Genomic DNA, 110,806 nt, shown 5'->3' on the forward strand with positions numbered 1-110,806 from the left:
CTCGAGCCAACAAACACGGCCGTGAATGATGATTCCGGCGCGACTTCCTCGCTGGAAAAAGCAGATCACGGTTCAGAAGCAACGATTGAAGGTGAAGGCAGTATGAGACGGGTGACTGTCCCGGCCACCAACTCTTCGGCCGAACCGGCTGAGACCCCCGCACCAACTGACACCCCCGCGTCAGAGGGCGTTACCCCAAGCAGCGTTACCCCGGCCACCGGTACAGTGGCAGCTGAGCCGGAGGGGATTCTGCCCACCAAGGCCGCCGAGGATGACCCGCGTGCTTGGGGGGATCGCGAAGGAAACCAGGATCATGATTCGTGGCTCAAGGAACAACGCCCGCCACATTGGGGCTAATCGTTCAGCTCAGGTGGTTTCCATTAGGCGACCACCACAAAGAATAGCCCTCCCTTAGTGGACGCCCCGGCCAGGCCCTTTGCCTGTTCCGGGGTGGCCGCCACCACGATCAGGCCGTCAGCTTCACCGGAGGTGCCCAGCCAATTGGAGCTCCCGGCACCTGTTGAGCTGCCCGCCCCGGTGCCGGATTGGCCCGTGCCTGATCCGGCTGTAGCAGTCCACAGAACCACCACGGAGGACGCCACAGTTTGTGACTGCTTGGTGCTGCCGTAGTCGTCCGAGGAGCTGAGCACGATATTAACCAGCTGTCCTGGAGCTAACAGCCGAATAGACGAGGGATCAGCCATTCGAACCGGGACAGCTGTACTTCCTGGCGGTGCGCCGGTGAGAAGCCCAGAACCCATCAAAGCTGATTCATTGAGTAGCTGGCCTTGCCGCAGCGGGGCTGCGAGCCGCCTTCCGGCGATTTCCTTCGCTGTCACGAAGCTTCCTTGAGGAATCACGTTTTCAGGAACTTGGATGCTTTTCAGACTTGCAGGCTTGAGCTCCGCCCCCGCTGGCATGTCATGAGCCGCTGCAATCACGGTGTGCAGTTGAGCCGGCGCGGGCGTGAGCTGATAAACCACTATTGAAGCCGCAGCAGCAATCAAAAGGGCAGCGATGAGTCGCCGATTGCGTGCAAACCAACCCCACCGCGTGGAGGGACCTCGTTGGGGTGTCCTAGCGGCGCGTGCAGAAGGAGCGCGAGGGGCGAACGAGGTGGTTCGGGTAGTTCGAGGCTTGGAAGTGAGCATATGCTCACGCTATTGAGCCCAGAACGTTTCTAGGTGGGCCAAGGCCAGCTATGTGGATAACTTGGCCAAAAAAAGTCAGCACAGTTCCGGCTGACTCCAACCTGGCTGAGCCGGAATTACTTGGATGCGCTAGAACTCGCCGAAGAGGCGGACGACGTTGTTGAGGCGCTTGAAGCAGTGCTGCTCGCCGAGCTAGAACTGGCAGAACTGGAGCCGGTGGAGCTAGCCGCTGGAGCAGGGCTGACAGTGCTGCCCTTGGCGTCACGTGAATCGGTGCGGTAGAAGCCGCTGCCCTTAAAAACCACGCCAACGCTGTTGAACTTTTTGCGCAAGTTACCTTGGCAATTGGGGCACTCAGTTAGGGATGAATCCGTGAATTGCTGAAAAATCTCGAATTCGTGGCCGCAGTCCTTGCAGGCGTAAGCGTAGGTGGGCACTGGTTCTCCTTCTGGTCCAAAACAAAGGGCTGTGGGTGAATGTCTTAGCAGTCACCACGCCCGAGTGCCAATTCTACCAGTCGTAAATACCCTCTGGCGTGATAACAGCATCCACCGGGTAGTCGAATTCCTCTGCGGGGATCCGCGCATCGCTGAGGAATTCCGAAGCGAAGGTGACTGCCGCCGTCGGACACTGAATTCCGTGAGAGCGCAGCTTCGCGAGGAAACGGTCGTAGTAGCCGCCGCCTTGGCCGATGCGCTGGCCGCTTCCGTCAACCGCCGTGGCGGGCAAAATGACGCCGGAGGCCTCGGCGAAGGCCGTCGCATTCAGACGCTCACCTACCGGTTCCCACAATGGTGCGAATCGGCTGCGTGCCATCTCCATCCCGGGGAACCACAACGTCCAAGAAAGCTGCCGTTCCGGCTCGCAAATCGGAAGCAAAATACGATGCCCCGTGCTGTGTAGGGCCTCCAACAACGGCATGGTGGGTGGTTCGTACCCCACGCCCAGATAGGCGCTGAACAGGGCAGGCCGCTTCGACAGTGACGCAGCCCAAGCGAGCCCCTGAGCGGCGATGCCCCGGCCAGCAGCATCCAAATCAGCGCTGGTGAGGGCGGCTCGGGCGGCCCAATGTCGCCGTCGAACCTGCTCTTTGCTCTCCATTTGTACTCCTCGCTGAGGCGCCATAACGGCCCTGACTTATACATTTCACGGCTGTCAGTTAGATTAGTCGAGTGAATACAGCAAAGGTTCTTCGCAAAGCAGTTATCCCGGCCGCTGGCCTCGGCACCAGATTCCTGCCGGCCACCAAGGCTATGCCCAAAGAGATGCTGCCGGTGGTTGACAAGCCAGCCATCCAGTACGTTGTTGAAGAAGCCGTGAAGGTTGGACTCACCGACATTCTGATGGTGACCGGCCGCAGCAAGCGTGCGCTCGAGGATCACTTTGACCGTGTTCCTTCCTTGGAGTCCACGCTCGAAGCCAAGGGCGACACCAAAAAACTTGCCGCCATCCAAGAAGCCACCAACCTTGGTGACATCCACTACGTCCGCCAGGGTGACCCCAAGGGCTTGGGGCATGCAGTGTTGCGCGCCCGCCAGCATGTGGGCGACGAGCCCTTTGCCGTGCTGTTGGGTGATGACTTGATCGATCCCCGCGATGAACTCTTGAGCACCATGATCGAGGTGCAGGCAAAAACTGGTGGCTCCGTGATCGCGTTGATTGAAGTTGAGCCGTCTCAGATCAGCGCCTACGGTTGCGCCGACATTTCAGAGATCGACGGCGAAAACTATGTTCGGGTCAATAAACTCGTGGAGAAGCCGGACGCAGGCGAGGCACCTTCCAACCTGGCCGTTATTGGCCGCTACGTACTGCACCCGGCCGTCTTTGATGTCCTCGAAGAGACTGAACCGGGCCGCGGCGACGAAATTCAGCTCACCGACGCTTTGCAGACGTTGGCCGCCGGTGACGGCGAAGGCTATGGCGTTTATGGTGTAGTTTTCCGCGGGCGTCGTTATGACACCGGTGACAAGCTGAGCTACCTGAAGGCTGTTATGACACTCGCAGTGGACAGTGAAGATCTGGGTGCCGACTTGCGTGCATGGTTGCCCGGTTTTGTTGGTTCCCTCAAGGACTAACTAGGTGCTGGGGCCCGGGATTTGGCCTGTCACGCTTGAATGTGGTGACTTGATTCTCCGCCCGATTCGATATTCGGACCGGGCGGAGTGGACAGACGTTCGAGGACGTAATTTTTCATGGCTACAACCATGGGAAGCTTCAAATCCTCAACCCGGCGGTGGGCTGCCCACCTATCGCCAGATGGTGCGCTCACTAACTGATCAGGCAAGGCAAGGCACAGCGTTGCCGTTTCTGATCACCGAACGGACGCCAGGATATCGTGAGCCTCGAATTGTGGGGCAACTGACAGTTTCATCGATTCTGTGGGGCTCAGCCATGATGGCCACCCTGGGATATTGGGTTGATCAGGCATGCGCCGGCCGGGGGATTGCCCCCACGGCAGTGGCCATGGCTACGGACCATTGTTTTCAAACGCTGGGCCTGCACCGGATGGAAATCAACATCCGTCCGGAGAACGCGCCTAGCCTTCGGGTAGTGGAGAAACTTCATTTCCGCGACGAAGGCCACCGGCCCAAGTACTTGCACATCAATGGCCAGTGGGCCGACCACCGGTCCTTTGCGTTGACCTCTGAAGAGGTCCCCGACGGCCTTTTAGCACCGTGGCTGCGCGGGGAGTGAAAATTTAGGACCCTTTTGGGTGCAGAGTGCGCGACACACGCTAGGTAATGCCCAGACGATGGCCAATTCCCTCATAACGTAGAGCCTGTGGACTTCCCTTTGAGCAGCTCGGTGATACTTGTCATCGCCGTTGCCCTCTGGCTGCTGTGGGTGGCGCCGTATGTATTGCGCGTAAGACGTGAAAACGCTCAGCTTGCCCTCCAAAGCGCTGGCGAAGGAAACTTCGCCCATGAAGCCCACACCGTCAGCAATCTTGCGCCGGGGACCCTTCACCAGGCACCCGTGCAGCAACAGGAGAATTCCATGAACAGCACCGTTACTGCCACAGGTTCACAGCTGAATTCAGGCACTGAGCAGTCTGAGCCCGCAGCCGCCACATCACCCGAATTCCATGTGCGCTGGGGCAGAACTTCGCTGGCGGTTGCAGGGTTGCTGTTCCTGTTTGCCGGTGTGGTGATGGGGATTCTGCGAATTTTTGATATTGGCGTCACATGGTTGCCCGGTGTGCTCTTCTTGGGCACTGCCGCTTCTGTAGTGACTTTGCGCCGTCTGGCGATTGCTGATCGCCGCGCCAAAGTAGACGCAGCGTTTCGCGAAGCCATGAACCCGAGCAGCGGAAATGTTGTGGCTTCAGCTCCCCTTCTGGTGAAAACCGCCAATCCCGTGTTCGACGCCGACGCTACCGCCGCCGCGGCTAAGGCGAGTGACGTGGAAGCTAAGCAGAGTGAGCGCAAGGCGATGACCGCCGTCGAACTTCGCAAAGCCGCTCTGGCGGTTGCCGAGGCATCTGGCGACCTGCCTTTGCAAACCCCTGTAGCTGAGCGCGAGTGGGCCCCGGTTGAGGTTCCTAAGCCAGCGTACGTGGGTGCCGCTAAGGCTGAGCGGCCAGCGCCTGAGCCGCTTGATCTGCCGGCCGAGCCCAAGCCGGTTGGACGCCCCAAGCTCAAAGACGGAGCAGTGGCTCCGGACATCAATGGGGTTTTGGTAGCCACCGCGCCGCCAGCTGGCAAGTACGTCGCATCCAAGACCGGCAGCGCTCTGGGTAACTTGGACGACGTGCTGCAGCGCCGCCGGGCATAAACAGCTTTCCTGACCTGTTCTCGACTGGCGTCAACGCCCAGAAATTTGTAGCCTAAGTGAGCTGGTTTACACCGGCGAGGGGCTATAGCTCAGTTGGTAGAGCGCTTCGTTCGCATCGAAGAGGTCAGGAGTTCGAATCTCCTTAGCTCCACTCTCAAATAACCCGTCAGTACATGGAATGTCCGGTACTGGCGGGCTTTTTGTTTGTTATTTGAGGCTGAGCACGTCATCAATAGGGCGACTGTTAACTACTACCTGTGCACTCGTGGCCCCAGATGCAGCCATGGCCGTGTATTCAAGTTGTGCCTTCGCCCGCGGAATGTCGCACACGCCACCCAGCCTAAACTGTCCCTCGAGCCAGATGGTGATGGTACTGCCGGACAGGTCCCCGGCAACATAGCTCAAATCTGACTGATACAAAGCGTTCACCAGTCCGGATTGACCGATTTCATGATCCTTGTTGGCCAGCAAGGTGCGGATGCTTGGACCCACCTGGTCAGTGAATCGGACCGGAGCAGTGGTGGTGGCAACGAGGCTATCTCCGCAACCTAACCCGGGACCAGCCACACCATTGTCACCTACGGCGATGTAGTAAATTGTCAGCGGCGCAGTCTGCTCCGGGAGCCCAGAACCAGCGGATTGGGTGGCCGTCGGTGTGGGCGTTTGCGTGAGTGTTGGCGTGCCCAAGGACGGGGTAGCCGTTTCGACCGTGGTTGGAGTCGGCGCCGTTGTGTTCGTGGGGGTTGCCGCTGTGTTTGACGTTGCGGATACGACTGAGGGTGCCGGGGTAGGCGGGCCGGTGCATCCCGTGAGTCCAACGAGGGCAGCGAAACCGAGAGTGTAGAGCGCTGAAGACCCGAGCAGTGGTGCTTCGTCTGACACTAGATTCGCTACAAAATTGGACATGCGCACCCGGGATTCCGGCTGCCCATGTCCAATTTTGTAGCGGGAGAAAGAACTAGCCCGCCACCACGGTGGTGATCTCACGCGCGGCGAGGTAATCGGCGTCGTGCACTTTGTTGGTGCGAATGAGCATAGGGATAATGCCTGGGTCGCGATGCGTTTGCTTTGATTCGGGGTGTCTGAAGGATTTGAGGGAGAGATAATGATCACGGAGTGGCCGGGTGTGCTGGATCCCGAGCGGCTAAACGCGAGCCTCGTGGAGACCAATTTCCGAGTATCCGATGCGGCAAGGGTTGGAAAATGGGACGAGGTCTTCCGGCTTCTCGACTCGGATAGCTTTGTGCATGTGAATCAATGGCGGGTAGGAGGCGGATCGTGGTTCACGCCGTTGCACCAAGCTGCGTGGCACGGGGCACCCGTGGTAATCGTGAATCGTCTCCTAAGGCTCGGAGCTTGGCGCTCACTGAGAAATGCCGACGGCGACAGGCCCATCGACATTGCCGCGAAGCGAGGTCATCACCATCTCTTTACCGCCTTGGCAGTCCCCGATTTGACGCTACAAGAGCAGCAGAATTTCACATCCTGGGATGCTCATTTGGCTGGCCTCATTGCCGAACGCACTCGCACGCTAACGCCCACTAGATTTCGGCAAGTCCCGACCGAAATTCTCGCCTTGGACGACTTGGAATCTCTCTGGGTCCCCTATCCCGGGATGTACGGCGGATTCGACGTGTCCATTTATAAGAATCGTTTGTTTGTTGAGAGCTGGAGCCGTGTAGTCGGTGGCTCAGGGCAGGCTCATGTGATTACCGAGCGGGACTGTGTACTTGTTGACCAAGGCTTCGTCTGACACTAGATTCGCTACAAAATTGGACATGCGCACCCGGGATTCCGGCTGCCCATGTCCAATTTTGTAGCGGGAGAAAGAACTAGCCCGCCACCACGGTGGTGATCCCGCGCGCGGCGAGGTAATCGGCGTCGTGCACTTTGTTGGTGCGAATGAGCGCTGGCTTGATTCCGTCGGTGGCGAGCCGGAGCCACGCCCCAAAAACCGGGCCGGCAGGGTCCGTGAGTGATCGGCCCAGGCCGGTGGACTCGTCGCCCGAATCGAAGGAAACGGCGGTGGCACGCTGTTGGACGGGGACCGGGGTTGCCTTTTGTTCGGCGATCAATTCCGCAAGCCTCCGCCCGGCCGGTTTGACCTTCCGCTCAGAATCCAAGAGACCCAAGGTGTATTCGAGCTCGGGGAAGTCAGCCAACTTCCGGCTTACATCGTGCGAACACCACCACGTCACACCCCACACGTTCGGCACATCCAGCACCGGACGAAGACTGTCCTCAAGGAAGTCCGCAGCGCCCTCGGCCGGAATCGCAGGGTAGGGCGCCCCGATCTCCTGCAACCACACCGGCCGGCCCGGGTCATCCGCCCACGCCTGCGCCAACTGCACGAGGTAATCTGCAAACAGCGTCCTTGCAGGATGGCCCGAGGGGAACAATTGAGCCACGGCCGTGAAAACCCACGAATGCACAGTGGTGGCGTCCCCTAGGGTGGCCGCATGTCGCGGGGTGACAGGGCAGGAATCCACGAACCACACGTTGTCATCGAAGCTGTGCTGGTGCATACCATCGGGGAGAACGCCCCCGATTTCATCAAGCTGACCGCGGATCCAGGCACCCATCTGATTCGGGGTGGTGAGCTGCTGCTCCGGATGACGAGTCACAGCGAACTGGTTCGTCTCATTCCCTAGAGTCATACCAAGGACGTTAGGCCGAGCCGAGATCTCCGTAGCGATCGCCCGCAAGAGGGCAGCCTGCGCCTGGATGACATCAGGATCCGTGTAGATGTTGCGGCGGTGCCAACTTGTCACCCAGGCCGGCAAAAAGTCGAAGCTCGACAAGTGCCCCTGCAAGCCGTCCACGTTCACGTCTAGGCCGAACTCGGCGGCAGCATCCACCACCCGTCCCACATCGGCAATGCCTCGGGTGCGGATGTGTGTGCGGTTCGGTTGAAGCAACGGCCAGAGCGGAAACACCCGGACGTGATCTACACCCAAAGAGGCAATGGATTCGAAATCGGCCCGAACCGCGTCAAGATCTAGGTCCTGCCATGAATGGAACCAACCATCGCTCGGCGTGTAGTTCACGCCCCAGCGCAATGACCGCACGGGATCTCCGGATGCTGCACTCATCAATTTCTCCCTCGTTCTGACCCGCCAAAGAGTGGCTATTCTTGCGGGGCCCTCACCACGGCAGGATCACCGTGAACCTACTGAAACACACTTGAGTTTCCTGGCACCAATACGCGCACGGATGCCTGCTCGATCGTCATCGTGGCAGGCAACGGACCGAGCATCTCGCCGTCGGCAAAAATACTCAGCGGTTTGTTCGCGTGGATTCGAATTTCCTTCCCGCGAACAAAGGAAATCCCGGGACGTTGCAAATGCCCGCCCCGAAAAGAGGCCAAAAATGTTGCCACCACCCGGAAAATTGAGGCTTCGCCCAGGCTCACAACGTCCAGGAGCCCGTCGTTGACCTTAGCCTCGGGACAAATGTGCAGGCCGCCGCCATATTGACCTACGTTCCCTACAGCTACAAACCAGCCTGGGAACGTGCTTTCCTGCCCATCTACGACGACGGTGAAGGTGACGTTCTTCCATTCGCGCAGTGCTTTGAGTCCGCCGTATAGGTACGTAAACGAGCCCAGATTCAGCTTGGCATCATTGCCGTACTGGTTGGCCAGCCCATCGAAGCCCACATTGGCCACACCAAAATAGGGCCGCCCGTTCACCAGCCCCAGATCAACGTCCCGTACCACCAGCGTACTTATGGACGCTACCGTTTCGACTGGATCCACCGGCAGGCCCAGACGCCGCACGGTGTCGTTGCCACGTCCCCGCCAGCCAGCGGCAAAAGAACAGCTCCTGACTGCCGGGCACCTCCGGCAGCCGCACCCAAAAAGCCGTCCCCGCCCAAAGACGCCACCATCGTTCCGGGAGAGGCATGCGCTGCACGCTCGGTGGCCTCTTCGAGGTTTTCGGTGACCGTGACCGTGGGTGCATACCCCGCGGATCGGAGCGCTTTTTCAGTCGCTTCGCTGAGTTTCAAGGCACGGCCACGGCCCGACGTCGGGTTGACCAGTAGCATTACTTCTCGCGCCTGAGTGGGGCTCACGACTTTCTCCCTGTAGCCTGTGGCGCCCTCCGCGAGTACACCAAAAAATTCTGATACTGGCGATCTCCGCTTCGGTCAGCAACTGCTCGCCCAGCAATACTACTTGGACATGTAGAGGCGGGACCCTTATGACTATCACTGCAAATAGGCCGACATGCTGGGCAGTATCAAGTACCTTGTTGGCCAAGGTGGGATTATGAATCCGGGCAGCCTCATTCCCTCAACGAAGACGGAGAAGTTATGAACACCATCATTGGATCGCTCGAAGGATCAGTAGTGCTGATTACCGGCGCCGCAATGGGCATGGGAAAGATCTATGCCCAACTCGCTGTAAAGGATCGGGCAAGCCACGTGGTGCTGTGGGACGTCAATGAAGAAACCCTCAACGCCACAGCCGCGGAACTGAGTGGCGGGGCCTCGGAAATCCATCCATATGTGGTGGACGTCAGCAAACTGGAGGACATCCAGGCTGCTGCCGAACGGGTCCGCACGGAGGTTGGCTCACCGGACGTGCTGATCAACAATGCCGGAATTGTCCGCGGCAAGTACTTTTGGGAGCACGAGCAAAGTTCGGACATCGCCTTGACCATGAACATCAACAGCCTGGCCCTGATGCACATTACTCGCGAGTTCTTACCGGCCATGATCGAGCGCAAACGTACTTCCAGAATTGTGAACGTTGCTTCCGCGGCAGGTCTCCTGGCCAATCCGAAGATGAGCGTTTATTGCTCCTCTAAGTGGGCCGTGATTGGGTGGAGTGAATCTTTGCGTCTGGAGCTCAAACAAGCCGGACACGGACATATTGGTGTTACTACCTTCTGCCCCTCGTACATCAAAACGGGAATGTTCGAGGGAGCCCGTGGCCCATTGCTTACACCTCTGTTGGAACCGGAGGACGTTACGGAGCGTGTCTGGAAAGCCATGAAGGCTGCCACGCCGATCGTGATGATGCCGTGGACCGTCAAGCTCAGCACAGCTCTGCGCGGTGTACTTCCGGTGGCGGCGTGGGACGTTGTGGCAGATAAAGTTTTTGGGGTTTACAAGTCCATGGACCATTTCACTGGCCGGAAGTAGCGTCCGTTAGGCCAGTTACTCGCATGGTGATATTGATCCGCCCGCGGTTGATGCCACAACCCTCCGGGGCACTTGCCGGGATGATCTTCTGTACCCCGTGGAAGGCCAACCGTGCAGGACCGCCAAAAACAAACATGTCCCCTGAGGCCAGAGAGATGTCCTCATAGGGTTTGTTGCGGTTCTGCGAGTTGCCAAAACGGAATCGGCAAGAGTCGCCGATGGACAGGGACACCACCGGTGCTAGTGAGCGCTCCTCGGCGTCTTGATGCATCCCCATGTGAGCCTGCTCGTCGTAGTAATTCCCGAGGATTGCGTCTGGGCGGTAGTCAACTGCCGAGGCTGGTAGGGAACTCAGTGTAGGGCTGTGCCGCTGCGCTTCGGCGATGGCTTGTTGCCCGAGCCGTACCATCCAGTCCGGGACGTCCAAAACCTTATTGCCGTTGCCGTCCACTGCTTCACGCGAATATTGGTAGGGCCGCCAGTACCAACCCAAATGTACTGACTTGACGCTCATCGGATGACCGCCGACGAGCGGTGACCGAGCCGGGACGGGACCCTGTGTCCACTCGCTGAAGCGCGCGACCAACCAGGACTGCTGCTCAAGGTTCAACCATCCCGGGACCCACACTGCACCGGGTCTCAGTTCGCGTGGGGGCCTGATCAGATCTGCGTCTGAGAAAAGATTGCTCACACTGCCCCTTCTAGCTCCAGCAGAGCAGTCTTGGCCTCCACACCGCCCAAGTATCCACCCAACCCGCCATCCGAACGTAGCACTCGGTGGCACGGAATAACGATAGGCAGGGGATTGGTGGCACATGCCGTCCCCACTGCTCGGACGGCTTTGGGGTTCCCGGCCATCAGCGCCATGTCTTTGTACGTTTGCGTGTGCCCATAGGCAATTTGCGGCAAAAGCTGTTGAACTTGCCGACGGAATCCAGCCGAGAGTGAGTAGTCCAACGGCAGCTCGAAGCTGCGCCGAGTTCCAGCGAAGTACTCACTAATTTCACGGCTCGCCTCAACAAGCACAGATGGCGCTCGCAGAATCCGGCCGCCGAGTTTATTGGCCAGACTCTCAAGTACTTCGTTGTGGTCTTCTCGGTCAAAGGCCACGCGCACCAAACCGTGTTCTGTGGCTGCCAAAAGAAGCAGGCCCACAGGGGTCTCAACTGTGGTGTACGAAACGTCCACGATGCCTTCCTTCGCGGCCGCAGCGGCCAGCCGTTGATGTAACCGAGTCAGGTGATCCGCTGACGCCCAGACGAAGTCCAATGGCCCTTGGACGTCAGCCCGCTCCTGCAGACCTACGGGATGTTCGCGGTTGACGTCCTCCGGGGGGAAAATGACGGTCATGACTTTGCTCCTTGCACTTTGAGCTGTTGTTCTGCCGCTGCGTAGCGTTCACCAATGACGGCTTCGAGAGAATCACGCATTCGGGCCATTCCGTCAGATGCTGCCCGCCGGGCGGCGGCGGGAGTGCAGTCGAGCAGTTCGGCGATCTCTTTATAGGAGAACCCGGCAATGTGATGGTACGTCACAGCAAGGCGTTGCTTGAGAGTGAGGCTCGCTAGCGCCTCCCACAATTCGGTGTGTTCGGCTCCGGGAATTCCGAGCAGAGATGTACGTTCTGGAAGTTCATCTGTGGCCGTTTCGATGCGCTGCCGGCGACGGATCACGTCAATAGCTTTGCGGTGCGCAATGGTCACTAACCATGCCTCATGATTAGCTCCGCTTGGGAGACCGGGGTAAGCCTTGAGTGCTGCTAGAAAGGTTTCTTGCCATGCGTCATCTGCATCCGCGTGTGGGCCCAGCACTGCTCGGCAGACCCGGATGACCGTGCCGCCGTGCAGCTCTATGAGCCGCTCAAAAGGCAGGGTTGTCATGCTTCACTCCGCTACTAACCATCACTCTGCTCCGCTCGTTGCCATTACACACTGTAGACGTGTGGCAGGCTGCAAATGTGAGGTTGAAACAGAAAAAACTTTGAAGTTGCCTACCCTAGTCTTTGCGGGACTTTCAGTTCTAGACTCAGCCCATGCACCCCAACGCTGAAACACCACGCTTGATCTATTCGGCAATTACATCTTTGGACGGTTACGTCGCTGATGAGGCTGGAGACTTCCAATGGAGCGCGCCCAATGAGGAAGTCCACGCGTTTATCAACGAACAAGAACGCAGTGTGGGAGTGCAATTGTTGGGGCGCAGAACCTATAACGTTATGGACGTGTGGGACGAGCTTTACGGTGACACATCGCAACCCCAAGAGATGCAGGATTTCGCCAATATCTGGCATGGGCAGGACAAAGTCGTGTACTCACACTCTGCACAAGAGGTCAGCGCACTGAGAACGCGGTGGTCCAGCAACTTTGAACCAGAAGCCATTCGAGAACTCATCAAAAATGCCGATTCCCATGTGGGAATCGGCGGTCCAACGCTTGGAGCCGAAGCGCTCAAAGCCGGGCTTGTGCAGGAGATTCAGCAGTATGTGAATCCGGTCATCATCGGCGGGGGTCTGAGTTTCTTGCCCCAGGGCCTCAAGCTAGATCTGCGGCTAGTGGAACAAAGAACTTTTGCCAATGGTGTGGTGTTCCTGCGTTACGAGGTTCTCGAAGAACTCGGCACAAACACCACACCGCCGGCCAGCTAGAAGACTAGGGAAAGTCGAAGAAACTACCGAGTTCGCATAGCGCCAGTGATGGGGCAGCTAAACATTTCTACCTTGCCGTGACCCACACCGTCGAGGAAGTCCAAGATCGAGCTAAAAGCCTCGGGGAGGGTAGTGGCTGTGTACTTGATGCCCTTGTCCTTGCAGAACTGCTGGACCAGAGGCTGAACACGACGCAGGCTGCGGCTGGACATGGTGGGGAACAAGTGGTGTTCTACCTGGTAGTTCAGTCCACCCATCAGGGCGTTGATGGTCCAACCGCCCTTGATATTGCGGGACATCAATACTTGGCGACGCAGGAAGTCAATGCCAGCATCTTTGGGAACAATGGGCATACCAAGGTGGTTCGGCGCGAACACCAAACCGAAGTACAGGCCAAAGAGACCCAGCTGAACACCCATCCATGTGAAACCGATAGCCGGGCCCAAAAACAGGACAACAGCTGTGGGCAGTGCTACTAAGCGGATCGCTAGGAAGAGTGCTTCTTGGGCGCGGTGCGGGACTGTTTCTTTGGGGTTAGCTACGCGGAGAATCGATTCGCGGTGCAGGTCCAGGCCCAAGAGCAAAAGAATCGGGAAAAAGAGTTGACGCTGGTGACGTGCGCCCCAAGCACCTATGCCGGTCCGGGTGGCAGCGTCTTCTGGGGTGAAAACGAGTGCTCCGGGGGCGATGTCATTGTCCTTGCCTACCTTGTTGGGGTTGGCGTGGTGACGACCGTGCTTGTTGAGCCACCAGCCGTAGCTCAGACCCACGGCGAGGTTGGCGAGAATTCTTGAGGCTAGGCCGTTCGCTGCACCGGATTCGTAGATTTGGCGGTGCGCTGCGTCATGCCCCAGGAAGGCGGCTTGGGCGCAGAAGAAGGAGAACAGAGCAGCGGTGATGAGGTTCCACCAAGAAGGGCCAATCATCACAAACAATGCGATAGTTGATGCCAGAAGTAAGCCCAGACGCGCCATCCGCCAGTGGTACCAACTCAACTCGCGCTTAAACAGGCCCATTGATCGGACGGTCTCGGTGAGCTGAATGTAATCTGTGGCGGCCTTATTCGGCCGTGGTGCGCGGGTTGAACCCAAGCTTGTGGCTGAGGTTCCGGTAGCACGCGTGGTGTTATCCGACGTCGTGCGCGGCATATCTGTAATGGTCATTGGTCCTCCGTAAGTCTGTCCCACTAACGAACTTACGCAAAGCCATTCAAACAAACGTCCCGCCCCCGTACTGCCGGCACCCTACCGGGGTAGGGGGCGGTCAGCGGCAAGCAATTACAAGGTGACAGCGGCAGTTTCCATGGTGAGTTGGAGGGCACCATTCTCTTCGCTTAGTTCAAGCCCCACGGCCACGGTGGTTAGTTGTGAAAGTGATCGCAGGTGGGTTCCTCCGCAGGGAATTCGCGCAGTTCCGCTGGGCAACTCGCATACCCATTCGCGCAGATCGGTGAGGAATTCGCCGTGGGATTCAATCCGTACTTCACCGCCGCTGGCCACCCACTGAACCAATTGTTGGTTGAGAGCGTCTTGCAAAGCTGGCAAGTGTGCTGCGAGAGATTCTGTGGGGAACCCCTTTTTGCGCAAGGATTTGCCCAGTCGGTAAACATCGCGGGAACCGTACTCTAGGATTGTGGAGCTTTCAATCGCGGCACCGTCGAAGTCAGGATTACCCAAGGCATCAGGCCGGACTTCTTTGGTCCACTGGTCCGCGAGCACCTGGTTGAGGGCTAGGGATGCCAAGTGGCAGCCTGTGTGGCCGGCGCTGAGCGCGGCGCGGTAGGACTGTTCGACGTCGATGCGAACCTCTGCGCCCTCTTTCAGTTCCGCGTCGGCGGGCAGAATATGGACTACTACAAAGGCCCAGCCTTCGGCTCCTCTGCGGACTGGAACGTCTGCCCCAACATAAAGCGTTTGGCCATCGCTCGCCCCGACTACGCAGTCGATGACGTCGAAGGCGATGTCTCGGGTGCGAATGGTGGCCTGATCTGAGCCTTGGTCCGGCCAGCCCACATCGAGCGGGTGGCATGGCGTTTCGTCCAGCAGCACGGCGAGGGTTCCATCCTCAAGCCGTTGGGTGTGGATGACCGTAGCGGAACCTCCCACGGCACCCTTGGCATAGCTGATGGAGGTATCGCGAAGGGGGAGAGTCATACCTTCCAGCTTAACGTGTGGTACTACGAGAGCCCAGACCGGCAGTAGGTGAGGCGGGTCGTGACCGAGAGTTACATCCAGCCCTTTTTCTTGAAGATCGCAAACATGATCGCTGCGAGACCGATCATCAGCCCGATCGCCATGGGGTAGCCGTAGAGCCACTCCAGCTCGGGCATGTGCTCAAAGTTCATGCCGTAAATGCCGGCAATGATGGACGGGGCAAAAAAGATCGCAGCCCAGGATGAAATCTTTTTACTTGTTCGTTTTGTTCCGCGCTGGCTTCGTTTTGCCGGTTGGCGGTGAGTGTCCCGTCCAAGGTCAGGGCGTTTTGCAGGATGTCTCGGAAGGCGTTGGCACGTGAGATGAGCTGGGCAATGTGGTCCTCAACGTCGCGCAGATTGCGTTGAAGTTCAATGTCCACGCCGTATTTTTCGAAGCCATTTTTGAGTCCCTGGATCATTTCTGGCAGTGGGTGAATGGCCCGTTGAAACTGGATGACTTCGCGGGCGAGCTCGTAAATACGCCGTGATACGCCCGAGTCGCCGTTGAAGAGTTGATCTTCAATCTCGTCGATATCGTTTTCCAAGCCGGCTACAACCGGTGCGTAGTCGTCCACTACCCGGTCTAGCAGAGCGTAGAGAACCGCTTCGGGGCCGCACGCTAGGAGCTCCGGGCGTTCCTCGAGACGACGCCGAACGGAAGCCACGCCTGCCGTTTCAGCGTGGCGGATGGTCACTACAAAGTTGGGGCCAGTGAAAACGTGGAGCTCGCCAAATTCCACCGTTTCTGTGGCGTCGATGTACCTCGCTGGGCGTAGAACCGTGAACAAGGTGCGGTCGTAACGTTCGAGTTTTGGACGTTGATGAGCTGAGACGGCATCTTCTACAGCCAATGAGTGGAGGCCAAACTCGGCGGCAACAGCCATCATCTCCACTTCGTCCGGACGGTACAGCCCAATCCAGGCCATACCACCGTGTTCAGCGAGACACTCAACGGTTTGGAGTAGTCCTTCCGGCTCGGCAACACGTTTGCCGTCCACGTAGACAGCATTGTCGACGATTGTCACTTGGCTCCTCGAACTTGGTTGCAGGAATGATGACTGGAGTGCGGTGCGGGCCAAGCCATCCTTGAATTGTAGTTCTGGGGCATGGTGTTATTTTTCAGCAGTCACACCGGAACGCTGTGTGGTAGGAGCTGAAGTTCCTGATTTTCCAGCCGGAACATTTGTCATCCTGCTGATCAGAGGCTCGGTCCGGTAGGCGATGTGAGTGTGGAGGGCCAGCGAGGTCTCAGTACGAATGACCCCCTTAATACGCAGGACTTGGCGCAAAGTGTTTTGGAGGTTGTGGGTATCGGTAGCAACCACCCGGCACCAGATGTCACCACGGCCGGAAATTTCGTGTACTTCCAGAACCTGGCTGATGAGCCGCAAGGCGGCTATAACGCCGTCTAGTTCGCGGTGGTTCACTTCGATCGTGATAAAAGCTACGACGTCGTAACCCACCGCCTCTAGGTCAACTTCCCTGCCGCCGCTGTGCAGTACGCCGGAGCGCTGTAAGCGCTTAAGGCGCGTCTGGGCCGTATTGCGGGCGATGCCCAGCGAAGTGCTCAAATCTCCAATCTGAATCCGCGGATCTTGGACCAATTTGAGCAGTATTTTCAAATCAATGCCATCAAGGTTGTTCATTTATTCACTCCAGCGCAGCTCGAATTTCATATTTTGCGCACAATGATCAATCTTGACACGAATATGGCCCCTTTAGCTCAGTATTGCCGGAACATTTGAGGTATACGCCAGCGTGGGCTGAGCGTCACTGCGCTCAGTCGCGAATGACAACCCCTCAAGCAAGGCAGGCAGACCGTGACAGTTATTAGCGAACTGCGAATGCGTCCCGCCAGCACTGAAGGCTGGGCATGGGACGCATCCGTCACCGCTCGGCTGGTGGTGTCCGGAATTGTGCTGTTTGTGTTGCTGGTGGGCGCAAACTTGGCCACGCCGCTCTACCCCCTTTTGCAAGCGCACTTAGGGCTCAGCAGCTTCGATGTCACTGTGGCTTTTACCAGCTATGTTTTGGCGCTGATTGGCACTTTGTTGGTGGCCGGCCATTGGTCCGATCACATTGGTCGCCGTGCAGCGATGGTTCTGGCGGTGTTGGTTAGTTTCGCCGGGGGACTGGTTTTTGCGTTCGCGGGCAACTTGCTGATGCTCTCGGCTGGACGTGCCTTGCAAGGTGCTGCTGTTGCTCTTGCAACAGGCGCCTGCTCCGCGGCCTTGCGGGAACTTTTGCCGTTGCGTCCAGAATGGGCTTCGCGCTTTACCTTGCTCGCTTCCTCCGGTGGTGTGGCTGCTGGTCCAGTGATCGGCGGTTTGCTTTCGCTATTCCCTCACCCCGTCAGTACACCGTTTTTGGTTCAAGCAGGAATCCTCGCAGCCCTGTTGGTTCCGTTGTGGATGATCCGTGCGCGCCCGGCCATCAAACACATAGAGCACGGTTACGGATTGGAAGCCCTTGCCCCGCGCCGGCCACAGATTTCCCGAGAAGCTCGCGGAGCCTTCTGGATGGCATCAATGGTTGGCTTCTTAAGCTTCACCGTGTTTGGCTTTTGCCTCTCGTTGGCTCCTGCGTACTTCGCGCCGGTAGTGCACGCCGACTCACGCCCACTGGTCGGTTTGCTCGCTGGTCTGACCCTTGGGGCCTCAGCGGTGAGCCAGCTGATGCGAGCCGAGGGCAAATTCCGCGTCTCCACCGGGCTCACTGTCCTGGGTGTCTCGGTAGCGGCTATGGCGTTCGCCGCTGCAGCCAACGCGCCATGGCTTTTAGTCTTCGCTTGCATCGCCGCCGGGGCAGGACAGGGCATTGCGTTCCGGACCGTATTTAACACCGTGGCCAACAAGGTTGAACCGGCTCGCCACGCGCAGATCATTTCTGGGGTTTACGTGATTACCTACCTAGGCAGTGCGATCCCAGTGCTTGGCCTCGGTTGGGCTGCTGGCTACTTTGGCTTGGCAGCGTCAGTGGCAGTTTTTGCCGGGGCTTGCCTTGTGGTGGCGTTAGTCCTGGCAGCTTTCGCCTTCCGTAGCGAACTTCGTGAAGCCCGGGCAGCTTAAACCTCAAGCAACGGCACTAGCTTTCTAAAGGCCCTAGCCGAGTAGACGGGCTAGCCGTCCAGCGGCCCGGGATGGCCCGGAATGTGATCAAACACCAGAGTGGTTTCGGTATGGCCCACTACGGGATCCGGCGCCAGATTATCCAGGACCCAGTCGCGTAGGTCTTCTGTGGTGGCAACGGCAATGTGCAGGAGATAGTCCACCGAACCAGAGGTGTGGAACGTTGAGAGGACCGCTGGAAGTTTGGGCACCCGTTGCGTAAAAACGTCAATCTGATCACGGTCGTGGGCGCGCAGCCGGACTGCAACAAGCGCTTGAACGGATCGACCAATCGCGGTGAGGTTCAGTTGTGCTTCAAAACCATTGATGATTCCGCGTTCTTGCAGGGCACGGGTGCGCATTAGCGCGGTGGAGGGGGCAATGCCTACGAGCTCGGCCAGTTGTTTGTTGGAAATGCGGGCGTCCTCAACAAGGGCCTGCAATATCTTCTCGTCAATGGCGTCCAAGGGTTCGCTCCCTGCCGCTGGCTGCCGAACATTCTTCGGTGTAATGCTCATGTTTCCTCCTACGCAGACTCTCGATTCATCATAGAGCCGTTGCCGTGGTGGTAGTTTGTGGGCGCCCCCGGTGGGCTAAAAAATTCAACAATCCGGCGAGTAAAGTCAGCCCGGCCACCAGTAGGGCAAGGGCTGGCCAACCGAAGCTTTGGAACACGAGGCCCCCAGCCCAACCGATGACACTCGAGCCAAGGTAGTAGGCCAAGTTGTAAAGCGAGGCTGCTTGAGCTCTGCCGCTCACGGCGATGGCCCCGGTCCAGCCCGAACCCACACTATGAGCGGCGAAATAACCGCCCGTGAGCACAATGACCCCAATCAAAACTGCAGCCAGATTGTCCGGGATGGTGATCAGGATTCCCGCAGCCATAATTGCAATGCTGCTCAGCAACACTGCCCGTCGGCCGAGGCGAACGGTCATGGCCGCACCCCAGCGCGAGGTAAAGGTTCCGGCCAGATATGCCAAGAATATAAAGGCAATCAGCCCCGCCGGGAGCAGGAACGGCGGGGCCATCAGCCGGAAACCTAGGTAGTTGTAGAGCGCCACAAATCCGCCCATCAGCAAAAATGCTTGGGCATAGAGAGCCAGCAATCGTTGGTCCTTACATAGGGACGCCAGAAGCGTGAGCGCGGGTCCAATGCCTTTGCCGCGGGCTCGAACAAAACCGCGTTGTTTGGGGAGCAACATCAAAAATGCGACGGCGGCAAGTGTGGCAAGCAGAGACGCCGCAAGAGTGCCGAATCGCCAGCCGGCAAAGTCGCTGACCACCCCTGACACCAGTCGTCCCAAGAGTCCACCGATGGTGGTTCCGGCCACATAACTGCCGGCAGCCACGGCTGCATAAAGTTTGTGAACCTCTTCGTTGAGATAGGCCACTGCCAGCGCCGGAATGCTGCCGAGAGCCATCCCTTCCAGCAAGCGAACTGCCAAAAGCGCTGGTAGCTCTGTGCACAGCGGGAGGATGAGCCCCAAGGCGGTTGCTGCACAAATTCCAATGGTCATGGCTTTCACCCGGCCAATGCGATCCGCTATAAAGGACCACGGAATCACGGCAACGGCCAAGCCAACTGTGGCGGCGGAGATGGACAGTGCAGCGAGGGAAGCAGAGATGTGGAGCTCGGTGGCGATCTGCGGAAGTGTGGCCTGAACTGAGTACAGTTGCGCGAAGGTTGCCACCCCGGCGAGGGCCAAGGCCGCGAGTAAACGAGAGTAGGCCGCCGACCCCTTGTGGTGCCCATTCCAGTCAGTGCGGTCATCCTCAGCCATATTCTCACCCTAGAACGCGCCGCGATCTAGACGTTAACTGGTGCCTGGGTTTGAGGATTAGCGCTTGAGGATCAGCGGTTGAGAATGTCAGCCGTCACGAACACCAGCACAGCACTATCTTTGAAACCGCGCCAAAATTTCGGCGACAGTCCCGGACCGTGCGTACTGCCACGCCTCACCTGCCCATAAATTTAGCCCTTCGGCGTTATTCTGAGCTGCGGCTGCCGCCCGCAAAGGTGCCGTGCCAATCTGACCGGCGCACGCCCCGGCGTTCAGCACTAGGTCAAGACTTGCGCGGTTGTGGATCGCTCCGGCGGCAACGATGGGAAGATCGACGGCGGCAAGTGCCTCTTCTACATTTGTCACTGTGCCGATGAGTGCGCTTCCTACTGCATGGAGAGCGTCCACTTCGAGGGCGGAGGGCAGGCCAAAGGTAAAACTGACAAACTCCACTGGCTCCTGGGTGAGTGCAGCGATCTTTGCTGCCCAGCCGTCGTCGTCCGTTAACGAGCCTCGGGTACCTCAACACCTAACGCGGAGGCGTAGGGGACTAGAAGTACTTGGCGAGTTCGGCTTCGTCTGGTGACGTGGATTCGGGCACAAATACGTTGACCCCAAAGCGAATTCCGGAAGTTTTGAGCGTGAGTATTTCGGCCAGCATGGAACCGGTTGTTTTGTACCCGGCGGCGAGAAATCCCAAAGCCCCTGCCTTGTGCGCGGCCTGGACTAGTGCGGTTGTGGTGGTTCCACCAGCCATCGGTGAGGCAATAATTTCAACCCCCGCCAAATTGAGCCCCGTGGGGACCTCGCCTGTGGAGGGATTCGGCGAGATTGTGGGGGACATACTCAACTCCTGCGGACGACTGCGTAGGCTAGTGACGTGACTAATACTGCCAAAGTCGGCGCCGCTGCCACTGAAATAACTCCCGCTGATGCTTCTGCTCCCGGAATCGCCACCGGAACGGACTCTTCCACCGGTTTAGACGCTGCTATTGGTGTGGGTGCTGCCATTGGCTTGGACATTGGCGGCACAAAAACCCGGGGCATCCGCATTGAGCACGGTGCAGTGTTGGCTGATGAGACGGTGGGCAGTTCCAACGTCCAAAATGTCACGCGTGAAGAGGCAGCCAAAAACATTGCAGAGTTGCTGAACAAAATCGGTACTGCAGGCGTAACGGCCGTGTACGCAGGTGCCGGTGGTGTGGATACCCAAGAAGACAAAGACGCACTCGCAGCCCTCATTTCCCCTCACGTTCCGGGCGCCAAAATCACTGTGGTCCACGATTCTCGGTTGCTGCTGGCCGCCGGCCAGGCACAAACGGGTGTGGCAGTTATTGCAGGAACGGGCTCGGCAGCGTGGGGAACTAATCCGCAGGGTCAAGAGGCGCGGGCTGGCGGTTGGGGCTACTTGCTGGGCGATGAAGGCAGCGGATATTGGCTGGGCAGGGAAGCTGTTCGTTACAGCCTGACTCGGATGAACCAGGGACAAGAACCCGATGAGCTCACTCGCGCGCTGTTGGCCTCGGTTGGACTGGAAACTCCGGACCAGCTGATTGCCCACTTCCACTCTCCGGAGACTGGCCGCCGTTACTGGGCGCAGCAGGCCCGTGTGGTGGTGGACACGGCCGACGCCGGACACGCGCCGAGCGCGGCTATCCTCACCCAAGCGGCCGCCGACTTGGCCGGGCTCGCCATTGGTGTGTTGAGTCAGCTGGGGATCGCTGGGCCGGTGATCCTCGGCAGCGGACTGGGACAAAACGTCAAACAAATCCAGGACGGCTTCCGGGCGGGCCTCAATGCTGCTGGGTATTCGGAAGTCAGGATTCTGGACCAAGAACCCATTTTTGGCACTCTGGAGCTGCTCAAAAACTCCTGAGGCTCAGCCGGATAACGCGGCTAACGTCACTTAGCCGCGTTTGCGTGGGCGGAGTTTCACACTAGGTAGCGCTGGTGCGGGGATCCTGCCAGCTTCAACACCTGCGCTTGGACCGTGCCCGGGAACAACACCGTAGCGGGCCCGGGATGTAGTCAAGGAGTCCTCGGTGTAGAGCACATCTGTGGCTTCCCAATCCTGACGAGCTTGCTCAATTTCTTCGTGGGTGCGGCCAACAAAGTTCCACCACATCAACAAGTCTTCACGGAAGGGCTCGCCCCCGAGCAGCAACACCTTGGTGCCAGTTTCGGCAATCACCCTTAACTCGCTGCGGCCTGCTCCCAAGTACGCCAGAGGACCCGGCTGAACACGGACATCGTCAACGGTGACGGATCCTTCGATCACCAAAAGTGCGTGCTCGAATTGTGGGTTCACCGGCAGCGTAGTTGCTGAATCCAAAGTGATTACTGCACCAACAATGGGGGAGTACATCTTCGCTGGGGACGTAGCGCCGGCGAAGGAACCCACCATCACGGTGGCGGCAAAGCCTTCCCCGCTGACCACCGGCAAGTCTTGGTGCTGTTCAAAAGACGGTGCGCGGTGGCGGTCCCCGTCCGGCAAGGCGACCCACAACTGGAGTCCACGGCTTAGCGGAACGTCAGTGCCGCCGTCGGCCACTGAATTGTCCGGTGTGGCGCTCAAAGCAGATGCGCTAACCTCACCGTTGACCAAGGAAAATTCCGAATGCGAAATCCCGTGCCCGGCCGTCATAATATTCAACTCGCCGGGCCTAACAATGACGTCGTTGCCCAGGCTGTCGCGGTGCCTGATCTCCCCGGTGAGTGGCCAAGTCACAGTCTGCAAACCTATGTGCGGGTGAGGGAGAACAGACATCAACGTCCGGGCCGGGCCAAAACTATCTAAGAAACACCATGCCCCCACAGTGGGGAGGCCGCGCTGAGGAAGCGTCCGGGAGACATTAATGGCGCGCACCCCGCCGAGGGGTACCTCGCGCTCGGGCCACAGCTGAACACATGGAGAATTCTGGTCTGCCGGTGCAGCGGGGCACACTTCGGGTTGAGGAACCACTTCAAGGTTTGTCACAGCACCACTCTAAACACAGAAACCTTGTAGCGTTAGGGCTATGTCTGCGCCCATTTTGACCTATCGCGATGGCCAACTGTTCCGCGATGCCCAGCCACACCGCATCCTCGCTGGTGCCATCCACTATTTCCGCGTTCACCCAGAGCAGTGGCAAGACCGTCTGCGCAGGCTCAAAGCCATGGGCGCCAACACCGTAGACACCTACGTGGCGTGGAATTTCCACCAGCCCAAAGAAGATCAAGCCCCGGATTTCACCGGTTGGCGGGACTTGGGCCGCTTTATTGATATTGCTGCTGAGGAAGGGCTGGACGTCATTGTCCGCCCCGGCCCCTACATTTGCGCCGAATGGGACAACGCTGGTTTCCCCGCATGGCTCACGGCCATCCCCGGCATCGGCCTTCGCTGCAACGATCCAGTTTTCACCGGAGCCATTGAGAAGTGGTTTGATGCATTGATGCCCATCATCGCCACACGTCAGGCTGCCCAGGGCGGCCCCGTTGTGGCACTTCAGGTGGAAAACGAATACGGCAGCTACGGCGACGACGCCGAATACATCCACTGGAACAAAACCGCGCTCACCGAGCGGGGCATCACCGAAACGCTATTTACGGCCGACGGCGGTAACGACTACTTCTTGGATGGCGGCTCAGTGCCGGACATCTGGGCCACTGCCACCTTGGGAAGCCGTGGCGACGAAGCCGTAGCCACGTGGGAACGACGCCGGCCTGGCGAACCGTTCTTCAACGTTGAGTTTTGGGGTGGCTGGTTCGATCACTGGAACGAACACCACCACACTCGTCCGGCGGCAGAAGCTGCAAGCGAAATGCGGAAAATGCTTGATCTGGGTGGCCACGTTTGTGTGTACATGGCTCACGGCGGAACCAACTTCGGTTTGGGATCAGGCGCCAACCACAACGGCACTCACATCGAGCCGACTGTCACGAGCTACGATTCGGACGCGCCGATCGCTGAGAACGGCGAACTGACCGAGAAATTCCACGCGATGCGTACAGAATTCTTCCGCGCGCAGGGGCTCGAAGGTGTCCAGCTCCCTGAGCTGGATACCGAACTATTGGCGGCCCCGGCCGTGCTACCCGCCCAGAGCGTGTCGGTGTCTGCTGGCAAGGACTTGTTGGAGCTGGTGCGCGCCACTGCTGCACCCGTGAAAAGTGTTAAACCACTTTCATTTGAGGACCTTGGTCTCGACGGTGGTTTGGTGCTTTACCGCGCTCAAGCCGTTTTGCCGGGTCTTGTGGATGCACCTAAAGAAACTCCGCTGAAAATCCTTGGCCTTCACGACCGTGCCTATGTGTGGGTTAATGGGGCATTCATGGGTGTCCTCGATGACACCACCGCTGAGCAGGGCCTCACCGTCACGGGAACCGGGGCTACAGCCACACTTGAAATCTTGGTGGAGAACGTGGGCCGGATTAACTACGGCCCACTCTTCGGCCAAGGAAAAGGCATCCTGGGTGGTGTTTTAGTCAACCAGCGCTACACCTTGCACTGGGAACAGATTCCGGTGGCGCTCGAGGACTGGGGTTCGGCCGAGCTTGAAGAACTTGCAACAGCCACCTTCGATGCCGAAACCCCCGCAGATACCTACCTCGAATTCCCTGGCTTCACCAAGGGATTTGTGTGGATCAACGGATTCCTTCTGGGACGCTATTGGGAGATCGGACCGCAGAAAACCCTCTACGTTCCGGCTCCCTTGATCCAGACGGGAAGCAACGTGATCAAGGTTCTAGAACTGGGCAAGGCTGGGGCCAAAATTGAGTTGCGCGCCCAGGCTGACCTGGGGGAAGGCGAACCCGAGGCCACCATCGAGGCGGCAGAGCTTCCGGCATAGCTATACACAGTGAGCCGCTGACATAGTCCGGTGTCTCTGACTATGCTGGGGAGCCGGACACAAAAATGGCCCCGCCACTGTGCCACCGAATAGAGCGAGCCTTACCGATCGACCTTAGGGAAGCACCACTATGGCTGAAGCCATGATCCAATTCCGGAACGTGACTAAGCAGTACCAAGAGTCCGCGCCAGCCGTGGATTCTTTGAGCATGGACATTGACCGCGGCTCAATCACCGTTTTTGTGGGGCCATCGGGTTGCGGGAAAACCACCTCACTGAGGATGATCAACCGCATGGTGGAACCCACCTCCGGCACCATCACAGTGGACGGCGCCGATGTTGCCTCGCGCCCGGCGGCCGAACTGCGCCGTTCAATGGGATACGTGATGCAGTCCTCCGGGTTGATGCCGCACCGGAGCATCCTGGACAACATCGCAACGGTTCCACGTCTCAACGGTGTGCCACGCGCGGCCGCCCGCAAACGCGCCGCCGAACTTTTGGACGTTGTGGGGCTTGCCTCAAATCTGGGCAAACGCTACCCATCCCAGCTCTCGGGTGGTCAGCAGCAGCGTGTAGGTGTTGCCCGGGCGCTCGCCGCCGATCCGCCCGTGCTTTTGATGGATGAGCCCTTTAGCGCCGTGGATCCTGTGGTGCGCGACGAATTGCAGTTTGAGCTTTTGCGGCTTCAGTCCGAGCTGGCAAAAACCATTGTGTTTGTTACCCACGACATTGACGAGGCAGCCATTCTGGGCGACAAAGTGGCTGTGTTTGCTGTTGGTGGCAAACTGGCCCAGTACGCCGCCCCAGAAGAAATTCTGCGCGCACCGGCGAATGATTTTGTGGCTAACTTTGTGGGCAAAGACAGGGGCTTCCGCGGCTTGGCGTTTAACCCCGCCGAGAACGTTGTGTTGCACGCACTGCCGTTGAGCGGCAGCGGCTGGGTGTTAGAGGTCGACGCCGATTCTCGCCCCACGGGGTGGTTGCCACCGGGTGCCGCACCAGGAACGAAAGAAAAGCCTGCACGGCTCGCTGGCGGATCTTTGTTTCGCCCGGGCGACAGTCTGCGACGCGCCTTGGACTCTGCGCTGTCCTCGCCATCGGGATTGGGTGTTGCCGTAGACCATGAGGGCCGCGCTATTGGTGTGCTCAAAGCGGCTGAAGTTTTAGAAGAGATTGAGGCGGTTCGCTTACGCAGGGTGGCGCAGGGCTGATGCAGTGGCTTTTCGCCAACCTGCCCATGGTGCTGGACCTCGCGCGTCAGCACCTTATCCTCGCGATCGTTCCCATGCTTCTGGGGCTGGTGGTGTCAGTTCCGCTGGCCGAATTTGCCCGTAAATACACGGTGCTACGTTCGGTAGTCCTCACGGCGTCTTCGCTGCTCTACACCATTCCCTCATTGGCACTTTTTATTATTTTGCCCACCATTTTGCAGCGAAGAATCTTGGACCCAGTCAATGTGATTGTTGCCCTCAGCCTGTACGCCGTAGCTTTGTTGGTGCGTGCGGCAATCGATGCTTTGGATTCGGTTCCCGAGGATCTTCGGCAGTCGGCAATGGCCATGGGGTACAAACCAGTTAGACGGTTTTTTGCCATTGACTTGCCACTGTCCCTTCCGGTGATGTTTGCCGGGCTCAGGGTCGTTTCAGTGAGCAATATTTCCCTGGTCAGTGTTGCAGCACTTCTAGGGATCGATAACCTTGGCCGGCTATTTACCGACGGACTCCAACGGGACTTTGTGACCGAAGTCTGGGTGGGGATTATCGCCACCTTGGTCTTGGCGCTCTTGGTGGATTTGCTGCTGGTTCTGATCGAAAGAATGCTCACGCCCTGGACTCGGGTGAGTAACCGTAAAGGTGCCAGGACCCGCGAACCTGAGGTGCCGTCGTCGGGCAGTTCAGGGTTGATTGCTCAGCGCTCACAGGCGGCGGGAGGCTCAGTATGAACTCCATCATTGCTAACACCATTACGTGGCTGACCGACCCCGAACATTGGACCGGTATCACTGGTATTCCGGTGCGGATCGGGGAGCACCTTCAATACAGTGCTTTGGTGCTTTTGATTGCCGCAGTTATTGCTATTCCGGTGGGTATGTACGTAGGTCACACCGGTAAAGGACGAGTTGTTGTGGTGGCCGTGGCAGGCTCGTTGCGTGCTCTTCCTACCCTTGGTTTGCTGATCCTTTTTGTGCTGCTGGCCGGGATTGGTCTGATGCCACCCATCTGGGCACTGGTGATACTTACGGTTCCGCCGTTATTGTCCGGAACCTATGCGGGCATTTCCAGTGTGGACCGCCAATACGTTGATGCTGCCCGGGCCATGGGAATGACTGAGTGGCAGATCCTGTTCCAAGTGGAAGTACCCAATGCTGTCAAAGTGATGCTGGGTGGTTTCAGGACCGCTGTGCTGCAGGTCATCGCGACTGTATCAGTGGTGGCCTACATCAACCTCGGTGGGTTGGGCCGCTACATCTTTGACGGTGCTGACCTTAACGACTTCCCCCGCATGTTGGGTGGATCCCTACTGATTACGCTTTTGGCCATTGCGGCAGACCTTGTGCTGGTTCTGTTGCAACGGCTGCTTACCCCGCGCGGCCTGCGCGCAACGACCACCCGTTCCGGTACAGCTGGAAATACCGCTGTCACCAGAGCTACCACTACCACCGGAGTCACTCAAGGCGCTGCGCCGGCAGTGGCCGCACCTCAAGGAGAAACGCCATAATGCAGAACTCAACTACAGGACGTAAAAGAATTTTCGGCCGCACCCTCAGCCGTCCCATCACTCGCAGGGGAGCGGGACTTTTCGCGGCCGGAGTGGCAGCCACACTGATGTTGAGCGCATGTGGTGGTTCCTCGGATCCTCTAGGAACGTCACCAGCCAGTAACGGTGCTGGTTCGGCGGCTGCAGGCGGAGCATTGGTTGTAGGTTCGGCTGACTTCGCGGAGAGCCAGATCATCGCTGAAATCTACGCAGGTGCCCTCAACAATGCTGGGATCAGCGCCTCTACCAAGAAGCTGACCACACGCGAGGTCTACGTTAAGGCAGTCCAGGACGGATCTTTGGACCTGGTTCCGGACTATTCAGGAAATCTCCTTCAGTACTTGGACAAGGAGGCCACGGAGATCTCCGCTGATGACATCGCCAAGGCACTGCCGGGCAAGTTGCCTTCGGGATTGTCCGTTCTGGACGTGTCCAAGGCTGAGGATAAGGACGCCATGGTGGTCACTAAAGCCACTGCCGAGAAATACCAACTCAAGACCATTGAGGACCTTGCCAAGGTTTGTTCTGAACTAACCCTCGGTGCTCCGGCCACCTTCGCGGAGCGTGCTTACGGTCTGCCAGGACTGAAGAAGAACTACAACTGCGAGCCCAAGAAGCTAGAACCGTTCTCCGATGGTGGTGGCCCGATCACCGTCAAGGCACTTCTGGACGATCAGGTTCAGGTGGCTGATATTTACACCACTACACCTGCCATTGCGGACAACGACCTTGTGGTTCTCGAGGACCCTAAAAACAACTTCATTGCCCAGCAGGTGCTTCCTTTGGTGAACACCGCCAAGATGACGGATGCGGCCAAAACGGCACTCAACAACGTATCTAAGCAGCTGACCACTGATGACCTGATCTCATTGAATCGGGCCGTGAGCGGTAACCAAAAGCAGAGCCCTAAGGATGCTGCTGCGGCGTGGCTCAAGGACAAGGGCATCGTCAAATAACTTCTGAGCATTGCCGAGCGGCAGTCCACTATGGCGCGTATCACAGCCGGAGTGGGCTGCCGTTATGGCATATTTGATAAATGGCAGAATTCAAGCAGTCCACGAAACTTCACAACGTTCTCTATGACATCCGTGGACCGATCCTCGAAGCGGCGCAGCAGATGGAAGCCGAGGGTCACAGGATCCTCAAACTGAACATCGGCAACCCCGCGCCGTTCGGATTCGAGGCTCCTGACGCCATTTTGGTGGACATGATTCGCCACTTGCCGCACGCACAGGGATACAGCGATTCGCGTGGAATTTTTTCTGCCCGCACAGCCGTCTCCCAGTATTACCAAACGCGCGGCATCCAAAACATCCACGTTGATGACATTTATCTGGGAAACGGTGTCAGCGAACTGATCACCATGTCCTTGATGGCGCTTTTGGACAACGGGGACGAGATCCTCATTCCGGCACCGGACTACCCACTGTGGACAGCTTCCGTCAGCCTCGCTGGCGGCCGCCCCGTGCACTATCTGTGCAACGAGGAAGAGGGCTGGCTGCCGGACCTTGAGGACATCGAGTCGAAGATTAGCCCTAACACCAAGGGCATTGTGATCATCAACCCGAACAACCCCACGGGTGCTGTTTACCCCGAGGCTACGGTTAATGGAATGGTGGAAATTGCCCGCAAGCACGGTCTGATTGTCTTCTCCGATGAGATTTACGAAAAGATCCTGTACGAGGATGCAGTCCACGTCAATACGGCAAAATACACCGGTGACGATGTCTTGTGTCTGACTTACAACGGCTTGTCAAAGGCCTACCGTGTGTGCGGTTACCGCGCCGGCTGGATGGCTATTTCCGGGCCTAAGAAGGCGGCCTCGGATTATTTAGAAGGCATCAACCTCTTGGCCAACATGCGTTTGTGCGCCAACGTTCCGGCCCAACACGCCATCCAAACCGCTTTGGGCGGTTACCAGAGCATCAATGATCTCATCCTCCCCGGTGGGCGTTTGCTGGAGCAACGCAACAAGGCCTACGAGATGCTCAACGCGATTCCTGGTGTAAGCACCCAGCAGGCCAAGGGGGCGCTGTATCTATTTCCCAAGCTTGATCCCGAGGTTTACCAGATCCGCGACGACGAAAAGTTTGTCCTAGATCTGTTGCGCGAGCAGAAGATTCTGGTTTCTCACGGCCGCGCGTTCAATTGGGGTAAACCCGATCATTTCCGGATGGTCACTTTGCCCAACGTCAAAGACATTGAAGAGGCAATTGGCCGGATGGGCGACTTCCTGAGTCGGTATCACGGTAACTAAGTAAATTCGGTTAGGACGGCGCTGGCACGGCATATCGAGTCAGCCCATAACAGGCAGGCGAATCATGGCAAAGAAGTCATCAGGTAGCTCCGAGATTGTTCAATTCGAGGAGAGCCCCATCAAGGTGCTCCGAGTTGGCGACGGTTTCCAACTTGACAGCGTTGATCCAGACTCGGCTCCGGCTTTTCCTGGCGGAAAAAGTGAGGGACTTGCACGGCTAAACGAGCAGGATGACCGTCTGACCGAACTGCAGGAGAAGCTGTTTGCTGCCGCAAAGGGTGGGGCCCGCGATCGTGTTTTGTTAGTGCTTCAAGCGATGGATACTGCTGGCAAGGGCGGGATCGTCAGCCACGTAGTGGGCACGATGGATCCGCAGGGCGTTCACCTCAAAGCGTTCAAAGCGCCCACGGATGAAGAGAAAGCCCACGATTTCTTGTGGCGCATAGAGAAGGAAACCCCTGCTGCTGGCATGGTGGGTGTGTTTGACCGCTCGCACTATGAAGACGTGCTGATCCACAAGGTTCATGGTTGGGCCGATGCCAAGGAATTGAAGCGCCGCTACGAGGCCATCAACGAGTTTGAAGAGCGTTTGGCTGAGCACGGCACTCGGGTCCTTAAAGTGATGCTCCACATCTCTAAGGACGAGCAGAAGCAACGGTTGCTAGACCGTCTGGCGGACCCCACCAAACACTGGAAGTACTCCACGGGGGACCTCAAAGAACGCGAGCACTGGGACGGGTACCAGGAAGCGTTCCAAGCGATGTTTGAGCAGACTTCCACCGAAAACGCGCCGTGGTATGTGGTCCCGGCCAACCGGAAGTGGTATGCGCGTATCGCCGTGCAGCAACTGCTGATTGAAACTCTTGAGGCAATCGACCCGCAGTGGCCTGAAGCAGACTTTGACGTTGAGGCCGAGACAAAGGCTGTAGAAGCGTCCTAACGCTGAGGCCTACTCGGCTTCGGCTTTACCCTGTGCTGCGGCGAGTCGCTTGCGTGCGCCGTCGAGCCATTCTTCGCAACGCTGTGCCAAGGCTTCGCCGCGCTCCCACAGGGCCAATGACTCTTCCAGAGAAGCCCCGCCAGCCTCAAGCTTGCTCACCACTGCCACAAGCTCCTCGCGGGCTTGTTCATAGCTGAGCTGCTCTATTTGTGCGGCAATGTTCTTGCTGGTGCCAGTCTTATCTGCGGTGTTGTCAGTGGCAGTCATGGTGTGATTCCTACTCTCTGAGGTGCGTCTTTGGTCATGGGCGGTACGGCCGTAGCCGGTTAGCCAGTTTGTTCGGGTTGAAGCTGGCCAACCGTTGCGAGGAACTTGCCCTGTGCCACGCGGATCCTGAGCTCGTCCCCGTTGTGGACCTGCGAAGCGTCGCGGACCACCTGGCCGTCTTGGGCGCCGCCATCGTGTTGAACTACCGCATAGCCTCGATCGAGGGTCTTTTGTGGCGACAATGCCAAAACCTGTGCCCGGAGGTGATCTAGCTGGTCACCTGCACGTACCACTGCCGTGGTGATGGCGGAGCGTGAACGCGCGGTGAGACGGTCGACGTCGTCCGCGCGAACCGTAATCATCCCCTCGGGTGAGGCAAGAACCGGCCGCGTGCGGAGGGTTTGTAAACGTTCGGATTCGCGCTCAACCCTTAGGGTTACGGAACGCCGAATCTGGCCCAGTGCGTAGTGAACCCGCTGAAGTTCTTCGTTGACGTCCGGGACAATCCGCTTGGCGGCGTCGGTAGGTGTTGAGGCGCGAAGATCAGCGACCTCGTCTAGCAAAGGACGGTCCGCCTCATGACCAATGGCACTGACAACCGGGGTTACGGCTGCGGCTACGGCACGAATCAGTTCCTCATTGCTGAAGGGGAGCAAATCCTCCATGGACCCACCGCCGCGGGCGATGACTATAACGTCCACTTCCGGGTTGGCATCGAGTTCCGTTAATGCGCCGATGACTTGGGCTACCGCGTTAACGCCTTGGACCGCCACTTCACGGATCTCAAACTGAACCGCTGGCCAACGCAAGGCCGCGTTGCGGAGCACGTCCTTCATGGCGTCCGAATCGCGGCCCGTAATGAGGCCAATGCGATGGGGGAGGAGCGGGAGCTGTTTTTTCCGGCTCTCGGCGAAGAGACCCTCCGCGGCGAGTGCTTGACGAAGCCGCTCAATGCGAGCCAAAAGATCACCCAACCCAACTGGGCGAATATCCCGCACGGACATGTTCATCCGCCCGGTCTTAAGCCAAAATTCGGGTTTGAGGAGGGCGACAACCCGGGAGCCGCGTTCAAGCGGAGCCTCAAGACGCTCCATAGTGTTTGACCACATTGAGGCAGGCAAAGAAATTTCGGCGTCCACATCGCGCAAGGTGAGGAACGCTGACTTGCCCCGGTTGTTGAGCTCAATCAGTTGGCCTTCAACCCACGCGGCGGGCGTTCGGTCGATGTGAGCTTTCAGCTTGTGGGAGAGCACTTGCAAAGGCCACGGGTTCTCCGGGCTGGTCTCGGCGGCTGTCGCTGGAAGCGTGCTTGCTCGATGTTCCGCAGCCCTTAGCGAATCTTCGGGGGTGTGCTCACTCACGCGTTGCCTTTCAGCCGAATTGGACGCTTCCACTCTAACGAGTTTGCCTAGTTCTCCATGGAACCACTTGCCACCGACACTTTTTGCATTGGGGTCTAAACGGGGCACGGACGCGGTCACTGACTTTAGGATGGGAACTGCCCACCGAGCTGGTGTTCCCCTTGAGGGCCTCCAGTCTCTTGCCAACACAAAGGACTTTTGTGCGTTCCTTTATTGCTTTCCTAGCCACTGTTTTGGGCCTTGTCCTCACGGCCGTAGCAGGGCCAGCTATTTGGGTTGATCAGAACCTGGTTCAAGAGTCGGGCTTTGTGAAGATGGCCCAGCCCTTGGGGGAGGACCATGAATTCCAGGTGGCACTGGCCTCGGCTACGAGTCGGTCAATCGTCTCCGAACTAAACCTTCCTGACGTTCTCAGCGAGGCGATCACGCCGGTGGTGAACGCGGCAGCCAAAGGGATCACCAAACTGCCCGGATATGAGGCTGCGTGGACAGAATCCTTGCGCCGGAGCCATCACTTGACCATTACGGGGGAAGCCGGAACGGCTCAGCCCAGCGGTTTCACTTTTGATGCCGCTCCCATGGTCCAGCTACTCGCCGATAGTGTCAGCAGTAAGTTGCCGGTGAAGTTCACTGCCCCGAAGCAAGTTCTATTGCCGGTGGGCAGTCAAGCGCAACGGCAGGTGTTGGACTTTATGGTCAACTACGCGCCTCTGGGATATTACGCTGCTGGCGGTGCTGTATTGGCGTTTTTGCTGGCCTTGGTGAGTGCACGACGGCGGGGAATCACCTTAATGGTGATGGGTGTAGGTGTGGCGTTAATCGCTGCAGTATGGAAAGTAGGCGGCGGTCTGGCTGCCGAACAATTATTGACCCGCTCGGATGCAGAAGCCCTCAGCGGCGTGCTGGGACAACGGTTGGCCAACGAAGCGACCACGGTGTTGGACTCGTGGTTTCTGATTTTCTTGGCTGCGGCCGGTGTCCTATTTGTGGTGGGAATCATTGTTCAAGCGATCTCCAGATCACGCGAGGCACGCGCTCGCCGGTAGCATGGATCTATGACTACTGCAGCGGTTTCAGTTCCCATGCCATCGGTGCCTCGTCGGCGTCGTTCGCCGGAAGAAGTCCTTGCCGCGGCGCCTGTGGCAGGTGCCAAGAAGGTATTGCTGGCGGCACCCCGTGGTTATTGCGCCGGTGTTGACCGGGCAGTTATTGCGGTAGAAAAAGCCCTCGAGCACTACGGGCCCCCGGTTTATGTGCGCAAACAAATTGTTCACAACGTTCACGTGGTGAGCTCCCTGGAGGCTAAGGGTGCCATCTTCGTTGAAGAGAACGAGGAAGTTCCTGAGGGCGAACTGGTGATTTTCAGCGCCCATGGTGTTTCCCCGGCTGTGCTGCAGTCGGCCGAGGACCGTGGGCTGCGCACCATTGACGCCACGTGCCCGCTGGTGACCAAGGTTCACCGTGAAGCCGTCCGTTTTGCTAATGACGATTTTGACATTTTGCTTATTGGCCACGAAGGCCATGAGGAAGTTGAAGGGACCGCTGGCGAAGCTCCCGAACACATTCAAATCGTGAATGGCCCTCACGAGGTGGACAAGGTCCAGGTCCGTGACCCGGAGAAGGTCATTTGGCTCTCGCAGACCACACTCAGCGTGGACGAGACCATGGAGACGGTGCGTCTACTCAAGGAGCGTTTCCCCACTCTGCAGGATCCGCCCAGCGACGATATTTGCTACGCCACGACCAACCGCCAGGTAGCTATCAAGAAGATTGCTCCACAAGCTGACTTGGTGATTGTTGTTGGCTCGGCGAACTCCTCCAACTCGGTGCGGCTGGTTGAGGTTGCCCTTGAATATGGTGCTAAGGCTTCTTACCGTGTGGACTTCGCCAACGAGGTGGATGAGTCTTGGTTTGAAGGTGTGCAGACCGTTGGTGTGACCTCTGGTGCATCGGTCCCTGAAGTTTTGGTGGGGGACGTGTTGCGTTTGTTGGCCGACTACGGCTACGGAACAGTGGAGGAAGTTGTTACGGCTGAGGAGGATCTGTTGTTCTCCTTGCCGAAGGAACTTCGTGCCACGCTCAAGGCAGCTGGCGACTCAAGCCGCGCCCTTGGCGGCCGCGGCTCTCGTCCTCAGTCCTAGCCTTCACAGCCCTTAGCTTGCTTCGCGATCCCAGTCTGATTCTGTCGTTAACAGTTCAGGGGATCGCAGCGAGCGTGGGGTGTTTTCAAGGGTATTGGGCGTAGCCAGGCTTTCCCCGTCCAAGGCGTTAAGCTTCCTCGCTGTGGGGAGCACTCGCGCTTCGAGCGTGCCCACCATGGAGTTGTAACGGTCCACGGAGCTCTTGAGGGATGTGCCAAGCTTGGCTACGTTTTCTCCAAGGGTGCCCATCCGTTCGTAGAGTTGTTGGGCCAGTTCAAAGAGTTCTTTGGCGTTGTCCGTCAGTACGTCTTGACGCCAGGTAAATGCGACGGCTTTGAGCACGGCTAGGAGTGTTCCCGGCGAGGCCAGAACAACATTTTTGGCAAGGGCATGATCCAAGAGCTCAGGGTCTGCCGAGAGCGCGGCGGCCAAGATGGACTCGGCCGGCAAAAAGCACACCACTAGTTCAGGAGTGTTGCCCGGGATCTGCCAGTATTTCTTGGCGGAGAGTGAATCCACGTGGGCTTTGAGTGCTTTTGCATGGGTGCTGAGTAATTGTTGGCGGCGGGCCTCAGCGGCCGGGCCGTCAGCGGTGACCTCTTGAGCGTCCAAGTATGCGGACAGGGGCACCTTGGCATCAACCACAATTTGTTTCTCGCCAGGTAGGCGCACCACTAGGTCTGGCCGGACAGCACTAGTGGAGCCGGGCGTGCCGTCTGCGCTTGAGGTTGCTGAGTTCACCACGGAGCCTTGGACTTGCTCTACAAAGTCAACGTTGCGGAGCATACCGGCCGCCTCAACTACCCGCTTCAGCTGGACTTCGCCCCATTGGCCGCGGGCACTTGTGGAGCGCAGAGCTGAGGCAAGGGCATGGGTGGAGCTGAGGAGTAGTTGGTCAGAGTTGCGCGCTTCTTCCAGCTGCTGGGCCAACTGTCCGTATTGCTCCACCCGGTCACGTTCAAGCAAAGCCACTTGCTGCTGAACGGCGCCGAGTTTTTCCGCCACGGGGGCGAGTGCTTTCAGAACGTTCGCGTCGGATTGCCGGTCAGCGGTGAGTTCACGCGTGCGGTTCAAGAGCATGGAGCGTTCCGCGCTTGCGGCGGCCAGCTGCGCACTGACGTCCCCTAGACGTTGGGAGGAATCGTCCGCGTCGGCCTCGGCGGCGACCCAGCGCCGTCGTGCATAAACAAAGACGAGTGCGCCGCCCACTAGGGCGCCGACCACGAGCATCAATAGCGAGAGTAAAAGTACAAAGCCATCCATCCCTCTACCTTTGCACGGGGGTACGACAGAATAAGGAACTTCGCTTGTACACGGTAGAATCTAGGCCGTGGCTCTTACTATTGGCATCGTCGGACTGCCCAACGTCGGCAAATCAACTCTCTTCAACGCACTGACCCGCAACTCGGTTCTTGCGGCGAACTACCCGTTCGCCACGATTGAACCCAATGTTGGTGTGGTCAACCTCCCGGATCCTCGGCTCCAAAAGCTTGCGGACGTCTTTGGATCGCAGCGGATTTTGCCGGCACCGGTGTCCTTCGTGGACATTGCTGGCATCGTTAAGGGTGCTTCGGAGGGCGAGGGCTTGGGCAACAAGTTCCTGGCCAACATCCGCGAGGCTGAAGCGATTGCTCAGGTTATCCGTGTGTTCGACGATCCCGATGTGATTCACGTTGACGGTAAGGTCGATCCGCGCTCGGACATGGAGACCATCAACACTGAGCTGATTCTCGCTGACCTTCAGACGGTTGAGAAAGCCATCCCGCGCATCGAAAAAGAAGTCAAGATCAAAAAGCGCGAAGCCGCAGAGCTTGCCTCGCTTGAAGCCGCCAAGGCGGTGCTGGAACGCGGGGACACGATCTTCTCCTCGGTCAAGAGCGACAAGCTCGAGATGGAGCACTTGCGCGAACTCGGTCTGTTGACCGCCAAGCCGTTCATCTATGTTTTCAACTCGGATGAAGGCATTCTGGGCAACAAAGAGAAGCAAGAAGAACTGCGCGCCATGGTGGCCCCGGCGGATGCGGTCTTCCTTGATGCCAAGCTCGAAGCCGATCTGGTGGAGCTGGACGAGGAAGAAGCCCGCGAGATGCTGGAAATGAACGGCCAAGACGAGTCCGGTCTGGACCAGCTGGCACGCGTTGGTTTCCACACGTTGGGTCTGCAGACTTATCTGACCGCTGGCCCCAAGGAAGCTCGCGCGTGGACCATCCGCCAAGGCGACACAGCACCTCAGGCAGCCGGCGTGATCCACTCCGACTTCCAGCGCGGCTTTATCAAGGCCGAAGTAGTCTCCTTCGAAGACCTGATGGAGTCCGGATCCATGGCTGAGGCTAAGGCCCGCGGCAAGGTCCGGATTGAAGGCAAAGAGTATGTAATGGTCGACGGCGACGTGGTGGAGTTCCGCTTTAACGTCTAGCGTTATTGACGGAGTGCGTTATAGGCTGGTCGCATGATCAGATCGTTCGGTAACAAGGACACCGAACGCATCTGGCATGAGCAGTACGCCAAGCGCGTCGACCGGGCCGTGCAGCGAGCGGCTCTGCGGATGCTCGAGCTGATCCACGCAGCGAAGAATGTCGATGACCTGCGGATCCCACCGGGGAACCGGTTGGAGAAGTTGGCCGGCGATCGTCGTGGTCAGCACAGCATCCGGGTGAATGCCCAGTGGCGTATCTGCTTCGTCTGGAGAGATGGAGGTGCGGAAGATGTCGAACTCGTCGACTATCACTGATGTGGACCTGATCGAGCCGATCCACCCGGGAGAAATCCTGATGGAGGATTTCATCGAGGGCTTCGGGATCACGCAGAACAAGCTGGCGGTGTCCATCGGTGTGCCCCCGCGACGGATCAACGAGATCGTGCACGGCAAGCGGGGCATCACCGCGGACACTGCGATCCGCTTGGCCCGATACTTCGGGACGTCCGAGGAGTTCTGGATGAACCTGCAGTCGAACTACGAGCTTCGGCTCGAGCGCCGGGCGCTGCGCGACAAGGTCGCTGCGATCACGCCTCTGAAGGTCGCGTGAGCAGCACTGTATGGGGCCGGTGTCGGCACGGCAATGCTCAGGGCCGTCGCAGACGATGCTGTTCGCCGTGGGGTGCGGCTGTTGCAGGTGAAGACTCTCGGAGATTCGCACCCGGATCCCGGATATGTGACCACTCCGTGAAAACGCTTCGGGGCGGCATTTCTTGTGGATGGTTCCAAGGCTGTGCCGGCTTATTGGACACTCTGCGCATCCCGGTCGAGGCAATCCGCTGGCTCCGACATCAGTTCTTCGTGAGGGGAGGCTGATGGATGAGGGGTAGTTCGGTTAGTAGACCCGCCGAACTTCCTGTGGCCAGCCGCAAGCCTCGGCGATCTTCCCGGCCCACATCTTTGCAGCGTCGTCGTCGGGGACATCGATGATTGTCAAACCGCCGATGTGCGCCTCTGTGGGGGCAACTGGGCCGTCGGTGATCAACAATGTTCCGCTCGTCGCGTCGGCACTGAACGCGGCGTTGATGTTTTCATCCACGCCAGCGGCGAACACATACGCACCTGCTTCTTTGATCTCGTTCACCACATCGTTGGCCAAGGGTCCACGCGAAGCAAACCATTCTGCGGTGTGGTTTCCAACCCACTGCTGGTTGAAGTAAATGATGTAATGAGTCATAGCAGCTCCTTGCCGAGTACATTATGTGATCCACACAATGTACTGTCCGCGTGCTTTGAGGGCCGGTATCTGGGCTCGGCTGATGATGGAAATCTGCATGATTTCATCTCGCCTCCCGCTACGAGGCTGGGGTTATTTATTCTCTGATTATCCTTCCGCGGTGAGCGCAGGGTCTTCATAGCTTGGTATCTGTGGCGACGTGGTGGAGTTTCGGTTTGTCGTCTAGAACCGCCTCGGTCAAGACTGAAAGTATTGCCCGGACTGCTTTATGCACTCCGGGCATTTCTGTGTTTGGCGTGAGGGCGTACTTAGTGAGTGACGGTTAGAGCACCGGCAGCATAAGCGGCCTGTCCTACGTGTTGTACTGCGTCGTCAATGATGGACACAAGCCGTACGCCGAGAGTGACAGGCGTTTCCCAACTATTGTCGATGACCGCGTCCAAGTCCGTTTCCGAGAGGGCGTCAACGTAGTCGCCCAGTGCCCTCAACGACGCTTCGAGGTAGTCAACTAGAAGCTTCTGATTTGACACCTGGATTTGGTGAGATTGCTCGACTGTGTGGCCGTAACCGACCGTTTCACCCAGCTCGCCAAGGTCAAAAAGATTCCGGTATGACTCCCAGACTTGAGCCTTGCCGGTGAGGTGCGCCAGCTGCACGTCAACCTCGCGCCCGCTGTGCCATAGCAACCAAGCGATCGAATTGGGGTGATCGGATGGATGTGCGTTCAATTGCTGGGTGCTGAGCGCCGGAAGATTGCGCGCGGCGTCGATGGGTCGTTGAATAAAGTCGGCAAGTATGTCGTGGGTGTCCATAGGTCCATCTTGCCCCGGCGGTCCACACTCGGCTAGCGGGGCTGAACTTGGTGGAGCTTCGCTTGAGCCTCTGACCTTAGTGACGGGCGCCGTTACACGTTCTTGTTGTCGGGCGTGAAGGAGGGAGCGGAAGATGTCTAACTTGCCTGCTACCACTGAAAATGACCAGATCGGCTCCACCCCTCTAGGAGAAATCCTGATGGATGACTTCGTCGAGGGCATCGCGATCGCGAGGCTGCATGTCCTGCCCATCGCCGACCGGTTTGGAGAAGCCCTCGGGTGGTGCGGTATTCAGAGGTTTCCGATCTACCCAGGTTCTGATCCCCAATGGCTGATCGCTGGGTTGACGGTTCTCCCTAAGGTGCGCCGGCAGGGGATTGCGGTTCGACTACTGAGCGAGGTTATCCAAGCTACTCCCAAGAGCGCACCTGCGGAAGCGATGGGATTCGGGAAGGTGGCCCGACCGGGCGTTCTTCGCCCGTGATGTGCTCCACGTTGCCCCGGAACTTCTTGGCTGCGTCTTGAAGCGCACCACGCCGGCCGGAACCGTGACCATTCGCATTACCGAGGTTGAAGCCTATGCAGGCGAACGCGATCCAGGGGCACATTCGTACCGGGGAAAAACCAGCCGGAACAAGACCATGTTTGGACCTGCGGGACACATCTACTGCTACTTCACCTACGGGATGCATCACGCTATCAACCTCGTCGCTGGGCGGCCGGACCAGCCCTACGGTTGCCTCATTCGTGCTGGCGACGTGATCGAAGGAGCCAGTCTCGCCCGGACCCGGCGGCGACGGCGATGCATTTCCGTGGAGATACTGGATAGACGGCGCGGCCTCTGTCTCGGCGTATAAACCCGCGCCCGCAAGGGGAAAGTCAGGAAAGTCCGCCTAAGGGACGTGGTCGCGTGCCCTCTAGGCGTACGGCTTAAAACAGCGGCCAGGGAACAGCTGGCATGTCACCACTCGGCGCCGGAAACACGGCTGTGGTGCGCAATCGTTCACAGCGCGCGGCGAAAGCGTTCAACTCTTCGGCAGTCAGCAACTCAGCTAAGTCGCTACCCAACTCAGCGTCGAGCGCATCGGCCAGGCGCGCCACGCCGTCGAGCTCTTCAGCCGAAAGCGGTTCTCCCAACCACCCCCACAGGACTGTGCGTAGTTTGGGTTCGTGGTGAAAGGTCAGTCCGTGATCAACCCCGTGCCGGTGACCGTCCGGCATGGAAAGAATGTGGTCACCTTTGCGGTCGGCGTTGTTGACGACGACGTCGAACACGGCCATGCGACGCAGCGCGGCTGTGTCTTCGTGAACGAGAGCTACTGGCTGACCGTCCTCGTCTTGCCCTTTAAGGACTGGTTTCCAGCCTGTCTGAGGAATCCGATCAGCAGCCACAAGGTCCACTGCACCTTGGTCAGGGTCCTGATCCTGCCAGAGCTGAACCATGCCTTTCCCAAGCGGGCCGTCCCGCAGCCAGGTACGCGGGACAACGTTCCAGCCCAGTACCTGCGAGACCAAATACGCTGCCACCTCGCGGTGAGCCAAAGCGCCGTCGGGGAAATCCCACAGCGGACTCTCACCCGCGATCGGCTTATAAACAACGCTCACGTCGCCAATGCTGCCCAGAAAGGTGGCGTTCGATGCGGTGGTGATCCGGCCGGTGAGTTTCAGCTCGTCGGCCATTAGATCCGGTGTTGGCATTAGAACTCTGGAATGGTACAGGCGTGACCCTCGGGGTCTATGGGGTAGCCACAAAGCGGGCACATGGGGCGGCCAGCGGCCACAATCTCACGGGTTCGTTTAGCGAACGCCCGAGCGGTGCCTACTGGCATCCGCACCAAGAGCATTTCGCTCGAGGCGGCCTCATCATCAGAGAATTCGAGGTCGATGTCATTTTCCGTATCGCTGTCTACGATGCGGTGTGCTTCCAGAACCACCTGAGCCGTAGTTGGATCCCAGCCCAAGCTCATGGCGCCAGCACGGAACTCTTCCTCAACGGGCTCAAGCGGATCGTTGTCTACGAGTTCGATCGGCGTGCTCGCCGGAACGCTGTAACGGTTACCCTCGACCGTCATCAGCTGATCGAGAATTTCGTCGATCTTCTCTGCGAGAAGGGCGGACTGCTGCTTCTCTAGAGCGATGCTGACGAGTTTCTTAGCTGCACGGATCTGTAGGTAGAACGTGCGCTGCCCCGGAACCCCAACGGTGCCAACGACGACTCGATCAGGCCAGGCGAACTCGTGAACAAGTGTAGGCATATCAGTATTTTAGGCACACAGGGTTCATGGCGTCGCCGGCCCCATGCCGCCACCTACCGCGGCGTCACCGGAGTGAAGTCCGCTAGCTAGCCACGAAAGGTCGCCAGCGTCCGTGTTTGTCGCGTGGACACTGGTCCGTCCGGGACCGTAGCGCACAATCGATACGGATGCTGGCCCCACGTTGATCCGTTGGAAAAGATCCAAGTGCATGCCCAAGGCATCGGCCAAGATCGACTTGATAATGTCACCGTGACTGACGGCCACCCACACCGCTCCCGGACCGTGCTCGGCTTCGAAGGCGGCGTCGTGACGCCGAATCGCGGCCACCGACCGCGCCTGCATCGCAGCCATGGCTTCACCACCGGGAAATACGACGGCGGATGGTTGCGATTGCACCACAGACCACAGGGCTTCGTTTGCCAGTTCGCTGAGAGTGCGGCCCTGCCATTGGCCGTAATCGCATTCGTTGAGGTCTAGTTCAACCGGCGCGTGTGGGGTTCCACTCTGCCGGTCGAGGATGAATTGAGCCGTTTGCTGGCAACGCTCAAGCGGGCTGGTCACCACCCCAACTAAGGGAATCCCTGCGAGCCGATCGGCAGTCAGGGCCGCTTGCTCGCGTCCGATCTGGTCTAGTTCAACGCCTGGGGTCCTACCTGCGAGGACCCCAGTGGCATTGGCTGTGGTGCGGCCGTGCCGCACAAGGATTACTGTAGCCATTCACTCAGCCTAGTCGCCGCTCCTGCGACAAGCAGCGCCAGTGGAAGGATCAGAAACCGTAGGCGGCTTCTGCTTCTTGAAGTACGTGCGTGAAGGCGCGTGAGAGGGCCACCGTGTCTTGGGCTAGCCGCTCCAGACGCTGATCAACATCGTGGTTCACAATTTCCCCTCGGTGCACGTCCACCTGCTCCACAAACACGTATGGCTGAACAACTTGCGCCTTCATATACGTCAGGATCGGCTGCAGTTGCTGCTGACCAACCAAGTAGTGCTTAGCGGAACCAGCGGTAACCACCATTCCGGCAACCTTCCCGCGGAAGGCATTGACGGGGAGCAAATCGAAGACGTTTTTTAGCGCAGCGGGAATCGAAGCCTGAAATACCGGCGAGCCGATGATCAAGGCGTCTGCTTCCATGATCTGGGCAGTCAGCCAACCAGCGTCACCTGTTTGCTCAGTGTAGATCCGGCCATCGGCGAACGGCATGATCAGCTCGGAGAGGTCGATCAGCGAGGCATCGATAGTCGGATCAAACTCTCGGACGGCCTCCAACACTCGGTTCATCACCGTGCGGGTTCGGGTGCCAACATTTGCCCCTGAAAGAACTACCAGCTTCACTTGGCACCGCCTACAGGCTGTGCGGTGTATTTAGTGACGGCGGGGATGATTTCGCTGCCCAGGATGTCTAGCTGGGCCATGACGCGCTCGTAGGGAACGCCGCCGAAGTCCATTTGGGCGATGTATCGCTGGTGACCGAATTCCTCGTACTGGTGGAGGATCTTCTCGATCACCTGTTGGGGACTGCCCACGTTCACGATGCTGTGCGGGTCCACGCTCTGGGCGAAGAGTTGTTTTGGCATGCCGTTGCCGTTGGTGCGCTTCATACCCTCGTTGATGTGAGGGTAGTAGTCTCGGAGCGCTTGCTGAGAAGTTTCGGCGACTTGGAAGAAGCCAGCTGTGGCTATCGGCAGGCTGGCTGGGTCATGACCGCCTCGGCGCGCGGCTTCTCGGTAGGCCTCGATGGTTGGGCGGAAGGATGATGTAGTTCCACCTAGGTGGGCCATCACCATCGGGACGCCATCCAGGCCAGCGCGGAGTGCGCTGGAGGGTGTCCCGCCTACTGCTCGCCAGATCGGTAGACCGCCGTCGGTGGGGCGGGGGAGTACTTCAGCGTTCCGGAGTGGCTTCCGGTATTGCCCGTTCCACGTCACCGAGCTTTCACTGGCAATCCGCCGGAGGAGGCCAAATTTTTCCTCGAACAGTTCTTCGTAGTCTCTCAGGTCATAGCCCAAGAGTTCAAACAGTCCTACGCGGGATGCGCGGCCTGCCACGATTTCGGCTCGGCCATCGGATAGCAGGTCCAGCGTGGCGAAGTTCTCGAACACGCGCACAGGGTCGGAGGTGCTGAGAATGGTGGAGCTGCTGCTGATCCGGATGCGGCTGGTGGCCTCTGCGATGGCCCCGAGGATCACGGCATGGGCCTGTGAAGCGAAGAATTGCTGGTGGCTCTCGCCGATGCTGAAAACTGCTAGGCCAGCTTGCTCGGCGGCTTTGGCGTAGTCCACGAATTCGCGGATGCGTTGTTTTGCTGAAACACGCTCGCCTGTGGCCGGATCTGGCAGGTGGTCGCCGAGGGTATACATGCCGATTTGGAGACCGTTTTTTGGGTCAACGCCGTATTGGGTCATGCTGTCAACGGCAGCATCGCTGGTGGTAGACAAAGTCTCTCCCGAAGATGGAAATGATCAGTTGCTATGTCAAACGAGAATAGCACTATATCTATTCCCGCGATCATTCGCCCAGATTTAGGCGCCGATCGCTCTCGCTCAGTAACTTCTTCATCAGCCGGTTCAAGGTGCGCTGTTCGTCCGCATTCAGAGCCTCCTCAAACAATGAGGCTTGGAGTGCAATCTGGGCCGCATATACGCCCTCTAGGCGTGAACGGCCTTCTGGGGTGAGTGAAATGAACTTGGTTTTCCATCGTTGTTCACGAGTGATCAGGCCGGCTTGCTGGAGGCGATCTACCATTCGTGATGCGCCACCTGGACTTACGGTCAAAGCAGCAGCCAGGTCACCTTGAGTGACAGGTTCGTGGGCGCGCACATGTGCCAGAGCTTCGAATTGCGCCACTGTGAGTTCGTAGTTGCTCAAGTGCGCTGATGAAATCCTGTTGCTGTTAGCCACAAAGCGTGCCATGCGCAGCCACGTGACGGTGCTCGATTTCCAAGCGCTCATGGTGTGCGGCCATTCACCGTGGCGCCGATATTTTGCTGCTGCATCATTTTTGGTTCGTCTTCCCTGTCCGCTTCTGACTTCAGTCCACGATATGTGCTCACCCGGGCTAATGCTGTGATGAATTGACTCGAAGTGACCACGACGAAGCGATTCCAGTGATTTTTCTTTTGAAATCCCTCACCATTCGGCGTTTTCCAGGTCTACTGTTCGAGATAGTCGCACCCGCGCGGGGCTGCGCCGCTAAGAGGGGACCGCCATGTCATCTGACTTTGCACCGCATGGAATGACCTCGGGTGGGCATGCGCCGGCGGCCGAGGCCACTTTGGCTAACCGTGTGGCTGGTCAGGCGGTGATGGAGAAGTTGTTGTCCCAGCGAGTAGGGTTGCCGCCCAGATCTTGATGGTGGCTGGCCGCAAGCAGCGGCACCTGTACAACTCGGCGCACGAAGCAGCCCGGGCAGGGCGACTTTTGAGCACTCAGGTGCGTACCGTCGTCGGAGTTGCCGGCATTGTGGTGATTCTTGGTGCGAAGGGCCTCACGATTAAAACGCCTCCCACTGGGACCACTGTGATGACCGCCCGGCAATTACTGCCGTGGCTGGCTCGCAGGCCAGTAGTGCTTGGGCCGCGGCAAATAACGGCGCTATCGGCAGTAGCGGCACGGCCGGAGACGTGGCGTCGAACAACTAGCAATCTTGTGGACCCCGGGTTCGTGCGCTACGAATTCGCTAAACTACGTGCAGCAGTAGAAAGCGCACGACGGCGCCGGATCGGATGGGTGCTCGGGCTTTTCTTGGGAGGGCCGGTGGTAGTAAATACGCTCTTTTATGCCTTTCCTTTGCTGGTCCGGTTTTGATTGTGAGCCACCGCTCCGGGGGGCGCCGCCACATAGCTGCCTTTCGCCGTCGGTATGCGGAGCTTTGATGGTGCTGTCCGGCGTTTTCATGGCTGTTCTATGTGTTGCGGAGCTTGGATTTCTTGGAGTGTGTGGCGTGGCTGCCGTGTGGTCCAAATCAGCACAATAGCGACGAGGAGTAGGCTGGCGAATCCCAGCCCTGAATATCCTGCGGCGGCAAGGACTACCCCTGCCAGCGCCCCGCCAATAGCACCTGCCGCATTCATACTGAGGTCTGATACTCCTTGGAGAGCGGGACGGTCTTGTGGGTCCGCGGACTCGGCCACGAGAGCAGATCCAGCCACTACTGAAGCTGACCAGCCCAGCCCAAGAAGAATGAGGCTAATGGTCACTGCTTCGCGGGAATCTGCGGCCACTCCTGCCAGGACCAATGAGGCAACAAGCATCACCTGTCCCACCACTATGGTGGGCAGCTTGCCGACTTTATCTGCCATCCATCCGAAAACGGGGGAGAGCGCATACATTCCAGCGATATGAAGGCTGATGGTGAGCCCCACAATGGTGAGGCTTGCTCCGTGCTCGCGCAGATGCACTGGTGTCATGGACATTAAGGCGACCATGGTGGCGTGACTTAGGGCCACGGTAGCAACTGCATACCTTGCCTGTGGGTTCTTCCTCAGGACCGCTAAACCGCCTTGAGGACCAGGAATGGAGGGGTCTTGCGCTCGTGACGCGATGGCGGTCAGTAATGGATCGGGACGGAGGAAGCTCGCGTAGACCACGGCGGCCGCGATCTGCGCGGTTACAGAAAACGCAAATGCGCCGGTCATCGGAGGCAATCCGATGGCCGCACCCACAACCTCGCCCGGACCAAAGAGATTTGGCCCCAAAACGGCGCCAACCGTGGTGGACCACACCACCAAGGACAGGTCGCGGCCACGAGATCCCGCAACCGCAAGGTCTGTGGCTGCGAAGCGGGCTTGGAGGTTCACAGCTGAGCCAACGCCCAACAGCATAAGTCCCAGCAAAAGCAGCGGGAAGAGGTTGAGCGCTGCAGCGCTGATTGCCGTGACGGCACCGGCGCCAGCGATGATCGCGCCAGTGGAGAGTGAAATTCGGCGCCCGTGAGCCTGTGCCAATCGTGCCAGAGGCACTGCACTAATGGCAGCGCCGAGCGTGCTCATGGTTGCTGCCATTCCGGACCATGCATTGGACCCCGAGAGTTGCGCCGCCAAGAGTGAGCCTAGGGACAAGGTTGCTCCCATGCCGATCCCGCCCAAGATCTGCCCACCTATTAGGACGGCGATGATGCGGCGCTGCAGCCGCATGTGTCCTTCTGTCTTCATCTGGGTCCTTTATGGTGCGTGGTTACAGCCCGTGGTGGGGTGCCCTAATTCAAGATACTTCGAGATTCTGCCGTAGGGACCAGGCATATCTAAACTTGGAAAAATTATACCCCCACGGGTATTCTCTGGAGGTCAGTCAATTTCTAAGGAGTCAAGATGTGCAGTCCCGTTAAGTGCAATAAGTGCGAAAAAACCACCTGGGCTGGTTGTGGTGAGCACGCGGATGAAGTAATGGCCGACGTTCCCCCCGTGCAGCGCTGTACGTGCAACTAACCGCCCTGGCCTTCGGGCTGATCGTTGGCGGACTACTGGGGTTGGTGGGAGGCGGCGGGTCAATACTCGCCGTCCCCGCACTGATCTACGGTGTCGGTCTACCACTCGAGGCTGCCATTCCGACGTCGTTACTGGTGGTGGGTGCCTCATCCGCGGTTGCTGTATTGCCGCGACTGCGCCGCGGCGTGAACTGGCGCCTAGCGGTCATCATTGGCGCTGCAGGAACTGCCGCCGCGTACCTTGGGGCCTACGTCAATAGGCTGCTGAACCAGCAGATACTGCTTTTGGCGTTCGCCGCCATTATGGTTCTTGCAGGCATCAGGATGATGAGGCCATCAGCACCGTTAGGTGGTTCTTGCGCGCTGCCAGGCGGTGGCGTTCGCTGGCGAAGTTGCCTCCCCAAAGCAATCGCAACCGGCGCTGTAGTAGGTTTTCTCACCGGACTCCTCGGGGTCGGCGGCGGCTTCCTTATTGTTCCGGCACTGACGCTCGTCCTTGGATTGCCCATGGCTGTAGCGGTGGGCACCTCGCTGGTCATTATTGTTATCAACTCGATCGCTGGCTTTGCCGCGCATCTTGGTAACTTGCAAATCAACTGGGCGGTGACAGTTTCCTTTGCGGTAGGAGCTATGGTGGCGTCCTTGCTTGCTGGCAGGTACGGAAGCAAAATCCCAGACAAAGTGCTCAAGCGAAGCTTCGGGGCACTCGTGATCTTGGTTGCCGTATTTGTGAGCGTGCAAGCCTCGTTCTTTAGCTAGGTTTCAAGTCTCGTTGAGTAGTTGTTCCGCGCATCCGTTTCATCCAGCGGCACGGGATGGAGGAATCCGTGGGGACAGAGCTCCTCGCCTGGCGTAGCCGTCCGGCGGAGCCTAGTACCGCAGTCTGTGAAGAAGCTATGTTCCAGCCAAGTTACCGATGGGTCACGGTTTGGCATACGGCACCATAATTTGCACAACTTGTGGGTAAGCTACGTTCATATGTTGTCAAGGTCACAGGGAGTCACTGTGCTTTGTCTGAAGGACTCGTTCCAGATTTCTTCACCTAGCTCCAACACTAAATAGGAGGCGGAATGCGTCTGTCGCGCACTTCCAAGGCACTGGGGATGTTCGCTGTTGCGTCCATCGCCCTCACCGCTTGCGGTACTTCATCCACCCCGGGTGCAGATTCCAGCGCTGCTGGAGACAAATCTAAGGTCATCATTGCTGACGGTTCCGAGCCGCAGAACCCGTTGATGCCGGCCAACACCAACGAGGTTGGTGGTGGCAAGGTTATCGACATGATCTTCGCTGGTTTGGTCAGCTATGACGCTAACGGCAAGCCGGTCAATGAGCTCGCTGAGTCCATTGAAGGTAAAGATGGTCAGCACTTCACCATCAAGATCAAAAAAGACCAGAAGTTCACCAACGGCGAGGCAATCACTGCCAAGTCCTTCGTTGACTCCTGGAACTTTGGTGCCGCAGCGAAGAACGCTCAGTTGAGCGCAACCTTCTTCGAGAGCATCAAGGGCTACGACGAGACCAGCGCCGAAGGCTCCAAGATCGACACCATGTCCGGTCTTAAGGTTGTTGACGACCAGACCTTCACCGTTGAGTTGAAGCAGCCTGAGTCTGACTGGCCGCTGCGTTTGGGCTACACCGCTTTTGTGCCGGTTCCGGCCGAAGCGTTGAAGGATCCCAAGACCTACGGCGAAAAGCCGGTTGGTAACGGTCCGTACAAGCTCGCAGACGGCGGCTGGCAGCACAACGTGCAGATCCAGCTTGTACCGAACCCGGACTACAACGGTCCCCGTAAGGCTCAGAACGCTGGCGTAACGTTCAAGATCTACCAGAACGACGACGCTGCGTACCAGGACCTCATCAGCAACAACCTCGACGTTCTCCAGACCATCCCCACCTCGGGATTGAAGAACTTCAAGACTGACTTGCCGGGTCGCTTCATCGAGAAGTCCTACGCTGGTAACCAGACCATCGCTATCCCGGAATACCTTCCGGAGTGGAGCGGTGAAGCTGGCAAGCTGCGCCGTCAGGCCCTGTCCATGGCAATCAACCGCGATGAGATCACTAAGGTGATCTTCAACGGTGCCCGTCAGCCGGCCAAGGACTTCACTGCACCGGTACTCTCCGGCTACAGCGATTCCATCCCGGGCTCGGACAACCTGAAGTTCAACGCTGACAAGGCCAAGGAACTGTGGGCAAAGGCTGATGCCATCTCCAAGTGGGATGCCAACAAGACCTTCACCATTGCTTACAACGCTGACAAGGGTGGTCACAAGACCTGGGTTGAGGCAGTTGTCAACCAGATCAAGGCCACACTCGGCATCAAGGTTGAAGGCAAGCCCTACGCAACCTTCAAGGAAGCTCGCGCTGACGCTACTGCCAAGACTCTGACCGGCGGTATCCGGGCTGGTTGGCAGGCAGACTACCCGTCGCTGTACAACTTCCTCGGCCCGATCTACAAGACCGGCGCTGGCTCTAACGACGCCAACTACGCAAACCCGACGTTCGACAAGGCCATCTCCGATGGTCTGACGGCAGCCACGGTTGAAGACGGCAACAAGGCCATGAACAAGGCTCAGGAAATCCTCTTGAACGACCTCCCCGCAATCCCGTTGTGGTACCAGGTTGCTCAGGGTGGTTGGAGCGAGAAGGTCAGCCACGTTGACTACGGCTGGGACGGCGTTCCGCTGTACTACGCCATCACTGGTAAGTAATATCTGAACTATGGCGGGGGCAACCAGGAGTTGCCCCCGCCATAGTTCTGTTTTCAAACTCCTAGTCGAGCCTCGGAATCCCGGGGCTCGACTGCGGCCGTTATGGTGCGATCTTGAATCCCAGCGGCTGCGCTAGCAAAATTAAGGTTCCTCGATGAACGACTTCATCTCATCCTCGATCAGGATGCGTGCCGTTGGAGGTGACGCTCAGCGATGACTACATACATTCTGAAGCGCTTCCTGCAACTCATCCCAGTTTTCCTTGGAGCAACGCTCCTTGTGTATTTCCTCGTCTTCAGCTTGCCCGGTGACCCGGTTGCGGCGCTGTTCGGCGACAAGCCCGTCAACGAGGCCGTTGCAAACCAGCTGAGGGCCCAGTATCACTTGGACCAGCCATTTTGGATCCAATACTTGCTCTACTTAAAGAGCATCTTCACATTTGATTTGGGCTTGGACTTCTCCGGTCGGCCTATTGCCGCAGTTCTGGGTGAAGTGTTCCCAGTCACGGCTCGTTTGGCCATTATGGCGCTGATCTTTGAAGCCGTTTTTGGCATCATTTTCGGTTTGATTGCGGGCCTGCGAAAAGGCAAGCTCTTTGATGCAACCGTGTTGGTCGCCTCGCTGATCGTGATTGGTATCCCGATCTTTGTGCTCGGTTTCTTGCTGCAGTTCACCATCGGTGTGAAGCTCGGTTGGGCTAAACCCACGGTCAGCTCCGCAGCCAGTATCCAAGACTTGATCCTTCCCGCGATTGTTTTGGGCCTGGCGTCTTTCGCTTACGTTCTGCGGCTTACCCGCACCAGCGTGCTTGAAAACATGAGTGCTGACTATGTCCGCACGGCAACGGCCAAAGGCCTTTCGCGTTCACGAGTTGTCCGCGTTCACATTCTCCGTAACTCGCTGATTCCCGTAATCACCTTTTTGGGAGCAGACCTTGGCAGCCTCATGGGTGGCGCTATTGTGACCGAAGGTATCTTCAACGTTCCCGGCGTGGGTAACCGGCTTTACCGTGCAGTACTCACGGGTGAAGGGCCCACAGTGGTCTCTATCATTACCGTGTTGGTTTTGATCTATTGCGTATCAAACCTGCTTGTGGACCTTTTGTACGCATGGCTTGACCCGAGGATTCGTTATGACGCCTAATTCCAATGAAACAAACCCGGTTGCGCCACGGGCCAACCGATACCCGGCCGAGCACTTTGTTGCAAAGTTCGATTCCACCACGCTCCGCGCTGTCGACTCCGTTAAAGACGACCGTGCGCCGCTGAGCTTGTGGGGCGAAGCTTGGAAGAATTTGCGCACTCAGCCCTTGTTCTTGATCTCGGCCTTCCTGATTATCTTGGTTGTCCTTGTTTCGCTCTTTCCGCAACTCTTCTCTGGCATCAACCCAGCCTCAGACTCGTGCCAGTTGAGTAACTCGGACGGCGGCCCATCGGCTGGCCATCCCTTGGGCTTCACTCAGCAGGGATGCGACGTTTACGCCCGCATTATTTACGGCACACAGTCCTCGGTGACGGTTGGTCTTCTGACCACGATTGGTGTGTTGATCATCGGTGGCATCGTCGGGGCCCTTGCCGGGTTTTTCGGTGGCTGGGTTGACTCTGTTCTGGCTCGCATCAACGACATCTTCTTTGCGCTGCCGTTGATCCTGGGTTCCATCGTGATGATGCAGTTGCCGTTCTTCCGCGGTAATGCTTCCGTATGGACTCTGGTCGCTGTGTTGACCACTTTCGGTTGGCCCCAGATTGCACGAATTACACGTGGTGCAGTAATTGAAGTCCGTAACGCCGACTTCGTTACTGCCGCTCGCTCTTTGGGTGTTTCGCGTATGGGTTCCTTGATGCGTCACGTATTGCCGAATTCATTGGCCCCGATCATCGTTGTGGCCACCATTTCCTTGGGTACGTTTATCGTCGCCGAGTCAACGCTTTCATTCTTGGGAATTGGGTTGCCGCCAAGCGTTATGTCTTGGGGTAACGACATCAACTCGGCTCAGAACAACCTGCGCTCGAACCCGTTCCCCTTGCTGTACCCGGCAATTGCGCTTTGTATCACCGTTTTGAGCTTTATTATGCTCGGTGACGCACTGCGTGACGCCCTTGATCCCAAAGCGCGCAAGCGATGAAAGGGGAGGCCATGAGTAACTCGACTCCGATTAAGGAAGTCGGAGGGGACGCAGTAAAGCCCCTCTTGGAAATTCGCGATCTTGCCATCACCTTCGCCACCAGCAACGGTGACGTTAATGCTGTCCGTAACGCTCACTTGACGATTATGCCCGGCGAGACCGTGGCCATCGTTGGTGAGTCCGGTTCGGGTAAGTCAACAACCGCCCTGGCGGCTATTGGCCTGTTGCCTGGCAACGGTCGAGTCTCGGGCGGGCAGATCCTGCTCGACGGCGAAGACATCTCGCACGCTTCCGAGCGTCGAATGATCGAGCTGCGCGGTAACACCATCGGTATGGTTCCCCAGGACCCCATGTCCAACCTGAACCCGGTCTGGAAGATCGGTTTCCAGGTCAAGGAAACCCTCAAGGCTAATGGTTTGCCCAGCGGTCCTGACGACATTGCCAAGGTTCTTGCTGAAGCTGGTTTGCCCGATGCTAAGCGTCGCGCCAACCAGTACCCGCACGAATTCTCCGGCGGTATGCGTCAGCGTGCGTTGATCGCCATTGGTTTGTCTTGCCAGCCGCGTCTCTTGATTGCGGATGAGCCAACTTCGGCTTTGGACGTTACTGTCCAGCGCCAGATCTTGGATCACTTGGACAAGATGACCACTGAATTGGGTACTTCGGTTCTCCTCATCACTCACGACCTTGGCCTTGCAGCCGAGCGTGCAGACAAAGTTGTGGTTATGTACCGCGGCGAAGTTGTTGAGGCTGGCCCGTCACTCGAGCTGTTGCGCAACCCGCAGCACCCTTACACCCAGCGTTTGGTGTCTTCGGCGCCGTCGTTGGCTTCGCGCCGTATTCAGGTCGCGAAGGAACAGGGCATCGAAAGCGATGAGGTTCTCAACTCGGGTGAAGCCATTGTTGCTAAGGAACTTCCCTCCGAAGTTCTTCAGATCAAGAACCTCACCAAGGTCTTTAAGCTGCGCTCAGGCCTGGTCAAAACAACCGACTTCACCGCCGTGGATGATGTGTCATTTAGCGTCAAACGCGGAACCACTACGGCCATTGTGGGGGAGTCCGGTTCCGGAAAGTCCACCGTGGCTCAGATGGTTCTGAATCTTTTGGAACCCACCGAGGGATCCATCATTTTTGACGGTGTGGACACCTCCACGCTGAACGCGAAGGAGCTGTTTAAGTTCCGTCGTCGTGTTCAGCCGATCTTCCAGGACCCATACGGTTCTTTGGATCCGATGTACAACATCTTCCGGACCATCGAAGAACCACTGCGGACCCACAATATTGGCGATAAAGCCAGCCGCGAAAAGAAGGTACGCGAACTCTTGGATCAGGTGGCACTGCCACAGTCCACCATGCGTCGCTTCCCGAACGAGCTCTCCGGTGGTCAGCGTCAGCGTGTGGCAATTGCGCGCGCATTGGCGCTGGACCCTGAAGTGATCATTTGCGACGAGGCAGTCTCGGCGCTGGACGTTTTGGTCCAAGCGCAGGTCCTGAACTTGTTGGCTGATCTTCAGGCACGCCTTGGCCTGACCTACTTGTTTATTACTCACGACCTCGCCGTTGTTCGCCAGATCGCGGACGAGGTATGCGTGATGGAAAAGGGCAAGCTGGTTGAGGTTGGCACCACTGACGAGGTATTCGAAAACCCGCAGCGCGACTACACCAAGGCATTGCTGAACGCCATCCCCGGCGCAACGCTGATGCTTCCTCCCGAGGTCGCCTAGGAGCCAGTCGCCTAGGCACTAGTTGCTGAGGAGCTAGTCGCCTAGGCGTCAGCTCCGTAGCTGTTAGTCCAAGCACAAAGGGGCGGTCCACACCATTGGTGTGGACCGCCCCTTGTGCGTTGAGAAACGCTAGCGTGCTTGCAGGTTTATCGCCTTTAGTTTGTTCGAGAAGATGGTTGCCAGTTTGTTGTGACCTGTCATTTTCATGTGGACTCTGTCCGCGAGGTCGGATCCCAAGTTGTACTGGGTAATCCAATTGCCGGCGCTCACAAACGGGATACCGTGTTTTTTCGCTACCGACGCTAAAACGGTGTCAACCTCGTGACGGCGCCCGCCGCCGTCGTTCTGTGAACGAGCAAGTGTGCCTAACATCAGGAATTTAGAGGTGGGGTAGCGAACTTGAAGGCTGGCCACTAACTTGTCCGCATTGGCCACAATTTCCTCGTTGTTATAACCACGGGCTGCGTCGTTGCCGCCGCCTTCAAAGACCACTAGCTGTGGAGCGCTCGAGGGTAGATACCAGTCACCGTGCTGCAGCGCATCGTAATAGTTGCCAGTGGTGGAGTTAGCGGCCATGTAGCCCGTTCCGCCTCCGCCCACGAAGTACACCTTGTAACCCACACGGTTTAAACCTTGCCGCGGCCACGTCCGCTCACCCGGGACTCCGGCTGCGCCGGCCGCTTGCGAATCGCCAATCAGCAAAGCAGTCCGGCTGATATCAGGAACCACTCGCTCGATCCGGTCATTGCGAGGGTTGCGCACCAAAGTGCCATCCGCCAGCCCTGCAGCAATAATGTTCGACGCCGAGTTGTTGCCTTGGGCGGTAAGGTCCGGCTGGTCGCCAACACCGTTAGTTCCGGCGCCGCTGCCCGCGGTGCCTGAACCGGCAGTGCGTGCGGCACCTCCGGCTGAAAGCGAACCGGCGCCGCCGAGTCCTGCCGGCCTAGCAGCGGTGACTTTAGAAGCGGAAGCCGATGTGCCGGCGTCGTACATGTTTTGAACCACTGCGGGTGCGCACACGCCGAGCAATACGGCCCCGGTGAGCACGGGAACCGCGAAACGGGTTCGCACGGTACGTTTGATCATCTTTTCCCCACTAAAAATGCGCTGATCGAACAGCGCGTCACAGTCATAATGGGCGCATTTGAGGCCAATATCCAGTGACCTTGACCACTTTCTGCCAAGAGATTTCTTACAATCTGGTAACCCTGAGCCACCTGCCTGATGCCGCGAGTTCGCCAGCCCAAATACTCACCAGCTAGAATAGAGGGAGTTCCCCTTGACATTAGGGGGTGTCCACTGCGCTGCGTCCGGTATTCCGGCCGGGAAATGGCGCGATAAAACAGCTGACTTCACCACTGAATCGAGCCATAACGCATGTCTGAAACCACCGCTACCGCCGGGGCAAACACCGCCTCACGCAGCGACCTGCGCAACGTAGCAATCGTTGCCCACGTTGACCACGGAAAGACCACCCTGGTCGACGCAATGCTCAAGCAGACGCACTCCTTCGCTTCCCACGGTGAAGTTGCAGACCGCGTTATGGACTCCGGTGACCTTGAGCGCGAAAAGGGAATTACCATTCTCGCCAAGAACACCACCGTTGCTTACAACGGTCCTTCCGCTGACGGTCAGGTTATGACCATCAACGTTATTGACACCCCGGGCCACGCCGACTTCGGTGGCGAGGTTGAGCGCGGTCTGTCCATGGTTGACGGTGTTGTTCTCCTCGTTGACGCTTCTGAGGGCCCGCTGCCCCAGACTCGCTTTGTGCTCCGTAAGGCACTCGCTGCCAAGTTGCCGGTAATCCTCTTGGTTAACAAGACCGACCGTCCCGATGCTCGCATCGAAGAGGTTGTTGCCGAGTCCATGGACCTTCTTTTGGGTCTCGCTTCGGACATGGCTGACGAAGTTCCTGACTTGGACCTCGACGCCGTATTGAACGTTCCGGTTGTTTACGCATCCGGCAAGTTGGGCCGTGCGTCCACCGTTCAGCCTGAGAACGGTACTGCTCCGGACAACGAGGACCTTGAGCCGTTGTTCAAGACCATCATCGAGCACATCCCGGCACCTACCTACAACCCGGAAGGTGTTCTGCAGGCGCACGTCACCAACTTGGACGCTTCCCCGTTCTTGGGTCGTTTGGCACTGCTGCGTATCTTCAACGGCACCCTGACCAAGGGCCAGACGGTTGCTTGGTGCCGCGCTGATGGAACCACCAAGTCGGTAAAGATCACCGAACTGTTGGCTACCCAGGCATTGACCCGCGTTCCGGCAGAGTCTGCTGGCCCCGGTGAGATCGTTGCTGTTGCAGGTATCGAGGACATCACCATTGGTGAGACCCTGACCGACGTTGAGAACCCGGCTCCGTTGCCGTTGATCACCGTTGACCCGCCGGCAATCTCCATGACCATCGGTATCAACACGTCCCCGATCGCCGGCAAGGTCAAGGGCCACAAGGTCACTGCCCGCCAGGTAAAGGATCGTTTGGACAAGGAGCTCGTGGGTAACGTTTCTTTGAACGTTCTCCCCACCGAGCGTCCGGATGCTTGGGAAGTTCAGGGCCGTGGCGAATTGGCACTGTCCATCCTCGTTGAGCAGATGCGTCGCGAAGGCTTCGAGCTGACCGTTGGTAAGCCGCAGGTTGTTACCAAGACTGTTGACGGCAAGGTTCACGAGCCGATGGAACACATGACCATCGACGTACCCGAAGAGTACTTGGGTGCAGTGACTCAGCTGATGGCTGCTCGTAAGGGCCGCATGACCAACATGGCGAACCACGGTACCGGCTGGTGCCGTATGGAATTCATTGTTCCTGCCCGTGGTCTGATCGGTTTCCGTACCCGCTTCCTGACCGACACCCGTGGTGCCGGTATCGCTTCGTCCTTGGCTGAGGGCTACGAGCCGTGGGCCGGCCCCATCGAATACCGCACCAACGGTTCGATCGTGGCTGACCGTGCAGGCGTGGTCACTCCGTTCGCAATGATCAAGCTCCAGGAACGTATGACCTTCTTCGTTCAGCCCACCTCTGAGGTTTACGAGGGCATGATCGTTGGCGAGAACTCCCGCGCCGACGACATGGACGTGAACATCACCCGTGAAAAGCAGCTCACCAACATGCGTGCTGCTTCCTCGGACACCTTCGAAAACATGACCCCGCCGAAGGTCCTGACCCTCGAAGAGTCACTCGAATTCGCTCGCGAAGACGAGTGCGTTGAGGTTACTCCGGAGGCAGTTCGCATCCGCAAGCTCATCCTTGACGCCAGCGAGCGGGCCAAGGCAGCACGTAGCCGCGCACGCGCATAGCTTCAGTCTGAACAAAGGCGCCGTGTGCCGTAGGGTTTTTCCCTATGGTGCACGGCGCCTTTGTTATTAGTTTGGGGCGCTACTCGCTCGCCTGTAGCCCGGTATTCGCGGTGGTTTTCCTGATTAGATCATTCTTTTTCCTCAGGTTCCTGCTGGGCTGACGTTCCGCGCCGGGGGAGGCGGGACCGGCTTGGCTAGGGTCACACGGTCCAGCAGGATGCTGATCTCTCCGCTTCTGCTAGAGACTACAATCCTGGGGCTCTCTGCGGCGGTGTAGTCCCGCGCTGAAAGCTCGCCGAGAGCATCGCTGAGTGCGCCGTCGTCGAGCCTGTGGCGCACAACCACGCGGGTGCCCAACGGGGCGCTGACTAGAAGGGGAACCCCGCGGAGCTTAGAGAGTGACACAACTCAATGGTAAGCGGGCGTAATGACTTAGCGCTGAGGGGGGTGGGGGATAATAAGGTAGGTAGACTGCAGTAGCGCCCCGGTGTACTCCAACGGCCGGGCGTGCCAGAAAGAGAGGTCGGGACGTGACGTATGTAATCGCACAGCCGTGCGTAGATGTTAAGGACAAGGCATGTATCGAGGAATGCCCTGTTGACTGCATTTACGAAGGCGAGCGAACTCTCTACATCCACCCCGACGAGTGTGTGGACTGCGGTGCTTGCGAACCTGTTTGCCCCGTAGAAGCCATCTACTACGAGGATGACACCCCTGACGAGTGGGCCGAGTACTACAAGGCCAACGTTGAATTCTTTGATGATCTTGGTTCCCCCGGTGGAGCAGCGAAGATCGGCAACACGGGAACAGATCACCCCTTTATTGCCGCGTTGCCGCCACAAAACCAAGATCACTAATGGCCTTCCCCTCGGAGAACTTTGGGCTGAGCCTGCCGGAGTACCCCTGGGAGGCCATGGCACCGTACCTCAAGCGTGCTGCTGAGCACCCTGACGGTGCTGTGAACTTGTCCATTGGTACACCAGTGGACCCCACGCCGGTCGTGATTCGTGAGGCCCTTGCTGCGGCTTCGGATGCCCCCGGGTACCCTACGGTCCACGGCACAGCTGGTCTGCGCCAAGCGATTGTGGACTGGTATGCCCGCCGCCGAAACGTCCCTGGCCTCGACCCTGAGGCAGTTATGCCAACGTTGGGTTCGAAGGAGCTGGTAGCTTGGCTGCCGTTCCTTCTGGGACTGACTGCCGAGGACGTGGTGGTGCGGCCCGCCGTTGCCTATCCCACCTATGACATTGGTGCTCGGTTTGCCGGCGCCCGCGCCGTGGCCGCTGATACCTTGGACGGGCTCGACGACGACACTCGCTCACGCGTGAAGCTCATCTGGGTTAACTCCCCGGGCAACCCCACCGGAACAGTCCGTTCTGCCGCAGAACTTCAAGCTCTAGTAGCCCAAGCCCGCGAGCTTGGTGCCGTGGTGGCCTCTGACGAATGCTATGCCGAACTTGGCTGGGGTGAATGGGACGCACAGCGGGGTGGCCAAGCGGTTCCCAGCATCTTGGATCCCCAGATCAGCGGTGGCAGCAGCGAAGGTTTGCTGAGCGTCTATTCACTGAGCAAGCAGTCCAATCTGGCCGGCTACCGCGCGTCGTTTGTGGCAGGTGATCCGGTGATTATGGCCAACCTTGTGAACAGCCGCAAACACGCCGGAATGATTGTCCCGTACCCGGTGCAAGAGGCTTTGCGAGTGGCGCTGGGCGAGGACCAGCATGTCCAAACTCAGAAGGATTTGTACCGCAAACGCCGCGAACTTCTTATCCCAGCACTTGAAGCATTTGGCTTGACCATCCATGGATCCAACGCTGGCTTGTACCTGTGGTGCACGGCGGGGGAGCCCACTTGGGACACCATCGGCAGGCTTGCAGATCTGGGGATTGTGGCGGGCCCGGGAGTTTTCTACGGCGAGGCTGGTAACGGATATGTGCGGATCGCGCTGACGGCTACAGATGAAGGGATCGCGGCCGCGGCTCACCGCTTGGCTACGCGTCAGTAACAATCTTGTGGCGTGGTTCACATTCGGCGTCATTTTCCCCTTAAATGAGGCACCCGGATTAGTGATGCCTGCCTGCTTGGCGGTAGTTTATTAGTGACTATCGTGGTGGCTTTCCACAAGAAAGCTGCAGCCCAGCACTTTGAAGTCTCTGCTTTGACTCACGAGTTGAACCAGCTGACGGGCGCCGCCACGAGAAGTTGAAGAAGCGTTCTATTAGAGGCTTTGAAACCTCATGAAGGGGACTCCATGACTGAGACCACTAGCGCAACCCTGCGCCATGCCGGCGGCGAGCTTGAATTGCCCCGCATCCAGGTTGTTGAAGGAAACGAAGGTTACGACGTTTCAAAGCTGCTGAAGCAGACGGGCGCAGTCACCTTTGACCCCGGCTTCATGAACACCGCAGCAACAAAGTCTGCCATCACCTACATCGACGGCGATGAGGGAATCCTGCGTTACCGCGGATACCCGATCGAACAGTTGGCGCAGCACTCCAGCTTTCTAGAAGTGTCCTACCTGCTGATCTACGGCAACGTGCCCAGTGCCACCGAGCTTGAAGAATTCGATCAGAAGATCCGCCACCACACACTGCTGCACGAAGAACTCAAGGGCTTCTTCAGCGGCTTCCCGCGCGACGCGCACCCCATGCCCGTGCTTTCCTCGGCCGTGTCGGCGTTGTCCACTTTCTACCAGGACTCGCTGGACCCCAAGAATGCTGAGCAGGTTGAGCTGTCCACCATTCGCCTGATGGCAAAGCTGCCGGTTATCGCCGCGTACGCTCACAAGAAGTCCATTGGCCAGCCCATGCTGTACCCGGACAACTCCCACAACTTGGTGGAGAACTTCTTGCGGCTGAGCTTCGGCCTACCTGCGGAGCAGTACGAGATGGACCCGGTGGTGGTCAAGGCCCTTGACCTGTTGCTGATCCTGCACGCTGACCACGAACAGAACTGCTCTACCTCCACAGTTCGTCTGGTGGGTTCCTCGGATGCAAACCTTTTCGCCTCCGTCTCCGCTGGCATTCACGCCCTGTCCGGCCCCGCGCACGGCGGAGCCAACGAGGCTGTGCTGAAGATGCTTCGCCAGATCCAAGCCGACGGCACCAAGCCTGAGGACTACATGGAGAAGGTCAAGAACAAGGAAGACGGCGTCCGACTGATGGGCTTTGGGCACCGTGTTTACAAGAACTATGACCCGCGCGCCAAGATCGTCAAGGCTACGGCCCACGAGATCCTCAGCAAGCTCGGCGGAAACGACGAGATGCTGGACATCGCCCTTCGTTTGGAAGAGAAGGCGCTCAATGATGACTACTTCATCCAGCGCAAGCTCTACCCGAACGTGGACTTCTACACCGGCCTGATCTATAAGGCCATGGGTTTCCCGGAGAAGATGTTTACAGTCCTCTTTGCCATTGGTCGCTTGCCGGGCTGGATTGCCCAGTGGCGCGAAATGACTCAGGACCCGCAGACAAAGATTGGCCGCCCGCGTCAGCTGTACATTGGCGAGCCGGAGCGCGACTACCCCGCACGGTAGTGTGCCGGTAGCCCACTTAGATGGCTGCTAAATAATTCTAAGAATGACGACGACGGCCGGTACCTTTCGAAAGAAAGGTACCGGCCGTCGTCGTAGCTTAAGCAACGCGGGGTCACTTACGGCCCATGTAAGCGGACTTAAAGGGCCGTAAGTGACCCCGCGTTGGGGTTAAGAGGCGTTGTAACCCTGCGGGTTGTTCTTCTGCCAGCGCCAGTGGTCTTCACACATCTGGTCCAGGTTCTTCACGGCGGACCAGCCGAGGTCTGCCAGAGCTGCGGAAGTGTCCGCGTAGCTCTCCGCAGCGTCGCCAGGGCGGCGTGGAGCCAACTCGTAGGGGATCGGCTTGCCGACGGCTTTACCGAAGGATGCCAAAACCTCCAATACTGAGGAGCCCTTGCCAGTACCGAGGTTCCACCGGCGGACACCCTTGTGCTCACTAATGTAATTCAGGGCCGCGAGGTGGCCAGCTGCAAGGTCAACCACGTGGATGTAGTCCCGGACTCCAGTGCCGTCAGGGGTGGGGTAGTCACTGCCGAAGACCATAACCTTCTCGCGGCGTCCCACAGCCACTTGCGCCACAAAAGGAACCAGGTTGTTGGGGATACCCGCCGGGTCCTCACCAATACGGCCAGATTCGTGAGCGCCCACCGGATTGAAGTAGCGCAGAAGGGCTACGCTCCAACGCGGGTCGGAATCGCCGAGATCGTTGAGGATGTCCTCGATCTGTTCCTTGGTGCGCCCATAGGGGTTGGTGGCGTCCATGGCCATTTTTTCGATCAGCGGCACGGGGTTGTCATTGCCGTACACGGTTGCTGAGGAGGAGAAGACGATGGTGCGGACTTCATACTTTTCCATGGTGCGCAGAAGGCTGATGGTGCCAGCAACGTTATTGAAGTAGTAGTTCAACGGTTCCGCAACAGATTCGCCAACCGCTTTGAGGCCCGCGAAGTGGATCACTGCCGTGATGGAGTGAGCTTCGAACACCTTTTCAAGGGCGGCCGTGTCATTCAGGTCCGCGAGGTGAAAAGTTGCCTTTTTGCCCGTTAGCTCAGCTACCCGGGCCAAGGACTCCTCGGACGAATTAGCGAGGTTGTCCAAAACCACAACCTCGTGCCCTGCTTCAAGTAGTGCAAGAACGGTGTGGGAGCCGATATAACCGGTGCCTCCGGTGACCAAAATACTCATGGCAATACGCTATCCCATGAGCCAACACGGCGCGGAACGTCAGCTTAACAACTTTTGAAGCTCACCCGTGCTAAAAACGATAAGTGCCTAAATATGTAGACCCGGACCGCCGGCGGCAGGACATCGTTGACGCAGTTTTCAGAATTGTTGTGGCTGATGGGCTGGAACGAGCTTCCTTGCGTGAAGTGGCTGAGGAATCCGAGTTGGCTGTTGGATCCGTTCGGCACTACTTCCGCAGCAGTGATGAACTCCTGATTCACACGTTCGCCACCGTTGTGGACCGCATCCTAGATAGAGTAGAAATCGCTGCCGATAACCTCCAGAAAGCCGTCGATGCTGGAGCTGGCACCGAGGCAATCGAAACAGCCGCACTGCACATGCTGAGCGAGCTTTTGCCCATTGGGGAAGAACGAGCCACAGACACGTGCGTCTGGTTGGCATTCCGCAACGCTGCACGCATCAAAGACGTTTTTGCCGCGGAAGCCGCGCGTAGCCATCGTGGGGTGGGTGCCGCCGTTGGTCAACTCATCACTGCACTGCGCGGACCTGCCGCAGCCCAAGACCTAGACGCACTGGTGGTGGACGCTGAATTGTTGATGTCTACGGTGGATGGCCTCAGTGTCCACGCACTCTTGCAACCTCAGTGGCTGGATGAGCAGACGTGCCGTGCCGTTTTGACCCGTCAACTACGGTTTCTCGCCAGGGCGTAGGCTCCAGCCGGACCATTAACGTTCGGCGAAGGCAGGAATACACTGAAGCTGTACCTATGCCAAGGGAGGCATTGCGATGCAGCAAAACGGTGGCGCGGCGTGGAAAATCACCATGGATACTTCCCCAGCGATGATGACCGCGCTCTACGTACGTGACGCAGCAGGCCTGGTGGGGGCTGGTGAGCCCGCCATCTCGAAAGCGAGTCCGCGAGTCCACCCGGTGGACCATCATCATCTAACAGCCCCAGTGGGCGGTCAGGAAGCGCTGCGGATCGAATGGGAAAACTGGTGGAGGGCACTAGTAAAGAACCCGCACACCACCGACTTCGCCGTGGACCCGGGTCTGGATCCTGAAGCTTTTGGTCAGTTTGAAAACTCACCTGCACTACAGCGTGTATTTCAGGCTCACTACGGGGCAGCGTTGGAGTGGGTTCAGAAGCGCTCCCTTGAATACAAAAAACTGCAGAGCGAGCGTTATGTCAGCGGTGTCTCGGGAATACTCCAAGACATGGTGCAAGATCGCGAACTGGAACTCGGACGTTCGCCGCGGAACTTTGAGCTGTCCATTATTGAGCTCCCGCTTTGCGAAGAGCGTGCCTGGTACCTAGAACCTGACACTATGATTATGAGCCACAATTTGTTGTCACAGCCAGAGATCTTCCGCAGCTATGTTCAGCCAGTGGTGGAGTTGCTGGTATAGCCACAGGCCTGAGGGTGCATAAGGGACCTAGGGTGTGGAAGAAACCGTGGGAGCGTAGGTGCTGATCTGCACTGCACTTTGGGAAGAATCAGCAGCCTGCCAGCCATTGCGCGCGTGGCGGTCCCACGCTTGGCCACCAAAGCAGACTCGAGTAATCCCCAATGACTTTGCGTTGGCAACAGCCCAGTTGGCCACGGCCCAGCCTTGGGCGCCGGCAGCTGGGACGGACAATGTTGCGCCGTTGACGGTACCGTCTTGAGCGCCAAAAGCGGCGTCCATTTCGGTACTCACGGCTCCGGGGCCGTCATTGGCGTCTGCGGGGCGCAGAACACAATCCAACCCCGCACCAGACTGCCCGGTTAGCGCTGAGGCGAAGGCCCTGCCCTCAGGTTCGTGATCCGCGTACGCGTCAGGGAAGGCAGAGCGTTGAACCTTTTGGGCTGCCTCGGTGATAGGCAAGGACTCGTAGCCTTCAACTTTGATCAGGACGTCATAGAACGCATTGGTGGCATACACCGGATCCATCACTTGAGCCTCGGTGCCCCAACCCTGCGAGGGGCGTTGCTGGAACAAACCACGCGAATCCGGACCGGCGGTGTCCCCGTAGTCGATATTGCGCAGCTTGGACTCTTGTAGCGAGGTTGCCAAAGCAATTGATGCAGCCCTAGCTGGTAAGGACCGGCGCACTGCAATAGCGGAAATGAGCGAGGCATTGGCTGTTTGATCAAGTGCTAAGGAATACGACTCAGACCCGACCTTTGCTGTGCAGCTCTCGGTAATCACAGCATCGCTCCGCTGCATCACTTGGTACGCGGTAAAAATACCGCCTCCCACCAGCGCCAAAAGCAGCCCACCAGTGAGCCATCGCCTAATGCGGCGTCTACGAGCCACGAGGGGCGCCCTTCGGTTGTTGTGGGTTAATTAGTTAGCGTGCAATGCCTCGTTCAGGGCCACAGTTTGACCCTTGCGGGGAAGTACTTCAACCTCGCCCGTGCTCGAATTACGGCGGAACAACAAGTTAGGAACACCAGAAAGTTCCACAGCTTTAACAATCTGCTGAGTGTCTTCCCCATCAGCGTCCTTAGGGCCGTGAACCCGCACACGAGTACCAGCGGTGACGTAAAGCCCAGCTTCAACCACTGAGTCATCACCAATGCTGATTCCCACACCCGAGTTGGCACCCAAAAGTACACGTTCACCCAAAGCAATACGCTCTTTACCGCCGCCGGAGAGGGTACCCATAATCGAAGCACCACCACCAACGTCCGTTCCATCGCCAGCTACAACACCGGCTGAGATACGGCCCTCAACCATTGAGGAGCCCAGGGTCCCTGCGTTGAAGTTCACAAAACCTTCGTGCATCACGGTGGTGCCTTCAGCAAGGTGCGCGCCCAAACGGACCCGGTCAGCGTCTGCAATACGAACGCCGCTGGGGATCACGTAGTCAACCATGCGCGGGAACTTGTCCAAGCTGTAGACAGTGACCTGTCCACGCTTGCGCAAACGGGCGCGGGTGAGTTCAAAGCCTTCGGGCAGTGCCGGGCCAAAGTTGGTCCACACCACGTTGGGCAGTTTGCCAAAGATGCCGTCCAGATTGATGGTGTTCGGGGCCACCAATCGGTGCGAGAGAAGGTGAAGACGCAAGTATGCGTCGGCGGTGTCTGCAGGCGCCTCATCAAGATTGATCTGGACAAAAACCACACTCTGCACGGTGCCGCGGTCCGGATCAGCGCCATCGGCTGCAAGGGCTGTTAGCTCAGCGTCAGCTGCTTCAACGGAGCGGAGATTCTGGGCTGCTTCGCCCAGTGCGGGGGCCGGGAACCAGACGTCCAAGACAGTAGCGTCCTCGCCGCGCATGGCGATGGTGGCAATTCCAAAACCATGTGCGCTGCGTGAGGCTGCAACGGTTTCAGCAGAATTGGTGTTCTCAAGGGATTCGGGCACGGCAGATTCCGGGGCAGAAGAAGTCATGGTTACAGTCTAACGAGTGCTGCGGCGGGGCGGAGGATAGGGTGGAAACGTGACTATTGAACTTGATCTTCGCCAAGATGTTTCGCTCCTCACCGCTGCACTGATGGACATCAACAGCGTCTCCGAAAACGAACTGCCCCTTGCCGACGCCGTAGAGGCTGCATTGCGCCAGATCAACGGCCTTGAGGTGACCCGGGACGGCGATTCAATCGTGGCCCGCAGCAATTTAGGGCTGCCGGAGCGTGTGATTCTCGCTGGCCACCTGGACACTGTCCCGCTGCCTACGGTTGAAGGTGCACGCGGCACGGTGCCCTCAAGCTGGGACGGGGAGCCCGGGCACGGAACGCTCTACGGGCGCGGTGCAACGGACATGAAAGGTGGTGTGGCGGTTCAACTATCGCTCGCTGCCACAATGTTCGACGCCGGATCTCGCCCGGGCAAGGACGTCACCTTTGTGTTTTACGACCACGAAGAAGTTGAAGCGTCTAAGTCCGGCTTGGGCCGGTTGGTTCGCAACGCTCCTGAACTGCTGCACGGTGACTTCGCCATTCTTTTGGAACCAACCAACGGCACGGTGGAGGGCGGCTGTAACGGGACCAGCCGATTTGAAGTCACAACCTCCGGGGAAACGGCGCATTCCGCGCGAGCATGGATGGGCAGCAATGCAATCCACAAAGCCGCCCCGATTCTGTCTCGCCTAGCCGCCTACACCCCAGCCACCATCAACGTAGATGGCTTGGATTACAGGGAAAGCCTCAACGCCGTAAAGATCAACGGTGGCACTGCTGGCAACGTCATTCCGGACCGCTGCGTGGTTGAGATCAACTACCGTTTTGCACCAGACAAAACCCCGGATCAGGCAGAGGCCCACGTCCGTGAGCTCCTGGAAGGATTTGAAGTGGTCCGCACAGACGCAGCATCAGGTGCTCGGCCCGGACTCAACCATCCAGCTGCAGCGTCATTCGTTGCTGCGGTGGGAGCCGAACCCAAGCCAAAATACGGTTGGACAGACGTTGCCCGCTTCAGCGAGTTAGGAATTCCGGCCGTTAATTTTGGACCAGGTGACGCCTTGTTGGCCCACAAGGACAACGAACACGTCAGTGCTGATGCCATCCGTGAGTGCTTGCGGGCACTCCGCGAGTGGTTGGGCCTCTGAGCGTTTCTGAGGACTTTTAGGCAGCCAGTAGGGTCTGCGGGCGGAAGCACAGTTCGTTCAGGCGCAAGCCAAAACCTGATTCCATCCGCTCGCTGAACCCCTTGAGTACCATTAGCGAGGAGTCCAAGGAGGCATCGTTCGCACTGTGCTCCGGAAGCAACAAGTCAAAGCCAGCAGGAATCAGTCCGTAGTGTGTGCGGACGGCGGCCAGTAAACGGCTGATGCGTCGCACGCCGTCGTCCTCTAATTCCTCAGCGGTGACCTGCAGCAAAAGCGGCGGTAGGCAGACGTCGTCGGCCACACAGGCAAGTTGGGCCACATCCGCGTGGCCAGCGACGGCGATCCGTCCATACCCTAAGGCGGCGGCTGCATCCACTGCCACGCTAGTGAGTGGAGAAGCGTCCAAGATCAGTTCGGCGGCGTCGATGCCTTCCGCTGCAGCTTGGAGGTCCCGGGGCGAATCACCATCGATGTGGACATGGGAACCGGCGGGGGAACCGGATATTTCACCGGTGATGTGTCGCAGGGGTTCGGTCAGGTTGATGAAGCTTTGGAAGCCGGATATCGGCAAGGGAATCATCCTCAAAGAAACTAGTTTCAGTGTGCCGTAGAACACTGTTGGCGGCTTACCACCTCTTCATTTCTACCCGATATTGGCGCAGATTGCCCGTTGAGTAGCCGTGAAAACAGTTCATTCGCATCTGGGTTCAGGTCCAATAATCAGCGTTAAACAGCTGTTCCCGGCACCTTTTCGGGTGCCGGGAACAGTTTTTAGAATCTATGGCGTGTCAGGCAGTTTTGCTGGCCGTAGGGGTTCCTGCGGTAGGAGCTGGAGCCACACCGCCGGCGGCCTTTTTAGAGCCACGGCGTTCAATCCAAATAGCCAATCGGGAGACGGAGAAGTTGATGGCGATGTAGATGGCTGCGGCCACAAAAAACACTGGGAACAGGTACTGCGGGCCCAGGAAGTCAGCCATAATCTGAACCTTCCGCAAGAGCTCCTCGTAGGAAACGATGTACCCCAAGGATGTGTCCTTCAAAAGGACCACCAGCTGTGCCACAAGTGAGGGCAACATTCTGCGGATAGCCTGGGGGAGTTCGATGCTCAGGCGGGACTGGAAGCTGGTCAGACCGATCGCCAAACCAGCTTCGCGCTGCCCCTTCGGCAAGGACTGAATACCAGCGCGGATGATTTCGGCGAAGATGGCTGCGTTGTACAGAACCAAGCCGGCAACCACAGCGGTAAAGGAGCCGGTTGCGAAAACCAGCAACACAAAAAACATCATCAGAACTACCGGCATACCGCGCAAAAACTCCAGCACAATTCGGGTGGGAACCCGAATGGCAGCGACTTGCGAGATGCGCATCAAACTCAGCAGAAGGCCAAGCGGAAATGCGATGACTGCTGCCACGGCTGCAGCACTGAGAGTGGCAACAATTCCATTGCCCAACAGTGACCAAACATCCGGGATGCCGAATACTGCCCAGCGTTGGCTTTCAAAAATCCCTTGAGTGGCAAGAGTCATGATGATCCACACCAGAAGCGCGGCGATCAGGACTATCCCAATAATGGTTCCAATGAGGGAAGTACGCCGAGCCTTGGGGCCGGGAACATCATAAAGAACTGAACTCATCGGGCAATCGCCACCTTTTTCTCAACCTGGTTGGCCAGCAGGCCCAGGGGGACAGTAATGAGCAGGTAGAAGATGGCCACGCCTACCAATACCCAAAGAACGGCATCGCCGTGGTCATTGGTGAGCTGTTTACCGTAGCCAAAGAGCTCAAGGACATAGAAAGCTCCAGCCACTGAGGAGTTCTTGACCAAAGCAATCAGAATGTTGATCAACGGTGGGATTACGGTCCGCACGGCCTGGGGCAGGATGATCAAGGAAAGTACTTGGTTAAAGCCCATACCAATGCTGCGTGCTGCTTCGGCCTGGCCCACCGGAACACTGTTGACGCCTGAGCGCACAGCTTCAGCAATAAAAGCGGAGGTGTACGCGGTCAAAGCGATGATCGCTGCTACTTCGAATTGTTCAAACTTGATGCCAAGACGTGGCAACACCACGGCAGCGAAGAAGAATGCAATGGTCAGTGGCGTGTTCCGCACAATCTCTACATACGTCATGCTGAAACCGCGTAGTGCAGCGATGGGGGAGACGCGAGCTGCCGCCAAAATGGTGCCGAATATAAGCGCTAGTACGCCCGAGACGACCGAAAGATAAAGGGTTCTGAGAAAACCGTCCCAGTACTGCGGGAGGCTTTCAATGATGACGTCCATAGTGTCCTTCGGCGGTGGTGTGAGAAAAATTCGCTACGGGCCCCGTTGCCGCCAGCGTAGGGGCTGGCGGCAACGGTAGTGCTAGGCGACTAAACGCTTAGTAGCGGTCCAGCGTGGGCAGCTGAGGTGCAGTCTTGATTACGGCGCCAGCAGTGGCTTCCCAAGCCTTCGTGTAGGAGCCGTCCTTCTCGAAAGATTCGAGCTGATCGTTGATCCAGTTACGGAACACGGTGTCGTCCTTCTTCAGGCCGATGCCGTAAGGCTCCTTGGTGAACGTCTCGTCAGAGGCCAACTTGAATGCGTCCGGCTCCTTGTTCACGAGGCCAGCCAAAATCACGTTGTCAGTGGTGATGGCTTCGACCTGCTTGTTACGCAGCGGTTCGAGGCAAGCAGAGTAGGTGGCAGCCGGAACCAAGATGGCTCCGTACTTGTCAACGATGGTGCCAGCCGGGGTGGAACCGGTAACAGAGCAAACCTTCTTGCCCTTAACGTCTTCGGGCTTGGTGATGGAGGTGTTGTCCTTGTTCACCATCAAAGCCTGGCCAGCTTCGTAGTACGGGCCAGCGAAGGAAACTTCCTTCTTGCGCTTGTCGTTGATGGTGTACGTGGCAACAATGATGTCTACATCGCCGTTTTTGATGAACTGCTCACGGTTGGCGGAAACAGATTCTTTCCACTCGATCTTGTCTGCAGCGATACCCAACTTAGCGGCAATCATCTTGCCGATTTCCACGTCGAATCCAACGGGCTTGCCGTCCAGACCCTTCTGACCGAAGAGCGGCTGGTCAAACTTGGTGCCGATGGTGATTTTGCCAGCACTGGATAGCTTTGCCATGGTGCTGCCTGCTTCAAAGCTGGGCTTGTCCACCGGGGCCGGGTTAGTTCCGGTCGGAGAACCGCCGCAAGCGCTCAGGGAAAGCGCCACCGCGGCAGATGCTGCGACTAGGAGGGCTTTCCTCCGCGTGAAAAATGTCTTCATGACATTCCTTTCATTGGTGCGGCCTAGGTTAAGGCCAGGGTGCGAACTCTAAATGGTGACTAGTGCGTCAGGAGCTTAGAAAGGAAGTCCTTGGCGCGGTCGCTCTTGGGATTGGTGAAGAACTCTTCAGGGGTGGCGTCTTCGATGATTTCGCCGTCGGCCATAAACACCACACGATCCGCGGCTTTGCGAGCGAAGCCCATCTCGTGGGTGACCACAATCATGGTCATACCTTCTTTGGCGAGCTGAACCATCACGTCCAGAACCTCGTTGATCATTTCCGGGTCCAAAGCAGAGGTGGGCTCGTCAAAAAGCATCACCTTGGGCTTCATAGCCAAGGCCCTCGCGATGGCAACGCGCTGCTGCTGGCCACCGGAGAGCTGAGCGGGGAGCTTGGGAGCCTGCTTACCAACGCCAACACGCTCCAGAAGCTCCATAGCGAACCTTTCCGCCTCAGCTTTTGCCACGCCCTTAACTTTGATGGGACCCAGAGTCACGTTTTCAAGAATCGTCTTGTGGGCAAAGAGATTAAAAGACTGGAAAACCATTCCGACGTCGGCCCGCAGCTTGGCCAGTTCCTTCCCCTCTTCGGGGAGTTTCTTTCCGTCGATGGTGATAACGCCGTCGTCGATGGTCTCTAGACGGTTGATGGCGCGGCAGAGGGTGGACTTTCCGGACCCTGAGGGGCCGATCACCACAACAACCTCACCTCGTTTGACGTTTAGGTTGATGTCCTTGAGGACGTGCAGCTGTCCGTAGTGCTTGTTGACCGAGGTCAATGAGACGAGGGCATCACCGGTGGCAGGAATAGTCATAGGAAGAATCTAGCGAACTTTCAGGTTCTGTGAACTGAATCATAGAAAACTGCGCCGGATCGTAACTGAACAGAAACTCTTGGACAGGACTTTTTGAATGGAAGCCCGCAGTAGAACCGGTGGTGGGCGGGACGGGATGGGCCGGGAGTAAAGGACCTTCCGGATGAACAGTTAGCCTTGGGACATGAGCATCAATGAAGCATCTGTGCACTCCAACCAACCGCGCCGAAAGGGCCCGGTTCAGCTCAGGCGTGAACAAGCGGACGTGGAAATGTCGGACAAACGACTTCTGGATACCAAGGGAACCGGCGGATTTATCCACACCGACCCGTGGCGAGTTTTGCGCATTCAGAGCGAGTTCGTTGAAGGGTTCGGAGCACTCGCCGATCTGGGTCCAGCGGTTAGCGTGTTCGGTTCGGCTCGGACCAAACCAGGCAGTAAGTACTACGAGATGGGCCAAGAAGTTGGACGCTTGCTCGCCGAATCAGGCATAGCAGTGATCACCGGCGGTGGGCCTGGCTCCATGGAAGCGGCCAATAGAGGCGCGGTGGAAGGCAAAGGCGTCTCAGTGGGGCTGGGGATCGAGCTGCCCTTCGAACAGGGGCTCAACGAGTGGGTGGATCTGGGCGTGAACTTCCGGTACTTCTTTGCCCGCAAAACAATGTTCGTTAAATATGCACAGGGTTTTATTGTCCTGCCCGGTGGCCTTGGCACCATGGACGAGCTCTTTGAAGCGATGGTCTTGGTTCAAACGGGCAAGGTGACATCATTCCCGATTATTCTTTTGGGGACCGACTTTTGGCGCCCCATGCTGGATTGGATTCGCGGGACTTTGGTCGTAGAAGGAATGGTCTCCGAAAAGGATCTGGACCTGATTCAGGTGGTTGATTCTCCTGAAGAAGCCGTGAAATTAGTCTTGGACAGCGTTGAGCAGGATAAGAATGATGGGCCTCGTCCGGAGTGATCTTCCGGTGAGTCATTTCTTGATGTTTGGATGGTGGCAGGCGGTGCATTGTCCGCTCTTGCGCTTAGCGTCTGGCACCATGGTTCCGTGAGCAACTTATTGGTTTTCCTCGCTGTGGTAGTGATCGGTGTCGCCGCGATTTTTGGTACACCGCTCCTGAGCCGGTTAACCGTGCGGGGCCGCAAGCTCGGAACTCCTGCGTGGGAGGACGGGCTTGATGACCCAGTTCCCAACCTTCCAGCCGTCCTGTTGCCGAGTGATCCACGTGCCGAAGATGTTGATCGTGTTCGGTTCGCACTAGGGCTGCGCGGTTACCGGATGGATCAAGTGGATGAAGTTCTTGATGCCCTACGCGATGAGCTAACTATCAAAGACGCCTACATCAAAAAGTTGGAGCACCAGCTTGCCCACGGTGCACCTGAAGCGGACTCCCCGTGACACTTCTGCACACTCAAGAAGTGCGCGCACGGGCTTGGCCCGGGTGGGCACATGTTGTTGGCATTTACGTCATTGCACGCCTTGTTAGCGCGTGCATTTTTTCTGCCGCAGCACTGCATCAAGGAGTTAACCCCTGGTTTGAGCCTAAACCGGGGTATTGGGCATTCATCCGGATTTGGGATGCCCAATGGTATGAGAGGGCTGCGGAGGATGGTTATCCTAGCCAATTACCGCTGGGAGAGAACGGCAAGGTCCAAGAGAACACATGGGCCTTTTATCCACTATTTCCGTTTTTGGCACGGGCGCTCTCTGCTCTGACCGGCGCGGATCTAGGGTTCATGCTGACGGGTATTGCCATGTTGGCTGGGCTGGGCGCAGCGCTGGTCATCTACCAGTTGTTCCGGCAGATCGCTTCTCGCACAGCAGCACTATGGGCGGTGGTGTTCGTAGCCGTTTTTCCGGTTTCACCGATTTTGCAGGTTCCCTACGCAGAATCGCTGAACCTCCTATTGCTTGCGGCGTCACTTTTGTTTGTGGTTCAAAAGCGTTATCTGACAGCCATCCCTGTGGTGATTCTGATGTGCCTTTCACGGCCAACGGGGGTGCCATTCGCTGCCATGGTGGGTTTGTACCTAATTGCTCAGCTGTGGATTTTCATCAAGGATTCGCGGGCACAAAAACAGCACGCCTCCGCCGATTCGGTCCAACTATTGCGCCTCGCTGCCTTGGCAGTGGTCTCGGTGATAGCTGCACTTTCGTGGCCAGCCATTGCCTGGGCGCGCACGGGTGACCCGGCCGCTTACACCAAAACTGAAACCGTGTGGCGTGGTGGTTCTCTGGTACCGATCAAGCCGTGGTTTGATGCGGCGGGCAACTTGTTTGGCCCTGTCCTAGGAGCTGTTGCTCCGTTGTTGCTGCTGGGACTCTTTGTGTGGGCCATGAACTCCCGCCCGGTCCGTGCGCTTGGCACGCCACTGCGCTTGTGGTGCTACTGCTATGCGGGATACTTATTCGTTTTTCTGGATCCACAAACCAGTACGTTCAGAATGTTGTTGCCGCTGTTTCCACTTGCGCTGGCAGGAGTCCTGATTTCTAAGTCCAGGGCCTATCGCGGTGCTGTGGTGTTGATGTTTGTGCTCTTACAGATTGTCTGGGTGGTGTGGTTGTGGGCTTGGGCGCAGCTGCCTGGCGGCGGCGACTACCCGCCCTAAGAACGTGAGGGAAACACCCTGAGCTCTCGATGATGCCTGTGCTGCACTAGCACAAATGCGGTGTATGGCAAGTCACAAAGAGTATGTCCATCAATTGGCTACCCGCGCCCATCTGCGGGATAATGGAAGCCGAGCAAGTACATCAACACTGTGAAGTGTTCAGCCATGGCGGCTGCGCAAGCGGCCGCTGTAAAGGCTGTGTGCCTTGTGGACCCAGCCCAACCGGGCTGCTGGTCCTCGGACTATCGGAGGGGATTTTCCTTATGGCTGCCATGAAACCACGCACAGGCGACGGTCCAATGGAAGTGACCAAAGAAGGGCGCAGCCTTATTATGCGCGTCCCGCTTGAAGGCGGCGGACGATTGGTAGTGGAGCTCAATGCTGCCGAAGCTGCCGAGCTCAAAGGGTGCCTCTCCGGCGTCACTGAATAATTGGTGTTAAGAAGTCAAGCCTCGGCGGGGAGTTTCCCGCCGAGGCTTCTTGCACTCTAGCCGGCCCATTCAAACTGGCGCTGAGGTCAAACTGGCGCTGGCTACTTTTTGACTGCTACTAAGAGTCCATCACCGGTGGGCAGCATGGCGGAGAACAGCCGTTCGTCTTCACGAATGGTCTTGCCTACTTGGCGCAGAATAACAGTGCCTGCGTCACGCGCAGCAGGGTTCGAAACCCGGTCCTTGTCCAGTGCATCGTTGATGATCAACGTTCCACCGCGCTTGAGCAAGCGGATTGCCTGTTCCACATAGCCGGGCAAACCTGGCTTATCGGCGTCAATAAAAACGAGGTCGTATGCGGCGTCCGTCAGACGCGGCAAAACATCTGCAGCCCGGCCTGAAATGGTCCGCGTACGGTTGGCGGCGCTGCCAGCCTCTTGGTAGGCCAGCCGTGCGGCACGCAAGTGTTCTACGTCCACATCGATCGTGGTTAGTACTGCGTTGGTGTCTAAACCGCGCAGCAAACACACACCCGAAACGCCAGCACCCGAGCCGATTTCCACGGCCGTTTTGGCCTTGGTGGCGGCGGCAATAACTGTCAGAGCCGCACCAACGCCGGCGGAAACCGCGCTGACACCAAGCTCGTAGGAGCGTTCACGAGCACGCAACAGCACCTCATCCTCGGCCGGTAGACCCTCGGAGTAGGACCAGCTGATGGACTTGTCGGTGCTCATGAATTTCGCTTTCGGTGATTGTGAACAGGGAGATACACGTTGGGGAACGAGAGTTTGTGATTCACTCAAGCCTACTGCCTGCACGCGCGAGAGCCGTTGAGCCGATTTCGCCCGTCGCGGACATGAGTTGTTGTTCAGCAAATTCACAGGGATATTTGACACGATGGACACTCAGCCAGCGCCGGGAAGCTCCAGTGTAGGAAAGCAGCCAGCTGGCACTATTGCCTGAAGGGGAGTGGGCCATGTCAACGGAATCGCTGACTAACGTCCAGTACAGCAGTGCTGCAACACCACAGTCGCACGGTTCGTCCAGTGTGGAGCCCTTAAGCGGCGACTCTGTGGAGAACTGGGTCCGCCCTACATGGGAAGAAGTGGTAACTAACCACTCGGCTAAGGTCTACCGCCTCGCCTACCGTCTCACCGGCAACAAGTACGACGCCGAAGACCTCACCCAAGAAGTTTTTGTCCGGGTGTTCCGCTCTCTCGAGAACTTCAAACCGGGCACTTTGGATGGATGGTTACACCGCATCACCACCAACCTCTTTTTGGATCAAGCCCGCCGCAAAAGCCGGATTCGTTTTGATGGTTTCACTGACGATGCTGAATCGCGCATCCCTGGCCGCGAGCCCGGTCCTGAGCAGAGCTTCGAACTCAACAACCTGGATTTGGACGTTCAGGCAGCGTTAGAGGAGCTGCCCCCAGACTTCCGCGCCGCCGTCGTCCTGTGTGATCTGGAAGGTCTTTCCTACGAAGAGGTGGCCCAAGCTTTAGACGTCAAGCTCGGCACGGTTCGCTCACGCATTCACCGTGGCCGGACCATGCTTCGGGAAAAGCTTGCACACCGCGATCCTCGCACTAGTGTGGCCAAGCCGCGGCTCAAGATGCCGCGCATCGCTGGAATTCTCTAGAGCACCGTGGGCCGCATTACCCGGCTGACGGCAGCCGTTGATCTGAGTAAGTTGCCGTTGGTCGCTCATCCAGATTCGCCAGCGCACCTCGCAGAATGTTCTGAGTGCGCCTTGGAGCTAAACCGTCGCCGGGAGTATTTGGAGACGCTGCGCTCTGCACCTGTTCCCAGTGGCGGAAGTGACCTTGCTGCCCGGATTCTGGAGCGAACTAGTGCTCTTGAACCAGGCACCACACAATCAGAGCCACTCGTCCTGCACAAACACTTCGCCCGTCCGTTGGTACGCGCTGGGATTGTTTCTGCTGCCACCCTTGCTACTGCAGCACTCACCGTAGCAGCCTATTCAGTGGGTGGTGGTACCACCGCCCCGACTGCGACTAGTACTGCGGACAAAACTCTGACCTTAGTCAGCGAGTCCCAGAGCCTCGACGCCACGGCGCTGGCTTCATTGCGAGAGCACGGTTGGGCCTGCCCAGAGTTGTCCTCGCTGGGCTATTCGGTGGTCTCTGCTCGCTCCGTAGAGTTGCCAGCAGGTCCTGGTGTTGTCTTGCAGTTGAGCGACGGTAAACACTGGATTGCAGTCACCGAAGAACACCCGGAAGCTACTGCCAACAACGACTCACACGGTTCTGAGCGGGCAATGGCAGCCAATGTGGGCCCCAGCCTAACCCCGAATTCTGCGCCCAGCACCGAGGCAGCCATTGCGGCGAACGTTTCGCAGGCCATTGATTCAACGCCCGGGCGGCCATGGACGGGTGTGATTACGGGCAGTGGCGGCCGATACACCATCACGGCCAATTTAACCGATGAACAGGCCAGACAGGCCCTCGCAGCACTGCTGCCAGAAGATGCGAGTGCGCGTTCAAACGGTGAGCGCAGCCACAATCCGCTTACACAAATCCTGCGCGGACTACGGATGCTCATCGGCTCCACGGACGTCTAAATTGCATCTGTGATGACACAGCTCACGCAAAAATCGCTACATCCATTCCAGAGAGGGTAATCTTCCTAAGGTGTTCGGAATCAACGGTTTAGAATTTTTTCTTCTGCTGATCATCGGGGTTTTGGTGATTGGTCCTCAGCGCTTGCCCGAGTACACCCAAAAGCTGGCTAATTTGGTCCGTGAAGTTCGCCGTATGGCCTCTGGTGCCCGCGAACAGATCAAAGAAGAAGTTGGCATAGACATCGATGAGGTCGACTGGAAAAAGTACGATCCTCGTCAATACGATCCTCGCCGGATTATCCGTGAAGCACTGCTCGACGACGGCCCGGCCACCGCAGCCGTGACAGTTGCCGCAGCAACTGCTCCTGCCGCGGTAGCAGCAGCCTCACAGAGTAACGAGCCAGCCGCGCCTGAACGTGTTGTTGAACGCTTGGCTCAAGGCGAAGCGGCACCCTTCGACTCGGAAGCAACCTAAAAGGTACCTACGCGAGCAACCAAGGTACCTACGCGCAGCGGCCGGTGGGGTACTTTGGCCGCCGGCATATTTGACGGAGACGCCTTATTTGACGGAGACGCCCAGTGACCTTCCGCTCAAACCACGTGGCTGAGCCGCCAGTGAAGCAGCAATTTTTTCCAGTTCCCTGGCAGCAGCTGTTGCTGGTTGTGAGAGGACCACAGGCATGCCGCTGTCTGCGCCTTCACGAAGACTGACCTGCAGCGGAATCTTCCCCAAAAGCGGTACCTGCGTCCCGGTACTGGCGGACAGACGCGCGGCGAGAGACTCACCGCCACCGTTGCCAAATACTTCGAGCTTCTGGCCATCTTCAAGTTCCAGGTAAGACATGTTCTCCACAACGCCGGCCAGGCTCTGCCCGGTCTGTGTGGCAATAGAACCAGCCCGTTCGGCAACTTCCGCAGCCGCCGATTGGGGAGTGGTCACTACAAGAATTTTGGCTTTAGGCAGCAATTGAGCCACCGAGATGGCTATGTCCCCGGTGCCGGGAGGTAGATCCAAAAAGAGCGCGTCCAGATCGCCGAAGTACACATCCGTGAGGAACTGTTCTAATGCTCGGTGCAACATTGGTCCACGCCAGGCAACCGGCTGATTGCCGTCAACGAACATACCGATCGAAATGACCTTCACGCCGTGTGCAACCGGTGGCAGGATCATGTCATCCATACGTGTGGGAGCCTGTGTGATGCCCATCAGCGAGGGCACAGAGAAGCCGTGAACATCTGCGTCCACAATGCCCACACGAAGCCCCTGAGCGGCCAGTGCGCAGGCAAGGTTAACGGTGACTGAAGACTTCCCCACACCGCCTTTACCACTCGCTACGGCATACACCTTGGTAAGAGAGTTGGGCTCGTTAAAGGGGATGCCTCGTTGACCACCGGGGCCACGGAGCATTTCCTTGAGCTGCTCGCGCTGCTCGGTGCTCATAACCTTCAGCGTTACATTCACTGCGGTGACGCCCGGGACCACACTGAGCTCCGCCGTCGCATCTGCAGTAATGGTTTCCCGTAGCGGGCAACCAGCGATAGTCAAAAGCACTGCCAAGTCCACCGTGCCCGCAGCATCAGCGTGGACCGATTCCACCATGCCCAGCTCGGTGATGGGACGGCGAAGCTCTGGGTCAATGACGCGGTCAAGCGCAGCCCTGAGGAGAGATTCTTCGGGCACGATCATTGTGGGGGAGTCACGTCCTTGGGTGCCTTGACGGAAGTGATCTGCTGCGTTCGAGGATTGCGTTTGTTCTCTCGTTTGTCCTTGATTTTTTCGCGAACCTTCTCCGGAGTCCGCTCAGCGTCAGGGGTCGTCTCGTCCTGACTGTGGATCTCATGCTGAGCTTCGATGACGTCTTCCAGCAAGGAACGCAGCTCGGCACGGACGTAATCGCGGGTGGCGACCTCACGCAAAGCTATACGCAACGAGGCCAGCTCACGGGTGAGGTACTCGGTGTCAGAGAGATTGCGTTCGGCCCGTTGGCGGTCTTGCTGGAGGGAGACGCGGTCCCGGTCATCTTGCCGGTTTTGAGCCAAGAGCAACAAAGGTGCTGCGTAGGAGGCCTGAAGCGAAAGCATCAAGGTCAGGAGTGTGTAGCCCAGGGCTTTGGAATCGAATTGCCATTGTTCCGGTGCCCACGTGTTCCAGCCCAGCCAGAACAAGCAAAGAATCGTCATATAGACCAAGAACTGGGGTGTGCCCATAAAACGGGCAAACCCTTCCGTGGCGTGACCGAATGCATCCGGGTTAGGCGAGAACTTGGGGAAGAGCCGCTTTCGAGAGGTCAGCGGAGTATCCAGGCTGCCTTTGGTGGGGTGCTTGCGTGCGTGGGTGCTACTAACCTCAGCCAATCCTGCCTCCCAACTTTCTTACCGGTGCATTGTCTTCGTGAACACGCCAATCATCTGGCAACAAATGGTCAAGAACATCGTCCACGGTAACAGCGCCAACCAGCCGCCCGGCCTCGTTGACTACCGGAAGAGAGTTCAAGTTGTACGTAGCCAAGGTCCTAGCTACTTCAGAAATATGAGCTTGGTCAGAGACCGGCTCCAAATTTTTATCCACCAGGTTGCCCAGTGGCTCCGGCGGCGGGAAGCGGAGCAATTGTTGGATGTGGACAACACCCAAAAAACGTCCGGTGGGCGTCTCCAACGGGGGACGCGCAATAAATATCGACGACGCCAAAGCAGGGGAGAGCTCTTCACGACGAACGTGGGCCAATGCCTCGGCCACTGTGGCTTCGGGCGGCAAGATCACCGGCACAGGGGTCATAAGACCACCGGCAGTGTCCTCGTCGTATTCGAGTAGTCGACGCACGTCTTTGGCTTCTTCAGGCTCCATGAGTTGCAGGAGCTCTTCAGCTTGGGCCTCGGGCATTTCGGAGAGAAGGTCCGCTGCGTCATCCGGGTCCATCTCTTCGAGGACGTCTGCAGCGCGCTCAACGTTGAGCGAGGAAAGAATCTCTACCTGGTCTTCTTCGGGGAGCTCTTGAAGAACGTCTGCAAGGCGCTCATCTTGGAGCTCGTGGGCCACTTCAAAACGGCGTTTGCCGCTCATCTCTTGGAGAGCTTCAGCAAAGTCAGCGGGCTTAAGGTCCTCGTGAGTGGCTACAAAAGCTGTGGCAGCTTGAGGCTCGGTCCGGGCGCCTTGATAGGCGTCAGCCCAGTCAACGATGAGTGTTTCGTTGCGGCGCAAGCGGCTCAACGGCGACAAAGAATGGCCACGCCGAACAAAAAGTTTGGCCACAAACCAGTCGCCGGAACGGTGCTGTTCCATGGCGATGTCCTCGATGGTGGCGTCACCGCTGCCGTCGGCCAAGGTGACGCGGCGGTCAAACATCTCGCCAACAACCAGCGTTTCGGCACCGCGCTGTTCAAAGCGGCGCAGATTTACTAAACCCGTGCAGATGACTTGGGTCTGGTCCATGGACGTAATTCTGGTCATTGGAACAAATACGCGTTTTTTGCCGGGAACTTCGACCACGATACCCACCACGTGTGGCGCGCCGCGGTTTGCTCTGGAGAGCACCACAACATCCCGCAGTCGGCCAAGACGGTCACCGAGCGGGTCAAAAACATCGAGCCCTAACAGACGCGCAACAAAGACGCGTGAAGTATTTGTACTCACCCCTACAGGCTACCGAGTCTGCTCTCTTTTAGCTGAATTTCAGTCTTCTCACATCCATATGGGCAACAATGGAGACATGTCAAACATCTTTGGTGCTCCCAAGGCCCTTGAAGAGGCTCGTACTGTCCCTACTGGGGACACTATTGGGTCCTACACTTCGTATCTGGATGCCCAAAAGGCGGTGGACTATCTGGCGGATCAGCAGTTCCCGGTTCAGCTGGTCTCGATCGTGGGCAATGACTTAAAGATGGTTGAGCGAGTCACTGGCCGCCTGAGCTACCCGCGAGTTGCCCTCTCCGGGGCTCTGAGCGGTATGTGGTTCGGGCTATTTGTAGGCGTTCTGCTGTCCTTTTTCTCACCGGGCGGATATTTCTCCATCATTACCTCCGTGCTGATGGGCGCCGCGTTCTTTATGCTCTTCGGGATCGTTACCTACGCCATGCAGCGCGGTAAGCGAGACTTCACCTCAACGAGTCAAGTCTTGGCATCCAGCTATGACGTTATCGTGGCTCCAGAAGCTGCCCATGAGGCACGTCGTTTGCTGCAACAGTTGCCCATGAAGGCCTCTGACGCTGCTCCGGGTGGCCACGATGCGGGCGTGTTTACGCAGCAGAGCTACCAGCAGGCTCCCTACCAGCAGCCCGCAGCACCGGCGCAGCCGGAACAGGAACCTCAGCAGCACCAGCAGCCGCAGTATGGGGAACAGGGCACACCTTCAGGTGGTACGGAGCCACAGCGACCCGCCACGTGGAATGATCCTTACGGCCAGAACAGCGCAGGCCAGAACAGCGCAGGCCAGAACTCAGCTGGCGAGCACAATGCGGATTCTGCCGCAAACACCGAAGTGGCCCCCGCGCCTACGGAGCGTAAGTCCACCAATTACCCTGACCTTCCGGACGGCCGCCCGCAATATGGCATTCGACTTCCTCAGGACGGCCAGCAGGGCAACGGACCTAAGACTGACTAGTCCCTTCTTGCTAGTACTTTCCTGCTTGTACCTTCCTGCTAGTACCGTCCTGGCAGTGCAGCACTGGGGAAGGGGACAGCACCAGGGAAGCCAAGAGGGTCACCACATAACGGCGGCTTCGGTTGCTCTAGAAGTTCTAGAGCAACCGAAGCCGCCGTTTTTGCAGTAGGGCGGGTTTAGCCCTGAGCTAGCCCTGCCATCCAGTTCTCAACTTCCTCCGGGGTGCGCGGAAGTGCAGCGGAGAGATTGACTGGACCTTCAGCGGTCATCAGGATGTCATCCTCAATGCGCACACCAATACCGCGGTACTCTTCCGGGATCGCCAGATCCTCGTTCTTGAAGTAGAGACCCGGCTCAATGGTGAAGACCATTCCCTCCGTCAGTACGCCGTCGAGGTACAGCTCGCGCTTGGCCTGGGCACAGTCGTGAACGTCCAGTCCCAAGTGGTGGCTGGTGCCGTGGGGCATCCATCGGCGGTGCTGCTGGCCCTCCGGAGAAACGGCTTCTTCTACGGAGACCGGCAACAGGCCCCATTCGGCCAGGCGCTCGGCCAAAACGCGGGTTGCCGTGGAGTGGATATCGCGGAACTTCACACCCGGCTGGGCTGCTGCGAAACCTGCATCGGCAGCGTCCAGTACAGCCTGGTAAACCTTGCGCTGAACCTCGGAAAAGGTGCCGTTTGTAGGCAAGGTACGGGTGACGTCAGCGGTGTAGAGCGAATCTGCTTCGACCCCAGCGTCCAAGAGAAGCAATTCGCCTTCCTTGACTGTCCCATTGTTGTGGGTCCAGTGGAGGATGGTGGCGTTGTTACCGGCGGCTGCGATTGTGTCATAACCCAGCTCATTGCCTTCTTCGCGGGCACGAGCAAAAAATGCGCCCTCAACAACGCGCTCGCCGCGGCGGTGGCCAATGGCTCGAGGCAAGGACTTCACAACTTCTTCGAAGCCTTGAACGGTGGCCGCAATGGCCACCTTCATCTGCTGAATTTCCCACTCGTCCTTGAGTAGACGCAGCTCAGAGAGCGCTTCGCTCAGAACCTCGTCCAGGGCGTCCAACGCGGTGAGGTTAAGGTTCTCAGGGTCCTTCGCGGTGTTGTAGCGTGCGGTATCAACAAGAGCATCGATGTTCTCATCAACTTTGCGCACCAAGCGGATGGAAATTCCGCCGATCTCCGGCGCACCCACGTTTTTGGTGATGGCAACTTCGAGCTCATCAAGATGAGCAGTGGCAAGACCCAAACGAGCCTTGAACTCCGCCAAGGTTGGGCGCGGGCCAATCCAGAACTCGCCTGAGCGGGCGTCGGCGTAAAACTGTTCGGTGTCCCGGCCGGCCAAAGGACGGAAGTAGAGCGTCGCGTGGTGGTGACCGCCGTCATCGCCCTTTCCTTCATCGGTAGGTTCCAGAATCAGCACAGCATCCGGCTCATGGTCCAAGCCCAAACCGGTCAGATGGGCAAAAGCGGAGTGCGGGCGGAAACGGTAATCGCAGTCATTGGAACGGACTTTCAACGGGCCAGCCGGAATCACCAAACGTTCGCCCTTGAACAGTTCAGAAATGGCACGACGGCGTCCGGCGGCGTGGTCTGCGACCTCGTCGAGGCCCGGCAACTCCGAAGAGGCGGGGGCCCAGTTGCTAGCCATAAAGGCCTTAAAAGCAACAGAATTGGGCCGCTGTGAACGATTATTCACGCGGTCTTCGAGAGCTTGAGAGCTTACTTCGGGGGTGTTTTCAGCGTTAGTCACCATCCCATGTTCTCACCGGGCGCGCGGGCGGCCAAGCGCGAGGGGCTCAATGGCCCCAGCTCGTCTAGGCTGAGAGCGTGAGGATCGATCTGCACACCCATTCACGCATCTCCGACGGCACCGAATCTCCTGCCGAGGTGATGAAATCAGCGCACGCTGCAGCCCTTGACGTCGTGGCGCTCACGGACCACGACACCACGGCTGGCTGGGCAGAAGCGGCGGCTGCAGCAACGGCTTTAGGGCTGAGCTTTGTTCCCGGAATGGAAGTTTCTTGCCGCACGGACAATGGGATCAGCGTCCATCTTCTCAGCTACCTGCACGATCCGGCGGATCCTGGTTTGCTCGAGGAGATCACCAAAGCTCGCGACGCGCGGCTCAGCCGGGCCGAGACCATGGTCAACTTGCTGGCGGAGGACTACCCGCTGAGCTGGGATGACGTTACAGCTCACGTTTCCCCCGGTGCCACCGTAGGAAGGCCGCACATTGCCGACGCGCTTGTAGCCGCCGGGATAGTGGCTGACCGGAGTGAAGCTTTCGCCTCCATTCTCACGCCGCACTCAAAGTACTACGCGCATCACTATGCGCCGCATCCTGCCCGCGCCGTTGAATTGGTCCGTGCGGCCGGTGGCGTGCCCGTCTTCGCTCACCCTGTTGCCGCAGCCCGCGGCCGGGTAGTGGAAGAGTCAGTCTTTCTAGAGATGATCGACGCCGGACTGGCCGGGGTAGAGATTGACCACCGAGATAATCCTGAGGACGGCCGGGAGTTCTTGCGCCAGCTCGCTGTCAAGCACTCACTGTTGATCACCGGGTCCAGCGATTATCACGGCAGCGGAAAGGTTAACCGCCTCGGCGAGAACCTGACCAGCGAGGAAGCCTTGGGGGAGATTGAAGCCCAAGGGCGAGGCGCCGCCGTCGTACGTCCCTAAGGTCCTGAACAGCTGGAGCTGGATTGGCAATTTCACATGCCGTTTCAGTCCTTTTGCCTAAACTGGGCCACTAAACTTGGCTAGTGAACTGGATTGACCTGCAACTTTTTGCCTCGGTACTCGTGACGCTATTTGTGATCATGGACCCGCCCGGCACCGTGCCCATTTTTATGTCTCTGACGGCTCAAATGTCGCCCCGAGACCGGAACCTCTCAGCGTTACAAGCGCTTTTGGTGGCCACCGGTGTGATTGTGGCTTTTGCCATCTTTGGCCAATCCATTCTGAACTACATGCACATTTCCCTCGCTGCGCTTCAAGGCGCTGGTGGGTTGCTGCTGGTGCTGATCGCACTGCAATTGCTCACTGGCTCTACGGGTGGCGAAGAGACAGCTACCAAGTACAAAAACGTTGCCTTTGTGCCGTTGGGTACTCCGTTGATGGCAGGTCCGGGCGCGATTGTGGCAGTGATGGTCAACGTGCAGCGGTCCTCGACGTTCCCGCAGTACCTGGCAGTAGGCTTGGGCATTGCTGTAACCCTCGCGGCCCTGTATTTGGCCATGCGCTTTGCTGGGCTGGTTCAGCGGGTATTGGGTGAGAACGGCGTGGAACTCGTCACCCGTATTGCTGGTCTTTTGCTCTCGGCGATCGCTGTGCAAATGATCGCCGACTCGGTCCACGCTTTTATGCGTTCTTGGAGCTAGGGAAACCTACTACCTCGGCTACCGCACCCAGGCGCTTGGCCATTACTTCGATGGCTGGCGGGTTTTGGTCAACACACACAAAACGGCGCCCCGATTTTGAAGCGACAGCACCGAGCGTCCCGGAACCGGCAAAAAAGTCTAAGCACCAGTCGCCTTCACGGCTTGACGCTGTCACGATGCGCCGAATGAGGCCCTCGGGCTTCTGCGTGGGGTAACCAGTTTTCTCTTTACCGGTGGGGGAGACGATGGTGTGCCACCAGACGTCGGTCGGCAGTTTGCCGAGCTTTCGTTTGGCCTCGGTGACCAGCCCGGGAGCCATATAGGGTTCCCGGTCCACAGCTGCTGCATCAAAGTGATAACGGGACGGGTTTTTGACGTACACCAAGATGTTGTCGTGCTTGGTGGGCCAACGGTTCTTCGCTCGTGCGCCGTAGTCGTAGGCCCAGATGATCTCGTTGAGGAACGATTCGCGCCCAAAGATCGAATCCAACATCACTTTGGCGTAGTGCACCTCACGGTAATCAAGGTGCAAGTACAAGGTGCCATCGTCGGCAAGAAGGCGCCAAGCTTCCATAAGCCGAGGCTCCAAAAAGGCCCAATAGTCGCTGAACGCGTCGTCGTAACGGTGCAAGGCGCCCTTGACCGTGGCATAAGACCGGCCTTGGAAACCCACGCGGTCACCATCGGCGGCTTCGCTGCGTACCATCGTGGTCAGCTGGCGGCTTTGAACCCGCCCGGTGTTGAACGGCGGATCAACATAAATCAGAGTAAAGGCGCCGTCCGGCAGTGTTGGCAAAAATTCCGCATTATCAGCGTGAACCACCAAATTGCTGCCGTCCGGCGCCCAGACAGAGTTGTGCATCGAGGCGTCTTAGCCTTCGTTAGTGGAGGGGGCGTTGTTGCCACCCTGCTCCGGGGCGTTGACTACCTCGCCGTTACGGCGACGAGTACGGCTACGGTTACGGCGAACGCGCGGCTCGGACGACGCTGATGCTGCGGCCTCCGTGCGGTTCTCATCACGTGCGGGCCGTGAGGTGCTTGCGGCATCCCGAGTGGCGGCCTCGGACTGGCGTCCGGAATCACGGCCGCCGTCGCGGTTACGGTCGTGAGAACCGCTGCGTGAACCCTGTGAAGCGCCACCGCGGGAATTCTGCCGGGGGCCGCGAGAATCCGGACGCGAACCTCCAGCATTCTTTTTGCCGGTCTCGCCCAAGTCTTCAAGAACTTCGCCGCCAACGCCTTCAAGTACGCGCTGATTGCGGGGCAAACGGCCCTTGGTGCCGGCCGGAATGTCCAAGTCCTCATAGAGGTGGGGTGAAGAGGAGTAGGTCTCGATTGGCTCGGGGACGCTCAGGCCTAGGGCCTTGTTGATCAGACCCCAGCGAGGCATGTCATCCCAGTCAACAAAGGTCACCGCGGTGCCCTTGTTGCCTGCGCGGCCGGTGCGGCCAACACGGTGCAAGTAGATTTTCTCGTCTTCTACGCACTGGTAGTTGATCACGTGAGTGACATCGTCCACATCAATACCGCGGGCAGCAACGTCAGTGGCAACCAAAACGTCCACCTTGTTGTTGCGGAAAGCTCGCAAAGCCTGCTCGCGTGCACCCTGTCCAAGGTCACCGTGGATGGCTGCAGCGGCGAAACCGCGATCAACCAGCTCTTCAGAAACTTTGGCGGCGGTGCGCTTGGTTTTGGTGAAGATGATGCTGCGTCCGCGGCCACGTGCCTGCAGAATACGTGCCACAACCTCAATCTTGTCCATGGCGTGGGCACGGTAGATCAGCTGACGGATGTCGCGCTTGGTCAGGCCTTCGTCATCCGGGTCAGCTGCACGAATGTGCGTGGGCTGGGTCATGTAGCGCCGGGCCATAGCAATGACCGGGCCAGGCATGGTGGCAGAGAACAACAAGGTCTGGCGGACCGCAGGAGTACCAGCGATCAATGTTTCCACGTCCGGCAAGAAACCAAGGTCAAGCATTTCGTCAGCCTCATCGAGGATCACGATCTTGACGTTTTTGAGGACCAAATGCTTTTGCTTGTAAAGGTCAATGAGTCGACCCGGGGTACCCACTACAAGCTCAACGCCCTTTTGAAGAGCTTCAATCTGAGGCTCGTAGGCGCGCCCACCGTAAATGGTAGCTATCCGCGCGTTGCGCTTGCGTGAGGCAGTCTGAAGATCGTTAGCCACCTGAACGGCAAGTTCACGCGTGGGAACAATAACGAGTGCTTGAGGCGCACCCGGTGCTGGCAAACGGTCATAGCCGGGGTCATCCTGGCCAACCACACGCTGAAGAGCGGGGATACCAAAGCCGAGCGTTTTACCCGTTCCGGTTTTGGCCTGACCAATGATGTCGTGGCCAGCAAGGGCTACGGGCAAGGTCATGGACTGGATGGGGAAAGGATGAGTAATTCCGGCATCAGCCAGCGACTCAACGATGTCTGCGCGGACGTCGTAGTCGGCGAAAGACTTCTCTTCAATTTCTTTAGCTACCGCGGTGGTAACGATGGTCTCTTCAGGCTCAAGGACTTCCGTACCGGAGGCATCGCTGAGGATTTCATGGGTGTGCAATTCACTCACAGGGAGTTTCCTTATTCATTTGGGCCGCGCGTTGTGCTCGACGTAGAGGTAGAACGTTGTTCCGGACCTTCGGAGCACACGGTAAACGCGCAGACAATTCCAGTGGAGCCGATCGCGGTTTTTCTAGGCGCCGGCACTGGGACCGGCGGTTCATTATCAGTCCGCGTAGGGGCGGGATTGTTGATTTCAGGGACCGCATCAGCTGCGGCCAGCGAAGTTTGGTGGTTCAATCAACGACCGGGCATCCATAACTACTTTTTCAGTCTAGCCGTAGAGCAGCCGAATCACGGGATCGCGCCACAAGGTGGGCTACCTTGTGGCGCTGGCAACGCTGAGTGCTTAGCCCACGCGTTGGAGCACAATCTCGCGTTTGACGATGTCTACCGAGACCAGTTTGACCCTCACTACGGTGCCAGCTTCCATTTCGCCTTCGCAGCGAGCAGCGACAGCAGGTTCGGCAATTTGAACTATTCCGTAGGGAACGTGATCCGGCTTGCCGTTGCCGTCTCGGGACCCCGAAATGACCACTGCTTCAAATTCCCGGCCCACCAGAGGACTCAAAATCGCAGCCTCAATGGTGTCTATGGAGACACGTTCAAGTTTGGACGCCAACTGGTCTGAAGCCGTCATAATCTCAGGCAATTGCGCCAAAGACTCCCTTGCCCAGGCAGGGACTTCTTGGCCGTTACTCAAAGCCTCACAAATAACAAGACTCCAACGGTCAACGAGGCGGCGCAACGGTGCAGTGGTGTGCGCGTACGGAGCCCCAATGGCTGCCTGAACCGTTTCTTGCGGAACGTCCCCGTCAAAGGGGGTGTAGCCGGCTCCGCGGAACAAAACGCCGGCCGAATGCAAAATGGCCAAGTGCTTGGGGTTGCTTGGATCAAGGGTGCGCAGATATTCACCATAGGAGATCGAGGAGTCCCATTTTTGACCCAATGCAGCAGTCTGCAAGGTAAATGCTTTCAGAGATTTTTCATCGGGAGCAGGCATGGTCCGCAGAATGCCCACCTTCCCCTTGAGCATAATGTCAGCGGCCGCCATTCCGGTGAGCAATGAAATTTGTGCGTTCCAATCCTCAACGGGTAGTTGCGGGGCTGCCACAATCCGGTAGGTTATGCCGGAACCACCGGGGACTTGTTCGATCTCCTGCTCGGGGATGTTCAGGCTCGCACCGCCGCGCTTGCGTTCTAGTTCAATGCGTTTGAGGCCGATCTCTTTGAGCAGCTGAAGACTCTCTGAGGCGGTGCCGTTGTCGATCTGCTCTTGAACACCTTGATAGTTAAGTTTGGCTCGGCTGCGGACTTGAGCACGGCGGACGACGGCGGAGGTCAGCTCGGCATTGGCGTCGAGTTCGAATTCCCACACATAGGCAGCTCGAAGCTGATCTGGCAGCAGGCTGCCAGCGTCTTCGGAAATAATCTCTGGGTGCAGAGGGATGCGGCCGTCCGGAGCGTAAAAAGTCTGACCACGACGGCGAGTCTCAGCATCCAGTTCGCCGCCTGGGTTCACAAAAGACGGCACGTCAGCAATCGCGTAGAGAACTTTGTAGCCGTCGCCGGCCCGTTCCAAATACATGGCTTGGTCAAGGTCAGTTGAGCTGGGTGGATCTATCGTCACAAATTCAAAGGCCGTGAGGTCAAGGCTTGGAAGCTGATGCTTAGCCACAGCAGCTTCTGCGTCTTGGACGGCCACTGGAGGATATTCCAAGGGCAGTTTGAGCTCAGTTTTTAGGGCACTCAGTGCACCTGCCAATTGGCTCTGCGGGTCAAGGGCGCGTGGGGCTATCCGTTGATGAAACACGAAATTCAGGCTAGCGGGAAAAGCCACCTTAGTGGCGGAAATAGCGTCAAATTCTTCGTCACGATTGCCGCAGCTCCGTCCGCTCCACCGATTCTTGGCCCGTCTGAGCAAGAAATCTAGCTGTTGGCCACGTCGTCTTGGCTGGGTAACGCTTCAAGCAACTTGAGGGCCGCTTCAGCAGGATCGCTAGCCTCGGTAATGGCGCGAACCACCACCACACGCTGGGCCCCAGCTTCCACCACTTGGCCGATGTTGCTCAGGTCAATCCCGCCGATTGCGAACCAAGGGATCTGAATGGGGCCATCGATTTTGGCTGCTGCTTGAGCCGCATATTCCACCAATTCCAGCCCGACGGCGGCCCGGCCGGGTTTGGTGGGAGTCGCCCACAGTGGGCCTACACAGAAGTAGTCCAAACCTTTACGGCCCGGGGCTGCAGCAATGGCGGCGTCCACTTGGGCTGGGGAGTGAGTGGACATACCTATCACCGTTTTTTTGCCCAGCACTTTTCGAGCAAAGTCGAAGGGGAGATCATCCTGCCCAATGTGGAACACCGGAGCTTGTGCAAGGCTCGCCACGTCGGCGCGATCGTTGACGGCCCACAACCGTCCGTGCCGTGTAGCGGCTGCCTCAAGAACTTTGAGTGCTTCCAGCTCCGTGGCCACATCAATGTTCTTGTCCCGCAGCTGGATGATGTCAACGCCACCGGAAAATGCGGCGTCAACAAAGTCGGCAAAATCTCCGCGTTCGGTGCGCGCATCGGTGCACAGGTAGAGACGGGCAGCATGGTGGACGTGTTGGCTCATAAGAACCAGCGTAGTTCCTTTAGACTGGGCGAGTACTGCGGGAGCTTGAACACGGTGTTGTTCACGGCTGAGAGGGCTTTAGTGCCGACCGTTATACCTGATCCGGATAGTGCCGGCGTAGGGAAGGAATGAAGATGGCCGTAGAGGCTGACGTTGCCGTCATTGGCGCGGGCATTGTGGGGATGGCTATCGCATACCAAGCCCTCACGTCTGGCCGTTCGGTGGTGCTGATTGATCCAGCACCCGGAACCGGCGCCACCCACGCTGCAGCAGGGATGCTGGCACCAGTGAGTGAGCTCCATTATCAAGAGCAGCAACTCCTTGAACTCACTCTCGAATCGGCCCGATTGTGGCCAGAGTTTGCACGTCCGTTTGCTCCGAACGCCGGTTACCAGAACACAGAAACACTGCTATTGGGTGTGGACGCGGCCGATCGTCGGGCCCTAGCGGACCTGTACGCGGAACAACTTCGTCAAGGACTCAACGTACAACCACTAACGGTGTCACGGGCCCGCAGTGCGGAGCCGCTATTGGCCCCAGGGCTGTCGGCCGCTTACACCATTCCCCAAGACCACCAAGTGGATCCACGGCGAATTCACGCAGCACTTTTAGAGACCTTTATTAACGACGGCGGCATTCACCTGAGCGAGCGCGCGCTCGGCTTGGTGTGGAGTGATGCCAGGGTCGCGGGAGTGGACCTTGGAGATGGCCGCACGGTCAGGTCACAAGAAGTGGTAGTTGCTAATGGAACTTACGCAGAAGAGTTGCAAGGGCTTCCACCCGGTCTTCGGCTGCCCCTGCGGAAAGTGTACGGGGATATTCTTCGCCTCCGGGTGCCTTCAAAATTGCGTCCGCTGCTGACCGCCACTGTGCGCGGAAGCGTCCATGGTGTTCCCGTTTACATTGTGCCTCGAGAGGACGGGACGGTAGTTATTGGTGCCACCTCCCGTGAGGACAATAGCTCCGGTGTTTCTGCCGGAGGCGTTTACCAACTGCTCCGCGACGCCCAATCGTTGGTTCCGGCCGTGGCTGAGCTCGAACTTTTCGAGTCCACTTCAAGGCCACGTCCAGGTACTCCAGACAACGCCCCGCTCCTGGGGCGAGTTGCCGCATCCACACTGCACTGTGACAACTCAAGCTCTGACAACTCAAGCTCTGACAACTCAAGCTCCGGCCACTCAAGCTCTGGCCACTCAAGTTCGGATCCAAGGAGCCAGCTCAATCCCAAAAGCCAGGACATTCCGGGGTTGATTGTGGCCACCGGGTTCTTCCGCCACGGCGTTCTCCTTGCGCCTGTTGCAGCCCAGATTTGCCGCCAACTTATGGACAGAATAGCGGACGTACGGTGGGCGCCTTTTAGACCGGACAGATTTTCCCTACCCACAACTCACAGCAAGGACCGGGAGCATTCGTGACCACGCTCAATATTTCACTCAACGGGGAGCCACACAGCCTTAGCGCTGGAGCCACCGTTGCAGACCTTGTCCAAGCCGTCACGGGCAGAACGATCAATGAACAAGGACAAGCCGTTGACGGCCGCAGGCTGGGTATTGCTGTTGCCCGCAACGCAGCGGTGGTGCCACGAAGCCAATGGCGCGGAACAACGCTTTGTTCGGAAGACGACGTCGAACTCGTTACAGCAGTACAGGGAGGCTGAAATGTCCAAGGACCAACTTCACATCGACGGCGTGGCACTGAATTCGCGGCTTATTATGGGCACTGGAGGTGCGCCAAGCCTGGACGGTTTGGGGGCGGCGCTGGTGGCTTCCGGGACTGAACTCACCACCGTGGCCATGCGCCGCTATTCACCTGCCACGGCAGGCTCGCTCTTCGAACTGCTGCAAAGCCACGGGATCCGCGTTCTGCCCAACACGGCTGGTTGCTACACCGCTCGCGACGCTGTTTTGACAGCTGAACTGGCACGAGAAGCCCTAGAGACCAACTGGGTGAAGCTTGAGGTTATAGCCGACGAGCAAACCCTGCTCCCGGATGCCGTGGAGCTAGTTCAAGCGACCGAACAACTCGTGGCAAGTGGGTTCCAAGTGTTCGCTTACACCAACGACGATCCGGTTCTGGCGTTGCGTCTGGAAAACTTAGGCGCTGCCGCCGTCATGCCACTCGGTGCTCCGATTGGGACAGGCTTGGGCATCCTCAACCCGCACAACATCGAACTGATCGTTGCCCGCGCCAACGTCCCGGTAGTGCTCGACGCCGGAATCGGCACGGCCTCGGACGCGGCCCTTGCCATGGAGCTAGGCTGCGACGCAGTGCTGTTGGCAACTGCAGTGACCCGGGCTCAAGACCCCGTGATGATGGGCGAGGCCTTTCGCCACGCGGTGGTAGCAGGGCGTCTTGCCCGGCTCGCAGGGCGAATCCCTAAGCGTGAGCACGCCCTAGCGTCCTCACCCATGCAGGGCCGGGCTGAATTTTTGTAGAGAGCGGCCTAAAGCTAGGCGCGGAGAATAGCTGTGAGGCGCTCGCGGTCACTGGCTTCGCGCTGTTTACGCAAGGGAACAACCACAGCGACGGCAGCTGCTGTACCAAGAACAATCGGCAGCACCCAAGGGATCCACGTCAGGCCAGGTTGATAGCCAAAGCCCAACGCGATCACCACCATCCAGCACACGCATGCCACAGCTACGCCCAACCCAGCAGGCAAAGCTGCACCGTAAGAGGTGTGGTGCTTGTCTGTGCCCCACACGATGGCTCCGGCGGCAATGACTGCAAGAACGGCAATAATCAGTGAAAGCACGCGAGCGTCCCTTTCCTTGGCCTCAAACAGCTACAAAAGGGGTCTAGACGGTGCCAAATCCCACACGACGGACTTCTTCAGCACCAATCTCTACGTAACCCAAAACCTTGCCAGGAACGATGATTTGGCGGCCCTTCTCATCCGTCAGACGCAAATCCGTTCCGTTAGCGATTGCCTCGGAGACAATCTTGGCTACGGCATCGGCGTCCTGTGAAGACTCGAGCGAAATTTCACGTCCAACGTTTTGGATACCAATCTTTACTTCCACAACAAGGCCTCCCAGCCATCAGAATTCAACAGGTTATTCATTTGTAGCTCAGGACTCCTTGGGGAAGCGACTGATTCCGCGCCAAGCTAAACGGTAGACCAGATCACTTGCAACATCGAGGTCCAAATCGCCGTCGGTTTCTAGCCAATAGCGGGCACTTACCTGCGCTAACCCGGCTAGGCCGCGGCCCAAGAGTTCTGCTTCCAGCGGTGCCAACTTGGTGTCTTCAGCGATCACGGCGGCCACCGCCTCAGCAAAGGTTCGGTTGAACGTTTCCAATCGAGCATTAACGTCAGCGTCATTGGTTAGTCCGGACTCGAACACTAGACGATGGGCTTGATCGTCACTAGCAATAAAGCGGAAATAGGCGCGCATCACGGCCTGAACACGTTCTTTGTTGTCCTGAGTGGAGTTTAGTGCGCCCAAGAGCAGTCCGGTCAGTTCTTCAAGATTGCTATCCAAAAGGGCCAAATAAAGCTCGCGTTTGGATGGGAAGTGCTGGTAGAGCACAGGCTTGGAGACACGGGCAGTTTCAGCGATTTCGTCCATCGCGGCACCGTGGTAACCATTGGCCACAAACACTTCAAGAGCCGCATGGAGCAACTGCGCACGGCGCTCGTCGCGCGGTAGACGTGCGGACCGAGCATTCGCCTGGGATGTTTCTTGCGTGGTGCGCGTCCTGCTCACTTCCGGTCCTTTCATTGACGGCTCAATCCACTTTACTCGTCAGTAATATGTATAAGCGCGTCGACAGGCCTAGATTGGAGTATGCCTGCGAACAGCCCCGCCCCCATTTCTCCTTCTCTGCCGCCCCTCGTGGAACCAGCACAGTCTTTGAGCAGAGAAGAACGTGAGCGATATTCGCGGCACATCATCATTCCGCAAATCGGTGATATCGGTCAGCGAAGGCTCAAGAATGCTCGTGTGCTGGTTATTGGTGCTGGTGGCTTGGGCTCGCCAGCGTTGTTGTACCTAGCTGCTGCAGGTGTGGGGACTCTGGGAATTATCGATGACGACGTTGTTGAGCTGAGCAATCTCCAACGCCAGATTATGCACACCGTGGAACGGGTCGGAGAGCCCAAAGCCGAATCCGCTCGGGCCGCCATCCACGACTTAAACCCGCTGGTTAATGTCCGGGTTCACCAAGAACGCCTCGAAGCCTCCAACGCCCTAGAACTCTTCTCCGAATACGATCTGATCCTCGACGGTGCTGACAATTTCCAAACCCGCTACCTCGTCAACGATGCAGCAGCGATCCTCGGCAAACCCTACGTGTGGGGTTCCATTTTCCGCTTTGATGGTCAGGTCAGCGTGTTTTGGGCGGAACATGGACCCAACTACCGTGACCTCTACCCGGAAGCGCCACCAGCTGGCTCTGTCCCGAGCTGTGGGGAAGGTGGCGTGTTCGGAATGTTGTGCGCCGCCGTCGGATCCCTGATGGTGACCGAAGCGGTAAAGCTGATTACCGGCGTTGGACGTTCCTTGTTAGGGCGAGTGTCCCTCTTTGACGCGTTAAGCGGCACCTGGCGGGAAATTCGTGTCTCCAAGGACCCCAGCGCACCAGCGATCACCGAGCTTGCCGACTACAACGCTTTTTGTGGCATCGACGCAGAGCCCACTGTAGGTGTTCACGAACTCGTGACGGCTCCGCAACTGGCCACCATGCTGGCTGCACGGGATGCAGGCCTACGGGACTTTTTGCTCGTGGACGTGCGGGAAACGGGGGAGCGAACTATTGTTTCAATTCCCGGCTCGGTACTGATCCCGCAAGGAAAGATCCTTGACGGCGAAGCGTGGGATCAACTTCCCACCGAGAAGGAGATCATTTTCCACTGCAAAGGTGGAACGCGTTCGGCGAATGTCCTCGCCGCCGCTAAAAGCCACGGTTACACCAAGGTCAGCCATCTCGACGGCGGTGTGTTGGCTTGGGTGCGCGACGTGGAACCGGACAAAGCGGTTTACTAAAACCCTCTACAACTTTTGGAAGAAGTCTCAGATGAGCACTAACAGTCTCCGCACCCCGCAGCGACACCTTGGCTCGCCCTTCGGCGCTCGCAGTACCGCCAAAGACGTTCTGGCAGGAATCGATCTAGCCGGTAAAACGGCGATTGTTACCGGTGGCTACTCTGGGTTGGGCTTGGAAGCCGTCCGTGCACTGCACGACGGCGGCGCCGCAGTAGTGGTGCCCGCCCGCCGCCCCGAGGTAGCCGCGGAAACCCTCAGTGAGGCTGGGCTTGACGATGTAGAAGTAGCCTCCTTGGATTTGGCCGATCAGGGGAGTGTTCAGGCATTCGCGGAGTCGTTCCTTGGATCAGGCAGAAGCTTGGACATTTTGATCAACAACGCTGCGGTTATGGCTTGCCCCGAGACTCGGGTGGGGCCCGGCTGGGAAGCCCAATTCGCCACCAACCATCTGGGTCACTACGCCTTGACGAACCGCTTGTGGCCAGCCTTGATCGCCAAGCCGGGAGCTCGTGTGGTGGCGCTGTCCTCAACAGGGCACAAACTCTCGCCGATTCGCTTTGAGGACCCTCAATTTAGTACCGGATACGACAAGTGGAAGGCCTACGGCCAGGCAAAAACTGCTAACGCCCTGTTCGCCATTGAACTTGACCGTTTGGGAGCAGATCACGGAGTGCGCGCCTTCGCCGTGCATCCGGGCGGAATTATGACCGAACTTCAGCGCCACTTACCGGTTGAGGAAATGCGGGCCGCGGGCTGGATTAATGAACAAGGCAAAGTCAACGAGATCTTCAAATCCCCGGCTCAAGGCGCTGCCACCTCGGTATGGGCGGCAACTTCGCCGCTTTTGGAGGGCCTCGGTGGTGTGTATTGCGAGGACTGTGATGTGGCTGAACCCACCGATCTGGATTCACCAACGGCGCGCTATGCGGGTGTGGACGCTCACGCAATCGATGCGGATGCGGCGCAGCGGCTATGGCAGCTTTCCGCGGAACTGACCGGAGTCAACGCCTTCTAGCTCAGGCAGACTCAGCGTCGGCAACCGGGCACTGGGCACCCAGCTGGGATTCTTGACTAGCGTTTTTGTTAGTTTCCTTGCTGCGCTGCCCGGCCTGGGTGTCGCCGGCCTGATCAACCTCAATACCGTAAAGCGCCTCGAGGGCAGCTATGTAGTCATCCTGCTGACCCTTCGCTGCGAGTTCGCGGCCCCGCACAGTGGGAACGTGTAGAAGTTGTTTGACCATCCGACGCAGAGCGAACTCAACTTCTTCGGCGGCAGCGGTGCAACCGTGGCGGGCCCTGACCTTTTCCATTTCCGCATCCAAAACGTCCATGGTGTGTCGGCGCAAGGCAACAATGGCCGAATCCACTGAACGGGCGCGGCGCTCCTGTTCAAAAGCAGCGGCTGCTTCGTTCACGATGTTGCTCGCATCAGCAAGGGAATCTGCCTGTTCTTGGGGAGCAGCCAGACGCACTGATTCAAGTGTCAAAAGCTCAACGTTGGGCAGTTCGCCGACGGCCGGATCAAAGTCACGGGTTAGCGCAAGGTCAATAACAATCAAAGGCTTTTCCGTGCCCGCGCGTACCCGGCCCAAATCCTCGGCTTCAACGCGTTGATCTGACCCACTGCAGCCGATGATCACGTCAGCTTGGGCCAGTGCAGCCTCGATGGTTTTATTCGTCAAGGCGGTGCCGCCGCGTGTGGCCACAAAGCCTTCCGCGCGGCCGGAGGACGAGTAGACGCCGATGTTTGTACATCCGCGGGCGCGCAAAAGGGCCATGGTTGCGCCAGCGTAGGCACCTGTGCCAAATATCACAGTGTTTTTTTCGGACCAGTCCGGGTCAACAGACATTTCTTGAGCCAAATCCAGTGCCACCGAAACAATCGACAGTCCCCGGCTACCCAAAGCGGTGTGTGCGCCAACGTCCTTTGCCGTTTTTGATGCTGCTTGGAAAAGGCGGACTAAACCGGAGCTTGCCGTGCCGTTATGCTCGGCGGCGATGAGGGCTCGGCGGACTTGGCCAGCGATCTCGCGTTCACCGACCACAGCGGAGTCCAATCCGGAGCTCACGGCAAAAAGATGAGAGCTGACGTCTGAGCCAGTACGGGTCCCAAAGGACGTAGAAACCACGTGTTTATTGAGTCCACTGAGTTCGCTGACTTGTTCAATCAGGCTGGACCGGGCCGCTTCTAGATCTTGATCCGAGGTGGCCTCGCCGTAAATTTCGTAGCGGTTGCAGGTGGCCAAAACCACTGCACCTTGAACCGAGGGGGAGTCTGCAATTGCCGTTTGGGCAAGCGAGGCCGCACCGTTGCTCAACTGAGCAACAGTCTCTAAATCGACGTCGGCGTGGCTAGCCACGAGAGAAAAAAGAACCACAGCACTCCAAGCATAGCTTTTTCGTAACTCTGTAGAACATAGCGCGATTTCGCGGTAAATTCGCTGACACAGTGTCGTTATATGTCTCCAACGGCCTTAGGCAGAATAAGAGGATGCAGCTTCGAACCGGGACCCTTGACGCCACTCATCCGCTGCGCGATGGCCGCACTGCGGACTCCGCGCTGATCACCGCCTACCGCGGGGGGAAGCCTTCACGGCGCCCCATTTGGTTTATGCGTCAGGCCGGCCGTTCGCTGCCCGAGTACCTTAAGGTACGTGAAGGGGTGGCCATGCTGGACTCGTGTTTGCGCCCCGAATTGGCGGCGGAAATCACACTCCAGCCAGTGCGTCGGCATGACGTTGACGCGGCAATTTTCTTCTCTGACATTGTGATCCCGCTCAAGCTGGCCGGAATCGGTGTGGACATTGTTCCCGGCGTTGGCCCTGTTCTGGAGAAGCCTGTCCGCACCGCTGCAGATGTGGCTGCTCTACCTGAACTGACATGGGAGGCATTGGAACCCATTCGTGAAGCTGTCCGCCTCACCGTGGCAGAACTGGGCAAAACTCCGCTCATTGGATTCGCGGGGGCTCCGTTCACCCTGGCCGCCTACATGGTTGAAGGCAAACCTTCACGCGATCACTTGGGCCCACGCACCATGATGCACGCCGATCCTGAAACGTGGTCCGCCTTGGCGCGATGGGCTGCGGACGCCTCAGGCCTGTTCTTGCGTGCACAGCTTGAGGCCGGTGCTTCAGCTGCTCAGCTCTTTGATTCATGGGCTGGGTCTTTGGGACTTGCGGACTACGAGAAGTTTGTTGCCCCGGCTTCGGCCCGAGCTTTGGACCACGTGCGGGACCTCGGCGCACCCCTGGTTCACTTTGGTACCGGCACCTCTGAACTATTGGTTGCCATGAAGAACATTGGTGTTGACGTGATGGGTGTTGACTACCGTTTGGGCTTGGATGAAGCCAATCGTCGTCTGGAAGGCAGTGTCCCGCTCCAGGGCAACATTGACCCGGCTCTGCTTTCAGCAGGCTGGGACGTCCTTGAAGCCCACGTCCGTTCAGTCCTTGAAGCAGGCGAAAATGCGCCCGGGCACGTGGTCAACCTTGGCCACGGAGTTCCACCAGAAACTGACCCCGCAGTCCTCACCAAGATTGTGGAGTTGGTTCACTCGATCGAGGTCTTGTGAACGTAGTTGTAGTGGGCGGCGGCGTTGCAGGACTCGTTGCAGCACGCGACTTTGCGCACGCAGGTCACGCCGTCACGGTTTTTGAGGCGAGTTCTACGTGGGGCGGCGCGCTCGGGAAGCACCAGCTCGCCGGGCTAAGCCTGGACAGTGGTGCCGAATCCTTTGCCACCCGCACTGACGCGGTAGCGAATCTTGCCTCCGAGCTGGGCTTGGGTGAGCACATTGTTAGGCCTCTGCCAGGTGGAGCTTGGGTGCAATTGCCGCAGGGGCCCCGAGAATTACCCAAGACCGGTGTCCTGGGAATTCCTGCGAATCCGTGGGACCCGGAAGTTCGCCGCACCCTTGGGTGGTGGGGCTCGCTCCGGGCGTCCATGGACACGTTGATGCCTCCTGCTTGGGGGACTGAAGCTGAGCTATCCAGTGTTGCTGAGCTGGTTCAACGCCGGATGGGGCAACGAGTTTTGAAACGCTTGGTGGAGCCCGTAGTTGGCGGTGTCCACGCCGCAAGCGCCGCACTTTTGGACGTTGACATGGTGGCCCCGGGGCTGCGCCGTGGAATCCAGGAGCAGGGTTCCCTCGCCAAAGCTGTTAAAGCCCAGCGAGCCAGACCAGCCGCGGCGGGTTCCGCCGTCGCAGGTATTTCCGGTGGCATGCACCGGCTGGTTGAGTCGCTCCTGGAAGATCTGCGCAAGCATCGCGTGGTGCTGCAACGCGGGCTGCCAGTGGTGAGCATGAGCCGTACAGACGGTTCCCAAACTGACCTTACGCTCGGGCAAAGAGCGGACGACGACGGTACAACAGTTGAGGGATCAGCAGCAGAAATTGCTCCACTCTGGCGGGTGCGCACAACCCAAGGCGAGGCGCTCGCCTCGCACGTGGTGGTTGCCCTCGATGGGCCAAATGCTGTGGATCTGCTGGCCCCGTCCATTCCTGAGATGGTGCCGTTCCGGCCTGGTGCTGGCCCCAACGTGAAGCTTGTCACGCTGGTTGTACGTGCACCAAAGCTGGATGCGAGGCCGCGCGGAACAGGAATTTTGGTGGCACCACAGAGGGCAGCCACACCAGGCGAAGCAGCTCGGACTGAAACTGCAGGAACTTCTAATATTCGGGCCAAGGCTCTTACGCATGTCACTGGCAAGTGGGAATGGACAGCTCAAGAAGCTGCCGCGGCGGTGGGTCCGGGTACACACGTTCTCCGGTTGTCCTATGGACGCCAGGCGGAAGCGAATTCTGACGCGGCCGCCACCGTTAGCTCGGTGACGAACCATAGTGATGAAGAACTGCTTGAGATTGCGCTCGCTGATGCAACAGCACTTCTGGGTGTGCCGTTGGTAGAGGCGGACGTTGAGGCATGGGATGTGGTGACGTGGCAAGGAGCGCTGCCCTTTGCCGCCGTCGGGCATAAAAATCGTGTGGCGCAAGTGCGGCAACTGGCCCGAGGCCAATCAGGGCTCAGTGTTATTGGCGCATGGCTGGCAGGCACCGGGCTGGCCGCCGTTGTGGCGGACGCGCGGGCGGCAGTTCGGGGCGTCATTGAGCAGGGAACGTGAGCTGCGTTATGCGTTACTTCTACGTGCTGTAGAAGACTAGAATTTTTACTACCAAGCAAAACATAAGGGACACTGGAGATCATGAGCCACACATCTATGGAATCTGTCACTAAACCCGCCGAAGGCGACGAGGCCGAAGAACTGTTCTTCACCCTCTGGACGGTATTCAAGCGCACCGACAATGTTTTGCGCAGCGGCGACGCTGCTGAAGACTTCGACCGGCTGGCCGCCGAGCTCGCCGAAGAAGGTGTCACTGTCCGCGGAACCTACGATGTTTCCGCTATGCGCGCCGACGCTGACGTGATGATTTGGCTGCACGGCCCCCGTCCCGAATCGCTGCAAAAGGCAGTTCGTGACATCCGCCGCAGCAAACTCTTCACCGGCACCGAAGTTGTCTGGTCCGCCATGGGTGTGCACCGCGAAGCCGAGTTCTCCAAGAACCACAGCCCTGCTTTCTCGCGCGGTGTAGCACCGGCCGAATGGCTCTGTGTGTACCCATTTGTTCGCTCCTACGAGTGGTACCTGCTCCCCGCTGAGGAACGTGGCCGGATGCTGCGTGACCACGGAATGCTGGGCCGCGACTTCCCGCAGGTCCTCTCTAACACTGTTTCATCCTTCGCTCTGGGTGACTGGGAGTGGATTCTGGCTCTTGAAGCTCCCGAGCTCACCGATCTTGTGGACCTGATGCGTCACTTGCGCTACACAGATGCCCGCAACCACGTCCGTGAAGAAGTTCCGTTCTACACCGGCCGCCGGATCGACGCTAACGGGATTGCCGAGGTCCTCGCATGAGCTCGGTGAACTCAGCAACGAACGATGCAACGAACACTGCAACTAACGCCGTGACCGAAGCAGGCCGGATGGCCCCCAAGGACTACGACGCGATCCTTTTGGCCTCCTTCGGTGGCCCTGAAGGTCAAGACGATGTGATTCCCTTCCTGCGCAACGTCACCCGTGGCCGCGGTATCCCTGATGAGCGGCTTGAAGAGGTGAGCCACCACTACCGGGCCAACGGCGGAATCAGTCCCATCAACCAGCAGAACCGCGAACTCAAGGTAGCCATTGAAGGCGAACTCGATGCGCGCGGCATTGAATTGCCGGTCTACTGGGGTAACCGCAACTGGGACCCGTACATCCCGCAGACCCTCCAGGACATGTACGACGCCGGTCACCGCAAGGTTCTGATGATCACCACGAGTGCCTACTCGTGTTACTCCAGCTGCCGCCAGTACCGCGAAGACATCGGTATGGCTCTGGTGGAAACCGGGCTGGACGGAAAGCTGGAAGTGGACAAGGTGCGCCAGTACTTTGACCACCCTGGCTTTGTGGAGCCCTTCGTTGAAGGCACACTCGCAGGTGTAGCCGAAGTCCGTGCAAAGCTCGCAGCCGCCGGAAATGCTGAAGAGTCAGCTGACTCGGTACACATCCTGTTCTCCACGCACTCCATCCCTACGCGAGATGCAGAGGCAGCTGGACGTTCCGAGGGCGATCCGCGCAGCTTCGAAGAAGGGTCCGCCTATGTGGCCCAGCATTTGGCTACCGGCGCTGAGATTATCCGCCGTGTTGAGGCAGAGGCTGGCGCCACTATCCCGTGGTCCTTGGTGTACCAGTCACGCTCCGGCGCTCCGCACGTTCCTTGGCTTGAACCGGACATCAATGACGCGATTGAAGAACTCCACGGCAACGGTGTTAAGTCCGTAGTGATTGTGCCCTTGGGTTTTGTGAGCGACCACATGGAAGTTGTGTGGGACCTAGACACCGAAGCGATGGAAACCAGCCAGAAACTGGGACTTGAAGCAGTGCGTGTTCCCACCCCGGGCACCCATGTTAAGTTCATCACCGGCATTGTGGACCTGATCTGCGAACGCACCGCCAACAACAACATTGCCGACCGGCCGCACCTGACCGACCTTGGTCCGTGGTTCGACGTGTGCCGCCCGGGTTGCTGCGCCAACTTCCGTGGCGAAAAGCCCACCATTGCTGGCGCAGACACCACTGTTGGTACCGGTCATGCCCCGGACCTGAAGGCAGTTCAGGACCAGACCAAATGAGTATTCGTGTTGGAACACGTGCCAGCAAACTAGCCCTCACCCAATCCCAGCAAACGGCTGACCGCTTGGCCGCCGTGGGAGGTTTTGACACCCAACTGGTGCACATCAAAACTGACGGCGACGTTCTCACTGGGCCACTGTCCCAAATGGGTGGCACCGGTGTGTTTGTGGTCGCCCTGCGCGAGGCACTCCTTCGCGGAGACTGTGACGTAGCTGTGCACTCCCTCAAAGACTTGCCCACCGGTAGCACTGTTGGGTTGTCGATAGCGGCCGTGCCCAAGCGCGTGGATCACCGCGACGTTTTGTGCGCACGTGACGGGCTGACCTTGGCGCAGCTACCAGCGGGTTCGAAGGTCGGGACAGGGTCACCTCGCCGTGCCGCCCAGCTGCGTACCGCGCGCCCTGACCTGACAGTGGTGGACATTCGAGGCAACGTGGATACTCGCCTTGGCCGCGTGCCAGGACTGCCGGGCAATCCGGAGGCCGCTGTGGTTCCCGGCAAATCTGGTGACCTTGACGCAGTTGTACTCGCTGCGGCAGGTCTAGAGCGAATCGGCCGCAGCGACGTCGTTACGGAGTTTTTTGAACCCGAAGTGATGCTCCCGGCGCCTGGCCAGGGCGCACTCGCGATCGAATGCCGCACCGCCGATGCTCCCGCGAGCGGGTCTCAAGAGGTTCTTGCCCAGGCACTTGCAGCAATTGACGACGTCGACACTCGCCTCGCCGTGACAGCTGAACGTGCACTTTTGGCTCGCTTGGAGGCCGGTTGCGCAGCACCCGTGGGGGCGCTTGCCGTCCGGAAGGGCAGCATGTTGCACCTTGAAGCGGTGGTGTGCGCTGTTGATGGCACCCAACAAATGCGAGTCAAAAAGGCTACCGATGGGCTCACTGAGGTTGGTGCGACTCTGTTGGGAATCCAACTGGCCGAGGAACTTTTGGCTGGCGGGGTAGCGGAATTTGCAGACCTTGCAGCTCACTGATTCTCACGCCGCGGAGGTCATGCCACTCAATGGCTACAAGGTTCTGATCACCCGAAGCCCAGACAGGGCTGGGGCACTGTGTTCGGCGCTCAAGCACGCTGGTGCTGAACCGTGGCTATTGCCGTTGATTGATTTTGAACGCGCCAGCGATCAGCACTCGATCGAACTGTGCCTGGATGCCATGGTGGCTGGCGGTTTCGATTGGCTGGTGGTCAGCAGCATCACCACGGTGCGGGCACTCAAAGAAGCGGCTGCAGAACGTGGAACCACTCTCGCTGCTTTGGTTCCCGAACGGACCAAGGTGGCAACGATCGGCCCGTCTTCCCGAGCGATTCTGGAAGCCGAAGGGCTCACAGTGCATTTGGCACCGACCGGTGTGCAATCGGCTGAAGGTCTGCTCGACGTTTGGCCGGCAGGGGAGTGCTCAGTGTTGCTGCCCCAAGCCGATATTGCAGCGGAGGCTCTCCGCGACGGACTTCGTGCTGCAGGGGCAGAGGTACGGACTGTGACCGCCTACCATACGGTGGACTACCCTGCCCGGCCCGAGCACCGCCTCACGCAAGAGCTTGAGCCCGGGCTGGGCACCGAATCAGCAACGGTGGCAGGTGGTGACACAACCGCCTGGGCTGGCGAACTCGACGGCCCCGCCGCCGTGGCACGACTGAATGCCGGTGGGCTGGACGCCGTCGTCGCCGCTTCACCGAGTGCAGCGCGCCGGATCCATACAACCCTAGGTGACCTGGGACCTGCAGCGTTTATCGCCATCGGTGAATCCACAGCGGCCCAAGCCCGTACGCTCGGCATCGACGTGGCAGCCACCGCAGCCACACCAACGCCGCAAGGAATTGTTCAAGCCTGCATGGCAGCCCTGGCCGGGGCAAACCACGGCAGCAACAGCAGGAAGGTAACACCATGAGTTTCCCCCACCACCGTCCCCGGCGGCTCCGCACCACACCCGCCATGCGCAGGCTCACCGCCGAATACCGGCTTGACCCGGCCGAGCTGATCCTGCCGATGTTTATCAGCGAGGGCATTGCAGAACCTCGCCCCATCTCCTCCATGCCCGGTGTAGTCCAGCACACCTCGGACAGTCTCAAGCGCGCAGCGCACGAGGCAGTTAAAGCCGGGATCGGTGGCCTGATGCTCTTTGGTATCCCTGAGACCCGGGACGCACGCGGCACAGCCTCCCTCGACGAGAACGGCGTCCTCAACAAAGCAATCCGTGAGCTCAAAGCCGAGCTGGGATCCGACACCGTGTTGATGAGCGATCTGTGCCTCGATGAATTCACCGACCACGGCCACTGCGGTGTCCTGGACACCAACGGCTACGTGGACAACGATGCCACCTTGGAAATCTACGGCCAGATGGCAGTGGCACAAGCAAGCGCCGGGGCAGATGTTGTGGCGCCGTCCGGAATGATGGACGGACAAATCGCGGTCATTCGCCAGAGCCTCGAAGAAGAAGGTTTCGGCAACACTGCGGTCCTCGCCTACGCTGCTAAGTACGCCTCGGCGTTTTACGGCCCCTTCCGTGAAGCAGTGGATTCGCAACTCAAAGGCGACCGGCGTACCTACCAAATGGATGCTTCCAACCGCCGCGAAGCACTTCTGGAAGTTGAACTGGACCTCGAAGAAGGTGCAGACATGGTGATGGTCAAGCCTGCCATGAGCTACCTCGACATCTTGGCTGACGTCGCTGCCATGAGCCCGGTCCCCGTGGCCGCCTACCAAATCTCGGGCGAATACGCGATGATCGAGGCGGCAGCAGCCAACGGGTGGATCGATAGGCGTTCAGCCATCACCGAGTCCGTCCTTGGAATCAAACGCGCTGGCGCCAACATGGTCCTGACTTACTGGGCCACGGAACTCGCCGGCTGGCTCAAGGAGCAATAATGAGTGACCCCCAGATCCTGCTCGGCCTCAACACCTTCGGGGACGTTGACCTTGATGCGGATGGGCAAGCTAAATCCCATGCCGTGGTGCTCCGCCAAATCTTGGAGCAAGCAGAACTAGCTGATTCGGTGGGACTGCACGCCTTCGGCGTTGGCGAACATCACAGGCGGGACTTCGCGGTCTCCGCCCCGGAAGTGTTCCTTGCTGCTGCAGCGGCACGGACCAAAAACATCCTCCTCGGTTCAGCCGTAACCGTGCTCAGCTCCGATGACCCAATCCGGGTTTTCCAGCGCTTTGCTACGGTGGATGCCCTGTCCAACGGACGCGCCGAGGTCATGCTGGGCCGCGGCTCCTTTGTTGAGTCCTTCCCACTTTTTGGTCTAGACCTTGCTGACTATGAGGTCCTGTTCGAAGAAAAGCTAGAACTCTTTGACAAGGTCCGCTCACAGAAACCAGTCAATTGGGACGGGCGTACCCGGCCAGGTATTCACGGCCTGAGCGTCTACCCGCGCCTTGAAGGGCACCTTTTGCCCACCTGGATTGGTGTTGGTGGCACCCCGGAATCCGTACTGCGTTGCGCCGAATATGGGTACCCCATTATCTTCGCCATCATTGGTGGGGAACCGCGCGCCTTCGCTCCGCTGGTAGACCTGTACCGTGAGGCTCTAGCCAAGTACGGGCACCAACCTCAACAAATCGCCACCCACTCTCCGGGCTTCGTGGCAGCCACTGATCAGGAAGCGCGGGACACCCTGTTCCCGCATTGGATCACATACCGCAACAGGCTAGGTGCCGAACGCGGTTGGGGACCCGGAAGTCGGGCTGAATTTGACGCCATGTGTGAGCCGGAAGGCGCACTGTATGTGGGCTCCCCGGAGACAGTGGCACAGAAGATTGCGCTACTCAAGCGGAATCTCGGCGTCGACCGTTTTGACCTCAAGTACGGCAACGGAACTTTGCCCCACGAGGCCATGATGGAATGCATCCGCCTCTACGGCGCTGAGGTCAAACCTCGCGTTGCAGAACTTTTGGCCGGCACCGCCACCGCCGCCACAAACACCGCCACCGCAGAATGAGAACAGGACAGATGACTTCCAACACCCCGGCCTCGGACCAACTCTTCGAACGCGCACGGAACCTGATGCCAGGCGGCGTCAATTCCCCAGTGCGCGCCTTCGGTTCGGTTGGTGGAACACCACGTTTTATGGTCTCAGCCAAGGGTGCCCACTTGCAGGACGCTGATGGCCGGGACTACGTGGACCTCGTTTGCTCGTGGGGACCGGCGCTGCTGGGTCACGGTCACCCCGCCGTGTTGGACGCCGTCCACGCAGCGGTAGACAAGGGTCTAAGCTTCGGTGCGTCCACCCCGGACGAGGGTCGCCTAGCCGAGCTGGTTACGGAACGAGTCTCCGGCGTCGAACGTTTGCGTATGGTCTCTACTGGCACCGAAGCCACCATGACAGCCGTACGTTTGGCACGCGGGTTCACTGGCCGTGACCTGATCATCAAGTTCGCTGGTTGCTACCACGGTCACTTAGACGGATTACTGGCTGCGGCTGGCTCAGGTCTTGCCACCTTGGCCCTGCCCGGCTCCGCTGGAGTTACGGCCGCAACCGCCGCTGAAACCTTGGTGCTTCCCTACAACGACCTTGCAGCAGTGGAGGCGGCATTCGCGGCCCACCCAGGACGCATCGCGGCGGTTATCACCGAGGCCGCACCAGCGAACATGGGCGTTGTTACACCGGGCGAAGGATTTAACGCTGGCCTGCGCCGCATCACCGCCGAACACGGTGCACTGCTGATCCTCGATGAGGTGCTCACCGGATTCCGCACCGGCTATGCAGGCTACTGGGGCCTCACCGGTGGTGCCGCCGACGCCACCGAAGCATGGACCCCTGACTTGTTCACCTTCGGAAAAGTTATTGGTGGCGGCCTGCCCACAGCTGCCCTAGGAGGCCGTGCTGAAGTGATGGACTACTTGGCCCCCGTGGGCCCGGTTTACCAGGCCGGAACACTGTCCGGGAACCCGGTGGCCATGGCCGCCGGCGTGGCCACCCTAGAAAACGCGACGCCGGAGGTGTACAGCTTTGTGGATGCCCGCTCCCTTGAGCTGCAAGCAGCCCTGAGTGCCGCGCTCAGTGCAGAGGGCGTGGACCACTCCATCCAGACGGCGGGGAACTTGTTCTCTGTTGCCTTTGGAACCGCCGCGAACGGCGTCCACAACTACGCTGACGCACAGGCTCAAGAGTCCTTCCGCTACGCACCGTTCTTCCACTCGATGCTGGACTCGGGCGTGTACCTGCCCCCGTCCGTTTTTGAAGCATGGTTCTTGTCAGCAGCCCATGATGACGCAGCCATGGAACGTATCTTCCAAGCCCTTCCAGCGGCCGCCCGGGCAGCTGCTGCGGCCACTGCGTAAGTAGCCTTCAGAGCCTGAGCTAACTAAAAAGCCTCGCCCTCCAGAGTGACTGGAGGGCGAGGCTTTTTGTGTGCTCCTGGTGGTTTGCGGTGTTTGCCTAGCGGCGCATCACTTTGCGGGCCAGCAGGTTGCCCAAGAGCTGAGCCAACTGCACAATCACCACAATCACCACAACGGCCAGCAAGGTCACCGCGTAGTTGAACTGCTGGTAACCATAGGTAATGGCAAGGTCACCTAGACCACCACCACCGATGTAACCGGCCACTGCAGACATGTCCACAACACCAATAAAGATGAAGGTGTAACCCAGGATCAGTGGGCCCAGAGCTTCGGGGAGAACTACCCCAAAAAGGATCCGAGAACGGCTGGCGCCCATGGACCGGGCAGCTTCTACCACTCCGGGGTCAACCGACACCAGGTTTTGCTCCACAATGCGGCCCATCACCACGGCTGCCATAAGGGTCATCGGGAAAATGGCGGCTTCAGTACCGATGGACTTGCCGATGATTGCCAAGGGGAGGGGCTGAACTAGGGAAATGAAGATGATAAACGGGATGGGACGCACCACGTTGATCACAAAGTTCAAGACGTTGAAGACGGCCGGGTTATGCAGGATGTTGCCTGGCCGGGTGGCGTACAAGAGCACACCAATAACCAAGCCGATGATGCCACCAATAACCATGGTGACAGCCACCATGTAGAGCGTCTGCTGAACACTGCTCGCCAGCTGCGGGCCGATGATGCTCCAGTCGATCATAGTTGCGCCTCATTCCCGTTCGAAGCTGGCCATTCTTCAACGGCAGTCACCGTCTTCAGCTTTGCGATCAGCGCCGTTACCGAGGCGTCCGGGCCACTCAAAACGTAAGTCAGGGAACCGTAGGGGCGCTGAGCAATTTCAGTGATTGAGCCGTAAACAACGGCACTGTGAACGTCCGGTTGAGTGCGGAAGATTTCCGAGATGTCTCGCTGCTGGGTGCCGTTGCCTGCCGCGGCGTCCTCGGAAACTGTCACAGTGACAATGGTTCCCGAATGCGCTTGCTGCAAACGTCGGACAGTGTCCGCCGAGGGCTTGTCCTGGATTGTCGAGTTGATAAAGCGCTTAGTGGCGTCTTCTTGCGCGAAGGCAAAGACGTTGTACACGGGGCCAGCTTCAAGGAGCTTTCCCTTTTCCATCACGGCAACCTGATCACAAATGGAACGGACCACGTGCATTTCGTGAGTGATCACCACAATGGTGGTTCCCAACTCGCGGTTGACCTTTTTGAGCAGGTTCAGTACTTCCGAGGTGGTTTCCGGGTCTAGAGCGCTGGTTGCTTCATCAGCCAAAAGGATCTTGGGTGAGGTGGCCAGTGCGCGGGCAATACCTACACGCTGCTTTTGGCCACCAGAAAGCTGGCTTGGGTATTGGCGAGCTTTCTCAGCTATGCCCACAAATTCGAGCAGTTCTTTGACTCGTGCTTCGCGCTTTTCCTTGGGCCAACCGGCTACCCGCAAAGGATATTCAACGTTTTTGGCCACGGACCGTGAGTTGAACAAGTTGAACTGCTGGAAGATCATACCGATCTGTGACCGGAGCTCCCGCAGCTGTTTTTGGTTCAAGGTGGTGAGGTCTTTGCCGTCAACCACTACGGAACCTGAGGTGGGCAATTCAAGGGCGTTGATCAAACGTACCAGGGTGCTTTTACCGGCACCCGAGTATCCGATGACGCCGGTAATGGAACCTTCTTCGATGTCCAAAGTGACGGAGTCAACGGCGTTAACCAGGTTCCCCTTGGCCTTGCCGAAGCCCGCAAAGGCTTTGGACGCATTATTGAACGAAACGATGCTGCTCAACACGGTCCTCCTAACTTCAAGTGATGTGCCATGAGTGACACCGAAAACGGCATTGACGCCGACCGCCCTAAGGCGATCGGCGTCAACGGCTAAAGCCAGGTATTACTTGGCAGACTGGACGTTCTCCTGGATGGTCTTCAACGCGGCCTGAAGGTCAGCTGCACTGTTGTCCTTGAACACACCGTTGGTGCCGAGGTCCTTCTTGACTGCTGCTTCAACCTCAGGATCGTGGTAAAGGGCTGCGATCTTCAGCAGGGTTGCGTTGTTTTTGTCCTCATCGCGAGCCACAAAACCGTTGATGTACGGCTTGGTGGATTCGGCGTTGGGGTCATCCTTGGCGATGATCAGGTCATCGCCAAGCTTGGCAGCGGTGGCGTAGTTGTTGTTGACGATTGCTGCTGCAACGCTGCCCAAGTTCTGTGCGGTGAGCTTGGCGTCTACCGGAACTACCTTGACCTTGGATGCTGCGGTGTCGATGTTGGCAGGAGTAGAAGCGGAGTTCGCGCCACCCTTGACCTTGATCAAACCGGCCTGCTCGAGGACGATGATTGAACGAGCCTGGTTGGTGGGATCGTTAGGGATAGCAACTTCGGAGCCAGCCGGGATCTCATCTGCGCTCTTGTACTTCTTGGAGTACAGCGGCAGCGGGTAAACAGCTGTGGCGCCAATCGGCTGCAGGTTCTTGCCGTTCTTGACGTTGTAGTTGGCCAAGTACTGCAAGTGCTGGAATTCGTTCAAGTCCAGCTGCTTCTCATCCAAAGCCGGGTTGGGCTGGTTGTAGTCAGAGAAGTTCTGGAACGTGACGTCAACGCCGGCCTTTTCCTTAACTACCTTCTTGTAAACCTGCCAGTATGGCTCTGCACCATCGGCAACACCGATCTTCACGGTCTTGATGTCAGTAGGCAACGGGCCACTTGCGGTGGATGCGCCACCGCACGCGGACAGGGACAACACAAGAGTTGCGGCCACGGCGGCTGTTTTGAGCCATGCAGAAGTCAGTTTCATAAAAAGTACTTTCTCGATGATGCGGTCTTGGATGCGTGTAGCATCTGCGGGCCCAGTGATGTGTGGTCCCGAAATCGAATTTAAGTATGGCACGCAGTAACTTTGCCCGACTTAGTGATGTCATATTCGGACATGTGGCTGTTTAGCAGAATAAAGTTCTCGTCATTGCCGCAAAAATGCCGTCAGTTAAGAAACGACGGCGGATTCTCGCCGTCGTTATGACGCGGACAGTCACCTGAACAAAAGGTGAACGTGACGCAGATCGCACATCGGCCAGCTGCGGCTATAAGCCCCTAAAACTCGCCACGACTATTGTCCTCGGGTGGAAGTACCGGCCAGTCACCTTCGATAACAGCCGTAGGTTTGGTTCGACGCAAGTACTGCTGGAAATCCGCTGCCTGTGCTGAGGCCCACTCAATCTGCAAATTGTGCAACGCTTCAGCCGGCATTTTAAGTTTGGGGAACTTCAGCACCATGGCATCCAACATTCGCGAGGTAGCCAGTGCATCCGCCGCGGAGGTGTGGGCGTTCTCTAGAGATATTCCGTATTCCTCGCACAATGCTGTGAGTGTGCGCTTGCCCTTGCGGTACCGGTCCACCTGCTTATTCATAATAAAAGGGTCCAGCACCGGAAAGCGCCTGACTTGTGCGATACCGTGGCGGGCGCATTCAGCGGCAAGAACCGTGAAATCATAGTTGGCGTTAAAAGCAATAACTGGGACACCAACTAAGAATAAGTCCTCGAGCGTTTTGGCAAGCTCAGCCACCACAGTTTTAGCGTCTTGGCCGTTGGCGCGTGCGTGTTCGGTGGTGATTCCATGGATTTGGGCAGCTTCCTCAGGGATGTCCACCCCTGGATTGGCTAACCATTCATGCTCGGCGGTGACGTTTCCAGCACCGTCCACCACAACCACCGAGGCCGTGACAATACGAACGGCACGGGAATTACGGCCGGTGGTTTCGACGTCGAACGCTGCTCGGGGCTGATCATGCCAACTGCTACTCATAAAGCCAACGCTACCGTCCAGCTCTGACATTTTCTGATGCACCGGCTCTAGACGTAGCTCGCGGACTGGTTTCCAACCGTATAACCCGAGCTCGGAACCGGTAGGCGCTCTCCGTTGGTGCCCGATAGGCTGGGGCGATGCGTGAGGACTTTGTGGATGCTGTATTGACCATTGCGGCAATGGTTCCGGCCGGTTCCGCGGTGGCCTATAGCGACATTTCGGACCTGCTCCAGTCAGCAGGTCCACGGCAGGTCGGCTCGGTCATGTCCCACTACGGCAGCTCTGATCCTTGGTGGCGCGTTTTGCGAGCCAGCGGTGAAGCGCCGCAAGGACACGAATCCCAAGCCTTGGCCCACTACCTAGCTGAGGGAACACCGCTCCGCGGAGACTTTGACAACTATCTTCGAACCGGCGAGGGGCGATGGAAAGTTGATTTCCGGACTGCCCGCTGGGCTCCTACAGAGGAAAATTTCGCCGCGGTGGACCAACTCGCGGAAGCCCTGCGTTCCAGAACAGCAAAATTGTCACAGGCGGATGGTGAACTGTGAACATGGCAAGTTCAACGGGTTCCTCCACATATGCGCCGCTGCGTCTAGTTCCACCCGTACGCGGCTTGCGGACTGGCCCGGCACTGTCCGCTCAACAAGCCGAGGTCCTCAGTCACGGAGAGGGAAGCGGGCCCATCATTCTTAGCGGCGCACCAGGCACCGGTAAGTCCACAACGCTTATTGAAGCAGCCGTTAATCGTGTGGAGAAGCACGGTATTGACCCCGAACGGGTCCTATTTCTGGCGCCGAGCCGTGCTGCCGCAGCGGAGCTTCGTGATCGATTCACTGCACGCCTAGACCGGACACTGAGCACCACGCCAGCCAAAACCTGGTCTGCGTATGCTTTTGACCTGATCCGGCGCGCACGCGCCGAGGGGTTCACCTCCTTGCGAGGTGTGCCGCGACTGTTAGCTGGCGCCGAGCAGGACCTTATTATCAAACAATTACTGGAGCTGCACAGCAGTGAAGGAAGAGATCTGCCCTGGCCCGATGACCT

120 protein-coding genes, 1 tRNA gene, 1 pseudogene and 1 riboswitch (2 of these 123 cut by a window edge) are annotated in these 110,806 nt (G+C 58.2%); of the genes and pseudogenes, 64 read left to right on the plus strand and 58 right to left on the minus strand.

Features of this window, described 5'->3' with window-relative positions:
- A protein-coding gene (locus ACQQCD_RS00545) for an AAA family ATPase (RefSeq protein ID WP_430266439.1) crosses the window boundary here: on the plus strand, positions 1 to 357 show its end. Its footprint begins 3,804 nt before the window's first position; the window shows 357 of its 4,161 coding nt (coding positions 3,805-4,161); its start codon lies off the left edge, out of view; it ends in the stop codon at positions 355 to 357.
- A gap of 23 nt (positions 358 to 380) precedes the next feature.
- Here the strand turns inward: ACQQCD_RS00545 and cpaB are convergent, their stop codons facing one another.
- The 3 genes from cpaB to ACQQCD_RS00560 all read right to left on the minus strand — a co-directional run bounded on the left by cpaB (position 381) and on the right by ACQQCD_RS00560 (position 2,252).
- Positions 381 to 1,151 (minus strand): Flp pilus assembly protein CpaB, encoded by a 771-nt coding sequence (gene cpaB / locus ACQQCD_RS00550; protein ID WP_430266440.1) that lies wholly within the window; start codon positions 1,149 to 1,151, stop codon positions 381 to 383.
- A gap of 116 nt (positions 1,152 to 1,267) precedes the next feature.
- Positions 1,268 to 1,588: an FmdB family zinc ribbon protein gene (locus ACQQCD_RS00555; protein WP_430266441.1), complete on the minus strand. Its 321-nt coding sequence runs from the start codon at positions 1,586 to 1,588 to the stop codon at positions 1,268 to 1,270.
- A 73-nt stretch (positions 1,589 to 1,661) separates the two neighbouring features.
- The gene (locus ACQQCD_RS00560; protein ID WP_430266442.1) at positions 1,662 to 2,252 is read right to left on the minus strand and encodes a 5-formyltetrahydrofolate cyclo-ligase; all 591 of its coding nucleotides are present in this window, start codon (positions 2,250 to 2,252) and stop codon (positions 1,662 to 1,664) included.
- Between the two features lie 71 nt (positions 2,253 to 2,323).
- Between ACQQCD_RS00560 and galU the strand changes: the two genes are divergently transcribed.
- The 4 genes from galU (at position 2,324) to ACQQCD_RS00580 (ending at position 5,076) form a co-directional block, all read left to right on the plus strand.
- A complete protein-coding gene (gene galU, locus ACQQCD_RS00565) occupies positions 2,324 to 3,226 on the plus strand; it encodes a UTP--glucose-1-phosphate uridylyltransferase GalU (RefSeq protein ID WP_430266443.1) in 903 nt (300 codons plus the stop codon).
- 4 nt (positions 3,227 to 3,230) lie between these two features.
- Complete coding sequence (locus ACQQCD_RS00570; RefSeq protein ID WP_430266444.1) at positions 3,231 to 3,845, plus strand: GNAT family N-acetyltransferase; 615 nt, start codon at positions 3,231 to 3,233, stop codon at positions 3,843 to 3,845.
- An 87-nt stretch (positions 3,846 to 3,932) separates the two neighbouring features.
- Positions 3,933 to 4,925 (plus strand): hypothetical protein, encoded by a 993-nt coding sequence (locus ACQQCD_RS00575; RefSeq protein WP_430266445.1) that lies wholly within the window; start codon positions 3,933 to 3,935, stop codon positions 4,923 to 4,925.
- 78 nt (positions 4,926 to 5,003) lie between these two features.
- Positions 5,004 to 5,076, plus strand: a tRNA-Ala gene (locus ACQQCD_RS00580).
- A gap of 56 nt (positions 5,077 to 5,132) precedes the next feature.
- Here ACQQCD_RS00580 and ACQQCD_RS00585 read toward each other — a convergent pair.
- Positions 5,133 to 5,807, minus strand: coding sequence for a hypothetical protein (locus tag ACQQCD_RS00585; RefSeq protein WP_430266446.1), 675 nt, complete (start codon positions 5,805 to 5,807; stop codon positions 5,133 to 5,135).
- Between the two features lie 223 nt (positions 5,808 to 6,030).
- Here ACQQCD_RS00585 and ACQQCD_RS00590 point away from each other — a divergent pair, with 223 nt between their 5' ends.
- Positions 6,031 to 6,678, plus strand: coding sequence for a hypothetical protein (locus ACQQCD_RS00590; protein ID WP_430266447.1), 648 nt, complete (start codon positions 6,031 to 6,033; stop codon positions 6,676 to 6,678).
- Positions 6,679 to 6,757: 79 nt separating this feature from the next.
- Here the strand turns inward: ACQQCD_RS00590 and ACQQCD_RS00595 are convergent, their stop codons facing one another.
- The 3 genes from ACQQCD_RS00595 to ACQQCD_RS00605 all read right to left on the minus strand — a co-directional run bounded on the left by ACQQCD_RS00595 (position 6,758) and on the right by ACQQCD_RS00605 (position 8,999).
- Complete coding sequence (locus ACQQCD_RS00595) at positions 6,758 to 8,017, minus strand: glycoside hydrolase 5 family protein (RefSeq protein WP_430266448.1); 1,260 nt, start codon at positions 8,015 to 8,017, stop codon at positions 6,758 to 6,760.
- Between the two features lie 77 nt (positions 8,018 to 8,094).
- Positions 8,095 to 8,682: a diacylglycerol/lipid kinase family protein gene (locus ACQQCD_RS00600; protein WP_430266449.1), complete on the minus strand. Its 588-nt coding sequence runs from the start codon at positions 8,680 to 8,682 to the stop codon at positions 8,095 to 8,097.
- Positions 8,661 to 8,999: a diacylglycerol kinase family protein gene (locus ACQQCD_RS00605; RefSeq protein ID WP_430266450.1), complete on the minus strand. Its 339-nt coding sequence runs from the start codon at positions 8,997 to 8,999 to the stop codon at positions 8,661 to 8,663. The genes ACQQCD_RS00600 and ACQQCD_RS00605 overlap by 22 nt, the downstream gene beginning before the upstream one ends.
- Before the next feature lie 240 nt (positions 9,000 to 9,239).
- Between ACQQCD_RS00605 and ACQQCD_RS00610 the strand changes: the two genes are divergently transcribed.
- A complete protein-coding gene (locus tag ACQQCD_RS00610) occupies positions 9,240 to 10,073 on the plus strand; it encodes an SDR family oxidoreductase (protein WP_430266451.1) in 834 nt (277 codons plus the stop codon).
- On the opposite strand, the gene ACQQCD_RS00615 is transcribed toward ACQQCD_RS00610, so the two are convergent.
- The 3 genes from ACQQCD_RS00615 to ACQQCD_RS00625 are packed head-to-tail and all read right to left on the minus strand — an operon-like array spanning position 10,057 to position 11,953.
- Complete coding sequence (locus ACQQCD_RS00615) at positions 10,057 to 10,764, minus strand: alpha-ketoglutarate-dependent dioxygenase AlkB family protein (RefSeq protein ID WP_430266452.1); 708 nt, start codon at positions 10,762 to 10,764, stop codon at positions 10,057 to 10,059. The two genes, ACQQCD_RS00610 and ACQQCD_RS00615, sit on opposite strands and share 17 nt — an antisense overlap.
- Positions 10,761 to 11,423 carry a methylated-DNA--[protein]-cysteine S-methyltransferase gene (locus ACQQCD_RS00620; protein ID WP_430266453.1) on the minus strand — a complete coding sequence of 221 codons (663 nt, stop codon included), beginning with the start codon at positions 11,421 to 11,423 and terminating at the stop codon, positions 10,761 to 10,763. Before ACQQCD_RS00620 ends, ACQQCD_RS00615 begins: the two co-directional genes overlap by 4 nt.
- Complete coding sequence (locus ACQQCD_RS00625) at positions 11,420 to 11,953, minus strand: RNA polymerase sigma factor (protein ID WP_430266454.1); 534 nt, start codon at positions 11,951 to 11,953, stop codon at positions 11,420 to 11,422. Before ACQQCD_RS00625 ends, ACQQCD_RS00620 begins: the two co-directional genes overlap by 4 nt.
- Before the next feature lie 152 nt (positions 11,954 to 12,105).
- Here ACQQCD_RS00625 and ACQQCD_RS00630 point away from each other — a divergent pair, with 152 nt between their 5' ends.
- The gene (locus tag ACQQCD_RS00630) at positions 12,106 to 12,717 is read left to right on the plus strand and encodes a dihydrofolate reductase family protein (protein ID WP_430266455.1); all 612 of its coding nucleotides are present in this window, start codon (positions 12,106 to 12,108) and stop codon (positions 12,715 to 12,717) included.
- Between the two features lie 23 nt (positions 12,718 to 12,740).
- Here ACQQCD_RS00630 and ACQQCD_RS00635 read toward each other — a convergent pair whose 3' ends face one another.
- From ACQQCD_RS00635 to ACQQCD_RS00650, 4 genes and pseudogenes are all read right to left on the minus strand, one after another.
- Positions 12,741 to 13,880, minus strand: a complete 1,140-nt coding sequence (locus ACQQCD_RS00635; RefSeq protein WP_430266456.1) for a fatty acid desaturase family protein — start codon at positions 13,878 to 13,880, stop codon at positions 12,741 to 12,743.
- 114 nt (positions 13,881 to 13,994) lie between these two features.
- Entirely contained in the window at positions 13,995 to 14,870 is an 876-nt protein-coding gene (locus tag ACQQCD_RS00640; protein WP_430266457.1) for a metal-dependent hydrolase, read from the minus strand.
- 71 nt (positions 14,871 to 14,941) lie between these two features.
- Positions 14,942 to 15,936 (minus strand): annotated as a pseudogene (corA, locus tag ACQQCD_RS00645) (magnesium/cobalt transporter CorA).
- A gap of 87 nt (positions 15,937 to 16,023) precedes the next feature.
- Positions 16,024 to 16,557, minus strand: a complete 534-nt coding sequence (locus ACQQCD_RS00650) for an Lrp/AsnC family transcriptional regulator (RefSeq protein ID WP_430266458.1) — start codon at positions 16,555 to 16,557, stop codon at positions 16,024 to 16,026.
- A 174-nt stretch (positions 16,558 to 16,731) separates the two neighbouring features.
- On the opposite strand from ACQQCD_RS00650, the gene ACQQCD_RS00655 reads away from it, so the two are divergent.
- Positions 16,732 to 17,979: an MFS transporter gene (locus ACQQCD_RS00655; protein ID WP_430266459.1), complete on the plus strand. Its 1,248-nt coding sequence runs from the start codon at positions 16,732 to 16,734 to the stop codon at positions 17,977 to 17,979.
- Positions 17,980 to 18,029: 50 nt separating this feature from the next.
- On the opposite strand, the gene ACQQCD_RS00660 is transcribed toward ACQQCD_RS00655, so the two are convergent.
- The 4 genes from ACQQCD_RS00660 to ACQQCD_RS00675 form a co-directional block, all read right to left on the minus strand.
- The gene (locus ACQQCD_RS00660) at positions 18,030 to 18,536 is read right to left on the minus strand and encodes an Lrp/AsnC family transcriptional regulator (RefSeq protein ID WP_430266460.1); all 507 of its coding nucleotides are present in this window, start codon (positions 18,534 to 18,536) and stop codon (positions 18,030 to 18,032) included.
- 28 nt (positions 18,537 to 18,564) lie between these two features.
- Positions 18,565 to 19,800: an MFS transporter gene (locus tag ACQQCD_RS00665; RefSeq protein ID WP_430266461.1), complete on the minus strand. Its 1,236-nt coding sequence runs from the start codon at positions 19,798 to 19,800 to the stop codon at positions 18,565 to 18,567.
- A 114-nt stretch (positions 19,801 to 19,914) separates the two neighbouring features.
- On the minus strand, positions 19,915 to 20,253 hold the full coding sequence (locus tag ACQQCD_RS00670; protein WP_430266462.1) for a hypothetical protein: 339 nt from the start codon (positions 20,251 to 20,253) through the stop codon (positions 19,915 to 19,917).
- Between the two features lie 97 nt (positions 20,254 to 20,350).
- Entirely contained in the window at positions 20,351 to 20,644 is a 294-nt protein-coding gene (locus ACQQCD_RS00675) for a nitronate monooxygenase (protein ID WP_430266463.1), read from the minus strand.
- 105 nt (positions 20,645 to 20,749) lie between these two features.
- Here ACQQCD_RS00675 and ACQQCD_RS00680 point away from each other — a divergent pair, with 105 nt between their 5' ends.
- Entirely contained in the window at positions 20,750 to 21,676 is a 927-nt protein-coding gene (locus tag ACQQCD_RS00680; RefSeq protein WP_430266724.1) for an N-acetylglucosamine kinase, read from the plus strand.
- Positions 21,677 to 21,706: 30 nt separating this feature from the next.
- On the opposite strand, the gene ACQQCD_RS00685 is transcribed toward ACQQCD_RS00680, so the two are convergent.
- Positions 21,707 to 22,777: a pirin family protein gene (locus tag ACQQCD_RS00685; protein WP_430266464.1), complete on the minus strand. Its 1,071-nt coding sequence runs from the start codon at positions 22,775 to 22,777 to the stop codon at positions 21,707 to 21,709.
- A 40-nt stretch (positions 22,778 to 22,817) separates the two neighbouring features.
- Here ACQQCD_RS00685 and ACQQCD_RS00690 point away from each other — a divergent pair, with 40 nt between their 5' ends.
- The 7 genes from ACQQCD_RS00690 to ACQQCD_RS00720 all read left to right on the plus strand — a co-directional run bounded on the left by ACQQCD_RS00690 (position 22,818) and on the right by ACQQCD_RS00720 (position 30,579).
- Positions 22,818 to 24,626: a glycoside hydrolase family 35 protein gene (locus tag ACQQCD_RS00690; protein WP_430266465.1), complete on the plus strand. Its 1,809-nt coding sequence runs from the start codon at positions 22,818 to 22,820 to the stop codon at positions 24,624 to 24,626.
- 130 nt (positions 24,627 to 24,756) lie between these two features.
- Positions 24,757 to 25,836, plus strand: a complete 1,080-nt coding sequence (locus ACQQCD_RS00695) for an ABC transporter ATP-binding protein (RefSeq protein ID WP_430266466.1) — start codon at positions 24,757 to 24,759, stop codon at positions 25,834 to 25,836.
- Positions 25,836 to 26,567, plus strand: coding sequence for an ABC transporter permease (locus ACQQCD_RS00700; protein WP_430266467.1), 732 nt, complete (start codon positions 25,836 to 25,838; stop codon positions 26,565 to 26,567). The genes ACQQCD_RS00695 and ACQQCD_RS00700 overlap by 1 nt, the downstream gene beginning before the upstream one ends.
- Positions 26,564 to 27,343, plus strand: a complete 780-nt coding sequence (locus ACQQCD_RS00705) for an ABC transporter permease (RefSeq protein WP_430266468.1) — start codon at positions 26,564 to 26,566, stop codon at positions 27,341 to 27,343. Before ACQQCD_RS00700 ends, ACQQCD_RS00705 begins: the two co-directional genes overlap by 4 nt.
- Positions 27,343 to 28,338, plus strand: a complete 996-nt coding sequence (locus ACQQCD_RS00710) for an ABC transporter substrate-binding protein (protein WP_430266469.1) — start codon at positions 27,343 to 27,345, stop codon at positions 28,336 to 28,338. Before ACQQCD_RS00705 ends, ACQQCD_RS00710 begins: the two co-directional genes overlap by 1 nt.
- Positions 28,339 to 28,418: 80 nt before the next feature.
- Entirely contained in the window at positions 28,419 to 29,639 is a 1,221-nt protein-coding gene (locus ACQQCD_RS00715) for a pyridoxal phosphate-dependent aminotransferase (protein WP_430266470.1), read from the plus strand.
- A gap of 64 nt (positions 29,640 to 29,703) precedes the next feature.
- A complete protein-coding gene (locus ACQQCD_RS00720) occupies positions 29,704 to 30,579 on the plus strand; it encodes a polyphosphate kinase 2 family protein (protein ID WP_430266471.1) in 876 nt (291 codons plus the stop codon).
- Positions 30,580 to 30,588: 9 nt separating this feature from the next.
- Here the strand turns inward: ACQQCD_RS00720 and ACQQCD_RS00725 are convergent, their stop codons facing one another.
- Positions 30,589 to 30,846 (minus strand): exodeoxyribonuclease VII small subunit, encoded by a 258-nt coding sequence (locus tag ACQQCD_RS00725; RefSeq protein ID WP_430266472.1) that lies wholly within the window; start codon positions 30,844 to 30,846, stop codon positions 30,589 to 30,591.
- Between the two features lie 59 nt (positions 30,847 to 30,905).
- A complete protein-coding gene (gene xseA / locus ACQQCD_RS00730; protein ID WP_430266473.1) occupies positions 30,906 to 32,207 on the minus strand; it encodes an exodeoxyribonuclease VII large subunit in 1,302 nt (433 codons plus the stop codon).
- 200 nt (positions 32,208 to 32,407) lie between these two features.
- Here xseA and ACQQCD_RS00735 point away from each other — a divergent pair, with 200 nt between their 5' ends.
- Both ACQQCD_RS00735 and ACQQCD_RS00740 read left to right on the plus strand, forming a co-directional pair.
- Complete coding sequence (locus ACQQCD_RS00735) at positions 32,408 to 33,253, plus strand: hypothetical protein (protein WP_430266474.1); 846 nt, start codon at positions 32,408 to 32,410, stop codon at positions 33,251 to 33,253.
- 9 nt (positions 33,254 to 33,262) lie between these two features.
- Positions 33,263 to 34,348 (plus strand): 4-hydroxy-3-methylbut-2-enyl diphosphate reductase, encoded by a 1,086-nt coding sequence (locus ACQQCD_RS00740; RefSeq protein WP_430266475.1) that lies wholly within the window; start codon positions 33,263 to 33,265, stop codon positions 34,346 to 34,348.
- Between the two features lie 12 nt (positions 34,349 to 34,360).
- On the opposite strand, the gene ACQQCD_RS00745 is transcribed toward ACQQCD_RS00740, so the two are convergent.
- Positions 34,361 to 35,611 (minus strand): DNA recombination protein RmuC, encoded by a 1,251-nt coding sequence (locus ACQQCD_RS00745; RefSeq protein ID WP_430266476.1) that lies wholly within the window; start codon positions 35,609 to 35,611, stop codon positions 34,361 to 34,363.
- A gap of 67 nt (positions 35,612 to 35,678) precedes the next feature.
- Here ACQQCD_RS00745 and ychF point away from each other — a divergent pair, with 67 nt between their 5' ends.
- Genes ychF through ACQQCD_RS00760 form a run of 3 tightly spaced genes read left to right on the plus strand, consistent with a single transcriptional unit; the run spans position 35,679 to position 37,374 of the window.
- The gene (gene ychF, locus ACQQCD_RS00750; RefSeq protein WP_430266477.1) at positions 35,679 to 36,764 is read left to right on the plus strand and encodes a redox-regulated ATPase YchF; all 1,086 of its coding nucleotides are present in this window, start codon (positions 35,679 to 35,681) and stop codon (positions 36,762 to 36,764) included.
- Between the two features lie 33 nt (positions 36,765 to 36,797).
- Entirely contained in the window at positions 36,798 to 37,079 is a 282-nt protein-coding gene (locus ACQQCD_RS00755; protein ID WP_430266478.1) for a type II toxin-antitoxin system RelE/ParE family toxin, read from the plus strand.
- On the plus strand, positions 37,054 to 37,374 hold the full coding sequence (locus tag ACQQCD_RS00760; RefSeq protein ID WP_430266479.1) for a HigA family addiction module antitoxin: 321 nt from the start codon (positions 37,054 to 37,056) through the stop codon (positions 37,372 to 37,374). Before ACQQCD_RS00755 ends, ACQQCD_RS00760 begins: the two co-directional genes overlap by 26 nt.
- 285 nt (positions 37,375 to 37,659) lie before the next feature.
- On the opposite strand, the gene ACQQCD_RS00765 is transcribed toward ACQQCD_RS00760, so the two are convergent.
- The gene (locus tag ACQQCD_RS00765; RefSeq protein ID WP_430266480.1) at positions 37,660 to 38,001 is read right to left on the minus strand and encodes a YciI family protein; all 342 of its coding nucleotides are present in this window, start codon (positions 37,999 to 38,001) and stop codon (positions 37,660 to 37,662) included.
- Between the two features lie 308 nt (positions 38,002 to 38,309).
- The gene (locus ACQQCD_RS00770) at positions 38,310 to 38,813 is read right to left on the minus strand and encodes a mycothiol transferase (protein WP_430266481.1); all 504 of its coding nucleotides are present in this window, start codon (positions 38,811 to 38,813) and stop codon (positions 38,310 to 38,312) included.
- 133 nt (positions 38,814 to 38,946) lie between these two features.
- Between ACQQCD_RS00770 and ACQQCD_RS00775 the strand changes: the two genes are divergently transcribed.
- Both ACQQCD_RS00775 and ACQQCD_RS00780 read left to right on the plus strand, forming a co-directional pair.
- Complete coding sequence (locus ACQQCD_RS00775; protein WP_430266482.1) at positions 38,947 to 39,297, plus strand: GNAT family N-acetyltransferase; 351 nt, start codon at positions 38,947 to 38,949, stop codon at positions 39,295 to 39,297.
- A gap of 1 nt (position 39,298) precedes the next feature.
- Positions 39,299 to 39,670 (plus strand): DNA-3-methyladenine glycosylase, encoded by a 372-nt coding sequence (locus ACQQCD_RS00780; RefSeq protein ID WP_430266483.1) that lies wholly within the window; start codon positions 39,299 to 39,301, stop codon positions 39,668 to 39,670.
- A gap of 73 nt (positions 39,671 to 39,743) precedes the next feature.
- Here the strand turns inward: ACQQCD_RS00780 and ACQQCD_RS00785 are convergent, their stop codons facing one another.
- The 6 genes from ACQQCD_RS00785 to ACQQCD_RS00810 all read right to left on the minus strand — a co-directional run bounded on the left by ACQQCD_RS00785 (position 39,744) and on the right by ACQQCD_RS00810 (position 44,018).
- The gene (locus ACQQCD_RS00785) at positions 39,744 to 40,511 is read right to left on the minus strand and encodes an SCO1664 family protein (RefSeq protein WP_430266484.1); all 768 of its coding nucleotides are present in this window, start codon (positions 40,509 to 40,511) and stop codon (positions 39,744 to 39,746) included.
- The gene (locus tag ACQQCD_RS00790; RefSeq protein ID WP_430266485.1) at positions 40,511 to 41,068 is read right to left on the minus strand and encodes a DUF3090 family protein; all 558 of its coding nucleotides are present in this window, start codon (positions 41,066 to 41,068) and stop codon (positions 40,511 to 40,513) included. Before ACQQCD_RS00790 ends, ACQQCD_RS00785 begins: the two co-directional genes overlap by 1 nt.
- Before the next feature lie 24 nt (positions 41,069 to 41,092).
- Positions 41,093 to 41,785 carry a histidine phosphatase family protein gene (locus tag ACQQCD_RS00795; RefSeq protein ID WP_430266486.1) on the minus strand — a complete coding sequence of 231 codons (693 nt, stop codon included), beginning with the start codon at positions 41,783 to 41,785 and terminating at the stop codon, positions 41,093 to 41,095.
- 49 nt (positions 41,786 to 41,834) lie between these two features.
- The gene (locus ACQQCD_RS00800) at positions 41,835 to 42,401 is read right to left on the minus strand and encodes an NADPH-dependent FMN reductase (RefSeq protein WP_430266487.1); all 567 of its coding nucleotides are present in this window, start codon (positions 42,399 to 42,401) and stop codon (positions 41,835 to 41,837) included.
- Complete coding sequence (locus tag ACQQCD_RS00805) at positions 42,398 to 43,504, minus strand: LLM class flavin-dependent oxidoreductase (RefSeq protein ID WP_430266488.1); 1,107 nt, start codon at positions 43,502 to 43,504, stop codon at positions 42,398 to 42,400. The genes ACQQCD_RS00800 and ACQQCD_RS00805 overlap by 4 nt, the downstream gene beginning before the upstream one ends.
- Before the next feature lie 70 nt (positions 43,505 to 43,574).
- Positions 43,575 to 44,018: a MarR family winged helix-turn-helix transcriptional regulator gene (locus tag ACQQCD_RS00810; protein WP_430266489.1), complete on the minus strand. Its 444-nt coding sequence runs from the start codon at positions 44,016 to 44,018 to the stop codon at positions 43,575 to 43,577.
- A gap of 256 nt (positions 44,019 to 44,274) precedes the next feature.
- Between ACQQCD_RS00810 and ACQQCD_RS00815 the strand changes: the two genes are divergently transcribed.
- Together ACQQCD_RS00815 and ACQQCD_RS00820 are read left to right on the plus strand one after the other, a co-directional pair.
- Positions 44,275 to 44,418 carry a hypothetical protein gene (locus ACQQCD_RS00815; protein ID WP_430266490.1) on the plus strand — a complete coding sequence of 48 codons (144 nt, stop codon included), beginning with the start codon at positions 44,275 to 44,277 and terminating at the stop codon, positions 44,416 to 44,418.
- 2 nt (positions 44,419 to 44,420) lie between these two features.
- Entirely contained in the window at positions 44,421 to 44,873 is a 453-nt protein-coding gene (locus ACQQCD_RS00820; protein WP_430266491.1) for a hypothetical protein, read from the plus strand.
- Between the two features lie 86 nt (positions 44,874 to 44,959).
- Here the strand turns inward: ACQQCD_RS00820 and ACQQCD_RS00825 are convergent, their stop codons facing one another.
- Positions 44,960 to 46,219, minus strand: coding sequence for an MFS transporter (locus ACQQCD_RS00825; RefSeq protein ID WP_430266492.1), 1,260 nt, complete (start codon positions 46,217 to 46,219; stop codon positions 44,960 to 44,962).
- 263 nt (positions 46,220 to 46,482) lie between these two features.
- Between ACQQCD_RS00825 and ACQQCD_RS00830 the strand changes: the two genes are divergently transcribed.
- The 5 genes from ACQQCD_RS00830 (at position 46,483) to ACQQCD_RS00850 (ending at position 53,051) form a co-directional block, all read left to right on the plus strand.
- Positions 46,483 to 47,250 carry a sulfite exporter TauE/SafE family protein gene (locus ACQQCD_RS00830; protein WP_430266493.1) on the plus strand — a complete coding sequence of 256 codons (768 nt, stop codon included), beginning with the start codon at positions 46,483 to 46,485 and terminating at the stop codon, positions 47,248 to 47,250.
- A gap of 311 nt (positions 47,251 to 47,561) precedes the next feature.
- Positions 47,562 to 49,202, plus strand: a complete 1,641-nt coding sequence (locus ACQQCD_RS00835) for a peptide ABC transporter substrate-binding protein (RefSeq protein ID WP_430266494.1) — start codon at positions 47,562 to 47,564, stop codon at positions 49,200 to 49,202.
- Between the two features lie 213 nt (positions 49,203 to 49,415).
- Entirely contained in the window at positions 49,416 to 50,345 is a 930-nt protein-coding gene (locus ACQQCD_RS00840; protein ID WP_430266495.1) for an ABC transporter permease, read from the plus strand.
- Positions 50,335 to 51,327, plus strand: coding sequence for an ABC transporter permease (locus tag ACQQCD_RS00845; protein ID WP_430266496.1), 993 nt, complete (start codon positions 50,335 to 50,337; stop codon positions 51,325 to 51,327). Before ACQQCD_RS00840 ends, ACQQCD_RS00845 begins: the two co-directional genes overlap by 11 nt.
- An 11-nt stretch (positions 51,328 to 51,338) precedes the next feature.
- Complete coding sequence (locus ACQQCD_RS00850; RefSeq protein ID WP_430266497.1) at positions 51,339 to 53,051, plus strand: dipeptide ABC transporter ATP-binding protein; 1,713 nt, start codon at positions 51,339 to 51,341, stop codon at positions 53,049 to 53,051.
- A 129-nt stretch (positions 53,052 to 53,180) separates the two neighbouring features.
- Here the strand turns inward: ACQQCD_RS00850 and ACQQCD_RS00855 are convergent, their stop codons facing one another.
- A complete protein-coding gene (locus tag ACQQCD_RS00855) occupies positions 53,181 to 54,137 on the minus strand; it encodes an SGNH/GDSL hydrolase family protein (protein ID WP_430266498.1) in 957 nt (318 codons plus the stop codon).
- Between the two features lie 291 nt (positions 54,138 to 54,428).
- Here ACQQCD_RS00855 and typA point away from each other — a divergent pair, with 291 nt between their 5' ends.
- A complete protein-coding gene (gene typA / locus ACQQCD_RS00860; RefSeq protein ID WP_430266499.1) occupies positions 54,429 to 56,357 on the plus strand; it encodes a translational GTPase TypA in 1,929 nt (642 codons plus the stop codon).
- A gap of 141 nt (positions 56,358 to 56,498) precedes the next feature.
- Here typA and ACQQCD_RS00865 read toward each other — a convergent pair whose 3' ends face one another.
- Positions 56,499 to 56,762, minus strand: coding sequence for a hypothetical protein (locus ACQQCD_RS00865; protein WP_430266500.1), 264 nt, complete (start codon positions 56,760 to 56,762; stop codon positions 56,499 to 56,501).
- A gap of 125 nt (positions 56,763 to 56,887) precedes the next feature.
- Here ACQQCD_RS00865 and fdxA point away from each other — a divergent pair, with 125 nt between their 5' ends.
- From fdxA to ACQQCD_RS00880, 3 genes are all read left to right on the plus strand, one after another.
- Positions 56,888 to 57,214, plus strand: a complete 327-nt coding sequence (fdxA, locus tag ACQQCD_RS00870; RefSeq protein ID WP_430266501.1) for a ferredoxin — start codon at positions 56,888 to 56,890, stop codon at positions 57,212 to 57,214.
- The gene (dapC, locus tag ACQQCD_RS00875) at positions 57,214 to 58,362 is read left to right on the plus strand and encodes a succinyldiaminopimelate transaminase (protein WP_430266502.1); all 1,149 of its coding nucleotides are present in this window, start codon (positions 57,214 to 57,216) and stop codon (positions 58,360 to 58,362) included. Before fdxA ends, dapC begins: the two co-directional genes overlap by 1 nt.
- Positions 58,363 to 58,608: 246 nt before the next feature.
- Positions 58,609 to 59,892, plus strand: a complete 1,284-nt coding sequence (locus tag ACQQCD_RS00880; protein WP_430266503.1) for a citrate synthase — start codon at positions 58,609 to 58,611, stop codon at positions 59,890 to 59,892.
- Positions 59,893 to 60,060: 168 nt separating this feature from the next.
- Here the strand turns inward: ACQQCD_RS00880 and galE are convergent, their stop codons facing one another.
- The gene (gene galE / locus ACQQCD_RS00885) at positions 60,061 to 61,077 is read right to left on the minus strand and encodes a UDP-glucose 4-epimerase GalE (protein ID WP_430266504.1); all 1,017 of its coding nucleotides are present in this window, start codon (positions 61,075 to 61,077) and stop codon (positions 60,061 to 60,063) included.
- 83 nt (positions 61,078 to 61,160) lie between these two features.
- Here galE and ACQQCD_RS00890 point away from each other — a divergent pair, with 83 nt between their 5' ends.
- Complete coding sequence (locus ACQQCD_RS00890; RefSeq protein WP_430266505.1) at positions 61,161 to 61,787, plus strand: TetR/AcrR family transcriptional regulator; 627 nt, start codon at positions 61,161 to 61,163, stop codon at positions 61,785 to 61,787.
- Between the two features lie 76 nt (positions 61,788 to 61,863).
- Positions 61,864 to 62,487, plus strand: coding sequence for a hypothetical protein (locus ACQQCD_RS00895; protein WP_430266506.1), 624 nt, complete (start codon positions 61,864 to 61,866; stop codon positions 62,485 to 62,487).
- 27 nt (positions 62,488 to 62,514) lie between these two features.
- Here ACQQCD_RS00895 and ACQQCD_RS00900 read toward each other — a convergent pair whose 3' ends face one another.
- Together ACQQCD_RS00900 and dapD are read right to left on the minus strand one after the other, a co-directional pair.
- Positions 62,515 to 63,378, minus strand: coding sequence for a hypothetical protein (locus ACQQCD_RS00900; RefSeq protein WP_430266507.1), 864 nt, complete (start codon positions 63,376 to 63,378; stop codon positions 62,515 to 62,517).
- 30 nt (positions 63,379 to 63,408) lie between these two features.
- Positions 63,409 to 64,458 carry a 2,3,4,5-tetrahydropyridine-2,6-dicarboxylate N-succinyltransferase gene (dapD, locus tag ACQQCD_RS00905; RefSeq protein WP_430266508.1) on the minus strand — a complete coding sequence of 350 codons (1,050 nt, stop codon included), beginning with the start codon at positions 64,456 to 64,458 and terminating at the stop codon, positions 63,409 to 63,411.
- A gap of 49 nt (positions 64,459 to 64,507) precedes the next feature.
- On the opposite strand from dapD, the gene dapE reads away from it, so the two are divergent.
- Positions 64,508 to 65,614: a succinyl-diaminopimelate desuccinylase gene (dapE, locus tag ACQQCD_RS00910; RefSeq protein WP_430266509.1), complete on the plus strand. Its 1,107-nt coding sequence runs from the start codon at positions 64,508 to 64,510 to the stop codon at positions 65,612 to 65,614.
- A gap of 16 nt (positions 65,615 to 65,630) precedes the next feature.
- On the opposite strand, the gene ACQQCD_RS00915 is transcribed toward dapE, so the two are convergent.
- The 5 genes from ACQQCD_RS00915 to ACQQCD_RS00935 form a co-directional block, all read right to left on the minus strand.
- Entirely contained in the window at positions 65,631 to 66,185 is a 555-nt protein-coding gene (locus tag ACQQCD_RS00915) for a hypothetical protein (protein ID WP_430266510.1), read from the minus strand.
- Positions 66,186 to 66,402: 217 nt separating this feature from the next.
- Positions 66,403 to 67,248 (minus strand): amino acid ABC transporter permease, encoded by an 846-nt coding sequence (locus ACQQCD_RS00920; protein ID WP_430266511.1) that lies wholly within the window; start codon positions 67,246 to 67,248, stop codon positions 66,403 to 66,405.
- Positions 67,245 to 67,895, minus strand: coding sequence for an amino acid ABC transporter permease (locus tag ACQQCD_RS00925; RefSeq protein ID WP_430266512.1), 651 nt, complete (start codon positions 67,893 to 67,895; stop codon positions 67,245 to 67,247). Before ACQQCD_RS00925 ends, ACQQCD_RS00920 begins: the two co-directional genes overlap by 4 nt.
- A 97-nt stretch (positions 67,896 to 67,992) precedes the next feature.
- Positions 67,993 to 68,874 (minus strand): glutamate ABC transporter substrate-binding protein, encoded by an 882-nt coding sequence (locus ACQQCD_RS00930; RefSeq protein ID WP_430266513.1) that lies wholly within the window; start codon positions 68,872 to 68,874, stop codon positions 67,993 to 67,995.
- A 59-nt stretch (positions 68,875 to 68,933) separates the two neighbouring features.
- Positions 68,934 to 69,689 carry an amino acid ABC transporter ATP-binding protein gene (locus ACQQCD_RS00935; RefSeq protein WP_430266514.1) on the minus strand — a complete coding sequence of 252 codons (756 nt, stop codon included), beginning with the start codon at positions 69,687 to 69,689 and terminating at the stop codon, positions 68,934 to 68,936.
- Between the two features lie 184 nt (positions 69,690 to 69,873).
- Here ACQQCD_RS00935 and ACQQCD_RS00940 point away from each other — a divergent pair, with 184 nt between their 5' ends.
- The 4 genes from ACQQCD_RS00940 (at position 69,874) to ACQQCD_RS00955 (ending at position 72,733) form a co-directional block, all read left to right on the plus strand.
- A complete protein-coding gene (locus ACQQCD_RS00940; RefSeq protein ID WP_430266515.1) occupies positions 69,874 to 70,653 on the plus strand; it encodes a TIGR00730 family Rossman fold protein in 780 nt (259 codons plus the stop codon).
- Positions 70,654 to 70,740: 87 nt separating this feature from the next.
- Positions 70,741 to 71,091 (plus strand): DivIVA domain-containing protein, encoded by a 351-nt coding sequence (locus ACQQCD_RS00945; protein WP_430266516.1) that lies wholly within the window; start codon positions 70,741 to 70,743, stop codon positions 71,089 to 71,091.
- The gene (locus ACQQCD_RS00950; protein WP_430266517.1) at positions 71,088 to 72,302 is read left to right on the plus strand and encodes a hypothetical protein; all 1,215 of its coding nucleotides are present in this window, start codon (positions 71,088 to 71,090) and stop codon (positions 72,300 to 72,302) included. The genes ACQQCD_RS00945 and ACQQCD_RS00950 overlap by 4 nt, the downstream gene beginning before the upstream one ends.
- A gap of 263 nt (positions 72,303 to 72,565) precedes the next feature.
- Entirely contained in the window at positions 72,566 to 72,733 is a 168-nt protein-coding gene (locus ACQQCD_RS00955) for a DUF3117 domain-containing protein (protein ID WP_430266518.1), read from the plus strand.
- 101 nt (positions 72,734 to 72,834) lie between these two features.
- Here the strand turns inward: ACQQCD_RS00955 and ACQQCD_RS00960 are convergent, their stop codons facing one another.
- The gene (locus tag ACQQCD_RS00960; RefSeq protein ID WP_430266519.1) at positions 72,835 to 73,467 is read right to left on the minus strand and encodes an O-methyltransferase; all 633 of its coding nucleotides are present in this window, start codon (positions 73,465 to 73,467) and stop codon (positions 72,835 to 72,837) included.
- Between the two features lie 242 nt (positions 73,468 to 73,709).
- On the opposite strand from ACQQCD_RS00960, the gene sigE reads away from it, so the two are divergent.
- The 3 genes from sigE to ACQQCD_RS00975 all read left to right on the plus strand — a co-directional run bounded on the left by sigE (position 73,710) and on the right by ACQQCD_RS00975 (position 75,792).
- Positions 73,710 to 74,375 (plus strand): RNA polymerase sigma factor SigE, encoded by a 666-nt coding sequence (sigE, locus tag ACQQCD_RS00965; protein WP_430266520.1) that lies wholly within the window; start codon positions 73,710 to 73,712, stop codon positions 74,373 to 74,375.
- A gap of 6 nt (positions 74,376 to 74,381) precedes the next feature.
- Positions 74,382 to 75,317 (plus strand): hypothetical protein, encoded by a 936-nt coding sequence (locus tag ACQQCD_RS00970; protein ID WP_430266521.1) that lies wholly within the window; start codon positions 74,382 to 74,384, stop codon positions 75,315 to 75,317.
- 70 nt (positions 75,318 to 75,387) lie between these two features.
- The gene (locus tag ACQQCD_RS00975) at positions 75,388 to 75,792 is read left to right on the plus strand and encodes a Sec-independent protein translocase TatB (protein WP_430266522.1); all 405 of its coding nucleotides are present in this window, start codon (positions 75,388 to 75,390) and stop codon (positions 75,790 to 75,792) included.
- Positions 75,793 to 75,876: 84 nt separating this feature from the next.
- Here the strand turns inward: ACQQCD_RS00975 and ACQQCD_RS00980 are convergent, their stop codons facing one another.
- From ACQQCD_RS00980 to ACQQCD_RS00990, 3 genes are read right to left on the minus strand one after another with little or no spacing between them, the layout of a single operon-like run.
- On the minus strand, positions 75,877 to 76,998 hold the full coding sequence (locus tag ACQQCD_RS00980; protein WP_430266523.1) for an Mrp/NBP35 family ATP-binding protein: 1,122 nt from the start codon (positions 76,996 to 76,998) through the stop codon (positions 75,877 to 75,879).
- Between the two features lie 2 nt (positions 76,999 to 77,000).
- Positions 77,001 to 77,672 carry a DUF1003 domain-containing protein gene (locus ACQQCD_RS00985; RefSeq protein WP_430266524.1) on the minus strand — a complete coding sequence of 224 codons (672 nt, stop codon included), beginning with the start codon at positions 77,670 to 77,672 and terminating at the stop codon, positions 77,001 to 77,003.
- Positions 77,665 to 78,948 carry a magnesium transporter MgtE N-terminal domain-containing protein gene (locus tag ACQQCD_RS00990; RefSeq protein WP_430266525.1) on the minus strand — a complete coding sequence of 428 codons (1,284 nt, stop codon included), beginning with the start codon at positions 78,946 to 78,948 and terminating at the stop codon, positions 77,665 to 77,667. The genes ACQQCD_RS00985 and ACQQCD_RS00990 overlap by 8 nt, the downstream gene beginning before the upstream one ends.
- Positions 78,949 to 79,024: 76 nt before the next feature.
- On the opposite strand from ACQQCD_RS00990, the gene ACQQCD_RS00995 reads away from it, so the two are divergent.
- A complete protein-coding gene (locus ACQQCD_RS00995) occupies positions 79,025 to 79,915 on the plus strand; it encodes a general stress protein (protein ID WP_430266526.1) in 891 nt (296 codons plus the stop codon).
- 176 nt (positions 79,916 to 80,091) lie between these two features.
- On the opposite strand, the gene ACQQCD_RS01000 is transcribed toward ACQQCD_RS00995, so the two are convergent.
- On the minus strand, positions 80,092 to 81,657 hold the full coding sequence (locus ACQQCD_RS01000; RefSeq protein WP_430266527.1) for an aminopeptidase P family protein: 1,566 nt from the start codon (positions 81,655 to 81,657) through the stop codon (positions 80,092 to 80,094).
- Positions 81,658 to 81,734: 77 nt separating this feature from the next.
- Between ACQQCD_RS01000 and ACQQCD_RS01005 the strand changes: the two genes are divergently transcribed.
- Both ACQQCD_RS01005 and ACQQCD_RS01010 read left to right on the plus strand, forming a co-directional pair.
- Complete coding sequence (locus ACQQCD_RS01005; RefSeq protein WP_430266528.1) at positions 81,735 to 82,583, plus strand: PHP domain-containing protein; 849 nt, start codon at positions 81,735 to 81,737, stop codon at positions 82,581 to 82,583.
- Positions 82,584 to 82,675: 92 nt separating this feature from the next.
- Positions 82,676 to 83,284 carry a MarC family protein gene (locus tag ACQQCD_RS01010; RefSeq protein ID WP_430266725.1) on the plus strand — a complete coding sequence of 203 codons (609 nt, stop codon included), beginning with the start codon at positions 82,676 to 82,678 and terminating at the stop codon, positions 83,282 to 83,284.
- Here ACQQCD_RS01010 and ACQQCD_RS01015 read toward each other — a convergent pair.
- The 4 genes from ACQQCD_RS01015 to thiE form a co-directional block, all read right to left on the minus strand.
- Positions 83,265 to 84,146 carry a DNA-methyltransferase gene (locus ACQQCD_RS01015; protein WP_430266529.1) on the minus strand — a complete coding sequence of 294 codons (882 nt, stop codon included), beginning with the start codon at positions 84,144 to 84,146 and terminating at the stop codon, positions 83,265 to 83,267. The two genes, ACQQCD_RS01010 and ACQQCD_RS01015, sit on opposite strands and share 20 nt — an antisense overlap.
- Positions 84,147 to 84,155: 9 nt before the next feature.
- Complete coding sequence (locus tag ACQQCD_RS01020; protein ID WP_430266530.1) at positions 84,156 to 85,862, minus strand: DEAD/DEAH box helicase; 1,707 nt, start codon at positions 85,860 to 85,862, stop codon at positions 84,156 to 84,158.
- 339 nt (positions 85,863 to 86,201) lie between these two features.
- Positions 86,202 to 87,665, minus strand: coding sequence for an RNB domain-containing ribonuclease (locus tag ACQQCD_RS01025; RefSeq protein ID WP_430266531.1), 1,464 nt, complete (start codon positions 87,663 to 87,665; stop codon positions 86,202 to 86,204).
- A gap of 116 nt (positions 87,666 to 87,781) precedes the next feature.
- Complete coding sequence (gene thiE, locus ACQQCD_RS01030) at positions 87,782 to 88,468, minus strand: thiamine phosphate synthase (protein ID WP_430266532.1); 687 nt, start codon at positions 88,466 to 88,468, stop codon at positions 87,782 to 87,784.
- Positions 88,469 to 88,495: 27 nt separating this feature from the next.
- A riboswitch (TPP riboswitch) is annotated at positions 88,496 to 88,609 on the plus strand.
- Here thiE and thiO point away from each other — a divergent pair.
- The 3 genes from thiO to ACQQCD_RS01045 all read left to right on the plus strand — a co-directional run bounded on the left by thiO (position 88,597) and on the right by ACQQCD_RS01045 (position 90,903).
- Positions 88,597 to 89,883 (plus strand): glycine oxidase ThiO, encoded by a 1,287-nt coding sequence (thiO, locus tag ACQQCD_RS01035; RefSeq protein ID WP_430266533.1) that lies wholly within the window; start codon positions 88,597 to 88,599, stop codon positions 89,881 to 89,883. (Overlaps the previous riboswitch by 13 nt.)
- Positions 89,880 to 90,125, plus strand: a complete 246-nt coding sequence (gene thiS / locus ACQQCD_RS01040; protein WP_430266534.1) for a sulfur carrier protein ThiS — start codon at positions 89,880 to 89,882, stop codon at positions 90,123 to 90,125. Before thiO ends, thiS begins: the two co-directional genes overlap by 4 nt.
- Before the next feature lies 1 nt (position 90,126).
- Complete coding sequence (locus tag ACQQCD_RS01045) at positions 90,127 to 90,903, plus strand: thiazole synthase (RefSeq protein ID WP_430266535.1); 777 nt, start codon at positions 90,127 to 90,129, stop codon at positions 90,901 to 90,903.
- A 14-nt stretch (positions 90,904 to 90,917) separates the two neighbouring features.
- Here ACQQCD_RS01045 and ACQQCD_RS01050 read toward each other — a convergent pair whose 3' ends face one another.
- Genes ACQQCD_RS01050 through ACQQCD_RS01060 form a run of 3 tightly spaced genes read right to left on the minus strand, consistent with a single transcriptional unit; the run spans position 90,918 to position 92,190 of the window.
- A complete protein-coding gene (locus ACQQCD_RS01050; RefSeq protein ID WP_430266536.1) occupies positions 90,918 to 91,220 on the minus strand; it encodes a hypothetical protein in 303 nt (100 codons plus the stop codon).
- A gap of 43 nt (positions 91,221 to 91,263) precedes the next feature.
- A complete protein-coding gene (locus ACQQCD_RS01055) occupies positions 91,264 to 91,488 on the minus strand; it encodes a DUF3107 domain-containing protein (protein ID WP_430266537.1) in 225 nt (74 codons plus the stop codon).
- Between the two features lie 48 nt (positions 91,489 to 91,536).
- Positions 91,537 to 92,190, minus strand: coding sequence for a TetR/AcrR family transcriptional regulator (locus ACQQCD_RS01060; RefSeq protein ID WP_430266538.1), 654 nt, complete (start codon positions 92,188 to 92,190; stop codon positions 91,537 to 91,539).
- 66 nt (positions 92,191 to 92,256) lie between these two features.
- Here ACQQCD_RS01060 and moeB point away from each other — a divergent pair, with 66 nt between their 5' ends.
- Together moeB and ACQQCD_RS01070 are read left to right on the plus strand one after the other, a co-directional pair.
- Entirely contained in the window at positions 92,257 to 93,453 is a 1,197-nt protein-coding gene (gene moeB / locus ACQQCD_RS01065) for a molybdopterin-synthase adenylyltransferase MoeB (RefSeq protein ID WP_430266539.1), read from the plus strand.
- 31 nt (positions 93,454 to 93,484) lie between these two features.
- Complete coding sequence (locus ACQQCD_RS01070) at positions 93,485 to 94,468, plus strand: SDR family NAD(P)-dependent oxidoreductase (RefSeq protein WP_430266540.1); 984 nt, start codon at positions 93,485 to 93,487, stop codon at positions 94,466 to 94,468.
- A gap of 1 nt (position 94,469) precedes the next feature.
- Here ACQQCD_RS01070 and ACQQCD_RS01075 read toward each other — a convergent pair whose 3' ends face one another.
- Positions 94,470 to 95,831 (minus strand): glutamyl-tRNA reductase, encoded by a 1,362-nt coding sequence (locus ACQQCD_RS01075; RefSeq protein ID WP_430266541.1) that lies wholly within the window; start codon positions 95,829 to 95,831, stop codon positions 94,470 to 94,472.
- Positions 95,832 to 95,944: 113 nt separating this feature from the next.
- Here ACQQCD_RS01075 and hemE point away from each other — a divergent pair, with 113 nt between their 5' ends.
- The 9 genes from hemE to hemL all read left to right on the plus strand — a co-directional run bounded on the left by hemE (position 95,945) and on the right by hemL (position 105,917).
- Positions 95,945 to 97,024 (plus strand): uroporphyrinogen decarboxylase, encoded by a 1,080-nt coding sequence (gene hemE / locus ACQQCD_RS01080; RefSeq protein WP_430266542.1) that lies wholly within the window; start codon positions 95,945 to 95,947, stop codon positions 97,022 to 97,024.
- The gene (locus tag ACQQCD_RS01085) at positions 97,021 to 98,574 is read left to right on the plus strand and encodes a protoporphyrinogen/coproporphyrinogen oxidase (RefSeq protein WP_430266543.1); all 1,554 of its coding nucleotides are present in this window, start codon (positions 97,021 to 97,023) and stop codon (positions 98,572 to 98,574) included. The genes hemE and ACQQCD_RS01085 overlap by 4 nt, the downstream gene beginning before the upstream one ends.
- Positions 98,575 to 98,655: 81 nt before the next feature.
- Entirely contained in the window at positions 98,656 to 99,366 is a 711-nt protein-coding gene (gene hemQ, locus ACQQCD_RS01090; protein ID WP_430266544.1) for a hydrogen peroxide-dependent heme synthase, read from the plus strand.
- Positions 99,363 to 100,625 (plus strand): ferrochelatase, encoded by a 1,263-nt coding sequence (locus ACQQCD_RS01095; RefSeq protein ID WP_430266545.1) that lies wholly within the window; start codon positions 99,363 to 99,365, stop codon positions 100,623 to 100,625. Before hemQ ends, ACQQCD_RS01095 begins: the two co-directional genes overlap by 4 nt.
- Positions 100,622 to 101,605, plus strand: a complete 984-nt coding sequence (gene hemC / locus ACQQCD_RS01100; protein WP_430266546.1) for a hydroxymethylbilane synthase — start codon at positions 100,622 to 100,624, stop codon at positions 101,603 to 101,605. The genes ACQQCD_RS01095 and hemC overlap by 4 nt, the downstream gene beginning before the upstream one ends.
- A complete protein-coding gene (locus ACQQCD_RS01105; protein WP_430266547.1) occupies positions 101,583 to 102,521 on the plus strand; it encodes a uroporphyrinogen-III synthase in 939 nt (312 codons plus the stop codon). The genes hemC and ACQQCD_RS01105 overlap by 23 nt, the downstream gene beginning before the upstream one ends.
- The gene (gene hemB, locus ACQQCD_RS01110) at positions 102,518 to 103,498 is read left to right on the plus strand and encodes a porphobilinogen synthase (protein WP_430266548.1); all 981 of its coding nucleotides are present in this window, start codon (positions 102,518 to 102,520) and stop codon (positions 103,496 to 103,498) included. The genes ACQQCD_RS01105 and hemB overlap by 4 nt, the downstream gene beginning before the upstream one ends.
- Positions 103,498 to 104,574 carry an LLM class flavin-dependent oxidoreductase gene (locus ACQQCD_RS01115; protein ID WP_430266549.1) on the plus strand — a complete coding sequence of 359 codons (1,077 nt, stop codon included), beginning with the start codon at positions 103,498 to 103,500 and terminating at the stop codon, positions 104,572 to 104,574. The genes hemB and ACQQCD_RS01115 overlap by 1 nt, the downstream gene beginning before the upstream one ends.
- Before the next feature lie 11 nt (positions 104,575 to 104,585).
- Entirely contained in the window at positions 104,586 to 105,917 is a 1,332-nt protein-coding gene (gene hemL, locus ACQQCD_RS01120) for a glutamate-1-semialdehyde 2,1-aminomutase (protein WP_430266550.1), read from the plus strand.
- Positions 105,918 to 106,014: 97 nt separating this feature from the next.
- Here hemL and ACQQCD_RS01125 read toward each other — a convergent pair whose 3' ends face one another.
- From ACQQCD_RS01125 to ACQQCD_RS01140, 4 genes are all read right to left on the minus strand, one after another.
- Positions 106,015 to 106,674: a methionine ABC transporter permease gene (locus ACQQCD_RS01125; RefSeq protein WP_430266551.1), complete on the minus strand. Its 660-nt coding sequence runs from the start codon at positions 106,672 to 106,674 to the stop codon at positions 106,015 to 106,017.
- On the minus strand, positions 106,671 to 107,753 hold the full coding sequence (locus ACQQCD_RS01130; RefSeq protein WP_430266552.1) for a methionine ABC transporter ATP-binding protein: 1,083 nt from the start codon (positions 107,751 to 107,753) through the stop codon (positions 106,671 to 106,673). Before ACQQCD_RS01130 ends, ACQQCD_RS01125 begins: the two co-directional genes overlap by 4 nt.
- Before the next feature lie 99 nt (positions 107,754 to 107,852).
- Complete coding sequence (locus tag ACQQCD_RS01135; protein ID WP_430266553.1) at positions 107,853 to 108,848, minus strand: MetQ/NlpA family ABC transporter substrate-binding protein; 996 nt, start codon at positions 108,846 to 108,848, stop codon at positions 107,853 to 107,855.
- A gap of 200 nt (positions 108,849 to 109,048) precedes the next feature.
- Entirely contained in the window at positions 109,049 to 109,762 is a 714-nt protein-coding gene (locus ACQQCD_RS01140) for a 3'-5' exonuclease (protein WP_430266554.1), read from the minus strand.
- A gap of 137 nt (positions 109,763 to 109,899) precedes the next feature.
- Here ACQQCD_RS01140 and ACQQCD_RS01145 point away from each other — a divergent pair, with 137 nt between their 5' ends.
- Entirely contained in the window at positions 109,900 to 110,310 is a 411-nt protein-coding gene (locus tag ACQQCD_RS01145; RefSeq protein WP_430266555.1) for an MGMT family protein, read from the plus strand.
- 2 nt (positions 110,311 to 110,312) lie between these two features.
- Positions 110,313 to 110,806, plus strand: the 5' end (the start) of a protein-coding gene (locus tag ACQQCD_RS01150; RefSeq protein WP_430266556.1) for an ATP-dependent helicase. The gene runs 2,866 nt beyond the window's last position; only the first 494 of its 3,360 coding nucleotides appear in the window; its start codon is at positions 110,313 to 110,315; its stop codon lies beyond the right edge, outside the window.

It is taken from the genome of Pseudarthrobacter sp. J1763 (assembly GCF_050490295.1).
Lineage (GTDB): Bacteria > Actinomycetota > Actinomycetes > Actinomycetales > Micrococcaceae > JBNPEO01.

Excerpts from the sequence above, each read along its gene's own strand:
- cpaB (WP_430266440.1), bottom strand. The coding sequence starts at position 1,151 with ATGCTCACTTCCAAGCCTCGAACTACCCGAACCACCTCGTTCGCCCCT.
- ACQQCD_RS00560 (WP_430266442.1), bottom strand. The coding sequence starts at position 2,252 with ATGGAGAGCAAAGAGCAGGTTCGACGGCGACATTGGGCCGCCCGAGCC.
- ACQQCD_RS00590 (WP_430266447.1), top strand. The coding sequence starts at position 6,031 with ATGATCACGGAGTGGCCGGGTGTGCTGGATCCCGAGCGGCTAAACGCG.
- ACQQCD_RS00595 (WP_430266448.1), bottom strand. The coding sequence starts at position 8,017 with ATGAGTGCAGCATCCGGAGATCCCGTGCGGTCATTGCGCTGGGGCGTG.
- ACQQCD_RS00610 (WP_430266451.1), top strand. The coding sequence starts at position 9,240 with ATGAACACCATCATTGGATCGCTCGAAGGATCAGTAGTGCTGATTACC.
- ACQQCD_RS00620 (WP_430266453.1), bottom strand. The coding sequence starts at position 11,423 with ATGACCGTCATTTTCCCCCCGGAGGACGTCAACCGCGAACATCCCGTA.
- ACQQCD_RS00625 (WP_430266454.1), bottom strand. The coding sequence starts at position 11,953 with ATGACAACCCTGCCTTTTGAGCGGCTCATAGAGCTGCACGGCGGCACG.
- ACQQCD_RS00630 (WP_430266455.1), top strand. The coding sequence starts at position 12,106 with ATGCACCCCAACGCTGAAACACCACGCTTGATCTATTCGGCAATTACA.
- ACQQCD_RS00635 (WP_430266456.1), bottom strand. The coding sequence starts at position 13,880 with ATGACCATTACAGATATGCCGCGCACGACGTCGGATAACACCACGCGT.
- ACQQCD_RS00640 (WP_430266457.1), bottom strand. The coding sequence starts at position 14,870 with ATGACTCTCCCCCTTCGCGATACCTCCATCAGCTATGCCAAGGGTGCC.
- ACQQCD_RS00650 (WP_430266458.1), bottom strand. The coding sequence starts at position 16,557 with ATGAACAACCTTGATGGCATTGATTTGAAAATACTGCTCAAATTGGTC.
- ACQQCD_RS00660 (WP_430266460.1), bottom strand. The coding sequence starts at position 18,536 with ATGAGCATTACACCGAAGAATGTTCGGCAGCCAGCGGCAGGGAGCGAA.
- ACQQCD_RS00665 (WP_430266461.1), bottom strand. The coding sequence starts at position 19,800 with ATGGCTGAGGATGACCGCACTGACTGGAATGGGCACCACAAGGGGTCG.
- ACQQCD_RS00675 (WP_430266463.1), bottom strand. The coding sequence starts at position 20,644 with ATGTCCCCCACAATCTCGCCGAATCCCTCCACAGGCGAGGTCCCCACG.
- ACQQCD_RS00690 (WP_430266465.1), top strand. The coding sequence starts at position 22,818 with ATGTCTGCGCCCATTTTGACCTATCGCGATGGCCAACTGTTCCGCGAT.
- ACQQCD_RS00695 (WP_430266466.1), top strand. The coding sequence starts at position 24,757 with ATGGCTGAAGCCATGATCCAATTCCGGAACGTGACTAAGCAGTACCAA.
- ACQQCD_RS00700 (WP_430266467.1), top strand. The coding sequence starts at position 25,836 with ATGCAGTGGCTTTTCGCCAACCTGCCCATGGTGCTGGACCTCGCGCGT.
- ACQQCD_RS00705 (WP_430266468.1), top strand. The coding sequence starts at position 26,564 with ATGAACTCCATCATTGCTAACACCATTACGTGGCTGACCGACCCCGAA.
- ACQQCD_RS00710 (WP_430266469.1), top strand. The coding sequence starts at position 27,343 with ATGCAGAACTCAACTACAGGACGTAAAAGAATTTTCGGCCGCACCCTC.
- ACQQCD_RS00715 (WP_430266470.1), top strand. The coding sequence starts at position 28,419 with ATGGCAGAATTCAAGCAGTCCACGAAACTTCACAACGTTCTCTATGAC.
- ACQQCD_RS00720 (WP_430266471.1), top strand. The coding sequence starts at position 29,704 with ATGGCAAAGAAGTCATCAGGTAGCTCCGAGATTGTTCAATTCGAGGAG.
- ACQQCD_RS00725 (WP_430266472.1), bottom strand. The coding sequence starts at position 30,846 with ATGACTGCCACTGACAACACCGCAGATAAGACTGGCACCAGCAAGAAC.
- ACQQCD_RS00740 (WP_430266475.1), top strand. The coding sequence starts at position 33,263 with ATGACTACTGCAGCGGTTTCAGTTCCCATGCCATCGGTGCCTCGTCGG.
- ACQQCD_RS00745 (WP_430266476.1), bottom strand. The coding sequence starts at position 35,611 with ATGGATGGCTTTGTACTTTTACTCTCGCTATTGATGCTCGTGGTCGGC.
- ACQQCD_RS00755 (WP_430266478.1), top strand. The coding sequence starts at position 36,798 with ATGATCAGATCGTTCGGTAACAAGGACACCGAACGCATCTGGCATGAG.
- ACQQCD_RS00760 (WP_430266479.1), top strand. The coding sequence starts at position 37,054 with ATGTCGAACTCGTCGACTATCACTGATGTGGACCTGATCGAGCCGATC.
- ACQQCD_RS00765 (WP_430266480.1), bottom strand. The coding sequence starts at position 38,001 with ATGACTCATTACATCATTTACTTCAACCAGCAGTGGGTTGGAAACCAC.
- ACQQCD_RS00770 (WP_430266481.1), bottom strand. The coding sequence starts at position 38,813 with ATGGACACCCACGACATACTTGCCGACTTTATTCAACGACCCATCGAC.
- ACQQCD_RS00775 (WP_430266482.1), top strand. The coding sequence starts at position 38,947 with ATGTCTAACTTGCCTGCTACCACTGAAAATGACCAGATCGGCTCCACC.
- ACQQCD_RS00785 (WP_430266484.1), bottom strand. The coding sequence starts at position 40,511 with ATGCCAACACCGGATCTAATGGCCGACGAGCTGAAACTCACCGGCCGG.
- ACQQCD_RS00790 (WP_430266485.1), bottom strand. The coding sequence starts at position 41,068 with ATGCCTACACTTGTTCACGAGTTCGCCTGGCCTGATCGAGTCGTCGTT.
- ACQQCD_RS00795 (WP_430266486.1), bottom strand. The coding sequence starts at position 41,785 with ATGGCTACAGTAATCCTTGTGCGGCACGGCCGCACCACAGCCAATGCC.
- ACQQCD_RS00810 (WP_430266489.1), bottom strand. The coding sequence starts at position 44,018 with ATGAGCGCTTGGAAATCGAGCACCGTCACGTGGCTGCGCATGGCACGC.
- ACQQCD_RS00815 (WP_430266490.1), top strand. The coding sequence starts at position 44,275 with ATGTCATCTGACTTTGCACCGCATGGAATGACCTCGGGTGGGCATGCG.
- ACQQCD_RS00825 (WP_430266492.1), bottom strand. The coding sequence starts at position 46,219 with ATGAAGACAGAAGGACACATGCGGCTGCAGCGCCGCATCATCGCCGTC.
- ACQQCD_RS00835 (WP_430266494.1), top strand. The coding sequence starts at position 47,562 with ATGCGTCTGTCGCGCACTTCCAAGGCACTGGGGATGTTCGCTGTTGCG.
- ACQQCD_RS00840 (WP_430266495.1), top strand. The coding sequence starts at position 49,416 with ATGACTACATACATTCTGAAGCGCTTCCTGCAACTCATCCCAGTTTTC.
- ACQQCD_RS00845 (WP_430266496.1), top strand. The coding sequence starts at position 50,335 with ATGACGCCTAATTCCAATGAAACAAACCCGGTTGCGCCACGGGCCAAC.
- ACQQCD_RS00850 (WP_430266497.1), top strand. The coding sequence starts at position 51,339 with ATGAGTAACTCGACTCCGATTAAGGAAGTCGGAGGGGACGCAGTAAAG.
- ACQQCD_RS00855 (WP_430266498.1), bottom strand. The coding sequence starts at position 54,137 with ATGATCAAACGTACCGTGCGAACCCGTTTCGCGGTTCCCGTGCTCACC.
- typA (WP_430266499.1), top strand. The coding sequence starts at position 54,429 with ATGTCTGAAACCACCGCTACCGCCGGGGCAAACACCGCCTCACGCAGC.
- dapC (WP_430266502.1), top strand. The coding sequence starts at position 57,214 with ATGGCCTTCCCCTCGGAGAACTTTGGGCTGAGCCTGCCGGAGTACCCC.
- ACQQCD_RS00880 (WP_430266503.1), top strand. The coding sequence starts at position 58,609 with ATGACTGAGACCACTAGCGCAACCCTGCGCCATGCCGGCGGCGAGCTT.
- galE (WP_430266504.1), bottom strand. The coding sequence starts at position 61,077 with ATGAGTATTTTGGTCACCGGAGGCACCGGTTATATCGGCTCCCACACC.
- ACQQCD_RS00895 (WP_430266506.1), top strand. The coding sequence starts at position 61,864 with ATGCAGCAAAACGGTGGCGCGGCGTGGAAAATCACCATGGATACTTCC.
- dapD (WP_430266508.1), bottom strand. The coding sequence starts at position 64,458 with ATGACTTCTTCTGCCCCGGAATCTGCCGTGCCCGAATCCCTTGAGAAC.
- ACQQCD_RS00920 (WP_430266511.1), bottom strand. The coding sequence starts at position 67,248 with ATGAGTTCAGTTCTTTATGATGTTCCCGGCCCCAAGGCTCGGCGTACT.
- ACQQCD_RS00925 (WP_430266512.1), bottom strand. The coding sequence starts at position 67,895 with ATGGACGTCATCATTGAAAGCCTCCCGCAGTACTGGGACGGTTTTCTC.
- ACQQCD_RS00930 (WP_430266513.1), bottom strand. The coding sequence starts at position 68,874 with ATGAAGACATTTTTCACGCGGAGGAAAGCCCTCCTAGTCGCAGCATCT.
- ACQQCD_RS00935 (WP_430266514.1), bottom strand. The coding sequence starts at position 69,689 with ATGACTATTCCTGCCACCGGTGATGCCCTCGTCTCATTGACCTCGGTC.
- ACQQCD_RS00940 (WP_430266515.1), top strand. The coding sequence starts at position 69,874 with ATGAGCATCAATGAAGCATCTGTGCACTCCAACCAACCGCGCCGAAAG.
- ACQQCD_RS00955 (WP_430266518.1), top strand. The coding sequence starts at position 72,566 with ATGGCTGCCATGAAACCACGCACAGGCGACGGTCCAATGGAAGTGACC.
- ACQQCD_RS00960 (WP_430266519.1), bottom strand. The coding sequence starts at position 73,467 with ATGAGCACCGACAAGTCCATCAGCTGGTCCTACTCCGAGGGTCTACCG.
- sigE (WP_430266520.1), top strand. The coding sequence starts at position 73,710 with ATGTCAACGGAATCGCTGACTAACGTCCAGTACAGCAGTGCTGCAACA.
- ACQQCD_RS00995 (WP_430266526.1), top strand. The coding sequence starts at position 79,025 with ATGTCAAACATCTTTGGTGCTCCCAAGGCCCTTGAAGAGGCTCGTACT.
- ACQQCD_RS01015 (WP_430266529.1), bottom strand. The coding sequence starts at position 84,146 with ATGCACAACTCTGTCTGGGCGCCGGACGGCAGCAATTTGGTGGTTCAC.
- thiE (WP_430266532.1), bottom strand. The coding sequence starts at position 88,468 with ATGAGCCAACACGTCCACCATGCTGCCCGTCTCTACCTGTGCACCGAT.
- thiO (WP_430266533.1), top strand. The coding sequence starts at position 88,597 with ATGAAGATGGCCGTAGAGGCTGACGTTGCCGTCATTGGCGCGGGCATT.
- ACQQCD_RS01045 (WP_430266535.1), top strand. The coding sequence starts at position 90,127 with ATGTCCAAGGACCAACTTCACATCGACGGCGTGGCACTGAATTCGCGG.
- ACQQCD_RS01060 (WP_430266538.1), bottom strand. The coding sequence starts at position 92,190 with ATGAAAGGACCGGAAGTGAGCAGGACGCGCACCACGCAAGAAACATCC.
- moeB (WP_430266539.1), top strand. The coding sequence starts at position 92,257 with ATGCCTGCGAACAGCCCCGCCCCCATTTCTCCTTCTCTGCCGCCCCTC.
- ACQQCD_RS01070 (WP_430266540.1), top strand. The coding sequence starts at position 93,485 with ATGAGCACTAACAGTCTCCGCACCCCGCAGCGACACCTTGGCTCGCCC.
- hemE (WP_430266542.1), top strand. The coding sequence starts at position 95,945 with ATGCAGCTTCGAACCGGGACCCTTGACGCCACTCATCCGCTGCGCGAT.
- hemQ (WP_430266544.1), top strand. The coding sequence starts at position 98,656 with ATGAGCCACACATCTATGGAATCTGTCACTAAACCCGCCGAAGGCGAC.
- ACQQCD_RS01095 (WP_430266545.1), top strand. The coding sequence starts at position 99,363 with ATGAGCTCGGTGAACTCAGCAACGAACGATGCAACGAACACTGCAACT.
- hemC (WP_430266546.1), top strand. The coding sequence starts at position 100,622 with ATGAGTATTCGTGTTGGAACACGTGCCAGCAAACTAGCCCTCACCCAA.
- hemB (WP_430266548.1), top strand. The coding sequence starts at position 102,518 with ATGAGTTTCCCCCACCACCGTCCCCGGCGGCTCCGCACCACACCCGCC.
- ACQQCD_RS01115 (WP_430266549.1), top strand. The coding sequence starts at position 103,498 with ATGAGTGACCCCCAGATCCTGCTCGGCCTCAACACCTTCGGGGACGTT.
- hemL (WP_430266550.1), top strand. The coding sequence starts at position 104,586 with ATGACTTCCAACACCCCGGCCTCGGACCAACTCTTCGAACGCGCACGG.
- ACQQCD_RS01125 (WP_430266551.1), bottom strand. The coding sequence starts at position 106,674 with ATGATCGACTGGAGCATCATCGGCCCGCAGCTGGCGAGCAGTGTTCAG.
- ACQQCD_RS01140 (WP_430266554.1), bottom strand. The coding sequence starts at position 109,762 with ATGAGTAGCAGTTGGCATGATCAGCCCCGAGCAGCGTTCGACGTCGAA.
- ACQQCD_RS01145 (WP_430266555.1), top strand. The coding sequence starts at position 109,900 with ATGCGTGAGGACTTTGTGGATGCTGTATTGACCATTGCGGCAATGGTT.